At 71.2% G+C, this 108723-nt stretch carries 115 protein-coding genes, 1 tRNA gene, 2 pseudogenes and 1 riboswitch (1 of these 119 running past the window's edge); of the genes and pseudogenes, 61 read left to right on the top strand and 57 right to left on the bottom strand.

Annotation, left to right across the window (positions count from 1 at the left end; genetic code table 11):
* Positions 1–24: 24 nt before the first annotated feature.
* The 10 genes from NW895_RS04460 to NW895_RS04415 all read right to left on the bottom strand — a co-directional run bounded on the left by NW895_RS04460 (position 25) and on the right by NW895_RS04415 (position 9165).
* Positions 25–843 (bottom strand): ABC transporter permease, encoded by an 819-nt coding sequence (locus NW895_RS04460; RefSeq protein WP_289933815.1) that lies wholly within the window; start codon positions 841–843, stop codon positions 25–27.
* A complete protein-coding gene (locus NW895_RS04455; RefSeq protein ID WP_289933814.1) occupies positions 840–1826 on the bottom strand; it encodes an ATP-binding cassette domain-containing protein in 987 nt (328 codons plus the stop codon). The genes NW895_RS04460 and NW895_RS04455 overlap by 4 nt, the downstream gene beginning before the upstream one ends.
* Positions 1827–1906: 80 nt before the next feature.
* Positions 1907–2749, bottom strand: coding sequence for a DUF4097 family beta strand repeat-containing protein (locus NW895_RS04450; RefSeq protein WP_289933813.1), 843 nt, complete (start codon positions 2747–2749; stop codon positions 1907–1909).
* An 82-nt stretch (positions 2750–2831) separates the two neighbouring features.
* The gene (locus NW895_RS04445) at positions 2832–3350 is read right to left on the bottom strand and encodes a toxin-antitoxin system HicB family antitoxin (RefSeq protein ID WP_289933812.1); all 519 of its coding nucleotides are present in this window, start codon (positions 3348–3350) and stop codon (positions 2832–2834) included.
* Positions 3351–3566: 216 nt separating this feature from the next.
* Positions 3567–5027, bottom strand: coding sequence for a HAMP domain-containing sensor histidine kinase (locus NW895_RS04440; protein WP_289933810.1), 1461 nt, complete (start codon positions 5025–5027; stop codon positions 3567–3569).
* On the bottom strand, positions 5024–5758 hold the full coding sequence (locus NW895_RS04435; protein WP_289933809.1) for a response regulator transcription factor: 735 nt from the start codon (positions 5756–5758) through the stop codon (positions 5024–5026). Before NW895_RS04435 ends, NW895_RS04440 begins: the two co-directional genes overlap by 4 nt.
* Positions 5759–5841: 83 nt before the next feature.
* On the bottom strand, positions 5842–6018 hold the full coding sequence (locus NW895_RS04430) for a hypothetical protein (protein WP_289933808.1): 177 nt from the start codon (positions 6016–6018) through the stop codon (positions 5842–5844).
* A gap of 11 nt (positions 6019–6029) precedes the next feature.
* The gene (locus NW895_RS04425) at positions 6030–7115 is read right to left on the bottom strand and encodes a trypsin-like peptidase domain-containing protein (protein WP_289933807.1); all 1086 of its coding nucleotides are present in this window, start codon (positions 7113–7115) and stop codon (positions 6030–6032) included.
* Between the two features lie 142 nt (positions 7116–7257).
* Entirely contained in the window at positions 7258–8280 is a 1023-nt protein-coding gene (locus NW895_RS04420; RefSeq protein WP_289933806.1) for a LacI family DNA-binding transcriptional regulator, read from the bottom strand.
* A gap of 96 nt (positions 8281–8376) precedes the next feature.
* Positions 8377–9165 (bottom strand): response regulator transcription factor, encoded by a 789-nt coding sequence (locus tag NW895_RS04415; protein ID WP_289933805.1) that lies wholly within the window; start codon positions 9163–9165, stop codon positions 8377–8379.
* Between the two features lie 171 nt (positions 9166–9336).
* Here NW895_RS04415 and NW895_RS04410 point away from each other — a divergent pair, with 171 nt between their 5' ends.
* From NW895_RS04410 to NW895_RS04375, 8 genes are all read left to right on the top strand, one after another.
* On the top strand, positions 9337–10200 hold the full coding sequence (locus NW895_RS04410) for an alpha/beta fold hydrolase (RefSeq protein WP_289933804.1): 864 nt from the start codon (positions 9337–9339) through the stop codon (positions 10198–10200).
* A 37-nt stretch (positions 10201–10237) separates the two neighbouring features.
* Entirely contained in the window at positions 10238–10492 is a 255-nt protein-coding gene (locus NW895_RS04405) for a MoaD/ThiS family protein (RefSeq protein ID WP_289933803.1), read from the top strand.
* Positions 10493–10498: 6 nt separating this feature from the next.
* A complete protein-coding gene (locus NW895_RS04400) occupies positions 10499–11620 on the top strand; it encodes a hypothetical protein (protein ID WP_289933802.1) in 1122 nt (373 codons plus the stop codon).
* A gap of 346 nt (positions 11621–11966) precedes the next feature.
* Entirely contained in the window at positions 11967–12707 is a 741-nt protein-coding gene (locus NW895_RS04395; RefSeq protein ID WP_289933801.1) for a DUF2993 domain-containing protein, read from the top strand.
* Positions 12708–13128: 421 nt separating this feature from the next.
* On the top strand, positions 13129–13968 hold the full coding sequence (locus tag NW895_RS04390; RefSeq protein WP_289933800.1) for a sulfurtransferase: 840 nt from the start codon (positions 13129–13131) through the stop codon (positions 13966–13968).
* Positions 13969–14013: 45 nt separating this feature from the next.
* The gene (locus tag NW895_RS04385) at positions 14014–14301 is read left to right on the top strand and encodes a DUF1416 domain-containing protein (protein ID WP_289933799.1); all 288 of its coding nucleotides are present in this window, start codon (positions 14014–14016) and stop codon (positions 14299–14301) included.
* A gap of 82 nt (positions 14302–14383) precedes the next feature.
* On the top strand, positions 14384–14644 hold the full coding sequence (locus NW895_RS04380; protein ID WP_289933798.1) for a DUF3099 domain-containing protein: 261 nt from the start codon (positions 14384–14386) through the stop codon (positions 14642–14644).
* Between the two features lie 13 nt (positions 14645–14657).
* On the top strand, positions 14658–15044 hold the full coding sequence (locus tag NW895_RS04375) for a VOC family protein (protein ID WP_289933797.1): 387 nt from the start codon (positions 14658–14660) through the stop codon (positions 15042–15044).
* On the opposite strand, the gene NW895_RS04370 is transcribed toward NW895_RS04375, so the two are convergent.
* Entirely contained in the window at positions 15038–15400 is a 363-nt protein-coding gene (locus NW895_RS04370; RefSeq protein ID WP_289933795.1) for a DsrE family protein, read from the bottom strand. The two genes, NW895_RS04375 and NW895_RS04370, sit on opposite strands and share 7 nt — an antisense overlap.
* A gap of 104 nt (positions 15401–15504) precedes the next feature.
* On the opposite strand from NW895_RS04370, the gene NW895_RS04365 reads away from it, so the two are divergent.
* From NW895_RS04365 to NW895_RS04340, 6 genes are all read left to right on the top strand, one after another.
* Entirely contained in the window at positions 15505–16242 is a 738-nt protein-coding gene (locus NW895_RS04365; protein ID WP_289933794.1) for a hypothetical protein, read from the top strand.
* Positions 16239–17066, top strand: a complete 828-nt coding sequence (locus NW895_RS04360; RefSeq protein WP_289933793.1) for a hypothetical protein — start codon at positions 16239–16241, stop codon at positions 17064–17066. Before NW895_RS04365 ends, NW895_RS04360 begins: the two co-directional genes overlap by 4 nt.
* Entirely contained in the window at positions 17063–17899 is an 837-nt protein-coding gene (locus NW895_RS04355) for a hypothetical protein (RefSeq protein ID WP_289933792.1), read from the top strand. Before NW895_RS04360 ends, NW895_RS04355 begins: the two co-directional genes overlap by 4 nt.
* 221 nt (positions 17900–18120) lie before the next feature.
* Positions 18121–18696 carry an FABP family protein gene (locus NW895_RS04350; protein ID WP_289933791.1) on the top strand — a complete coding sequence of 192 codons (576 nt, stop codon included), beginning with the start codon at positions 18121–18123 and terminating at the stop codon, positions 18694–18696.
* A 16-nt stretch (positions 18697–18712) separates the two neighbouring features.
* Positions 18713–19150 carry a transcriptional repressor gene (locus NW895_RS04345; RefSeq protein WP_289933790.1) on the top strand — a complete coding sequence of 146 codons (438 nt, stop codon included), beginning with the start codon at positions 18713–18715 and terminating at the stop codon, positions 19148–19150.
* A 9-nt stretch (positions 19151–19159) separates the two neighbouring features.
* Positions 19160–20125: a folate-binding protein gene (locus tag NW895_RS04340; RefSeq protein ID WP_289933788.1), complete on the top strand. Its 966-nt coding sequence runs from the start codon at positions 19160–19162 to the stop codon at positions 20123–20125.
* Between the two features lie 21 nt (positions 20126–20146).
* On the opposite strand, the gene dtd is transcribed toward NW895_RS04340, so the two are convergent.
* Positions 20147–20572, bottom strand: coding sequence for a D-aminoacyl-tRNA deacylase (gene dtd, locus NW895_RS04335; protein WP_289933787.1), 426 nt, complete (start codon positions 20570–20572; stop codon positions 20147–20149).
* Between the two features lie 179 nt (positions 20573–20751).
* On the opposite strand from dtd, the gene NW895_RS04330 reads away from it, so the two are divergent.
* The 3 genes from NW895_RS04330 to NW895_RS04320 all read left to right on the top strand — a co-directional run bounded on the left by NW895_RS04330 (position 20752) and on the right by NW895_RS04320 (position 23715).
* Positions 20752–21378 carry an aerial mycelium formation protein gene (locus NW895_RS04330; RefSeq protein ID WP_289933786.1) on the top strand — a complete coding sequence of 209 codons (627 nt, stop codon included), beginning with the start codon at positions 20752–20754 and terminating at the stop codon, positions 21376–21378.
* Between the two features lie 66 nt (positions 21379–21444).
* Positions 21445–22407: an asparaginase gene (locus tag NW895_RS04325; RefSeq protein ID WP_289933783.1), complete on the top strand. Its 963-nt coding sequence runs from the start codon at positions 21445–21447 to the stop codon at positions 22405–22407.
* Positions 22408–22461: 54 nt separating this feature from the next.
* A complete protein-coding gene (locus NW895_RS04320; RefSeq protein ID WP_289933782.1) occupies positions 22462–23715 on the top strand; it encodes a GNAT family N-acetyltransferase in 1254 nt (417 codons plus the stop codon).
* Between the two features lie 136 nt (positions 23716–23851).
* Here NW895_RS04320 and NW895_RS04315 read toward each other — a convergent pair whose 3' ends face one another.
* Positions 23852–24037 (bottom strand): hypothetical protein, encoded by a 186-nt coding sequence (locus NW895_RS04315; protein WP_289933781.1) that lies wholly within the window; start codon positions 24035–24037, stop codon positions 23852–23854.
* 165 nt (positions 24038–24202) lie between these two features.
* On the opposite strand from NW895_RS04315, the gene NW895_RS04310 reads away from it, so the two are divergent.
* Positions 24203–25093 carry a winged helix-turn-helix domain-containing protein gene (locus NW895_RS04310; RefSeq protein WP_289933780.1) on the top strand — a complete coding sequence of 297 codons (891 nt, stop codon included), beginning with the start codon at positions 24203–24205 and terminating at the stop codon, positions 25091–25093.
* A gap of 14 nt (positions 25094–25107) precedes the next feature.
* On the opposite strand, the gene NW895_RS04305 is transcribed toward NW895_RS04310, so the two are convergent.
* Positions 25108–25296, bottom strand: coding sequence for a hypothetical protein (locus tag NW895_RS04305; RefSeq protein ID WP_289933779.1), 189 nt, complete (start codon positions 25294–25296; stop codon positions 25108–25110).
* Positions 25297–25495: 199 nt separating this feature from the next.
* Here NW895_RS04305 and NW895_RS04300 point away from each other — a divergent pair, with 199 nt between their 5' ends.
* The 5 genes and pseudogenes from NW895_RS04300 to NW895_RS04280 all read left to right on the top strand — a co-directional run.
* The gene (locus tag NW895_RS04300; RefSeq protein ID WP_289933958.1) at positions 25496–26347 is read left to right on the top strand and encodes a winged helix-turn-helix domain-containing protein; all 852 of its coding nucleotides are present in this window, start codon (positions 25496–25498) and stop codon (positions 26345–26347) included.
* Between the two features lie 146 nt (positions 26348–26493).
* Positions 26494–27153: a TetR family transcriptional regulator gene (locus NW895_RS04295; protein WP_289933778.1), complete on the top strand. Its 660-nt coding sequence runs from the start codon at positions 26494–26496 to the stop codon at positions 27151–27153.
* A gap of 41 nt (positions 27154–27194) precedes the next feature.
* Positions 27195–29225, top strand: coding sequence for an AAA family ATPase (locus NW895_RS04290; protein WP_289933777.1), 2031 nt, complete (start codon positions 27195–27197; stop codon positions 29223–29225).
* Between the two features lie 81 nt (positions 29226–29306).
* Positions 29307–29396, top strand: a pseudogene (locus NW895_RS04285) (RraA family protein); the annotation flags it as partial.
* A gap of 46 nt (positions 29397–29442) precedes the next feature.
* Positions 29443–29616, top strand: a pseudogene (locus NW895_RS04280) (helix-turn-helix domain-containing protein); the annotation flags it as partial.
* 134 nt (positions 29617–29750) lie between these two features.
* Here the strand turns inward: NW895_RS04280 and NW895_RS04275 are convergent.
* From NW895_RS04275 to NW895_RS04265, 3 genes are all read right to left on the bottom strand, one after another.
* Positions 29751–30620: a transglutaminase domain-containing protein gene (locus tag NW895_RS04275; RefSeq protein ID WP_289933776.1), complete on the bottom strand. Its 870-nt coding sequence runs from the start codon at positions 30618–30620 to the stop codon at positions 29751–29753.
* Between the two features lie 163 nt (positions 30621–30783).
* Positions 30784–31869, bottom strand: coding sequence for a MerR family transcriptional regulator (locus tag NW895_RS04270; RefSeq protein ID WP_289933775.1), 1086 nt, complete (start codon positions 31867–31869; stop codon positions 30784–30786).
* A gap of 82 nt (positions 31870–31951) precedes the next feature.
* A complete protein-coding gene (locus tag NW895_RS04265) occupies positions 31952–32575 on the bottom strand; it encodes a histidine phosphatase family protein (protein WP_289933774.1) in 624 nt (207 codons plus the stop codon).
* 157 nt (positions 32576–32732) lie between these two features.
* Between NW895_RS04265 and NW895_RS04260 the strand changes: the two genes are divergently transcribed.
* From NW895_RS04260 to NW895_RS04250, 3 genes are all read left to right on the top strand, one after another.
* A complete protein-coding gene (locus NW895_RS04260) occupies positions 32733–33329 on the top strand; it encodes a helix-turn-helix transcriptional regulator (protein ID WP_289933773.1) in 597 nt (198 codons plus the stop codon).
* 76 nt (positions 33330–33405) lie between these two features.
* Positions 33406–34011 carry a hypothetical protein gene (locus NW895_RS04255; RefSeq protein WP_289933772.1) on the top strand — a complete coding sequence of 202 codons (606 nt, stop codon included), beginning with the start codon at positions 33406–33408 and terminating at the stop codon, positions 34009–34011.
* Positions 34012–34152: 141 nt separating this feature from the next.
* Positions 34153–34485 (top strand): DUF2516 family protein, encoded by a 333-nt coding sequence (locus tag NW895_RS04250; RefSeq protein WP_289933957.1) that lies wholly within the window; start codon positions 34153–34155, stop codon positions 34483–34485.
* A gap of 44 nt (positions 34486–34529) precedes the next feature.
* Here the strand turns inward: NW895_RS04250 and NW895_RS04245 are convergent, their stop codons facing one another.
* The 3 genes from NW895_RS04245 to NW895_RS04235 all read right to left on the bottom strand — a co-directional run bounded on the left by NW895_RS04245 (position 34530) and on the right by NW895_RS04235 (position 38260).
* Complete coding sequence (locus tag NW895_RS04245) at positions 34530–35870, bottom strand: response regulator (RefSeq protein WP_289933771.1); 1341 nt, start codon at positions 35868–35870, stop codon at positions 34530–34532.
* 365 nt (positions 35871–36235) lie between these two features.
* Positions 36236–37309, bottom strand: coding sequence for a C40 family peptidase (locus tag NW895_RS04240; RefSeq protein WP_289933770.1), 1074 nt, complete (start codon positions 37307–37309; stop codon positions 36236–36238).
* Between the two features lie 165 nt (positions 37310–37474).
* Entirely contained in the window at positions 37475–38260 is a 786-nt protein-coding gene (locus tag NW895_RS04235; RefSeq protein ID WP_289933769.1) for a class I SAM-dependent methyltransferase, read from the bottom strand.
* Positions 38261–38560: 300 nt separating this feature from the next.
* On the opposite strand from NW895_RS04235, the gene mshA reads away from it, so the two are divergent.
* Together mshA and NW895_RS04225 are read left to right on the top strand one after the other, a co-directional pair.
* Positions 38561–39898, top strand: a complete 1338-nt coding sequence (gene mshA / locus NW895_RS04230) for a D-inositol-3-phosphate glycosyltransferase (RefSeq protein WP_289933768.1) — start codon at positions 38561–38563, stop codon at positions 39896–39898.
* On the top strand, positions 39891–40391 hold the full coding sequence (locus tag NW895_RS04225) for a YbjN domain-containing protein (protein WP_289933767.1): 501 nt from the start codon (positions 39891–39893) through the stop codon (positions 40389–40391). Before mshA ends, NW895_RS04225 begins: the two co-directional genes overlap by 8 nt.
* 58 nt (positions 40392–40449) lie before the next feature.
* Here the strand turns inward: NW895_RS04225 and NW895_RS04220 are convergent, their stop codons facing one another.
* Positions 40450–41274: an AraC family transcriptional regulator gene (locus tag NW895_RS04220; RefSeq protein WP_289933766.1), complete on the bottom strand. Its 825-nt coding sequence runs from the start codon at positions 41272–41274 to the stop codon at positions 40450–40452.
* A 65-nt stretch (positions 41275–41339) separates the two neighbouring features.
* Between NW895_RS04220 and NW895_RS04215 the strand changes: the two genes are divergently transcribed.
* Positions 41340–41768, top strand: coding sequence for a DUF2000 domain-containing protein (locus NW895_RS04215; protein WP_289933765.1), 429 nt, complete (start codon positions 41340–41342; stop codon positions 41766–41768).
* Between the two features lie 12 nt (positions 41769–41780).
* Here NW895_RS04215 and NW895_RS04210 read toward each other — a convergent pair whose 3' ends face one another.
* Entirely contained in the window at positions 41781–43052 is a 1272-nt protein-coding gene (locus tag NW895_RS04210) for an MFS transporter (RefSeq protein ID WP_289933764.1), read from the bottom strand.
* A 163-nt stretch (positions 43053–43215) separates the two neighbouring features.
* Between NW895_RS04210 and NW895_RS04205 the strand changes: the two genes are divergently transcribed.
* Positions 43216–43977, top strand: coding sequence for a phosphoglyceromutase (locus NW895_RS04205; RefSeq protein ID WP_289933763.1), 762 nt, complete (start codon positions 43216–43218; stop codon positions 43975–43977).
* Positions 43978–44377: 400 nt separating this feature from the next.
* Here NW895_RS04205 and NW895_RS04200 read toward each other — a convergent pair whose 3' ends face one another.
* Positions 44378–44818, bottom strand: a complete 441-nt coding sequence (locus NW895_RS04200) for a cupin domain-containing protein (protein ID WP_289933762.1) — start codon at positions 44816–44818, stop codon at positions 44378–44380.
* Between the two features lie 241 nt (positions 44819–45059).
* Between NW895_RS04200 and NW895_RS04195 the strand changes: the two genes are divergently transcribed.
* Positions 45060–45599, top strand: coding sequence for a hypothetical protein (locus NW895_RS04195; protein ID WP_289933761.1), 540 nt, complete (start codon positions 45060–45062; stop codon positions 45597–45599).
* Positions 45600–45645: 46 nt separating this feature from the next.
* Here the strand turns inward: NW895_RS04195 and NW895_RS04190 are convergent, their stop codons facing one another.
* The 8 genes from NW895_RS04190 to phoU all read right to left on the bottom strand — a co-directional run bounded on the left by NW895_RS04190 (position 45646) and on the right by phoU (position 50273).
* A complete protein-coding gene (locus NW895_RS04190; RefSeq protein WP_289933759.1) occupies positions 45646–46302 on the bottom strand; it encodes a maleylpyruvate isomerase N-terminal domain-containing protein in 657 nt (218 codons plus the stop codon).
* 46 nt (positions 46303–46348) lie between these two features.
* Positions 46349–46759, bottom strand: coding sequence for a hypothetical protein (locus NW895_RS04185; RefSeq protein ID WP_289933758.1), 411 nt, complete (start codon positions 46757–46759; stop codon positions 46349–46351).
* Between the two features lie 84 nt (positions 46760–46843).
* Complete coding sequence (locus tag NW895_RS04180) at positions 46844–47488, bottom strand: GAP family protein (protein ID WP_289933756.1); 645 nt, start codon at positions 47486–47488, stop codon at positions 46844–46846.
* Positions 47485–47751 carry an SHOCT domain-containing protein gene (locus tag NW895_RS04175; protein ID WP_289933754.1) on the bottom strand — a complete coding sequence of 89 codons (267 nt, stop codon included), beginning with the start codon at positions 47749–47751 and terminating at the stop codon, positions 47485–47487. Before NW895_RS04175 ends, NW895_RS04180 begins: the two co-directional genes overlap by 4 nt.
* Positions 47752–47788: 37 nt before the next feature.
* A complete protein-coding gene (locus NW895_RS04170; protein WP_289933752.1) occupies positions 47789–48256 on the bottom strand; it encodes a DUF6325 family protein in 468 nt (155 codons plus the stop codon).
* A gap of 591 nt (positions 48257–48847) precedes the next feature.
* Positions 48848–49096 carry an SCO4226 family nickel-binding protein gene (locus NW895_RS04165; RefSeq protein WP_289933750.1) on the bottom strand — a complete coding sequence of 83 codons (249 nt, stop codon included), beginning with the start codon at positions 49094–49096 and terminating at the stop codon, positions 48848–48850.
* A 186-nt stretch (positions 49097–49282) separates the two neighbouring features.
* Entirely contained in the window at positions 49283–49450 is a 168-nt protein-coding gene (locus NW895_RS04160; RefSeq protein WP_289933749.1) for a hypothetical protein, read from the bottom strand.
* Positions 49451–49583: 133 nt separating this feature from the next.
* On the bottom strand, positions 49584–50273 hold the full coding sequence (phoU, locus tag NW895_RS04155) for a phosphate signaling complex protein PhoU (RefSeq protein ID WP_289933748.1): 690 nt from the start codon (positions 50271–50273) through the stop codon (positions 49584–49586).
* A 217-nt stretch (positions 50274–50490) separates the two neighbouring features.
* Between phoU and NW895_RS04150 the strand changes: the two genes are divergently transcribed.
* Together NW895_RS04150 and NW895_RS04145 are read left to right on the top strand one after the other, a co-directional pair.
* The gene (locus tag NW895_RS04150) at positions 50491–51777 is read left to right on the top strand and encodes an ATP-binding protein (protein WP_289933747.1); all 1287 of its coding nucleotides are present in this window, start codon (positions 50491–50493) and stop codon (positions 51775–51777) included.
* Positions 51774–52454 (top strand): response regulator transcription factor, encoded by a 681-nt coding sequence (locus NW895_RS04145; protein WP_004929857.1) that lies wholly within the window; start codon positions 51774–51776, stop codon positions 52452–52454. The genes NW895_RS04150 and NW895_RS04145 overlap by 4 nt, the downstream gene beginning before the upstream one ends.
* A 91-nt stretch (positions 52455–52545) precedes the next feature.
* Here the strand turns inward: NW895_RS04145 and NW895_RS04140 are convergent, their stop codons facing one another.
* Positions 52546–53208: a DUF461 domain-containing protein gene (locus NW895_RS04140; RefSeq protein ID WP_289933746.1), complete on the bottom strand. Its 663-nt coding sequence runs from the start codon at positions 53206–53208 to the stop codon at positions 52546–52548.
* A gap of 604 nt (positions 53209–53812) precedes the next feature.
* Here NW895_RS04140 and NW895_RS04135 point away from each other — a divergent pair.
* The 6 genes from NW895_RS04135 to NW895_RS04110 all read left to right on the top strand — a co-directional run bounded on the left by NW895_RS04135 (position 53813) and on the right by NW895_RS04110 (position 60189).
* Positions 53813–54295, top strand: coding sequence for a CarD family transcriptional regulator (locus NW895_RS04135; protein WP_289933745.1), 483 nt, complete (start codon positions 53813–53815; stop codon positions 54293–54295).
* 275 nt (positions 54296–54570) lie between these two features.
* Positions 54571–55335 carry a 2-C-methyl-D-erythritol 4-phosphate cytidylyltransferase gene (ispD, locus tag NW895_RS04130; RefSeq protein ID WP_289933744.1) on the top strand — a complete coding sequence of 255 codons (765 nt, stop codon included), beginning with the start codon at positions 54571–54573 and terminating at the stop codon, positions 55333–55335.
* On the top strand, positions 55325–55819 hold the full coding sequence (gene ispF / locus NW895_RS04125) for a 2-C-methyl-D-erythritol 2,4-cyclodiphosphate synthase (protein WP_289933743.1): 495 nt from the start codon (positions 55325–55327) through the stop codon (positions 55817–55819). Before ispD ends, ispF begins: the two co-directional genes overlap by 11 nt.
* An 86-nt stretch (positions 55820–55905) precedes the next feature.
* Complete coding sequence (cysS, locus tag NW895_RS04120) at positions 55906–57303, top strand: cysteine--tRNA ligase (protein WP_289933742.1); 1398 nt, start codon at positions 55906–55908, stop codon at positions 57301–57303.
* A 103-nt stretch (positions 57304–57406) separates the two neighbouring features.
* A complete protein-coding gene (gene rlmB, locus NW895_RS04115; RefSeq protein ID WP_289933741.1) occupies positions 57407–58348 on the top strand; it encodes a 23S rRNA (guanosine(2251)-2'-O)-methyltransferase RlmB in 942 nt (313 codons plus the stop codon).
* A 161-nt stretch (positions 58349–58509) separates the two neighbouring features.
* Positions 58510–60189, top strand: coding sequence for a DoxX family membrane protein (locus NW895_RS04110; protein ID WP_289933740.1), 1680 nt, complete (start codon positions 58510–58512; stop codon positions 60187–60189).
* A gap of 100 nt (positions 60190–60289) precedes the next feature.
* On the opposite strand, the gene NW895_RS04105 is transcribed toward NW895_RS04110, so the two are convergent.
* The 4 genes from NW895_RS04105 to NW895_RS04090 all read right to left on the bottom strand — a co-directional run bounded on the left by NW895_RS04105 (position 60290) and on the right by NW895_RS04090 (position 64043).
* Positions 60290–61024 (bottom strand): nucleotidyltransferase family protein, encoded by a 735-nt coding sequence (locus NW895_RS04105; RefSeq protein WP_289933739.1) that lies wholly within the window; start codon positions 61022–61024, stop codon positions 60290–60292.
* Positions 61025–61084: 60 nt separating this feature from the next.
* Positions 61085–61546, bottom strand: a complete 462-nt coding sequence (locus NW895_RS04100) for a hypothetical protein (protein WP_289933738.1) — start codon at positions 61544–61546, stop codon at positions 61085–61087.
* A 217-nt stretch (positions 61547–61763) separates the two neighbouring features.
* The gene (gene ugpC / locus NW895_RS04095; RefSeq protein ID WP_289933737.1) at positions 61764–62852 is read right to left on the bottom strand and encodes a sn-glycerol-3-phosphate ABC transporter ATP-binding protein UgpC; all 1089 of its coding nucleotides are present in this window, start codon (positions 62850–62852) and stop codon (positions 61764–61766) included.
* 210 nt (positions 62853–63062) lie between these two features.
* The gene (locus tag NW895_RS04090; RefSeq protein WP_289933736.1) at positions 63063–64043 is read right to left on the bottom strand and encodes a WYL domain-containing protein; all 981 of its coding nucleotides are present in this window, start codon (positions 64041–64043) and stop codon (positions 63063–63065) included.
* A 102-nt stretch (positions 64044–64145) separates the two neighbouring features.
* Here NW895_RS04090 and NW895_RS04085 point away from each other — a divergent pair, with 102 nt between their 5' ends.
* Positions 64146–64559, top strand: coding sequence for a DUF3224 domain-containing protein (locus NW895_RS04085; protein ID WP_289933735.1), 414 nt, complete (start codon positions 64146–64148; stop codon positions 64557–64559).
* A gap of 72 nt (positions 64560–64631) precedes the next feature.
* Here the strand turns inward: NW895_RS04085 and NW895_RS04080 are convergent, their stop codons facing one another.
* On the bottom strand, positions 64632–64892 hold the full coding sequence (locus tag NW895_RS04080) for a zinc ribbon domain-containing protein (protein ID WP_354670067.1): 261 nt from the start codon (positions 64890–64892) through the stop codon (positions 64632–64634).
* A gap of 25 nt (positions 64893–64917) precedes the next feature.
* Here NW895_RS04080 and NW895_RS04075 point away from each other — a divergent pair, with 25 nt between their 5' ends.
* Positions 64918–65130, top strand: a complete 213-nt coding sequence (locus tag NW895_RS04075) for a hypothetical protein (protein WP_289933734.1) — start codon at positions 64918–64920, stop codon at positions 65128–65130.
* Between the two features lie 185 nt (positions 65131–65315).
* Positions 65316–65388: transfer RNA gene (locus NW895_RS04070), tRNA-Thr, on the top strand.
* 38 nt (positions 65389–65426) lie between these two features.
* Here NW895_RS04070 and NW895_RS04065 read toward each other — a convergent pair.
* On the bottom strand, positions 65427–66116 hold the full coding sequence (locus NW895_RS04065; protein ID WP_289933733.1) for a pentapeptide repeat-containing protein: 690 nt from the start codon (positions 66114–66116) through the stop codon (positions 65427–65429).
* Between NW895_RS04065 and NW895_RS04060 the strand changes: the two genes are divergently transcribed.
* Entirely contained in the window at positions 66115–67431 is a 1317-nt protein-coding gene (locus tag NW895_RS04060; RefSeq protein ID WP_354670066.1) for an NAD(P)-binding protein, read from the top strand. The genes NW895_RS04065 and NW895_RS04060 overlap by 2 nt on opposite strands.
* 61 nt (positions 67432–67492) lie before the next feature.
* Positions 67493–68473, top strand: a complete 981-nt coding sequence (locus NW895_RS04055; protein WP_289933729.1) for a zinc-binding dehydrogenase — start codon at positions 67493–67495, stop codon at positions 68471–68473.
* A gap of 65 nt (positions 68474–68538) precedes the next feature.
* Here NW895_RS04055 and NW895_RS04050 read toward each other — a convergent pair whose 3' ends face one another.
* Genes NW895_RS04050 through NW895_RS04040 form a run of 3 tightly spaced genes read right to left on the bottom strand, consistent with a single transcriptional unit; the run spans position 68539 to position 72800 of the window.
* Positions 68539–71787 carry an IPT/TIG domain-containing protein gene (locus tag NW895_RS04050; RefSeq protein WP_289933728.1) on the bottom strand — a complete coding sequence of 1083 codons (3249 nt, stop codon included), beginning with the start codon at positions 71785–71787 and terminating at the stop codon, positions 68539–68541.
* Between the two features lie 15 nt (positions 71788–71802).
* Positions 71803–72111: an FAD-dependent oxidoreductase gene (locus NW895_RS04045; RefSeq protein ID WP_289933727.1), complete on the bottom strand. Its 309-nt coding sequence runs from the start codon at positions 72109–72111 to the stop codon at positions 71803–71805.
* An 11-nt stretch (positions 72112–72122) separates the two neighbouring features.
* Positions 72123–72800 carry a rhomboid-like protein gene (locus tag NW895_RS04040; protein WP_289933956.1) on the bottom strand — a complete coding sequence of 226 codons (678 nt, stop codon included), beginning with the start codon at positions 72798–72800 and terminating at the stop codon, positions 72123–72125.
* 34 nt (positions 72801–72834) lie between these two features.
* On the opposite strand from NW895_RS04040, the gene NW895_RS04035 reads away from it, so the two are divergent.
* Positions 72835–73743, top strand: a complete 909-nt coding sequence (locus NW895_RS04035) for an aminoglycoside phosphotransferase family protein (RefSeq protein WP_289933726.1) — start codon at positions 72835–72837, stop codon at positions 73741–73743.
* Positions 73744–73759: 16 nt separating this feature from the next.
* On the opposite strand, the gene NW895_RS04030 is transcribed toward NW895_RS04035, so the two are convergent.
* The gene (locus NW895_RS04030) at positions 73760–74260 is read right to left on the bottom strand and encodes a hypothetical protein (RefSeq protein WP_289933725.1); all 501 of its coding nucleotides are present in this window, start codon (positions 74258–74260) and stop codon (positions 73760–73762) included.
* Positions 74261–74267: 7 nt separating this feature from the next.
* On the opposite strand from NW895_RS04030, the gene NW895_RS04025 reads away from it, so the two are divergent.
* Complete coding sequence (locus tag NW895_RS04025) at positions 74268–75758, top strand: M1 family metallopeptidase (RefSeq protein ID WP_289933954.1); 1491 nt, start codon at positions 74268–74270, stop codon at positions 75756–75758.
* Here the strand turns inward: NW895_RS04025 and NW895_RS04020 are convergent.
* Together NW895_RS04020 and NW895_RS04015 are read right to left on the bottom strand one after the other, a co-directional pair.
* On the bottom strand, positions 75694–76194 hold the full coding sequence (locus tag NW895_RS04020) for a GNAT family N-acetyltransferase (protein ID WP_289933724.1): 501 nt from the start codon (positions 76192–76194) through the stop codon (positions 75694–75696). The genes NW895_RS04025 and NW895_RS04020 overlap by 65 nt on opposite strands.
* Positions 76195–76353: 159 nt before the next feature.
* The gene (locus NW895_RS04015) at positions 76354–76929 is read right to left on the bottom strand and encodes a TerD family protein (RefSeq protein ID WP_289933723.1); all 576 of its coding nucleotides are present in this window, start codon (positions 76927–76929) and stop codon (positions 76354–76356) included.
* Positions 76930–77094: 165 nt separating this feature from the next.
* On the opposite strand from NW895_RS04015, the gene arfB reads away from it, so the two are divergent.
* On the top strand, positions 77095–77532 hold the full coding sequence (gene arfB / locus NW895_RS04010; protein WP_289933722.1) for an alternative ribosome rescue aminoacyl-tRNA hydrolase ArfB: 438 nt from the start codon (positions 77095–77097) through the stop codon (positions 77530–77532).
* A 235-nt stretch (positions 77533–77767) separates the two neighbouring features.
* Here the strand turns inward: arfB and NW895_RS04005 are convergent, their stop codons facing one another.
* A complete protein-coding gene (locus NW895_RS04005) occupies positions 77768–78235 on the bottom strand; it encodes a GNAT family N-acetyltransferase (RefSeq protein ID WP_289933720.1) in 468 nt (155 codons plus the stop codon).
* Positions 78236–78287: 52 nt separating this feature from the next.
* Positions 78288–78872, bottom strand: coding sequence for a flavin reductase family protein (locus NW895_RS04000; RefSeq protein ID WP_289933719.1), 585 nt, complete (start codon positions 78870–78872; stop codon positions 78288–78290).
* A gap of 294 nt (positions 78873–79166) precedes the next feature.
* Here NW895_RS04000 and cdgB point away from each other — a divergent pair, with 294 nt between their 5' ends.
* Positions 79167–80837, top strand: a complete 1671-nt coding sequence (cdgB, locus tag NW895_RS03995) for a diguanylate cyclase CdgB (RefSeq protein WP_289933717.1) — start codon at positions 79167–79169, stop codon at positions 80835–80837.
* A 120-nt stretch (positions 80838–80957) separates the two neighbouring features.
* Complete coding sequence (locus tag NW895_RS03990) at positions 80958–81905, top strand: carbohydrate-binding protein (protein WP_289933715.1); 948 nt, start codon at positions 80958–80960, stop codon at positions 81903–81905.
* A gap of 49 nt (positions 81906–81954) precedes the next feature.
* On the opposite strand, the gene NW895_RS03985 is transcribed toward NW895_RS03990, so the two are convergent.
* The 3 genes from NW895_RS03985 to NW895_RS03975 form a co-directional block, all read right to left on the bottom strand.
* Positions 81955–82884: a 1-phosphofructokinase family hexose kinase gene (locus NW895_RS03985; protein WP_289933714.1), complete on the bottom strand. Its 930-nt coding sequence runs from the start codon at positions 82882–82884 to the stop codon at positions 81955–81957.
* Positions 82885–82991: 107 nt separating this feature from the next.
* Positions 82992–84149, bottom strand: a complete 1158-nt coding sequence (gene nagA / locus NW895_RS03980) for an N-acetylglucosamine-6-phosphate deacetylase (protein WP_289933713.1) — start codon at positions 84147–84149, stop codon at positions 82992–82994.
* The gene (locus NW895_RS03975; protein ID WP_289933712.1) at positions 84149–85093 is read right to left on the bottom strand and encodes an ROK family protein; all 945 of its coding nucleotides are present in this window, start codon (positions 85091–85093) and stop codon (positions 84149–84151) included. The genes nagA and NW895_RS03975 overlap by 1 nt, the downstream gene beginning before the upstream one ends.
* Positions 85094–85213: 120 nt before the next feature.
* On the opposite strand from NW895_RS03975, the gene NW895_RS03970 reads away from it, so the two are divergent.
* The 3 genes from NW895_RS03970 (at position 85214) to otsB (ending at position 87798) form a co-directional block, all read left to right on the top strand.
* A complete protein-coding gene (locus NW895_RS03970; protein WP_289933711.1) occupies positions 85214–86479 on the top strand; it encodes an extracellular solute-binding protein in 1266 nt (421 codons plus the stop codon).
* Positions 86480–86523: 44 nt separating this feature from the next.
* A complete protein-coding gene (locus NW895_RS03965; protein WP_289933710.1) occupies positions 86524–86757 on the top strand; it encodes a DUF3263 domain-containing protein in 234 nt (77 codons plus the stop codon).
* A gap of 165 nt (positions 86758–86922) precedes the next feature.
* On the top strand, positions 86923–87798 hold the full coding sequence (otsB, locus tag NW895_RS03960) for a trehalose-phosphatase (protein ID WP_289933709.1): 876 nt from the start codon (positions 86923–86925) through the stop codon (positions 87796–87798).
* A 53-nt stretch (positions 87799–87851) separates the two neighbouring features.
* Here the strand turns inward: otsB and NW895_RS03955 are convergent, their stop codons facing one another.
* Positions 87852–89240 carry a trehalose-6-phosphate synthase gene (locus NW895_RS03955; protein WP_289933708.1) on the bottom strand — a complete coding sequence of 463 codons (1389 nt, stop codon included), beginning with the start codon at positions 89238–89240 and terminating at the stop codon, positions 87852–87854.
* Positions 89241–89314: 74 nt separating this feature from the next.
* Positions 89315–90259: a glucosyl-3-phosphoglycerate synthase gene (locus NW895_RS03950; protein WP_289933706.1), complete on the bottom strand. Its 945-nt coding sequence runs from the start codon at positions 90257–90259 to the stop codon at positions 89315–89317.
* A gap of 131 nt (positions 90260–90390) precedes the next feature.
* Positions 90391–90559: riboswitch (SAM riboswitch) on the top strand.
* 18 nt (positions 90560–90577) lie between these two features.
* On the opposite strand from NW895_RS03950, the gene thrC reads away from it, so the two are divergent.
* The 4 genes from thrC (at position 90578) to groL (ending at position 94854) form a co-directional block, all read left to right on the top strand.
* On the top strand, positions 90578–91861 hold the full coding sequence (thrC, locus tag NW895_RS03945; protein WP_289933705.1) for a threonine synthase: 1284 nt from the start codon (positions 90578–90580) through the stop codon (positions 91859–91861).
* Between the two features lie 55 nt (positions 91862–91916).
* On the top strand, positions 91917–92192 hold the full coding sequence (locus NW895_RS03940; RefSeq protein WP_289933704.1) for a ubiquitin-like small modifier protein 1: 276 nt from the start codon (positions 91917–91919) through the stop codon (positions 92190–92192).
* Between the two features lie 440 nt (positions 92193–92632).
* On the top strand, positions 92633–92836 hold the full coding sequence (locus NW895_RS03935; protein WP_004986573.1) for a cold-shock protein: 204 nt from the start codon (positions 92633–92635) through the stop codon (positions 92834–92836).
* A gap of 395 nt (positions 92837–93231) precedes the next feature.
* The gene (groL, locus tag NW895_RS03930; protein ID WP_289933698.1) at positions 93232–94854 is read left to right on the top strand and encodes a chaperonin GroEL; all 1623 of its coding nucleotides are present in this window, start codon (positions 93232–93234) and stop codon (positions 94852–94854) included.
* A gap of 81 nt (positions 94855–94935) precedes the next feature.
* Here the strand turns inward: groL and NW895_RS03925 are convergent, their stop codons facing one another.
* A complete protein-coding gene (locus NW895_RS03925) occupies positions 94936–95883 on the bottom strand; it encodes a translation initiation factor 2 (protein WP_354670065.1) in 948 nt (315 codons plus the stop codon).
* A 118-nt stretch (positions 95884–96001) separates the two neighbouring features.
* Between NW895_RS03925 and NW895_RS03920 the strand changes: the two genes are divergently transcribed.
* The 4 genes from NW895_RS03920 (at position 96002) to NW895_RS03905 (ending at position 104807) form a co-directional block, all read left to right on the top strand.
* Positions 96002–100423: an NACHT domain-containing protein gene (locus NW895_RS03920; RefSeq protein WP_289933696.1), complete on the top strand. Its 4422-nt coding sequence runs from the start codon at positions 96002–96004 to the stop codon at positions 100421–100423.
* A 46-nt stretch (positions 100424–100469) separates the two neighbouring features.
* On the top strand, positions 100470–101891 hold the full coding sequence (locus NW895_RS03915) for a hypothetical protein (protein ID WP_289933695.1): 1422 nt from the start codon (positions 100470–100472) through the stop codon (positions 101889–101891).
* A 137-nt stretch (positions 101892–102028) separates the two neighbouring features.
* The gene (locus NW895_RS03910; RefSeq protein WP_289933694.1) at positions 102029–103159 is read left to right on the top strand and encodes an NADH:flavin oxidoreductase; all 1131 of its coding nucleotides are present in this window, start codon (positions 102029–102031) and stop codon (positions 103157–103159) included.
* A gap of 97 nt (positions 103160–103256) precedes the next feature.
* A complete protein-coding gene (locus NW895_RS03905; RefSeq protein WP_289933693.1) occupies positions 103257–104807 on the top strand; it encodes a carboxylesterase family protein in 1551 nt (516 codons plus the stop codon).
* 13 nt (positions 104808–104820) lie between these two features.
* Here NW895_RS03905 and NW895_RS03900 read toward each other — a convergent pair whose 3' ends face one another.
* The 4 genes from NW895_RS03900 to NW895_RS03885 form a co-directional block, all read right to left on the bottom strand.
* A complete protein-coding gene (locus NW895_RS03900; RefSeq protein ID WP_289933692.1) occupies positions 104821–105501 on the bottom strand; it encodes a Uma2 family endonuclease in 681 nt (226 codons plus the stop codon).
* Positions 105502–105560: 59 nt separating this feature from the next.
* Positions 105561–106385 (bottom strand): hypothetical protein, encoded by an 825-nt coding sequence (locus tag NW895_RS03895; RefSeq protein ID WP_289933953.1) that lies wholly within the window; start codon positions 106383–106385, stop codon positions 105561–105563.
* Between the two features lie 250 nt (positions 106386–106635).
* Entirely contained in the window at positions 106636–106848 is a 213-nt protein-coding gene (locus NW895_RS03890; RefSeq protein WP_289933690.1) for a DUF397 domain-containing protein, read from the bottom strand.
* Positions 106832–107671, bottom strand: a complete 840-nt coding sequence (locus tag NW895_RS03885) for a helix-turn-helix transcriptional regulator (RefSeq protein ID WP_289933688.1) — start codon at positions 107669–107671, stop codon at positions 106832–106834. Before NW895_RS03885 ends, NW895_RS03890 begins: the two co-directional genes overlap by 17 nt.
* 117 nt (positions 107672–107788) lie before the next feature.
* On the opposite strand from NW895_RS03885, the gene NW895_RS03880 reads away from it, so the two are divergent.
* A complete protein-coding gene (locus tag NW895_RS03880) occupies positions 107789–108181 on the top strand; it encodes a hypothetical protein (RefSeq protein WP_289933687.1) in 393 nt (130 codons plus the stop codon).
* Here NW895_RS03880 and NW895_RS03875 read toward each other — a convergent pair.
* Positions 108178–108723 carry the 3' portion of a hypothetical protein gene (locus NW895_RS03875; protein WP_289933686.1) on the bottom strand. 18 nt of this gene lie beyond the right edge of the window, so the window shows 546 of its 564 coding nt (coding positions 19–564); its start codon lies off the right edge, out of view — the gene reads right to left on this strand; it ends in the stop codon at positions 108178–108180. The genes NW895_RS03880 and NW895_RS03875 overlap by 4 nt on opposite strands.

Below are 108723 nucleotides of genomic sequence, written 5' to 3'. Positions count from 1 at the left end.
TGGGGTGGGGCGAGTTGCCGGACCCTACTTCGGGTCGCGGTTGAACAGGGACGTGGACCAGGCGTAGCCGAGGGCGGCCAGGCCCACGCACCAGGCCACGGCCAGCCACCCGTTGTGGCCGATCTCCGTGCCGAGGAGCAGTCCGCGCAGGGTCTCGATGGCCGGGGTGAAGGGCTGGTACTCGGCGATGGGCCGGAACCAGCCCGGCATCGCGTCGACCGGCACGAAGGCGCTGGACAGCAGGGGCAGGACCATCAGCGGCAGGGCGTTGTTGCTGGCCGCCTCGGCGTTGGGGCTGGACAGGCCCATGCCGACGGCGATCCAGGTGAGGGCCAGGGAGACGAGGGCCAGCAGCCCGACCGCCGCCAGCCACTCCAGGGCGGTGGCGTCGGTGGACCGGAAGCCGATGGCCACGGCGACGGCCCCGACGAGCAGCACGCTCATCACGCACTGCAGCACGCTGCCGACGACGTGCCCGATGAGCACCGACCCTCGGTGGATCGCCATCGTACGGAAGCGGGCGATGATGCCCTCGTTCATATCCATGGCGACGGACACCGCGCTGCCGATCGTGGTGCCGCCGATGGTCAGCATCAGGATGCCCGGGACGAGATACGCGAGGTACTCGGACCGTCCGCCCCCGCCGCCCCCGATCCCGGCGCTCATCACGTCCCCGAAGATGTAGACGAAGAGCAGTAACAGCATGACCGGCGTGAGCAGCAGATTCAGCGTCAGGGACGGGTAGCGCCGCACGTGCAGCAGATTGCGGCGCAGCATCGTGGCCGAGTCGCGCACGGCGAGGGAGAGCCGGGTCGGGCGGGTGGGAGCCAGGGGGGAGCTCATCGGGCGGTCTCCTTGGTCTGGTCGGGCTGGCCGGTGCCGGCGGTCAGGGCGAAGAACACGTCGTCGAGGTCGGGGGTGTGCACGGTCAGCTCGTCCGCCTCGATGCCGGCGGAGTCCAGCCGGTCGAGCAGGGAGCGCAGCTCGCGCTGGCTGCCGTCGCTGGGGATCTGCAGCGCCAGCGCCTCGTCGTCCCGGGTGGCCCCGCGCAGCGCCGAGGCGGCGCGCTGGTAGGCGGCCGGGTCGGAGAAGCGCAGCCGGACGTGTCCGCCGGGGATGAGCCGCTTGAGCTCTTCGGCGGTGCCCTCGGCGGCGATCTTGCCGTCGTTGAGCACGGCGATGCGGTCGGCGAGCTCGTCGGCCTCCTCCAGGTACTGGGTGGTGAGGAAGACGGTGACGCCGTCGGAGACCAGCTCGCGGATGATGCCCCACATGTTGTGCCGGGAGCGCGGATCGAGACCGGTGGTCGGCTCGTCGAGGAAGATGATCCGCGGGCTGCCGACGAGGGTCATGGCGATGTCGAGGCGGCGTTTCATGCCGCCGGAGTAGGCGGAGGCGGGCTTCTTCGCGGCCTCGACGAGGTCGAACCGCTCCAGCAGCTCGGCGGTGACGCGCCGTCCCTCGCGTCTGGACAGGTGGTGCAGGTCCGCCATGAGGAGCATGTTCTCCTCGCCGGTGATCAGCCCGTCCACGGCGGAGAACTGGCCGGTGACGCCGATCGCGGCACGCACCCCGTCCGGGGAGGTGGCGAGGTCGTGGCCCGCGACCTGGGCCTGCCCGCCGTCGGCGGAGATGAGCGTGGACAGGATCTTCACGGCGGTGGTCTTGCCGGCGCCGTTGGGTCCGAGCAGCGCGAACACGGACCCGGCCGGGATGTGGAGATCGATGCCGTCGAGGACGGTCTTGTCGCCGTACGACTTGCGCAGACCGATGGTGGAGACGGCGGCGGGAGGCTGGGAACCGTCCGCTTTTCTAGACGTGGGCATGACAGATGCAGGCATGAAGCTCTCCGTTCGGAGGCTGAGGTGGGTGGGGGATGGGGCCGGGCCAGAAGGGGGCGGGGCGCTCAGGCCTTGGCGCGGCGGATGTCGATGTTGCCGTACCGGGTACGGGCGCGGACCGTCACGGTGTCCTCGGTCTTCTCGGGGGCCTCGGACGCGGTGAGCGCGTTGCGCACCTGGCCGGAAACCGACTGGACGTCGAGCCAGGCCGCCGTGCCCTCGCGGACGCCGACCTCGATGGCGCCGTAATTGGTCTCCAACTGGACGGTGCCGGAGGCGACGTCGGCGACGCGCAGGGTGCCGTGGGCGGTGGTGGCGGTGACCGAGTCCTCGGCGCGCCGGATCTCGATGTCGCCGTTGGCGCCCCTCACCCGCAGTTCGCCGGTCGCGGCGTCGACGGTCGTGGTGCCGTGCGAGTTCTTCAGGACGGCGGGGCCGTCGACGAAGCCGACGCGCAGGCTGCCGGAGCTGGTGGTGATCTCGGCCATGCCCTCGACGCGGTCCACGGTGATCGAGCCGTGGGACGCGGTCAGCTTCAGCGGGCCGGTGGTGTCGAGGCGGACGTCGCCGGAGGACACCTTCACACGGACCTCGCCGAGCCGGCCCTCGCCGAGCACCTGGGCCCAGGCGCCGGTCATGTCGACGCGCGAGCCCGTGGGCAGTTCGACCGCCACGTCGACGGTGCCGGTGCGGCCGAACAGATTGGACTTGGGCGTCCGGACGGTCAGTACGCCGCTCGCGTACGTGACCTCGGTCTGCTCGGCCGCCCGCACGTCCAGGTCCTTCTTCGGATCGCGGGGCCGCACCTCGACGACCGTGTCGAGGCGGTCGGTGGCGGTGAACTGGATGGAACCGGCCGCCACGTACGCGGTGGCCGAGATCGCTTCAGGAGTGTCGAAAGAAGGCATGGCTGTCCCGTCCTCTTGACTCGTTGGGGCGTCCCCGCTGGTGGGACGTGCTGTGGGTGAAGTGGTGCGGGCGTGGACGCTGCTAGCGCACCCAGCCCGTGAAGCTCTGTCCGACGGTCTGGGTCTTCTGCGTCGTACGCGGCGCGGCGCCGCCGTCGACCGCGGCCGACACGGCACGCACCAGCCACGCGTTGACCGACAGGCCCTCGCGGTTCGCGGCCTCCTCGGCGCGGGCCTTGAGGTGGGCGGGCAGACGCAGGTTGACGCGGGCGGTGCCGCCCTCGTCACCGTCGGCGGGAGCCTGCGCCATGACCGGTTCGGCGGGCGCGGCGGCCGCTGCCACGGGGCCGCCGTCGGCGGGCGGCAGCGTCACCACGAAGTCGGGGTCGAGCCCGCGCAGCCGTACGTCGACCGAGCCGGGGGCGAGTTCGCGGGTGATCTCGTCCATCGCGGCGGAGAGCACGTTGAGCATGGTCAGCCGGGTCGCCGACTCCAGGGGAGCGGTGAGCCTCTCGGCCAGCTCGCGGGCTTCGTCGCCGCCGGCTTCGGCGGCCACCGCGAGTTCGCGGCGGAGGGCGTCGACATACGGGGTGAGATCCATGGCGTCATCATGGCACCACAGTGGTGCCATCCGCAAGCCTGCATGGCACCTCGGATACTGCGGACCCGCCGTCAGTCGCTCTACCTGCAGAAATGTGAAAAGGGCGCCACGAGTCATCGTGGCGCCGCGCGCGTTCATCCGCTCTTGAGAGTAGGGAGTGGCGTCATGTGGCACCATGTGGCACCAGGTGGGCGCCACTCGGCGCCACACCCGATGTCACGCCGGCAACTCCGGCGGAGCCACAGGCGCCCCCGGCAGTCGTACCGTCACCACCGTGCCGCCGCCCTCCGCCGGGGCGAGGGTCACCTCGCCGCCCGCCTGCTGCACCGTCCGTGCCACGATCGACAGGCCCAGGCCCGAGCCGGGAAGTGCCCGCGCGCTCGGCGAGCGCCAGAAGCGGTCGAAGACGTGGGGGAGTTCGTCGGCGGGGATGCCGGGGCCGTGGTCGCGGACCGTCAGGACGCCGTCGGCGAGCCGTACCTCGATCGTGCCCGCCTCGGGGCTGAACTTCACGGCGTTGTCCAGGACGTTGACGATCGCCCGTTCCAGCGCCGACGGCTCCGCCCGGACGTACCACGGCTGCACGTCGGCCGTGATCGTCAGTTCCGGGCCGCGCAGACGGGCGCGGCGCAGGGCCGAGTCCACTATGTCCTGCCAGGCCACGATCTGCGCCTTGCCGGCGTGCTGGCCCTTCTCCGGACGGGACAGCTCCTGCAGGTCGCCGATCAGCGAGGCCAGTTCGGTCATCTGCGCCTTCACCGAGGCGAGCAGCGCCTTGCGGTCCGCCTCCGGGAGGGGGCGGCCGGTCTCCTCGCTGCGGGTGAGGAGTTCGATGTTGGTACGCAGCGAGGTCAGGGGAGTGCGCAGCTCGTGCCCCGCGTCCGCGATCAGCTGCTGCTGCAGCTCACGGGAGCTGGCCAGCGCCGACGTCATGGAGTTGAAGGAGCGGGAGAGCCGGGCGACCTCGTCGTCGCTGTCGTTCTCCACCGGGATACGGACGTTCAGATCCTCGGTACGGGCGACGTGCTCCACGGCCTCGGTGAGCTTGTCGACGGGGCGCAGACCGGCGCGGGCGACGGCGAGCCCCGCGGCGCCGGCGCCGAGCACTCCGATGCCGGAGACGAGGAGGAGGATCAGGGCGAGTTCGTTGAGGGTGGACTGGGTGGCCTTGAGGGGAATCGCCATGACCAGGGCGGCGTCCTTGGCCACGTACCGGCCGTCGGGGCTGTCGACGACGAGTGCCGTGGTCAGGACACGCACCGGGTCGCCCTGGCCGTCGGTTCCGTTGCGGAGCGTGACGACACGGGGGTTCGGGTTCCTGGCCACGGCCTTGTCGCTGTCGGCGACCTTCACCACACCCGTGGAGACGCCGTAGAGGCAGGCCTCGCCGTCTGCCCGGACCACCTGCACGTACCCCTTGAACCGCACGCCGAACGGGAACGACTCCGACGACGACTGGGGGCAGCTGTTCAGCGTGGCCGCCACCTGGGCCGCCGGCAGCGAGGGCGGTACGCCCGACTGCAGGTCGTCGTCGATCTCGCCGAGCAACTTCCCCTGCACGATGAACCAACACGTCACCGAAACCGCCGCCACCGCGAACGCCACCGCCGCCGCCACCAGCAGCGACAGCCGTGCCCGGATCGGCAGGGACCGCAGCCGGCGTACGAGCTTCCTCACTCCGCGCCGCCCTGCCGCAACACGTACCCCACGCCCCGGACCGTGTGCACGAGCCGCGGTTCGCCGCCCGCCTCGGTCTTGCGGCGGAGGTACATCACATACACGTCCAGGGAGTTGGAGGACGGCTCGAAGTCGAAGCCCCAGACCGCCTTCAGGATCTGCTCACGCGTGAGGACCTGGCGCGGATGCGCCATGAACATCTCCAGCAGCGTGAACTCGGTGCGGGTCAGCTCCACCGGCCGCCCCCCACGGGTGACCTCACGCGTCGCGAGGTCCATGCGCAGGTCGGCGAAGGCGAGGACGTCGTTCTCCTCGGCCGCGCCCGCCACGGCCGCCGCGTAGGTGCTGCGGCGCAGCAGGGCCCGGATGCGGGCGAACAGCTCGTCGAGTTCGAAGGGCTTGACGAGGTAGTCGTCCGCGCCGGCGTCCAGGCCCGTCACGCGGTCGCCGACCGTGTCGCGTGCCGTCAGCATCAGGATGGGGGTCGTGTCGCCCGCGCCGCGGATACGGCGGGCGGCGGTCAGGCCGTCCATACGGGGCATCTGGATGTCGAGCACGACCAGGTCGGGCCGGTACGCGGTCGCCTTCTCCAGGGCGTCGGCGCCGTCCACGGCGACCTCCGTGGCGTATCCCTCGAAGGCGAGGCTGCGCTGGAGGGCTTCGCGCACGGCCGGTTCGTCGTCGACGATCAGGATGCGCTGGGGGTCACGGTCGCCGTCTGCGGGGCTCATGGCTCGGGGTTCCTCGGGTGCGGTGGGACGGGGCTGGTGGACGCTCTCAGCCTCGCACGGTCGCGGGCGGGGGCGTCAGGAGTTCAGCCCCGTACGGTACGGCGGCGGTGCGCGGCGGCCCGGCGCGCGGGGGCGGCGGCGGTGACCGCCACCTCCGGTGCCCGGGTCACCGGGGCGTGCAGCTCGTACGCCACCTGAAGGGCCAGGGCGACGCCGGCCGGGTCGGTGCCGGGCGCCGTGTGCGGGACCTGCTTGATCATGACGGGTTCCTTCAGGTGGTGGAGCCGGACCGCAGCGTGGCCAGGTCGGCCTTGACGGTGTTGATGGGGATGGCGAAGCCGAGGCCGACGCTGCCCGCGTCGGAGGAGCCGGAGCCCGCGGCGGAGTACATCGCGGAGTTGATGCCGATGATGTTGCCGTTCATGTCGATCAGCGCGCCGCCGGAGTTGCCGGGGTTCAGGGAGGCGTCCGTCTGGATCGCCTTGTACGTCGTCGTGGACGAGCCGGTGTCGCCGTTGAACTGCTGGCCGCCGAACTCGAACGGCCATCCGCCGCCCTGCTGCTGTTGCTGCCGGCCCTCGTCCGTGGAGACGGTGACGTCACGGTTCAGCGCCGAGACGATGCCGCTGGTGACGGTGCCGGTCAGGCCCTCGGGGGAGCCGATCGCCACGACCTCGTCGCCGACCTGCACTCCGCTGGAGTCGCCGAGGGTCGCCGCCTTCAGGCCGGAGGCGCCCTCCAGCTTGATCAGGGCCAGGTCCTTCTTGCTGTCGGTGCCGACGACCTTCGCGGTGTACGTCTTGCCGTCGCTGGTCGACACCTTGATCTGCGAGGCGCCGGAGATGACGTGGTTGTTGGTGATGATCTCGCCGTCGCTGGTGATGATCACGCCGGAGCCGGTGGAGGAACCGGCGTTCGAGGTGGCGCTGATCTCGACGATGCTCGGGCTGACCGCCTTGGCGACCCCGGCGACCGTGCCCTTGTCGGCGGACGGCACCACGTTGGTGCTGGTGGAGCTGGAGGCCACCGTGTCCTGGCCGGTCAGCTCCTGGATGCCGTACGCGGTTCCGCCGCCGATGGCCGCCGCCACGATCGCCACCGCAGCGAGCAGGGCGACCGGTCCGCGGGCCCGCTTCTTCGGCGCCGGAGCGGCGGGGGCCGCGGGGGCCGTGGGGGCCGTGGGCAGGACGGTGGTGGCGGCGGTGCCCGGCTCGGGGGTGACCGGCTGGACGGGCGGGTGCGCCGGCGGGGGCGGCCACTCGGGGTTCACGGGCGAGGAAGCGTGCTGCTGGGCGCCCTCATCGGGGTTCGTGTACGGGTTCTCGTACTCGCCGCTGCGGCGGAAGCTCTCGGTCATGTCCATGAGCTTGTCGCCCGAGGATGAGAGCTTCCTGAGTCCTCCCTGAGAAGCCCGGCAGAACCTCGTATGCCCGATATAAAGGCGCCTCTCGCAGGTCGGCGACCTCTCTCAGAGAGCTCTCATCAAGCCTGATGAGGGCTCACTCACAGCCGCAGGACCTGCGGACCACCAGCCGCGACGGGAACACCTTCAGCCGCTCCCGCCGCGAGCCCGCGACGCGCAGCCCGTCGTCGAGGACGAGGTCCACGGCGGCCCGCGCCATCGCCGACCGGTCCGAGGCGACCGTGGTCAGCCGCGGGTCGGCCAGCGCCGCCTCCTTGATGTCGTCGAACCCGGCGACCGCCAGCTCCCCGGGCACGTCGATGCGCAGCTCGCGGGCCGCGCGCAGCAGGCCGATCGCCTGGTCGTCGGTGGAGCAGAAGACGGCGGGCGGGCGGTCGGGCCCGGAGAGGACCTCCAGCGCCACCCGGTAGGCGTCGTAGCGGTTGTACGGGGCCTCGAAGAGCCGGCCCTCGGTGGGGAGCCCGGCCTCCTGCATCGCGCGCCGCCAGCCCTCGACGTGGTCGGAGACGGGGTCGCCGACGGCGGGCGTCTCGGCGGTGCCGCCCATACAGGCGACGTACTCGTAGCCGTGCTCCAGCAGGTGGCGTACGGCGAGCTGGGCGCCACCCAGGTCGTCGGTGACGACGGCGACGTCGTCGATGGCCTCGGGCCGCTCGTGGAGCAGGACCACCCGGGCGTCCCAGGCCTCGATCTCGGCCGCGGCGAGGTCGTTCAGGGCGTGGCTGACGAGGATCAGTCCGGAGACCCGCATCCCCAGGAAGGCGCGCAGGTAGTGGACCTCGCGCTCGGCGACGTAGTCCGTGTTGCCGACGAGCACCATCTTCCCGCGCTCGGAGGCGGCCTGTTCGACCGCGTGCGCCATCTCGCCGAAGAAGGGCTGGCGCGCGTCCGGGATGATCAGGCCTATGAGGTCCGTGCGCCGCGAGGCCATCGCCTGCGCGACCCGGTCGGGCCGGTAGCCCAGCTCCTTGATCGCGGCGAGGACACGCTCGCGCGTGGCCGGGGCGACCGGCCGGGGTCCGTTGTTGATGACATAGCTGACGACGGCAGTGGAGGTCCCTGCCAGCCGCGCCACGTCATCGCGAGTCACCTTGGCCACGCGCGGAGTCTACGCGGATGGACCGGCTCTGGGCAGGGCGTATCAGAGCTTGGATGCGGCTCTGATGTGCGCGAGCAACGCCTGCCCGAGCGCCGATCACGCCTCGGCGCGGACCTCGGCGGCGTCCAGAGCGGCCTTCTCGTCCGATTCGTCCGCGTCTGCGGTGGTCTTGCCGGAGCCTGCCTTGGCCTTCGCCTCGTCGCCGGCGGTGCCCTTCTCGGGGGTGACGAATCGATAACCGACGTTCCGGACGGTGCCGATCAGTGACTCGTGCTCGGGGCCGAGCTTGGCCCGCAGGCGCCGTACGTGGACGTCGACCGTCCGGGTACCGCCGAAGTAGTCGTAGCCCCAGACCTCCTGCAGCAGCTGGGCGCGGGTGAAGACGCGGCCCGGGTGCTGGGCGAGGTACTTCAGCAGCTCGAACTCCTTGAAGGTCAGGTCCAGGACCCTGCCCTTCAGCTTGGCGCTGTAGGTCGCCTCGTCCACCGACAGGTCGCCGTTGCGGATCTCCATGGGGGAGTCGTCGCTGACGATCTGCTGACGGCCCATGGCGAGCCGCAGCCGCGCCTCGACCTCGGCGGGGCCCGCCGTGTCGAGGAGCACGTCGTCGATGCCCCAGTCGGCGGTGACGGCGGCAAGACCGCCCTCCGTCACGACCAGGATCAGGGGGCAGCCCGGGCCGGTGGAACGCAGCAGCTGGCACAGGCTGCGCACCTGCGGGAGGTCGCGGCGGCCGTCGACGAGAATGACGTCGGCGCCGGGGGTGTCGACGAGAGCGGGTCCCTCCGCCGGGGCCACGCGCACATTGTGCAGCAGCAGGCCGAGGGCGGGGAGCACCTCCGTCGACGGCTGGAGGGCGTTGGTCAGGAGCAGCAGAGAACTCATACGTCTGGTTCCTCCTCGGTCCCTGCGAGGACGTGTGCGGTACGGAACTGCTCTGCGATCCCGAAGGCCCCGTACACCTGCGGTTTCCCGCGTCGTATACAACGCTTCCGAAAGCACAAAAGGACCCGGGGGCTACGCTGCCCGAGTCCTCTGCCCAGCAGAATAGCCGACATGAGCACCGGTTCGGCAGGTCATGTGGCGCGATCCACCGTTCCTGCGCAATCCGAGACGACCGCGCGCACACCGTTCCGAACGTTTCTGCGCACGTCCGACGGGGTGAGCATCGAACTTGTATACGACCCGGGAGCGGCTGTATACGACGCCTCCGGGCCGCCTCCCGGCAACCTGGCGTTCGTGATCGCACACGGCTTCACGGGCGATGTGGACCGTCCGCACGTACGCCGGGTGGCGGCGGCGTTCGCCCGGTACGGGGCGGTGGTCACGTTCTCCTTCCGCGGCCACGGGGCGTCCGGGGGCCGCTCGACGGTCGGCGACCGCGAGGTGCTCGACCTGGCGGCCGCGGTCGCCTGGGCGAGGGAGCAGGGGCACGCGCGCGTGGCCACCGTCGGCTTCTCCATGGGCGGCTCGGTGGCCCTGCGGCACGCGGCGCTGTACGCCCCGGGGCAGGAGGGGCGCACGGACGCGCACACGGATGCGGTGGTGTCCGTCAGCGCGCCGGCGCGCTGGTACTACCGGGGCACGGCCCCCATGCGACGCCTCCACTGGCTGGTGACGCGCCCGGAGGGCCGCCTGGTGGGCCGCTACGGCTTCCGCACCCGCATCCACCACCGCGGGTGGGACCCGGTCCCGCTCTCCCCGGTGGAAGCGGTGCCGAGGATCGCCCCGACGCCCCTGCTGATCGTGCACGGCGACCGGGACGGCTACTTCCCGGTCGACCACCCCCGCATGCTGGCCGCGGCCGCCGGTGACACCTGCGAGCTCTGGCTGGAGCCCGGCATGGGGCACGCCGAGAACGCGGCCGGCGACGACCTGCTGGCCCGGATCGGGGACTGGGCCGCTGCCCGGGCGGGCTAGCCTGAGCGGTGTCCAACACGACTGATTGAGGAATCGGATGCCAAAGGTCACGGTGCGCTACTGGGCCGCCGCCAAGGCCGCGGCCGGGGTGGCCGAGGAGCCGTACGAGGCGGCCACGCTCGCCGGGGCGCTCGACGCGGTGCGCGAGCGACACCCCGGGGAACTGGCGCGTGTCCTGCGGCGATGCTCGTTCCTCGTCGACGGTGACCCCGTGGGCACCCGCGGACATGAGACGGTACGGCTGGCCGACGGCGGCACGGTCGAGGTGCTCCCGCCGTTCGCAGGAGGATGACCGACGATGAATCAGCCGAACCAGCCGCACCAGCCGAACCCGCCGTACGGGGAAGGACACGGGGCCTACGACCCGTACCGGCAGCAGGCGTGGCCCGCCCAGCAGGGCTACGAGGACCCGCAGGCCGCCCAGCAGTACACGCAGCAGTGGCAGGGGCAGACCTGGGAGACCCAGATGCAGCAGCCGGTCTCCGCGGCCGAGACGACGGCGTATCTGCCGCCGCAGGGCTACCAGGAGCCGGCCCCCTACACACAGACGCCCGGCTACGCTCCCGCCCCGCCGGCGCCGGAACCCGGCAGGTACAGGCCCCAGGCCCCTGAGGCGGCCCCTGCCCCCGCCCCCGACTACGGCCCGGCGACCCTGGGCGGGAACGCCCGGCTCACCGACGCCCAGCGCGCCCGCGCGGAGGGCCGCTCGCCGATCATCGAGCCGGGGATCCAGCCGGCGGCGCTCACGGCCCTGCTCGGTCTGCTGCTGGCCGGCGCGGCGGCGGTCGGCACATACGCCCTCCTGGTCCCGCTGGTGATCCTCCAGGCCGTCACCGCGGCGGGCTGGTTCCGCCTGAACGGCATGTGGCCCGCCCGGCAGGGCATCGCGCTGGGCTTCGCGGGTGCCCTGGTCGCCGACGCGGCGCTGCTCGTGTCCGACCGCTCTCCGGCCGCGATCCTCGGCACCCTCGGTGTCTGGGTCCTGCTCGCCCTCGTCCTGCAACTCCGCTCGCACGCCGACCCGGACGAACGCATGTACGGCCTGATGGCGACGGTCGCCGCGTCGGCCCTGGCCGTCATCGCGGCCGGCTACCTCGCCGCCGACGCGCACGCGGTCATGGTGGGCGCGGTCGCGGTGGCAGCGGCCGTCCTGGTCCGCGCCCTCCCCCTCCCCACCCCGGCCTCGGTGATCGCCGCCCTCCTCGCGGCGGCGGGCACCGGCATCGCGGTCGGCACCCTGACCGACCTGGGCACCCCGGCCGCCCTCCTCGCCGCCGGAGCAGCAGTCTGCGCCCTGACCGGCCACCGCGTCGCCGCCTACGACTACCCGTCCCGCTTCGTCCACTTCACCGCAGGAGTCGCCCTGCCTCTGGCGGCTGCGGCACCGGCGGTGTACGTCCTGGGCAGGGCCCTGACCTGAATCCGCCACCGCCCCCAACCGCGCCTGCCGCTGGGGGCTCGCGCCTGTGAGGGGCTGCGCCCGTCGGGGTGTGGCCGAGGTCGCCGTCCATGGCGCCGGCCGGTGACATGCAGCCCGTCCGGCGTTTGAGGACGAGGCCGTTCAGGCCGAAGCGGGGGTCTGGGGGCGCAGCCCCCAGGGACGGGACGGGAAGGGAAGGGGCGGCGGGGGCGACCCCCCCGACAGGACCCCGGCACCGGACGCCTCCCCTGTCACAGATGATCGACAATTCCCCGATCACCCACCACCCCAGGGTTACCCTCGGTCGACACCCGTTGTGAACGACCGCCTCGGTGGGGGACCCCGCATGCGCGCACTGCGAATACTTCTGATCCTCGTCGTGATCCTGGGCGGCCTGTTCGTCATCCTGGACCGCGTAGCGGTCAACTTCGCCGAGGACGAGGCCGCGGGCAAGCTGAAGACCAGCGAGAACCTCAGCACCACCCCGGACGTCGCCATCAAGGGCTTCCCCTTCCTCACCCAACTCGCCGCCGGCAGCCTCGACGACGTCCAGGTCGGCATCGAGGACTACGAGGCCGCCACCGGCGACGGCGCCCAGAAGATCCGTATCGACGGCCTCCAGGCGGACATGAAGGGCGTCGAGTTCTCCGGCAACTTCAGCTCCGCCACCGCGTCGACCGCCACCGGCACCGCGACCGTCGCCTACGACGAGCTGCTGAAGACCGCCAAGTCCGAACCCACCCAGGTCGCCCCCGGCGTCACCGCCAGCATCGTCGGCCTCTCCGACGGCGGCAACGGCAAGATCAAGGTCGAGGTCGAGGCCACGGTGCTCGGCACCAAGCTCCCGAACCCCGTCTACGTCCTCAGCTCGGTCACGGTGGTCGACGGCGACACCGTCCGCGTGAAGGCCGACACCCTGCCCAAGTTCGGCGGCGTCGAACTCGCCGAGTCCCGCATCCGGGAGATCACCGACTTCGAGCAGAAGATCGACGGGCTCCCCGGCGGCATCCGGCTCGACAAGGTCCAGGCGGCGAAGAGCGGCGTCGAGATCACGGTGAAGGGTTCGAACGTCAAGCTGGCCGGGTAGGACGACCGAGACACCGGGGCCCAGCCCCCAGAGTGTCCGACAGGCGAGACGCCCCCGTCCGTACCGCAGATGTGACGACAGATACAGGCGCCCGAAGGCCGCGCGATCGCGGCCCGGGCGCCTTTCTCGTCCCGCATCCCGGACAATCACGTCTCAGAATGCGACACGCCGGTGACACGCCCACCCGTCCGTCCCTACGATCGGCAGCTATGAAGCGACAGGCGGATCTCACGAAGCGGCGGGCAGTGGACCTGTGCCGCGTTGCCGCCATGCTCTGTCGCAGCTTCTGAGCGGAAGTACGTCCTTCCGCGCTCACCCCCTCGCCCTGCCCAGGGCACCCGTGCGCGTGCGCCGCCCGGCGCCCGACCGCGCACCCCCTCACTCGCACGCCCCGCCGCAACTGCCCCGGAGGAGAAAGAGCATGAGCCGCAGCGACGTCCTGGTCGACGCCGACTGGCTTCAGGAGCACCTGGACGACCCGAGCATCGCGATCGTCGAGGTGGACGAGGACACGTCCGCGTACGACAAGAACCACATCCGCAACGCGATCAAGATCGACTGGACCGACGACCTCCAGGACCCGGTCCGCCGCGACTTCATCGACCAGGAGGGCTTCGAGAAGCTCCTGTCGTCGAAGGGCATCGCCAACGACACGCTGGTGATCCTCTACGGCGGCAACAACAACTGGTTCGCGTCGTACGCGTACTGGTACTTCAAGCTGTACGGTCACGAGAACGTCAAGCTTCTCGACGGCGGCCGCAAGAAGTGGGAGCTGGACGCCCGCGAGCTGGTCGAGGAGGTGCCCGAGCGCGCCGCGACCGAGTACAAGGCCAAGCCGCAGAACACCGCGATCCGCGCCTTCCGCGACGACGTGGTGGCGGCCATCGGCTCGCACAACCTGGTCGACGTGCGTTCCCCCGACGAGTTCTCCGGCAAGCTGCTCGCTCCGGCGCACCTGCCGCAGGAGCAGTCGCAGCGTCCGGGCCACGTCCCGACCGCCCGCAACATCCCGTGGTCGAAGAACGCCAACGACGACGGCACGTTCAAGTCGGACGAGGAGCTCAAGGCGCTCTACGCCGAGGAGAACGTGGACCTGTCCAAGGACACCATCGCCTACTGCCGTATCGGTGAGCGCTCCGCGCTGACCTGGTTCGTCCTGCACGAGCTGCTCGGCGTGGAGAACGTCAAGAACTACGACGGTTCCTGGACCGAGTACGGCTCCCTCGTCGGCGTTCCGATCGAGCTCGGCGCCAACAAGTAAGCAACCCCCCACCGACCTTTCAAGACCTCTCTTCAGGAGTACGACATGTGTGGAGCGAAGGCCGGCGGCCCGGACCCCTCGACGATCAAGCCCGGTGAGACCACGATCCAGGGCCAGGTGACCCGCGACGGCGAGCCGGTGGTCGGATACGTCCGTCTGCTCGACTCGACCGGCGAGTTCACCGCCGAGGTGCCGACCTCGGCGACCGGACAGTTCCGCTTCTACGCGGCCGAGGGCACCTGGACCGTTCGCGCCCTCGTGCCCGGCGCCACCGCCGACCGCACGGTCGTCGCCCAGAAGGGCGGTCTCGCGGAGGTCGCGATCGCGGTCTGAGACAGACCCGCAGCGGCGAAGGGCCGCACCCCGGACATCCGGGGTGCGGCCCTTCCGCGTTCTGCCGACCTACAGTTGAGGTATGTACGCGCGGCGGCGCCACCGGTACTTCGCCATGATGGGGACGTGCATCGCCCTCTTCGTCCTGGCCTGGGGAGTCGTGCGCATCTGGTCCGTCCCGGTGGCCGTGGGCATGTGCCTGGTCGCCATGGTCATCCCGCCGCTGGCCGCGATGGTCGCCAACCGCCGAGGTCCCGACGACCGCTGGTGGGACGACCCCTCCGGCGACCCGCAGTCCGACGAGTGGTGGGACGAACTGGACGGCAAGAAGCGCGGACGCTGAAGCAGGGGGACGCATGCGCCTGACGGCGGCGACACTGGACGCGCCGGACGCCCGCGAGCTGGCCGCCTTCTACCTGCGGCTGCTGCCCGGCTGGAGGGTGTGGCGGGGAGAGGACGGCCCGGACTGGGTGCACATCCGGCCGCCGGACGGCGGCACCGGCCTGTCCTTCCAGACCGAGCCCGACTACGTCCCTCCCGACTGGCCGAGTCGCCCGGACCGGCAGCAGATGATGATCCACCTCGACATCGAGGTCGACGACCTGGAGGCGGAGACGGCCCGTGCGGTCGCCGAGGGCGCGCGGCTCGCCGCGGTCCAGCCGCAGTCCGATGTGCGGGTGCTGCTGGACCCGGCGGGCCACCCGTTCTGCCTCTACGTGGACGCCCGGCCCGGCGGTCAGTAGACGAGCGCCTGCGTCTCGTCCCCCAGCGCCTCCTGCACGAAGACCTGCGCGCCCGCGATCCGCACGCCCTCGATGACGTCCTTCTCCGTGATCTCGCGTCGGGCCGCGCACTGCGTGCACAGGGTGATACGGCCGCCCGCCAGCAGGGACTCGATCAGGTCCGGCAGCGGCGCCGCGTGCGGCAGCTCGAACTCGGCGGCCCGGCCCGGCAGGGCGAACCACGACGACTCGCCGGTCAGCCAGAGGGAGACCTCCACGCCACTGGCCACGGCCACCGCCGCCACCGTGAACGCCTGCGAGCAGCGCTCGGGGGCATCGGCCCCCGCCGTCACCTTGATCACGAGCTTCTTCGCCATGACCGAATCGTAATCAGGTCCTCTACAACTTCGGGCACTGCCTGTGGGTCTTCTGTGCGCGCGCACAACTGGAATGCGCGTCTCACGTTCCGGTGGGGGACCCCGTGGAAGACACCGAAGAAGAAAGACCGCGCCCGCGTCCACGCGGACGCACCGCGCTGCTGATCGCTGCCGCCGCCGCGCTCGGCCTGGTCGGCGGCACCTGCGCCGGCTACCTCGTCCAGGCCGACCGGGAGCCCACCGTGCTGCCCTCGCTGTCACAGCCCGAGCTGGCCCAGGCGAAGGGCGACGGCCCCGAGCCGCTGTCGGCCGCGCAGGACCGGCGGGTGAAGACCGACGGTGACCTGCGCAAGCTGCTGCTGAAGAAGCCGCGCGGAGCCCAGGAGGCCGAGTACCTGACGGGCGACGACGGCTGGCTGGACCTGGCCGCCTACGCGGACACCTACAAAAGCCCGAACGACATGTTCGGCGAACTGGTCTACGACGAGTTCCGCCGCGCCGCCGTCACCGGCTGGGAGACGGGCGACGGCAAGGGCGTGGAGGTCCGCCTGATCCAGTACCGGCAGGAGGAGCGCCCCGCGGCCATGGAGGCGAGCGAGGACGCCAAGTACTGGGCGGACGCGAAGCCCGGCACCAGGAGCTGGGCCGTTCCGGGCACGACCGCCGGCCGGGTGTACGTCCACACCCGGCCCCACACCGAGCCGGGCTATCTGCCGCAGTACACGGCGGAGGCCTTCATGTGGCGCGGCGACATCGCCGTGGAGATCTTCACCTGGGACACCGGGCCGGTCTCCAAGGGGAAGATCATGGACCTGGCCGAGCGGCAGATGGAGCGGCTGTGAGCGAGAACCCGTCCGAGTGGGCCGAGCCGGCCGTGCCGGCGCCCGAGCCCGCCGAACCACCCGCACGCCGGGGCCGGGCCGCCGCCGTCGCCACGTCCGCGCTGCTCGGGCTCGCCGTCCTCGGCGGCGCCGGCTACACCGCCGTGGCCGTGCAGAACGCCGACCGGGACGCGGGCGCCCCGCGCTGGGAGTTCCCGAAGGACCCGGTGCGGGACAAGAAGGACGACAAGGATGCGGCGGGGAAGCGGTCCACCGGCCTCGCCGGCATGCTCGTGCCGTACGGGACCGGCGGCTGGGGCCGCGGCCCGGACCTCGGCGCGTACGGCTCCGACGCCGAGCTCAGCGGCGACCAGGCGACGGCCCTGCGCAAGGAGGCGCTGAGCGACCTGCCGCGCAGCCAGCGCAAGCGGCTGGAGAAGGAGATCGACAGGCAGCGCGTCACGGGCATGGCGATGCGCAGCTACCTCAGCACCGACAACCTCTCCTACACGTACACCAAGAAGGCCTTCACCATGAGCATCGTGCTGGCCCGCATGGAGAGCAGGGCGGCCGCGCGGAACAACGTGAGCTTCCAGAACGAGTTCCTCGACGCGCTGGGAGTCTTCCGCAAGGGCCCGGCGATCGACGGCCACCAGAACGCCCACTGCTTCCTGCCGCCGAAGGACGCCGACGAGGACCTGGAGTCGATGTTCTGCTCGGCGTACGTGGGCGACGTCCTGGTGACCGCCACCGCGGACGCCGCCAGGCCACTCGACACCAAGGGGGCCGCCCTGCTGCTCCGTGAACAGCTCGACCGCATCGCGGATCCGGGGGAGGCGGTATGACCGAGCAGCACCACCTCGTCGTGCCTCCGCTGCCGGAGGGGCCGCCCCTCGTACCACCGCCCCCGGCCCGGAAGGACCGCCGGACGCTGCGTGCCCTGCTGCGCTGGACCGCCGCCGTGGCCGTCTTCGCGGCGGTCGGCGCGGCGACCGCGTACGGCATCACCCGCATGGAGCGGACCGACGTACCGGGGCTGGCGACGGAGTCGGACGGGCGCTGGGACTTTCCCACGCTCATCCGGCCGCCGCTGCCCTCCGGCCGTCCCGGCCCGCTCGCCGCGGAGAACTCGGCCGGCACCCACTACGCCGACCTGCGGGCCCTCGTGCTGCCCGCGCCCGAGGGCGCCACGCAGGACAAGGCGCTGCGCGGCACGGACGGCTGGCTGGCGGCGAAGGACTTCCTGGCGGAGTTCTCCTCGAAGGACGACCGTGCGGAGTACGGGCAGATGCTCACCGAGTGGGGACTGCGGCACATCGCCGCCCGCGGCTGGACCACACCGGACGGCACGCGGACGCGGATCTACCTGCTCCAGTTCGACACCGGGGCCGTCACCGACGAGCTGCGGACCGACCTGGCTCCCTACAGCGAGCCGAAGTACCCGGTGCGCGGGGCCGAGACGGCCGTCGCCGACGAGGACTTCCCGCCCGCCGCCCGGATCGCGGGGATCGAGCGCTACGCGTACACCGAGTCCAAGCCCTACGGCGCCGAACAGGTCCGCCAGGCGTACCTCGCCGCCGGCGACACCCTCGCCGTGATCCTCCAGTCCCGCAAGGGCGGTGCGAAGGCCGTGCCGTTCCAGCAGACGGTGACATTGCAGAGCCAGCTCCTCGGCTGACCTCACACCGAGCCCCGGGCCCCGGCCGCGTAAGCTGGGGCCCGGCCTTGTGTACCCGCCCACCCTCGCTCAGCAAGGAGCACCCCGTGGAACTCTTCTTCGAAATCCTGCTGGTCCTGGTCGCCGTCGGCGTCCTCGCCTTCGCCGGACTGACCGTGAAGAAGCTGTACCAGGGCCAGCGCTGACCGACCGCACCGACGTACGAGACTGCTGAGCTGCTCATGATCGAGATCCCGTCCGACCTCCACAAGGACCTCGTCCCCCTCGCCTTTCTGCTCGGCAACTGGGCAGGCGCGGGCGTGCACGACTTCCCCGGTTCCGAGAAGTGCAACTTCGGGCAGGAGGTCACCTTCACGCACGACGGCCGGGACTTCCTGGAGTACCACTCCCACACCTGGGTGCTGGACAAGGACGGCAACAAGGTCCGCCCGCTGGAGTCCGAGCACGGCTTCTGGCGGATCGACGCCGACCGCAAGGTCGAGGTGACGATGACCCGCGACGACGGCGTCATCGAGATCTGGTACGGCGAGCTCGCCGACAAGAAGCCGCAGATCGACCTGGTGACGGACGCGGTGGCGCGCACGGCCGCCTCCCGCCCCTACAGCGGCGGCAAGCGCCTGTACGGCTACGTCAAGAGCGACCTGATGTGGGTCGGCGAGAAGCAGACCCCCGAGGTCGAGCTGCGCCCCTACATGTCGGCGCACCTGAAGAAGGTCGTCACCCCGGAGGAGGTCGAGCGCTGGGCGAAGGCCCTCCCGGACGACCTGCCGGACGACGGGATCGCCTTCTTCAAGTAGCTCTAGACTCGTTGCTGTGGTGAGCACCGACTGGAAGAGCGACCTCAGGCAGCGCGGTTACCGGCTGACCCCGCAGCGGCAGCTTGTGCTCGAAGCCGTGGACACCCTTGAGCACGCGACCCCCGACGACATCCTCACCGAGGTGAGGAAGACGGCGTCGGGGGTCAACATTTCCACCGTCTACCGCACGCTGGAGCTCCTGGAGGAGCTGGGCCTCGTCAGCCACGCGCATCTGGGGCACGGCGCGCCGACGTACCACCTCGCCGACCGGCACCACCACATCCACCTGGTCTGCCGCGACTGCACCAACGTCATCGAGGCCGACCTGAGCGTGGCCACCGAGTTCACGGCCAAGCTGCGCGAGACCTTCGGCTTCGACACCGACCTGAAGCACTTCGCGATCTTCGGCCGCTGCAAGGACTGTTCCCTGAAGGGTTCAACTACCGAGTCGTAGGCTAGGCATATGAAAAGCCCTCTGCTGACCCTGCCCGGCGCCGTCCCCGCCGAGGGCGTGGACGAAGGTGTCGCCGCCCACTACGGCGACCTGTTCCGCGAGCAGCGCTCCCTCGCCGACGGCACGGGCTTCGTGGACCTCTCCCACCGCGGTGTCGTCGCCGTCTCCGGTGAGGACCGGCTGAGCTGGCTGCATCTGCTGCTCACCCAGCACGTCAGCGAACTCCCGGCGGGCCGGGCCACCGAGGCGCTGATCCTCTCCGCGCACGGCCACATCGAGCACGCGCTGTATCTGGTGGACGACGGCTCGACCGTCTGGGCCCACGTCGAACCCGGCACCCAGGACGCGCTGATCGCGTACCTGGAGTCGATGAAGTTCTTCTACAAGGTCGAGGTCGCCGACCGGACGGGCGAGTTCGCGGTGGTGCACCTGCCGGCCGGTTCGATCACCGAGGTGCCGGAGGGGGCCGTCGTCCGCGAGACGCCGTACGGCCGTGACGTGTTCCTCCCGCGCGTGGAGCTGGAGTCGTACGCCGAGAAGGCCGGGCCGCCGGCCGGGCTCCTGGCGTACGAGGCGCTGCGCGTGGAGCACCACCGCCCGCGCCTCGGCTTCGAGACCGACCACCGCACCATCCCGCACGAGCTGGGCTGGATCGGCACCGCCGTGCACCTGCAGAAGGGCTGCTACCGGGGACAGGAGACGGTCGCCCGCGTCCAGAACCTGGGCAAGCCCCCGCGCCGGCTCGTCTTCCTCCACCTCGACGGCAGCGAGGTCCACCTGCCGGCCCACGGCACGGAGATCCGCCTCGCGGACGACGGCCCCGACGGCCGCAAGGTCGGTTTCGTCACGACGTCCGCACGCCACTTCGAGCTGGGCCCGGTCGCCCTGGCCCTGGTGAAGCGGAACGTGCCGCTGGAAGCACGTCTGGTGGCGGGGGACACGGCCGCCGCCCAGGAAGTCGTCGTGGAGCCCTAGGCCCCCTGGGGGGACGGGGACCTAGACCTCGATCAGGACGGTGAACGGGCCGTCGTTGGTCAGCGACACCCGCATCTGCGCGCCGAAGCGGCCCGTGGCGACCGTCGCGCCCAGGGAGCGCAGCCGGGCGACGACCTCGTCGACGAGCGGCTCGGCGACATCGCCGGGGGCCGCCGCGTTCCAGGTGGGGCGGCGGCCCTTGCGGGCGTCGCCGTAGAGCGTGAACTGGCTGATGACGAGGAGCGGGGCGTCGATGTCGCTGCAGGACTTCTCGTCCTGGAGCATGCGAACCGACCACAGCTTGCGGGCCAGCTGGGCCGCCTTCTCCTTGGTGTCGTCATGGGTGACGCCGACGAGGACGCACAGCCCCTCGCCCTCGATCGCCCCCACCGTCTCGCCGTCCACGACGACGCTCGCGCCGTCCACCCTCTGTACCACTGCACGCATGCGGCCATGATGCCGTGCGGCAGCACGGTGACGTCAGGCGGCCCGTACGGATGATCTTTTAGCTTTCTTTTCACTCCGTAAGCCCCCATCTGGGGCGGATCGGGCGCACTCCGTCCCATCGTGGGCACTTGGGGTGGCACGATGCTCCCAGACGCCGGTCGAGGGGACGGTAGACACACATGAGCACACCGAGCACCGAGCAGCCCCTGGGGGCTGTCTCGTTGGCCCACGCGGCAGGCCTGGAAATGCCCCGGCCGCCCGTGCAGCGCACCGACAGCCCGCCGATGCCCGCGGATCCTCCCGAGCGCGACCTGAGAGAGCTGAACCTGCCCGAGCTGCGTACCCTGCGCCGGGACGCCCAGCGCGAGGAGGCCGACCTGAGCTACGTACGGCGGCTGCTGCAGGGGCGGATCGACATCCTGCGGGCGGAGCTGAAGCGGCGCTCGCCGGGGGAGAACGCGTCCGTCGCCGCGCCACGGGAGGAGTCCGTCGTCGAGCGGCTCGCGGAGATCCTCAGGGACACCCCGGCCCGGCACCGCTCCTCGGCCCGCCATGTGACGCTCGGCACTCCGCACGGCGAGGAGGCCCGGGGGCTGGCGGCGGAGATGCTCGCCGAGGTGGAGCTGTCGGACCTGAAGGCACGCACCGACCTGGAGCTGAACACCGCGATGGGGCGGCTGGTGCGGTACGAGCAGCAGGTGTCCCGCCGCCGGCAGCGGCTGCAGCGCACGGCCGACGGCTGCAGTGCGGAGATCGCCCGTCGGTACCGTGAAGGGGAAGCGCAAGTAGACGACCTGCTCGTGTGATCGTCAGGGCCCGGTGCTCCCGGGCCCGCTCCGGGCGGGTCGTCCCACGTCGGAGGGGCCCCGCCTATGTCCACGCCCGCCCTGTCCCCCCTGCCTCCGGTCCTCGCGGAGGTCGTCCGCTCCGGGTTCGTCGAGGGACGGCACCGGGGCAGTCTGGTCGTGCTGGACGCGGACGGCGCCGTGGAGCTGGCGCTGGGGGAGGTGACGGAACCCGTCTTCCCACGGTCCTGCAACAAGCCGATGCAGGCGGCGGGGGTGCTGCGGGCCGGCCTCGACCTGGCCGGGGAGCGGCTGGCGCTGGCCGCGGCGAGCCACTCGGGGGAGCAGTTCCATCGCGACCTGGTCGCGAAGATGCTGGACGAGCACGGCCTGGGCGCCGACCGTCTGCAGTGCCCGCCGGACCTGCCGCTGGACGCGGAGGAGCGGGAGACGTACCTGGCGTCGGGTGCTGCCCGCGACCGCATCACCATGAACTGCTCCGGCAAGCACACGGCCATGCTGGCGGCGAGCCGGCTGCGCGACTGGCCGCTGGAGACCTACCTGGACCCGGCGCACCCGCTGCAGCGGCTCATCCACAGGGTTGTGGAGGACGCGGCGGGCGAGCAGGTCGCGGCCGTCGGCACGGACGGCTGCGGCGCCCCCTTGATGGCGATCAGCCTCACCGGCCTGGCCCGCGCCTACCGTTCCCTCGTGCTCGCCGAACCCGGCACCCCCGAACGCCGCGTCGCCGACGCCATGCGCGCCCACCCCGAGTACGTCGCCGGCACCCGCCGCCACGACACCTGGCTGATGCGCGAGCTCCCCGGCACCCTGTCCAAGATGGGCGCCGAGGCCGTCCAGGCAGTGGCCCTCCCCGACGGCCGCGCCCTCGCCTTCAAGGTGGAGGACGGCTCGGCACGAGCACTGGCTCCGGTCCTCGCGCGTGCCCTGACGCTGATGGGGCTCCGGTCACCGGTGGTGCAGCGGATCGGCCGGACGCCGTTGTGGGGTGGGGGGCTTGAGGTGGGGGAGGTTCGAGCGGTGTTCTGACGGCGCGTCGGAAAACCTCGCGACGTGACGGCGCCGGACACCTACCGTGGGGCCATGACCCCCCGCTCCGACATCGACGTACGCCCCATCACAGAAGCCGAGCTGCCGGACTGGAACCGCGCCCTGAACACAGGTTTCCTGCGGGAGCCGGTCGTCGGCGAGGAACAGCTGGAGGCCCGCCGCAGGCAGTTCGTGCCGGGCCGTCTCCTCGGGGCCTTCGACAACGCCCGCTGTGTCGCGACGTTCCGCTCCTTCGCGCAGGAGCTCACCACCGTCGGCGGCACCCCCGTCCCGGCCGACGCCATATCCAACGTCACCGTCAGCGCCACCCACCGCCGCCGCGGCCTGCTCACCCGCATGATGGCGATGGACCTGGCGGCCGCGAAGGAACGCGGGGACGTCGTCGCGACCCTGATCGCCGCCGAGTACCCGATCTACGGCCGCTACGGCTTCGGCCCCGCCACCACGATGGCCGAGTGGACGATCGACGTGCCGCGCACCGGACTCGACCCGCGCTGGTCCGGCCCCGAGGACGGCGGCCGTATCGACCTCCTGGACGCCGAGGACGTCCGCAAGCTCGGCCCGGAGCTGCACGAGCGGCTGCGCCGCATCCAGCCGGGCGCCGTCAGCCGGGACGAGCTGTGGTGGCAGGCCAACACCGGAGCCGTACGGCTCTTCCCGTCGTGGACCGAGCCCTTCTACGCCGTCTACCGCTCGGCGGGCGGCGAGGTTCAGGGCCTGGTGTCCTACTCCGCCGACGAAGCGTGGGGCGATGGCAAGCAGCCGCTGAACACGGCGAGCGTGCACTGGCTGATCGGGGTGACCCCGGCCGCCGAGCGCGCCCTGTGGCACTACCTCTGCTCGATCGACTGGGTCGTGAAGGTGAAGACCGGCTGGCGCTCCCCCGACGACCTGCTCCCGTTCTTCCTGCCCGACCCGCGCGCGGCCGCGATCACCACGCAGGCCGACTGGCTGTGGGTACGGATCCTGGACGTCGTACGGGCCCTGGAGGCGCGGACGTACGAGGGGCCGGGGTCGCTGGTGCTGGAGGTCGTCGACGGGGACGGCATGACCGGCGGGCGGTTCCGGCTCGACGCCTCGGCGCAGGGCGCGTCCTGCGCGCCGACCACCGACAGCGCCGACCTCACGCTGGGCGCCGGCGAGTTGGCGACCCTGTGGCTGGGCGACCAGTCGGCGGTGCGGCTGGCGGCGCTGGGCCGGGTGCGGGAAGAACGAGCGGGCGCCGCCCGTAAGGCCGACGCCCTGCTGCGTACGCCCGGGCGACCGTGGTGCCCGGACATGTTCTGACGGTGCTCCCTTCTGCCGACGACGGGTGTGCGCATCCGTAGCGTGCTTGCGCGTGTTCTGTTGTTGTTCGGTTGTGCCTGACCGGCCGGGCTCCCGGCTCCCCTCCGGAAGGGAGTCCGGCCAGCGGATCCCGGGGTCAGCCGGACGGGGCGAGCAGCATCACGAGGATCACCGCCCCGATACCGCTGAGCAGGGGGTTCTTGGCCTTGAGGCCGAGGGACAGCGCGACGAGGGCGATGATGCCCATCGCTCCGAACTTCGACTGCACGAACTGCTCGAATCCGATGGCCAGGGCGGCGAGGGCGAGAGCGATGAGGGGCACGGGGTCCATCCTTCCGGGACGGTGGAGTAGACCAACCATCGGAAAGTGCAACCATGTCGACCAAGTTGGTAGCCAACTTATCCTTGGTTGTGTCTTCTTGGAAGTGTCCGGTAACCACCGGTTGGGCAACTGCACGAAGATGGCGCAAAGTTGTAATGTGCCAAGGTGACCTCGGACAGCGCGGCCCTCAACGGGCAGAAGACAGCGCGGCCGTCGCACCGAGAAGTGGCGGACGTACTGCGCGAACGGATCAGATCCGGCGAACTGCGGCCGGGGCAGCGCATGCCCACGCAGGCCCGGCTCTCCCGGGACTTCGGCGTCGAGCGCGGCACCGTACGGCAGGCGCTCCGCATCCTGCAGTCCGAGAACCTGCTCACCAACGTGTCCAAGGGAAGCCCGGCCACGGTCGCCGACTCGCGTGGCGCCCTCAGCGGCCCGGCGGCCCCGCCCCGGGGGGCGCTGGTGGCGCTCGCACCGAGGGTGACGGCCGCATTCGAGGCCCGGCACGTCGAGATCAGCGCCCTCTGCCTGATGTCGACGTCCCTCAACCTCGCCATGAGCGAAGCCCTGCGAAAGATCCATGAGGGGGAGCTGAAACCGGCCAAGGTGGACGTGCGCGTCCTGCTGCCCAGCAGCGAGATCGACCCCGCCTTCCCGGCGCCGGTGGACCCCGTCGCCGCCGGCCGGCTCCAGCGGCACCAGCGGTCCAGGCGGCTGGCCCAGGCGCAGGTGCTGGAGCACAATCTGCTGGCCCTGCGCAGCACTCACCAGATCGACGTGAGCGTCACCTTCCGCGCGCTGCCCTTCACCCCGCCCGTGAAGCTGTACGTGTTCAACGGCGCGGAGGCGCTCTTCGCCTACTACACGCCGACGCTCCGCGAGAAGCAGATCGGCCAGGAGGAACTGGAGGTCTACGACGTCGAGGGCACCCGGTCGATGCTGTTCGGCTTCGAGCGGGACGCCGGACGCCGGGACACGACGTTCGTGGACGAGTCGTGTCGGTGGTTCGAGTCGCTCTGGAGCACCATCAGCACGGACCTGCCGCTGACGGACTGACGGCCGCCGCCGGATCACAGCGCCGGCCTGGAGACCATGAGGGCGAGCGCCACCGCGCCGATGCTGCTGCACGTGTGGTTGCGGGCCTTGATGCCGATCACCAGCAGCACGAGCCAGAGGATGCCGGCAGCGCCGTACTTCCACTGGAGCAGTCGTTCGAAAGTGGCTCCTGCGATGCCGAACACGAGGGCTTTCACGGACACGGTGGTGTCTCCTTAGAGCGGGGAGGGTGCGTCCTCCCTTCGGCGGCGAACAGCCGAAGATCCAGACCAACTTGGATAAGTTGGTTACCAACTATGGCTAAGTTGTTCCTACTTGGCGGTTATCCTTAAACAACTTCCGCAAACTCCCCTCAAGTGGGTGGGGTTGTACGGTTCTGTCGTGACGGAGGAGAGCGTGGCAGTGAACGGCAGCAGGAGGCTCTCGCCCCAGGAGATCGCCGACGTACTGCGGGACCGCATCCGTACCGGGGACCTCAGGGCCGGGGACCGCCTGCCCACCCAGGCCGAACTGGCCGAGGAGTTCGGCGTGGAGCGCGGCAGCGTCCGTCAGGCTCTGCGGGCGCTCCAGGAGGACGGCCTGCTCAGCAACGTCAGCAAGGGCAGTCCGCCGCGGGTCGCCGAACCGGCGCCGGCCCGCGACGAGCCCCGGCCCACGATGGTGGCCCTGGCCCCGAGCCTGACCAAGGCCTTCGCGGCCCGGCACGTGCGGATCGACGCTGCCTGCCTCACCGCGGAGAGCCTCATCCCGTCCCTGGGTGAACCGCTCCGGCTGATCCACAGCGGGGAGATCCGCCCGGAGAAGATCGACTTCCGCGTCCTGCTGCCGTCCCGGGACATCGACCTCGCCTTCCCGGCCCCGGTGGAGGGCCGCGGCGATGGCGACGACGCGGTGCGCCGGCGCTGGCTGGCCGTACGCAACGCTCAGGGGCACGTCCTGCGCCACAACCTCCTCACCCTGCGCACGCAGGGCATCGACGTGACGGTGACCTTCCGGGCGCTGCCGTTCACGCCGCCGGTGAAGCTGTACCTGCTCAACGGCGAGCAGGCCCTGATCGCGTACTACATGGTCACCCGCCGTGCGGCGGCCACCGACAGCGGGGCGCTGGACCTGTACGACGTGAGGGGCACCGAGTCCCTCCTCTTCTCCTTCGAGAAGGCGGCCGGTCAGCGGGACGCCGCGTTCGTGGACGAGTCCCAGAAGTGGTTCGACGCGCTGTGGGAGACCGTCACGACGGACCTGACGCTGTCCTGATCCGGCCCTTGGACTGGTTGTCCTGTATGGGCTCCTCCCTGTATGTGATCGGGTCGCTCGCGCCGCTGCTCCTTGAGGCGGCGGGTCATGCGCGCGCCCGGTGACGGCGGACGCCGCCCCGTCGGAGCTGCGTAAGCTCGCTGGTCATGAAGGAGATCGGCAAGGGGAGCGGGAACGAGGGCGGCAGCGGGATCGGCCTGCGTGAGCGCAAGAAGCAGCGGATGTACCGGGTCGTGTCGGACCTCGCGATCCGGCTCTTCGTGGAGAAGGGGTTCGACGCGGTGTCCGTCGCCGAGGTGGCGGCCGCGGCCGAGATCTCCAAGCCGACTCTCTTCCGGTACTTCCCGTCGAAGGAGGACCTCGTCCTGTACCGGATCGCCGACCACGAGGGCGAGGCCGCGCGGGTCGTGGGGCAGGGGCCCTCACCGGTCGAGGCGCTGCGGCGGCACTTCCTCGACGGGCTGGAGCGGTCCGATCCGATCACCGGGCTGAACGACGATCCGGAGGTGCTCGCCTTCCATACGCTGCTCTACGGGACACCCGCTCTGGTCGCGCGCCTGCACGGGCAACTGGAGCGGTCGGAGGCCGCGCTCGCCGAGGCTCTCGGGGGCGGGCTGGACGCGCGGCTGGCCGCGGGGCAGATCGTCGCCGTCCAGCGGATCCTCGCGCAGGACAACTGGCGGCGCATCGCGGCCGGGGAGCGGGTGGCGGACGTACGGGCGGACGCGGTGGCCGCGGCGGAGCGCGCGTTCGCGTTGCTGGCGGCGGGGTTGCCGCACCTGTCCCCGCATCAGGCAACTGAGTAAAAAATTTAACTCGGTTACGTTATTCCGGTACGCTCGCCGGAATGACGTCACCCGACCCTGCCCTCCAGCACGCCCTCGCCCAGGAACGCGCCCACCACGACCACTGCCGCGCCGCCCTCACCGCCATGGTCGAAGGCGCCCGGGAACAGGTCGTCACCGGCGAGGACGTCTCCGCCTCCGGTGCCGACGCCGAAGTCCTCGGTTACCGGCTGCGCAGCCAGGCCAAGGCGCTGCGGGAACTGCCCGAAGGGCCGCTGTTCTTCGGCCGGCTGGACTTCGCGCCGGGCGCCGGCGAGCACGCCGGGCAGCACTACCACGTCGGCCGGCTGCGGATCACCGAGCACCCGGCGGCCCCGCCCCTCGTCGTCGACTGGCGTGCTCCCGTCTCCCGCGCCTTCTACCAGGCCGGCGCCCACGACCCGCAGGGCGTGGCCGTGCGGCGGCGGTTCGGCTGGGCGCCCGGCAGCCGGGGCGACTCCGCCGACCTGACCGGCCTGGAGGACGAGCACCTGGACCGGGGGGAGTCCCGGGCCAGCGACATCGTCGCCCGGGAGATCGAGCGGCCCCGCGTGGGACCCATGCGGGACATCGCCGCGACCATCCAGCCCGAGCAGGACGACCTGGTACGCGGCGACCTGGCCGTCTCGGTGTGCGTGCAGGGCGCTCCCGGCACCGGCAAGACCGCCGTCGGCCTGCACCGCGCCGCCTACCTGCTCTACACCCACCCGCAGCGCATCCGGCGCGGGGGACTGCTGATCCTCGGGCCCAACCCCACCTTCCTCTCCTACATCGCCGAGGTGCTGCCCGCCCTCGGCGAGACCGGCGTACGGCAGTCGACGCTGCGGGACGAGATCGCGCGCCACCCGGTCGCCGGGACCGACTCCGATCAGGCAGCCGCCGTCAAGCACGACGTCCGGATGGCCGGGGTACTGCGCCGGGCCCTGTACGCGCGGGTGCGCGCGGCGGACGGCGACGGCCTTGCCGTACCGGATGGTTCCTACCGCTGGCGGGTCCCCGCCGACGAGCTGACGCGGATCGTGGCCTGGGTGCGGGAGGAGGAACCGCCGTACGAGGTCGGGCGGGAGCGGGTGCGTTCGCGGATCGTGCGGTGCGTGCAGGACCAGGCCGAGCGGCGGGGCGGGCCGCGGACCAGCGCCTGGGTGCGGAGGATCGAGCGGGCGCGGCAGGTCGGGGCGTACCTCGACGCCGTCTGGCCGCGGGTGCGGCCGGAGGAGGTCGTCGCCGGGCTCCTGGGGGATCCGGCGGTGCTCAAGGAGGCGGCCGACGGGCTGCTCGACGCCGACGAGCAGAAGGCCGTGCTGTGGCCGAGGCCACCGCGGTCGTGGAAGTCGGCGCGCTGGTCGGACGCCGACCTGGTCCTCCTCGACGAGGTCGCGGGGCTGATCGAGCACCCCGGGGGCTACGGCCATGTCGTCGTCGACGAGGCGCAGGACCTCTCCCCGATGGAGTGCCGGGCGATCGCCCGCCGGGCGTCCTTCGGCTCGCTCACCGTGCTCGGCGACCTGGCGCAGGCGACCACACCGTGGGCGGCCCGGTCCTGGGAGACGGTCCTCGCGCACCTGGGGAAGCCGGACGCGGCCGTGGTGCCGCTGACCACCGGTTTCCGGGTGCCGGAGGCGGTCGTCGCCCTCGCCAACCGGCTGCTCCGGCGGCTGGACGTCGACGTCCCCGCGGCCCGTTCCCTGCGCGGCGACGGGGAACTGCGCATCCGCGAGACGCAGGATGTGCCCGCCGGGGTCGTGGCAGCCGTACGGGACGCCCTGGGCCGGGAGGGTTCCATCGGGGTCGTGGCCGCCGACGCGGACGTGCCCAGGGTCCGGGAGGCCCTGGACGCGGCCGGGATCGACGCGGCGGGTCCCGAGGAACTGGTCGCCCGGGTGGCCGTGGTGCCGGCGAGCGTCGTCAAGGGGCTTGAGTACGACCACGTCGTGGCCGTCGAGCCGGCGTCGATCGCGGAGGCGGAGGAACGGGGGCTGCACCGGCTGTACGTGGTACTGACGCGGGCGGTGTCCCGGCTGGAGGTGGTGCACGGGCGGCCGTTGCCGTTCTAGGCGAGCAGGCGAGCAGGTGAGCAGGCGGTCACTCGGTCCAGGCGACACCGGGGTCGGGCCGGTGGGGCGTAGGGTCAAGTCATGTCCGACACCGACGAGTTCGACGACATTCCCACGACCACGCTGGCCGACCTGCTGGGCCGCGAGCAGGTCATGGACATCGGCGGGCGTGATGCGCGCGGCCTGCACAGCGGCCCCGAGGACCGGCGCGCGCCACCGCGAGATGGAGACGGACGGGCTGGTGCACCGCCAGGTGTACGACGAGCTACCGCTGAAGACCGTGTACTCCCTGACGGAGTTCGGCCGTGAACTCGCCGAGGCGCTGGCCCCGCTCTCCGACTGGGGCCACCGCCGCCTGGACAAGCTGGCCGAGGCCCGGTCGGCCTCCTGAGTCCACCGCCACCTCCGTCCTCTTCGGACCCGGCCCCGCACCGTTCGCCCGCATCCAGGGTCGGCCGGGGGCGGCCCTCTGCCAAGTACGCACAAATAAGTGGGTACGAGGTGCCCACCGTTTCCGGTCGGCGGTCAGACCAGCAGATGCTGCGGCACCGCCAGACGCTCGTCGGCGAACAGGCGGGCCAGGGCGGCCGGGTCGCCTTGCGCGCAGGTCTCGGCGAGCGTGTCGATGAGCTCGTCGTAGTCGGGCCCCGTCCTGCCCTCGTAGGCCTCGGTCATACGGCCCCACTCGTCCCAGGGCAGCATCTCCAGCCCGCACAGCGCGGCGAGGTCCCGCACCGCGTTGCCGCTGATCTCGGCCGGGCCCCAGGCGTGATCGGTGCCGGCCACCCCGAACATCCGCGGATCGATCAGACCCCTGCGGTACTGGATCCACGCCTCGCCGCCGGTCAGGAACTCGCCCGGCGCGAGGTCTTCCGGGCGCTCGGCGAAGCCGTGGCCGAGATGCTCGGTGTCGACGCGCACCCAGCGCCCTTCGCCGGCGTTCCAGTACTCCGTGACCCAGTGGTCGAGACCGCGTCCCTCCTGGAAACGGGTGCCGAAGCCGCAGCGGGCCCGCGCGGGGATGCCCCGCGCCCGCAGCAGCGCACAGGCGAGGGTGGCGAAGTGCCTGCACGTGCCCACCACGCGCTGCTCGGGTATGCGGGCCTGACACAGGGGAGCCGGGTCGAGGGCGGTGAGCGCCGCGATCAGCCGGTTCACCGGCCGGATGTTCCGCTCCGCCGGCCGCTCGTCCGCAACGCCGAGCGCGGCGGCGTCGGCCGGCTGGATGACCAGGCCCTGCACGGCGGCGCAGATCCCGACCGGGTCCTCCGGCAGCCCGTCCAGGAGCTCTGCCTGCCCGGCGTCGAGGCGGGTGAGGGGACCGGGCCGGGAGTAGTCGTGCGCGAAGTCCCCGGCGTGGTCGTTGTCGAACGGGCCGACGTTCCAAGTCCCCATGGACGTCTCCAAGTCGGTGGCTGCTTGCGATGTGCCAACCTGCGACCCCAAGTCTGGCTCGGCATCGCGATGTACCAGTAGGTCGGCAAGCACCCGGACGAGACTCACCCTGCCCACCCGCTCGCCCTCAGCAGTGGCCTTCAGCCCGGACGGTGCATGCCGCTCACTCCTCCTGCTGGAGCTCCATGACGTCGGCGACCACGCAGCTGACGTTGTCGGGGCCGCCGGAGCCGTTGGCGAGGGCGATGAGTCCGTGGACCGCCTGCTCGGGTTCCCGGATCCCGGAGAGCACCCGGTGGATCTCTTCGGTCGGCACGACGGTGGACAGGCCGTCGGCGCAGAGCAGGTACCGGTCCGACGGCCGGGCGTCGTGCAGGCGTATGTCAGGGCTGGCATCGGCGCCTTGGCCCAGGGCTCGTATCAGCAGCGACCGCTCGGGATGGGAGGCGGCTTCGTCCGGGCTGAGGCGTCCCTCGTCGACCATCGACTGCACCATGGTGTGGTCGTGGGTGATCTGGAACAGCTCTCCGTCGCGCAGGAGGTAGACGCGGGAGTCGCCGATGTGGACGAGGGCGAGCTGCGATCCGGTCCAGAGCATCGCGGTGAGTGTGGTGCCCGCCTCTTCGGGGGAAGGGCCGGTTCCCGCGACGCCGTGCACGGCCTGTTCGGCCTGTTCGATCGCGTCGTGCAGGGCGTTGAGGAGATCGCCCGCTGGGACGCCGTCGGTTTCGAGGTGCTTGAGCGCGTCGACGGCGGCCGCGCTCGCGGGGCCTCCTTGACTGCCGTAGCCGTCGGCGACAGCGAGCAGGCGGGACCCGGCGTAGGCGGTGTCCTGGTTGCTCTGGCGGACGAGGCCCGTGTCGGACAGCGCGGCGTAACGGATTCCCAGGGGTGTGGCGGTCGGGGACATGGCAGGGCCCTTCCAGGACAGGTGGTCGATGAGGAAGGTGGCCAGGTCCCGCCGTGCGGCGGTGTCGGCCTCGACCTGGGCCCAGAACGCGCGGATCTCCTGGGCCGCCGGGCCCGCCTCCAGCGTGCAGACGTGCTGGATGCGGGCCAGGGGCATCCCCAGGCGTCGGAGCCAGGCGACCAGCCGGGCCTGATCCAGCTGTTCCGGTGCGTAGCGGCGGTAGCCGGTCACCGGGTCCACACGAGCAGGGGTCAGCAGGCCGAGCTCGTCGTAGAGACGTAGTGCCTTCGGCGACAGCCGGGACGCCTTCGCGAACGCCCCGATGGTCAGCAGCCCCATGCCCACTCCTCCTCATGCCGAGCACATCGCCCGGCCCCCACCGAGGGTGCGGGCTCCCCCAAGGTGAAGGTCAACCTCTTGGTCAGATGTGCAGTTCGGGCGGGAAGCCGGTCCAGCGCAGGTCTTCGGGCAGGTGCCGCACGTCGTTGTAGAACAACACGGAGGACGGCCTGCCGGGTGCGTATCGGATGACCGTCAGAGCTGCGTTGCCGTGGTTGAGGCCCATCCAGCGCCACTCGGGCGCGTCGAGGGCGGCCCGGATCAGCCATCCGATGAGGAAGTTGTGCGTGACGACCAAGTCGTGGCGGGGGTGATCGCCGTCGACCGGGCCTGTGAACTCCGCAAGTGCTTCCCGGGCCAGCGCTGGACCACGGTTGCGCTCCTCTTCCGGAACCTGAGCGAGGAAGGCGAGCATGGCGTCGGCCGAATCCGGCGGCAGTTCCTCCTTCGCCGGCAGGTAGGGGATGTAGTCGCCGGCCAACTCTGACTGGTGCAGTGGGACGTCGCCCAGGTGTGCGCTGATCAGCTGGGCGGTTTGCGCCGCCCGGCGCAGTGGACCGTGGTGGATCGCCGACAGTGGGGTGTTTCGGAGCCGTTCACCGAGCAGAACGGCTTGGCGTCGGCCGTTTTCGGTCAGGGTGGTCTCATCCGGTGACGCTTCGCCGTGGCGAGCGAGGTAGAGGTATCGCGTAGCTGTGTCTGCCATGTCCTGGGGCTCCGTCGGCAACCGTGATCTTGTATGTCACGGATGGACGCCAAGCCCTTCGTGCATGGTTCCGTCGTGGCTTCCTGCCTCGAGTGGCGTGGCGCACTATTGCAAGCGGCTGCTTGCAATAGTTAGCGCGATCGTGCATCGTGGAGGCATGGCATCGCTCAACGTCGGCAATCTCGGTGAGTACCTGCGCGAGCAGCGGCGCAACGCGCAGCTGTCGCTCAGGCAGCTCGCCGACGCCGCCGGGGTGTCCAATCCGTATCTGAGCCAGATCGAGCGCGGGCTGCGCAAGCCGAGCGCGGAGGTGCTGCAGCAGGTCGCGAAGGCGCTGCGGATCTCCGCCGAGACGCTGTACGTGCGCGCCGGCATCCTCGACGCCGAGCGGGACCGGGACGAGGTGGAGACGCGTGCCGTCATCCTCGCCGACCCCACGCTGAACGAGCGGCAGAAGCAGGTGCTGCTCCAGATCTACGAGTCCTTCCGCAAGGAGAACGGGTTCGCGATCGCGGCGGCCGAGGCCGCCATGGCCGGCGAGGACGCGACGGACGGTCGGGACGACGCTCGGGACGATGCTCCGGACAGCGGTGACATCGCCGTACGCGCCCCCCGCGCGGTCGACGGCGACAGCACCGCGATACGCCGCGCGCGTGGCGGCGCCCCCGGCAAGGACGCCGGGCGCAAGACCGCCGCGCGCCGCCCCCGTACGACCGGCGGCAGCGACGCCGACCCGCAGCAGACAGCCGGCTGAGACCGACGAGCCGGCCGGCCGAGTGCGCGGGGACCCACAAAACCCTCAGCTGAACGTGATCCGGAGGACCAGCACCATGGCCATCACCGACGACCTGCGCAAGACCCTCAGCGACCCGACCCCGCTCTACTTCGCCGCGGGCACCGCCGACCTGGCCCTGCAGCAGGCCAAGAAGGTGCCCGGCCTGGTCGAGCAGCTGCGTGCCGAGGCGCCCGCGCGCATCGACGCCGTCCGCAACACCGACCCGAAGGCCGTCCAGGAGAAGGCGACCGCCCGCGTCAAGGAGACGCAGGAGACCCTGCAGGTCAAGGTCGGCGAGATCATCGGCACCCTCGACACGGACCTGAAGAAGCTCGGCGAGACCGCCCAGGACCTCGCGCTGCGCGGGGTCGGCGTCGCCGCCGAGTACGCCGTCAAGGCCCGCGAGACCTACGAGAAGGTCGCCGAGCGCGGCGAGCAGGCCGTGAAGGCCTGGCGCGGCGAGGCGGCCGAGGGCATCGAGGACCTGGCCGTGGCCGTCGAGCCGAAGGCGGAGCCGGTCCAGGTCAAGCAGGAGGCCAAGCCCGCCGAGGTCAAGGCCCAGCCCGCCCCGGCGAAGAAGGCCCCCGCCCCCGCGCCCGCCGCCAAGAAGGTGCCGGCGCGCAAGACCACCGCCAAGAAGACGACCCCGCCCGCCAAGTAAGGGGCGCGGGACGTACCCGACGTAAACCGACGGGCCGGGCACTCTCGGAGTGCCCGGCCCGTTGTGCGGGTAGCGGAGTCGTGCTTGCGGGTACGGTGACCGCGTAATGACGAGCAGAGTCTGGTGGTGGACGTTGTGCTGATGCAGGGGTTCGCAGGGTTCTTGTGGCTGCTGAACATCGCCCTGATCCTTTTCAGCGGCTTCGCATTGATCGACGCCGCCACGCGCCGCGAGGACGCCTACCGCGCGGCCGAGAAGCAGACCAAGCCCTTCTGGCTGATCATTCTCGGTCTCGCCCTGGTGGTGAACCTGATCTTCGGCATCCTGTCGTTCCTGCCGATCATCGGGCTCATCGCGACGATCGTGTACATGGTCGACGTACGGCCCGCGCTGCGCCGCCTCCCGGGCGGCGGCCGCAGCCGCCGAGGCTCCAGCAGTGACGGCCCGTACGGCCCCTGGAACGGCGGTCGCTGAGCCGGTGGGCCGAGGGCGCTCCGGGGCCCGCCCCCAGGGCACCCTCAGGCAACCCGGTCCAGCAGCAGGACCGCCACGTCGTCCGTCAGCTCGCCGCCGTTGAGCTCGCGCACCTCGTTCACCGCCGCCTGCAGCAGCCGCTCGCCGCGCAGGCCCGCGTCGATCTGCCGGCGCATCATCTCCACCATGCCCTCCTGGCCGAGGCGCTCCCGGCCCTCGCCGACGTGGCCCTCGATCAGGCCGTCGGTGTAGAGCATCAGACTCCACTCTGGTCCCAGCTCCACCTGCATCCGCGGCCAGCGGGCGCCCGGCAGCAGCCCGAGGGCCGGGCCGTTGTTGCCGTACGGCAGCAGCCGTGCGGGCCGTCCCGGGCTGGCGACCAGCGGCGCCGGGTGTCCGGCCAGGCAGAGACCGGCGCGGCGGCCGTCCGGGGAGATGTCCACCGTGCACAGGGTCGCGAAGATCTCGTCGCTCGTGCGCTCGTGCTCCAGCACCTGCTGCAGCGTGCCGAGCAGCTGGTCCCCGCACAGACCGGCCAGCGTCAGCGCGCGCCACGCGATGCGCAGCTCCACGCCGAGCGCGGCCTCGTCCGGGCCGTGCCCGCAGACGTCGCCGATCATGGCGTGCACGGTGCCGTCCGCGGTGCGGACGACGTCGTAGAAGTCGCCGCCGAGCAGGGCGCGTGAGCGGCCCGGGCGGTAGCGGGCGGCGAAGCGGAGCGAGGAGCCCTCCAACAGGGGGGTGGGCAGCAGGCCGCGCTCCAGACGGCGGTTCTCCTGGGCGCGCACCCGGCCCTCGGCGAGCCGCCGCTCGGCCGTGTCGGACCGCTTCCGCTCGACGGCGTACCGGATCGCCCTGCTCAGCAGCCGGCCGTCCAGCTCGTCGCGGAAGAGGTAGTCCTGGGCTCCTTCGCGCACCGCCTGAGCGCCGCGCTCGGCGTCGCCCGAAGCGGTGAGCGCGAGGACGGCGTGCCGGGGCGCGAGCTTCAGCACGTGCTTGAGCACGGCCAGCTCGTCGTCACCGTCGCCCGCCCGCCCGGGGGCCGGCAGCGCGAGGTCCAGCAGGATGCAGTGGACGTCGTCGGTCAGCAGCCGCTCGGCCTCGGTGAGGTTGCGGGCCGTGCGGACGCGGATCGGTTTGCCGGACTGGTCGAGCAGGTCGGGCACGATGGGCGAGCCGCCCGGATCGTCCTCGATCAGCAGCAGCGTCAGGTTGGTGTGAGAGGCGCTGTCGGCCTTGTCCGTGGTGTTCGCGACCGTGTCTTCCGTGCGCGGGGCCTGTTCTCTGGACTGTTCCCTGGAGGGGCCACCGCCCGGGGACGCGGCCCGCGCCTCACCACTCTCCACGGCCGGGATCGCTCGCTGCCGCGGTATGGGTACGGGCATCGTCTTGGGTTCCTTCCCTCCCCCCGAGGGCATGGCGGGGGCGAGAGGTCTCGACCCACCGACGGGGACCATAGCGGGTGTCGGCGCCACAGCGGAATGGTGTGAGGCACGTCGCTACGCAACCGGCCACTGTCATATGCCGCGTTCCCTACCGCAGTTGGACAGGGCGGGAACGCTGCGGGATGACGAAGGTCACGCCCGTAAGGGGTTTGAAGGACAAATCGGCGTGTGCCACGTCACGCGGCCGGTGTCACGGCGTCCAGGCTCACACCTGGGGCGGCGGTGCGGTGAGGGGACCTCACGCCGATGCCGACCGCTTTGTGAGGGGTCTCTCCTGTGGTCGTCGGCGTCGCCTTGAGGGACCGTCACGCGTCCGGTCGTACCACCCCGAGGATCGGCATCGACCCCGCCCCCGCGAGCGTCACCGTCCGCCCCGGACGCGGGGCGTGCACGATCGCGCCGTCGCCGACGTACATCGCGACATGGCTGGCGTCGTCGAAGTAGATGATGAGGTCGCCGGGCCGCATGTCCTCGATGTCGACGTGTTCCAGCTGCTTCCACTGTTCCTGCGAAGTGCGCGGAACGGTCTGCCCGGCCGACGCCCAGGCCTCGGAGGTCAGTCCGGAGCAGTCGTACGCATCCGGCCCCTCGGCGCCCCATTCATACGGTTTGCCCATCTGGGCGGTGGCGAACTCCACGGCCTTCCTGCCCTGCTCGGAGGCCTTCCCGCTGATCTCGTCCAGGATGCCGGAGTCCAGCCAGGCGGTCTGCGCCTTGTGCGCGGCCTCCTGCTCCAGCCGGGCCAGGCGCTCCTTCTCCTCTTTCTCCAGCGCGGATTCGAGCTTCTCGGCCGCCGCGATCTGCTTCTCGATCTTCTTCTGGGCCGCGGCCTTGGCCTTGCGGTGGGCCTCCAGCTTCTGCCACTGGGCGGAGGCGTCCTTGGCGTACTGCTTCAAGTCCTCCTGGGTGCGGGTCATTTCCTCGATGAGGCCCTTGGTGGCGCGCTGGCCCTGGAGCACCCGGCCCGTGCCGTCGAGGAACTCCTGCGGGTCGTCGCTCAGCATCAGCTTGGCCTCGTCCGGCAGCCCGCCGGTGCGGTACTGGGAGCGGGCCGCGGCGCCGGCGCGGTCCTTCAGCTCGTCCAGCTTCTCCTGGCCCTTGACGATCTCCTTGGCCACTTCGACGATCGCGGCGGACTGCTTCCGCGCCTTCTCCTCGGCGGCGTTGTACGCGTCCGTGGCGACGGCCGCCGCGTGGTAGAGCCCGTCGAGTTTCGCTCGTACGGCCTCCAGGTCCTTGTCGGGCACGGGGCTCGGGGTCGTGGACGGGGCGGGCGTCGGGGTCGGTGCCGCGAACGCCGTGCCCGGTGCCGACAGCACGGTGACCGCGCAGACCACGGCCACGGCCGCCGTGATCAGGCCGCGCTTGCCCGTTCCCATACCAGTGCCCCCAAACTGATGATTCATCAGTAACTTCGGACGTCTGAGGGATCGTGCCATGTGGGCGGGCGAAGTGACAGGGGTAGTGCTCCCCCCGCTCCCTCCCCGTCATGACGATCTCCCCGCCTGTGTGACGAACGACTCAAAGAGATCGTTCCCGGGTGCTCACCCGCGGGGTGCCAACGCCTCCCAGCGCACCGTCACTTCGCCCTGCCGCCACCGCGCCGGCCCGTCCGTCACGGGCCAGTTCGCCGTCAGGTCCCGCACCGCCCGGATCCAGCGCTGGCGTGCGCCGTAGGAGGCGTAGGGCGCGGCGGCGGCCCAGGCGCGGTCGAAGTCGCGCAGGAAGGCGTGGACCCGCTCACCAGGGACGTTGCGGTGGATGAGTGCCTTCGGCAGGCGCTCCGCCAGGTCCGAGGGGCGCTCCAGGGAGCCCAGCCGGGTGGCGAAGGTCACCGTGCGCGGCCCCTCCGGGCCGAGGGCGACCCACACGTGCCGGCGCCCGATCTCGTCGCAGGTGCCCTCGACCAGCAGCCCGCCACGGGAGTGCCCGGTGGCCGGGGCCAGGCGGGCGCACAGCCGCTCCCAGACGGCGCGGACCTCGGTCTCCTCGTACTGGCGCAGCACGTTCGCCGCGCGGATGAGCAGCGGCCGCTGCGGGATCGGGATCTCGAAGCCGCCGTGCCGGAAGGTCAGCCCCTCGCGCGCGTACGGCACGGCCGCCGCGACCCGCGCCGGTTCGATCTCGACCCCCACCACACGCGCGCGTGGCGCCGCCGTACGGAGCCGGTGCAGCAGCTCGACCGCCGTCCAGGGGGCCGCCCCGTAGCCCAGGTCGACGGCGACGGGATCGGCGGCCCGGCGCAGCTCGGCACCGTGCGTGGCGGCGATCCAGCGGTCCATCCGGCGCAACCGGTTCGGATTGGTCGTCCCGCGCGTCACCGTTCCCACGACGGGGGTCCCCTTGCTCGAACGGAGCCGAGAGTGAGGGAGGGGCGCTGCGCGGGCTGTCATGGCCAAAAGGGTATGAGTTCGTCGTCGCCGGGTGGCCGCGCAGGGCGTACGAGACCCTCGCGCAGGGCGTCGAGGCGCCGGTGCCCGTGTTCGAACGGTTGAGCGGTAACCGGTAATGATTCGGCAAAAGGCGCCGCGGTGGGCCCTTCCCGGAAATGGAACACCACACTCCGGTGTTACCCCTCCGGAGGGCCAGCGTCCTCCGGCCGGTATGCCCGCAGCAAGGAGGAACGCCACGTGAGCCAGTACGTCAGCAGGCTCGGGCGTCGCTCTTCGACGGCTCCCCCGCGACTGAGGCTGCACCGGCGCCCCCGCCGCGTCGCCATGCTCTCCGTGCACACCTCCCCGCTCCACCAGCCCGGCACCGGCGACGCCGGCGGCATGAACGTCTACATCGTGGAGCTCGCCCAGCGCCTGGCCGCGATCAACATCGAGGTCGAGATCTTCACGCGCGCGACCACTGCGGGCCTCCCGCCGGCCGTCGAACTGGCCCCCGGCGTGCTCGTCCGCCACGTCGACGCCGGCCCCTACGAGGGCCTCGCCAAGGAGGACCTCCCGGCCCAGCTGTGCGCCTTCACCCACGGCGTGATGCAGGCCTGGGCCGGCCACCGCCCCGGCTACTACGACCTGGTCCACTCCCACTACTGGCTCTCCGGCCACGTCGGCTGGCTCGCCGCCCAGCGCTGGGGCGCCCCCCTGGTGCACGCCATGCACACCATGGCCAAGGTCAAGAACGCCAACCTGGCCGACGGCGACACCCCCGAGCCCGCCGCCCGGGTCATCGGCGAGACCCAGGTGGTCGCCGCCGCCGACCGCCTGATAGCCAACACCGCCGAGGAGGGCGAGGAACTCGTCCGGCACTACTCCGCGGACCCCGCCAAGGTCGCCGTGGTGCACCCCGGCGTCAACCTCGACCGCTTCCGTCCCGCCGACGGCCGCGCCGCCGCCAGGGCCCGCCTCGGTCTCCCGCAGGACGCCCTGATCCCCCTCTTCGCGGGCCGCATACAGCCCCTGAAGGCCCCCGACGTGCTGCTGCGCGCGGTCGCCGTCCTGCTCGACGAGCGGCCGGAGCTGCGTTCCCGCATCGTCGTCCCCGTCGTCGGCGGCCCCAGCGGCAGCGGCCTCGCCAAGCCCGAGGGCCTGCAGAAGCTCGCCGCCCGCCTCGGCATCGCCGACGTCGTACGGTTCCGCCCGCCCGTCGGCCAGGAGAAGCTCGCGGACTGGTTCCGGGCCGCGTCGGTCCTGGTCATGCCCTCCTACAGCGAGTCCTTCGGCCTGGTCGCCATCGAGGCGCAGGCGGCCGGTACGCCGGTGCTCGCGGCGGCGGTCGGCGGCCTCCCGGTGGCCGTACGCGACGGGCAGACCGGTTTCCTGGTGCAGGGCCACGACCCGGCCGCCTACGCGCGCGTGCTGCGCGATTTCGCCGACGACCCGGCGCTGCCGTCCCGGATGGGCGCGGCCGCCGCCCGGCACGCGCAGTCCTTCGGCTGGGACACCGCGGCCGCCGCCACGGCCGACGTCTACGCGGCCGCCATCCACGCCCACCGGCGTCGCGTACGCTCCCACCATGGGTGACGCACAGAAGGCAGCACAGGTCGTCGAGGGCGCACTGAAGGACGCCGAGGTCGAGTGGGAGAGCCCCTCAGCGGGCAGCTACGTCGTCAAGCTCCCCGGCACCCGCAAGCTGTCGACGACGGTCTCCCTCCTCGTCGGCCGCCACTCCCTCTCCCTCAACGCCTTCGTCATCCGCCACCCCGACGAGAACGAGGCCGGCGTCCACCGCTGGCTCCTGGAGCGCAACCTCAAGCTGTACGGCGTGAGTTACGCCGTCGACCAGCACGGCGACGTCTACGTCACCGCCAAGCTGCCCCTGGCCGCCGTCACCTCCGACGAGATCGACCGGCTCCTCGGCCAGGTCCTGGAAGCCGCCGACGGCGCCTTCAACACCCTCCTGGAGCTGGGCTTCGCCTCCGCCATCCGCAAGGAGTACGAGTGGCGGGTGTCGCGGGGCGAGTCGACGCGCAACCTCGACGCGTTCGCGCATCTGACGCAGCGTCCGCAGCGGTGACCGCCGGCGTCGGGTGACTGCCGGCGTCGGGTGACTGCCGGCGTCGGATGACCGCTCGTCAGCCGACCACCCGGCGCGCGCCGGCGCGGTAACGCCCGGGGGGCACCCCGACCAGCTTGCGGAAGTGCCGCGTGAGATGCGACTGGTCGTAGAAGCCGGTCATGGCGGCCACCTCGCCCGGTGCCCGCCCCTCCAGAAGCAGCCGGCGGGCCCGGCCCACGCGCCGGGACATCAGGTACTGGTGCGGGGCGATACCGAAGGCGGAGCTGAACGCCCGTACCAGGTGGGCGGGATGGGCCTGGAGGACGGCGGCGGCCTCGTCGAGGGTGATCCCCGGCACGACACGCTCGTCGAGGAGTTCGCGCAGCCGCCGGGCGAGGACGGGGTCACGGCGCGGTTGCTCTCCGGCGGCGACCCTGGGCCGCAGATGGGCGCGCAAGCGCTCGGCGACGAGCGTCAGCCGGCTCTCGGCCTCCAACTCGTCTCCGGGGCACGCCAGCGCACCGTGCACCTGCCCGACGCGCAACCGCAGCAGCGGATCGCGCAGATCGGGCTCGTCGACCGCCGGCCCGATCAGTTCCTCTCCCAGCAGGGAACCGTCCAGATACAGCACGCGCTTGCGGAACCCGCCCGGGGTGGCCGGGGAGCCGTTGTGCGGAACGTGCGGCGGCAGCAGTGACACCGTGTCGTGCGGGGTGCCGTGCTCGTGCCGGTCGAGGTCGTACCGTACGGCGCCGTCGTCCACGATGAGCAGCGTCCAGGCGTCGTGGACGTGCATCGGGTACGCGTACTCGGTGAAGTGGGCGTGGAAGACCTCCACGACACCCGGGATGCGCGGGCGCCAGGCGGAGACGTCTTCCTGCCGAGCCGGTGCGGCGACCATGCACTGACCGTACAAGGCAAAGAACGTACAAGACGGCGGCGTGCGGCGATCGGCACGCTGACCTCATGAACGACGCCGAACCGATCCGCTTCGACACCAAGATCGCCGTCCTGCTGCGCGAGGACCTGGAGCCCTGGCAGCGCCTCAACGTCACCGCCTTCCTGGTCAGCGGCCTGGGCACGCAGGTCCCCGAGGTGATCGGGGAACCGTACGAGGACGCCGACGGCGTGCCCTACCTGCCGATGTTCCGCCAGCCGGTCCTGGTCTTCCAGGGCACCAAGGAGACGCTGACCGCCGCCCACGCGCGCGTGCTGTCCCGTTCCCTGCCGCGGGCGCTCTTCACCGGCGACCTCTTCAGCACGGGCAACGACCGCGACAACCGTGCGGCCGTACGGGCCGTGCCGACGGGGGAACTGGATCTGGTGGGGCTCGCGGTGTACGGACCGAGGAACGCGGTGGACAAGGTGCTGAAGGGGGCGCGGATGCACCCCTGACGGCGCTCCTGCTCAGGCCGCGCCGACCTCCTTGGCGGGCGTGGCGGCCGGGGAGGTCCCCGGGGCCGCCGGCTGCTCGTCGGGCAGGCGCCGCATCAGTGCGGCGTACCCCACCGCGGCCCCTGTGCCGATCACCGCGCACAGCCCCCACAGCCACTCGGCGCCGTACCCGTCGATGACGAAGCCGGACATCAGCGGGGCGACCAGGGAGGCGACGGACCAGGACATCGTGTACATGCCCTGGTAGCGGCCGCGTCCCCGCAGCGGGGAGAGCCGTACGACGAGCCCGGTCTGCGTCGGCGCGTTGACCATCTCGCCCAGCGTCCAGACGCACACGGTGAGCGCGAAGACGCCGACCGATCCGGCGAAGGCGGTGAGTCCGAAGCCGTACCCGGTGAGCAGCGAGGAGACGACGAGCAGCGCCTTCGGATCCCGGTGCTCGATGAAGCGGGTGACCGGGATCTGCAGGACGACGATGAGGACGCCGTTGACGGCGATGGCCAGGCCGTAGTCCGCGGGCGTGAACCCGGCCTCGCCCATGGCGACCGGCAGCCCCACGGACCCCTGCTGGAAGACCAGCGCGACGAGGAAGGACAGCCCGACGACGCTCATGAACCGCCCGTCGCGCAGCACGGTGCCGAGGCTGACGGCGTCTTCTTCCGGAGCGTCCTTGGCACCCGGCTCGGAGGCGGGCCGCGACTCGGGCAGCTTCAGGAAGACCACGACCGCGCAGACCATGGTCATCCCGGCCTCGATCAGGAACCCGGCGAGGTAGCTGAAGCCGGCGATGAACCCGGCGGCCACGGAGGAGACGGCGAAGCCGAGATTGATGGCCCAGTAGTTCAGCGAGAAGGCCCTGATCCGGTCCTCGGGCCGCACGATGTCCGCCATCATCGCCTGCACGGCGGGCCGGGAGGCGTTGGAGGCCATGCCCACCAGGAAGGCGACGGCCGCGATGGCGACGGGGTGGTGCACGAAGCCGAGCAGCGCCACGGACACGGCGGTCGACACCTGCGCGACGAGCAGCGTGGGCCGCCGCCCGAGCCGGTCGGTCATCACCCCGGCACCGAGCGAGGAAACGACCTGCCCGAGCCCGTGCAGGGCGGCGACCAGACCGGCGTACGAGGCGGAGTAGCCGCGGTCGAGGGTCAGGTACAGCGCCATGAAGGTGGCGACGAAGGCGCCGAGCCGGTTGACGAGCGTGCTGGTCCAGAGCCACCAGAACGCGCGGGGCAGCCCGGAGACGGTCTCTGAAACGGCACGTCTCAGCGTGGCGAGCGGCATAAAGGTTCCCCCGGACGTCAGCGGTGCGTGTAAGTGCCTCTTGCGGCGAGCACAACTTACCGACCGGCCTGCCCGACCGACCACTCAATTAACAGAACCCGTCAACTGTCCGCCTGCCGAGCACCCACGCGAACGGACGAAACCGTGGATTACGCTCTGAGGCATGGCCGACGCACCGTACAAGCTGATCCTCCTCCGCCACGGCGAGAGCGAGTGGAACGAGAAGAACCTGTTCACCGGCTGGGTGGACGTCAACCTCACCCCGAAGGGCGAAAAGGAGGCGACGCGCGGCGGCGAGCTGCTCAAGGACGCCGGCCTGCTGCCCGACGTGGTCCACACCTCCCTCCAGAAGCGCGCGATCCGCACCGCACAGCTCGCGCTGGAGGCCGCCGACCGCCTCTGGATCCCGGTCAAGCGCTCGTGGCGCCTGAACGAGCGCCACTACGGCGCCCTCCAGGGCAAGGACAAGGCCCAGACCCTCGCCGAGTTCGGCGAGGAGCAGTTCATGCTGTGGCGCCGCTCGTACGACACCCCGCCGCCGGCGCTGGAGGACGGCGCGGAGTACTCCCAGTCGGACGACCCCCGCTACGCGACGATCCCGCCGGAGCTGCGCCCGAGGACGGAGTGCCTGAAGGACGTCGTGACGCGCATGCTCCCGTACTGGTACGACGGCATCGTCCCCGACCTCCTCACCGGCCGCACGGTCCTGATCGCGGCCCACGGCAACAGCCTCCGCGCCCTCGTCAAGCACCTCGACGGCATCTCCGACGCCGACATCGCGGGCCTGAACATCCCGACGGGCATCCCGCTGTCCTACGAGCTGGACGCCGACTTCAAGCCGGTCAACCCCGGCGGCACGTACCTCGACCCGGACGCGGCCGCGGCGGCTATTGAGGCGGTCAAGAACCAGGGCAAGAAGAAGTAAGCGGTACTGATCAAGCCCCCTGCCTGCGGTTTTCCCGCGAGCGGGGGGCTTGTTTCCGTACGGGGGCCGTCGCTGGGCGAGGGGAGGTTCCCTGTCGAGCCCCACTGGACGATCGGTGAGCGCGTCGGGCACATTCGGTCGACGTCGTTCCTGCCGCCCTCGGTGCTCGCGGATCACGCCGCCCAGTTCGACGCCGACCTCACCACCGAACTGAGCGGCCACACGGTTGACGACCGGCTCACCGAGACGGTGAGCTTCCGCTTGCGAGCCGGCCCGTAAGCCGGTTCCCGGGTGATCGCCAGGAGACCGCAGTGGTCACCGCTTCCATGTCTCCTCTCCGGCGCTCATGGCGGTGTCGGCTGGGCCGAAGAGATGTGCAGTGCGGCTTCGGTCTGTGCCGTCAGGCGTCTGTTTCTCCGAGCTGATACAGCTCCGGAACGGAGACCTTGATCGGCTCCTGCGTGGTCCGGGCGATCACGACGACCGCGGGCTCGTTCGGGTCCGGGTTCTCCTCGCGGTGCGGGACGAACGGGGGGACGAGGAAGAAGTCGCCCGGATCGGCGGCGAGCCGTACTTCCCGGGTGCCGTCGTGGTAGACGAACACGGGGTGACCGCTGACCACGTAGATCCCCGCCTCGGAATCGCCGTGGTGGTGGTTGTCCGTCGCGCTCAGCGGCGGGTTCTCCACTAACCCCATCCAGAGTTTCTTCGAGCCCACCGTGCCTCCGCTGATAGCGGCGAAGCCGTCCAACTCGCCGGATCGTACGCGGTGGACGCGGTTGTTCAGCGACGCGCTGTCACCGGTGTCCGGTGCGGTACCGGCGTCTTCATGGGCCGTCATCGTGCAACCTCCGGTTCTCGATGGACTTGGTGGGGGACTTGGTGGGGGACCAGGGTGCGACTCCGGTGCGGGCCCGGCAACCGTTGTTGCCGATATGGCAAATCGTGTCCCAGGTGGCTCTCCTCGCTTCGGGCCCTGATGCCTGTGCGTGACCTTGACCCGAATGCGCCCTCTGATGATGCTGATCGTTCGGCCACGGCCTGACGGAGGGGGTGTCATGCTTGCCAAGGGGCGGTTCCAAGTGAGCGGGTGGCGAGGGCGTGAGGTCGAGCTGCCGCGTCCCGAGGGGCAGCGAGGTCCCGCGCTCTTGGAGTTCAAGGGAGGCCTGACCACCTCCTTCACGGTCCATGAGCTGTACCGGTCGGCGACCCGCAAGGTGCAGGGCAGGCAACTGCTGTACACATACGGGCCCAGGACGCGGAGGTTCCTGCTGCCCGCGCGGTACAACCGGGTGGAGATCCGCCGCGTGAAGCCGAGGCCCACCTCCGGAACCGGGTTCTCCCGCTGGCACCTGCGGATGGTGGAGGTCGCCGACCTGGCGAGGCTGGCGGACACGCTGGCCGGCAAGCACGACACGCTCGTGTACTTCGATGGCCCCGCCCGCGTGTCGTTCGCCTGGCTGGGAGATGCCGAGTACGGAGAGCTCCACTTCACCCGCGAAGGGGGCGGCGAGGCAAGACAGCTGACGCGGCGCGGCGATGTCCGGGGCACGGTCGTGGTTCCAGGCGCCGGCTTCCTGGCCGTCAGCACGTTCGGCAAGTGGACGCTGGAGAGGCAGTAGCGACCTTGGTTCTCCGGACGAGGCGGCCAAGGCGGGCCGGTGAGCCCTAGCCGAGCACGAGCGGCAGTTTCGGCGCCAGCTCCCCGAGTGCTGCCCGCTCCGCGTCGGTCGGTGCCCGGCGGCCCGTGCCGATCAGGAGGGCGTCCTTGTCGGTGAAGGACGCGGGGAACGCCGCGTCGGCGATCTCTTCCAGCATTGCGCGGGACCGGGCCAGGCCCTCCGCCGGAGGTTCCGGCGCGTCCGGGAGGTGTGCGGTCAGGTCGAGATGGTGCAGGGTCCATTCCAGGACGTACGCGGAGAGGTAGTCCGCCACGGTGAGAATCTCGTCGCGGGTGCTCACCCGGGCGCGGGGGTCGGCGAGTTCGGCGGCCCGTCCGGCGGCGGAGCCGACGTCATCGAGGTGGAACCTGAGCAGGTACGGGTCCTCGTACGCGGCGGCCAGCCGCACGGTCAGCGCGTCCAGCGGGTCCTCACCGGTCGGCGGTTGGTTCTCGACGTTCCAGTACGTCACCGCGTCGACGGTCGGTTCCGCTTCCGCGGGGGTGACGAGGGTGATCAGCACGTCCTGCGCGTCGATGATCAGATGGCACACGAGGTCCCGTACGAGCCAGCCGGTGCAGCCGGACGGCTGCTCGAAGTCCTCGTCCGGGAGCTCGGCGACCGCCGTGCGCAGCGCCGTCCAGGAGCGTAAGAAGAGATCCACGGCCGCACGGTAGTGGGGCGCCGGAACCCCGGACAAGGCTTTTCCCTCACCTGTCCTGCGGCTGCACCACGCACAACGCCCAGATGATGAACCCGTACACCGCGATGAGGACGACCGACCAGACGGGGTAGTACGGCAGCGTCAGGAAGCTGGCGATGAGCAGCAGTCCTGCCAGCAGGACGCCGACGACGCGCGCCCAGGCCCGGGCTCTGAAGAGGCTGACGCCGACCATGACGGCCAGGGCGCCGAGCAGCAGATGGATCCAGCCCCAGCCGGTCGTGTCGAACTTGAAGACGTAGTTCGGCGTGTTGACGATCACGTCGTCGTCGGCGATGGCCATGATGCCGCGGAGCACATCGAGAGTGCCTCCGATGATCAGCATGACCGCGCCGAATGCCACCAGCCCGCCGGCCACTGTCATGGTTCGTTGCCGGGGCGGGTAGGTCGTCCGAGCCATGGCGTTCTCCTTGCCGTTTGTGCGAGGTCCGCTTGTGCGAGGTCCGCTTGTGCGAGTGCCGCTTGTGCGGGGTCGACGTGCGCGTCACGCGAGGATCAGGACGATGAAGATCACGCACGCGATGATGTTCACCAGCCAGCTGTGCGTGTTCATCCATTCGCGGATCTTGGGCATGGCCGTTGCGGCGTGCCCGGCGAACAGCAGACGCAGCAACAGGGGAAGTGCCGCGACGAGAACCGTCAGGGCGATGAACGGGAGTGCTTCGGCGAAGGAGTCGTCGCCCTGGACCAAGTGGAAGCCCACGGTCATCATGATCACGATGTCGGACGGCATCAACAGGATGACCAGCAGGCCGATCGTGAAGGCCTTTCGCGGACTCGCGGTCATCAGGGTGCCGAGCCACTTCGGCGGCTCGATGCTCTCCCGTTTGATCCAGTTCTTGAGCGCGGCGGCCGCGAGGAGGGCGACGAGCACGTACTGGATGATCTTGCCGACGGAACCGCCGTCGGAGGAGTCACCGAGGTCGACGGCGCTGCCGATCGCGGTCGCGATGCCCATCATGATGGCCGTGCCCGCGGTCGTCGCGACCGCCACCCCGGCCAGGAACCCCAGCGAGACACGGACCGCTTGAGGCGCCGTCACGAAGATGATGGCCGACATGATCTGCGGGCCGACCATCATCGTGATGGCGAGAGGGAGTATCTGCAGGCCGTCCACGCCGGTGGTCACCCGCTGAGGATTCTGCGCTTCTGGTCTTCGAACTCCGCGGACGTCAGTACGCCCTTGTCCCTCAGTTCACCCAGCTCCCTCAGCAGGGTGATCTTGTCTTCCGGAGAGGCGGAGGGCTCGGACGGAAGCTGCGCGTACGCGGCTTGCTCCGCGTCCTGCCGGGCCCACCGGCCCGCCTGGCGGCGGGACACGCGGTTCGAGACCGCCGTCGCCGTGCCGGCGACGGCAGCGGTGCGGGCGACACCGCGAAGGAGACCTGGCATGGTCGTACCTCCTTGTACATCCTGCGCCCGGGCTGTCTCACGGGCTGTCGCCGGACGCGGCGGCCTCCATCGAGTCGAGGGCCGCGATCACGTCCGGTACCGGAATCCTCCCGGCGGCGACCATCCGGGCGCCTGCGCGCCTCAGGGCACTGGCGAGCGGGGCGGCCCAGGTGTTCTCGTACATGATGATGGCGGCCGTACTGCCGGGGCCGATCACGCTCGCCGCCTCCTGGACGTCCTCCCTGCCGAACAATCCCGAGGCAGCGCCCTCGAACACCGCGAGTTCCTCGTTCTCGTCCCGGGCGAGGTCCGTCAGCTCGACCGCCGCGACGGAGCCGTCGGGGTCCTTGCGGAGGAAGACCAGGTCGAGGATGCGGATCAGGCCCCGGTCGACCAGGTCCACCAGGAACGGAAGGGCTTCGCCGGTGGGCCGTCCGCCCGGATATTCGACCACCAGGTAATCGATGGGGCCTACGTCGTCGAATGCGTCGCTGTCGCTGCTCACGGCAACCCCTCAACTCCCCCCTCACCACAACAACTCCCTCATCCAGTGGACCACCCGGCCGGGTGGTCCGCATGTCGGTTGTTTCCCGCCGATCGCCCCACCCGCGCCCACCCCCTCCTGGTCGGCGGCGACGCGTGGGCGTGCGCCATCGCCCCTGGCCCGGATGCGATCGATGCACGGGCCGCCCTGCCGGCCGCGCGCCGGAACGGTGGCCGACGACGGAACGGACGGCGCCACCATGACCGCATCACCTGTCAGCCCCTCACCGGTCACCCCCTCACCTGTCAGCCCACCGTGTTCGGCACCCGCCTCGAACTGCCCCCTGCCGAGCAGCTCGCCTTCCTCGCCGGTGGTGCGTCCTGGCGAGCCCGGAAGTCATCGAAGGGCCCGTGGCCCTCGTGCTCGCGGTAGGGCATCAGCTCACCCACAGCCATCACGGCTGGGTACTGCGATGCGCGAGTTCGGCGAAGCCCCGTAAGAGGTATGAGGAGCACGAGGAAGGCCGGGGGACCGAAACAATGCCCCCTGCCTGCGGATCCTTCCCATGGATCTTTGCGAACAGGGGGCTGTTGGGGGCCTCCCGTGCCGACGTCAGATGGACAGCGGCACCGGATGCACCTCGTCCGCCCGGTGCCCCGCGCGTTCGTGGACGCGCTGCACCGCGTCGGCCGACGGGGCCTCGGAGAGGCAGTAGACGATGCCGGAGTCCGGATCCGCCCACGCCCTCTCGAAGTGGACGCCCTCATCCGCCTCCACGGCGAGGTCGGCCTTGTGCGCCTGTTCCAGTTGTTCCTCCGTGATGCCCTGGAACCCGTGGTGAACATCCATGAACCTGGCCATGGCCTCGCACCTCCTTCCGTGCGCTTGCCTGCCCTCCCTTTCCATGCTGCGCCCGTACGGGAGTCAGGGCGACCCCCGTCGGCGCCTGGCCGGCCCGGACCCCGACCCTCAGGACATGAGGGAGGGCCCCGGCGATCGGTCACCGGGGCCCTTCACGTCGTACGAGATCGGCGGCGGCGTACGCCGTCAGCCGCACTGGCAGGGGTTTCCCGACTGGCACCCGCACCCGCAGCCCGAACCGCAGCCGCACGCGGCTATGAGCGTCAGGTTCCTGATCTCGGCGGGCTGCTCGGTCCCGCGTTCCCGCGTGGGGTCGGGCGTCGTGCCGGGCGTCGTGCCGGGGGATTCGGCCATGGTCCCTCCTCAAGGCTGGGTGCCTGTGCCCATTGCACGCCCGCCCTGCCGGTCGCATCAACGGCGCACAGTGGCTCACGCACGCCTCGCACAGACCCCCTCGCGCCTGGTCGGGCTCGGCGGCAGCCCCGGCTCAGGCCCCCTCCACCTGCGGAACCGGCTGGACATCCGTCTGGAGGTCGTCCGCGTGCTCGCCCGTCACCAGGTACACCACCCGCTTGGCCACCGCGACGGCATGGTCGGCGTACCGCTCGTAGTAGCGGCCGAGCAGGGTCACGTCGACGGCCGTCTCGATGCCGTGCTTCCAGCGGTCGTCCATCAGGTGCTGGAAGAGAGTGCGGTGCAGGAGGTCCATCGCGTCGTCGTCCTGCTCCAGCTGCAGCGCCAGGTCGACGTCCTTGGTGATGATCACCTCGGCGGCCTTCGCCATCAGCCGCTGCGCGAGCTGGCCCATCTCCAGGATCGTCGCGTGCAGGTCGCCCGGGACCGCACGGTTCGGGTAGCGCAGCCGGGCGAGCTTCGCCACGTGCTGGGCGAGGTCGCCCGAGCGCTCCAGGTCGGCGGACATCCGCAGCGAGGTGACGACGATGCGCAGGTCCGTCGCCACCGGCTGCTGCCGCGCCAGCAGGGCTATGGCCTTCGCCTCCAGGTCGTGCTGCAGCTCGTCGACCTTCTGGTCGGCCTCGATCACGCTCTCGGCCAGCTTCAGATCGGAGTCGAGGATGGCGGTCGTGGCGCGCCCGATCGCCGAGCCGACCAACCGGGCCATATCCACCAGACCGTCGCCGATCGAGTCCAGTTCCTCGTGGTACGCGTCCCGCATCAGGGTTCCTCTCGTACGTGTCGTTCGGGGGGCCCGGGCGCCGGACCCGGCCGTGTGAGCCGCACCCCCCACGTTTCCACGTTCCGGCCCCTACGCGACCGTTTCCGGCACCCCAAATGAACCATTACTGGCTCCAAGGTGAACTCTGGGCGACGAGTGTTCGAGCTCGCCCTCCGACGGCTGTGGCCGGACCGTATCCCATGCCTAACCTGGATGCATGGACGTGAACGCGGCGGTCGCCGCAGCGGCAGCGATCGCCGGGGTGCTCACCGGCGTCATCGCCATGCTGGCGTTCCGCTGGAGCGAGCGCGAACAGAAACGCCCTACTCGCACCTCCCTGCACACCGACCCGGTGCTCCCGCCCGGCGTGGACACCGTCCTGTCGGTGCTGCGTTCCTCGGCCGTCGTGCTCGACGAGGCCGACGGGGTCGTCAAGGCCAGTTCCGCCGCGTACGCCCTCGGACTGGTCCGCGGCGGCAAGCTCGCCGTGGAGCCCATGCTGCAGATGGCCCGGGACACCCGGCGGGACGGGGAGATACGCCAGGTCGAGCTGGACCTCCCGAGGCGGGGGACCGGACGCGGCGAGGCCCTCGCCGTCTCCGCGCGCGTGGCGCCGCTCGGCTCCCGGCTGGTGCTGCTGCTGGTCGAGGACCTCACCGAGGCCCGCCGTATCGAGGCGGTACGACGCGACTTCGTCGCGAACGTCAGCCATGAGCTGAAGACCCCCGTCGGCGCGCTGTCCCTGCTGTCCGAGGCCGTCATGGACGCCTCCGACGACCCGGAGGCCGTGGAGCGCTTCGCCGGACGGATGCAGATCGAGGCCACCCGGCTGACCAACCTCGTGCAGGAGCTCATCGACCTGTCGAGGGTCCAGAACGACGACCCGCTTGAGGACGCCGAGCCGATCCGGGTCGACGAACTGGTCACCGAGGCCATCGACCGCTGCCGGCACCAGGCGGGCACCAAGCAGATCACGATGGCCGCCGGCGGAACCGCGGACCTGCTCGTGTGGGGCAACCGCGGCCAGCTCGCCGCCGCCCTCGGCAACCTCGTCGAGAACGCCGTCAACTACTCGCCCGCCCGCACCCGCGTCGGCATAGCGGCCCGCAGGGTCAACGCACCCGGCGGCGACCTGATCGAGATAGCCGTCACCGATCAGGGCATCGGCATCTCCGACAAGGACAAGGAGCGCATCTTCGAGCGCTTCTACCGCGTCGACCCGGCCCGCTCCCGCGCCACCGGGGGCACGGGCCTGGGGCTGGCGATCGTCAAGCACGTGGCCGCCTCGCACGGCGGGGAGGTCACGGTGTGGAGCGCCGAAGGCCAGGGCTCCACCTTCACCCTGCGGCTGCCGGAGGCGGGCGTGGCCCGCGACCGCGCCCAGCAGCGGTCCGACCGCACCGGATTCGACGACGAAGAAGACGGAGAGGCCGAGCGGTCCGCGTCCTCATCCCCCCACTCATCCCCGTACGAAACGCTTCCCGCTCCGGAGGTCCTTCCGTGACCCGTGTGCTCGTCGTCGAGGACGAGGAGTCCTTCTCCGACGCCCTGTCGTACATGCTCCGCAAGGAGGGCTTCGAGGTCGCCGTCGCGACCACCGGGCCCGACGGACTCGACGAGTTCGAGCGCAACGGCGCCGACCTCGTCCTCCTCGACCTGATGCTGCCCGGCCTGCCGGGCACCGAGGTGTGCCGTCAACTGCGCGGCCGCTCCAACGTCCCCGTGATCATGGTGACCGCCAAGGACAGCGAGATCGACAAGGTCGTCGGCCTGGAGATAGGCGCCGACGACTACGTCACCAAGCCGTTCTCCTCGCGTGAGCTGGTCGCCCGCATCCGGGCCGTGCTGCGCCGCCGCGGCGAGCCGGAGGAGGTGACCCCCGCCGCCCTGGAGGCCGGTCCGGTCCGCATGGACGTCGACCGGCACGTGGTCACCGTCGGCGGCACCAAGGTGGACCTCCCGCTGAAGGAGTTCGACCTGCTGGAGATGCTGCTGCGCAACGCCGGCCGCGTGCTGACCCGTATGCAGCTCATCGACCGCGTGTGGGGCGCCGACTACGTGGGTGACACCAAGACCCTGGACGTCCACGTCAAGCGCCTGCGCGCCAAGATCGAGCCGGACCCGGGCGCGCCGCGGTACCTGGTGACGGTGCGGGGGCTGGGCTACAAGTTCGAGCCGTGAGCCGCGACTGCGTGACACACAGGCATGACATAGGGCGGGCCCCCTCCCAGGAGGGGGCCCGCCCTATGTCATGTGTGCAGTCGTACGGGGCTCAGTGGCCGGCCGCCGCGTCCTCCGAGGACGACTCGGTCGGCGTCGCGCTCGTGGAGGCCTCGTCGGTCGGGGAGGCCGGGGACTCGCCGGGGGAGGCCGACGCGTTCTTGGACGGCGTGCCGCTCGGGGTCGCCGACGCGCCGGGCGCGGCCGGGACCTCGGTCGGGCCCCAGGAGGAGAAGTAGTGCTCGGCCGGGACGACGAACGCCTGCAGAGTCACGTCACCGGTCTTGCTGAAGGTGAAGGTGACCTTCTGCACGTTGCCGTCCTGGACGGCCTCGCGGCCGCTGGCGAGGACGGCGGAGGCGTTGTTCTCGCCGCCGATGACGAGGGAGCCCCCGGCCGGGATGCTCAGGCTCTTGCCCTTGGCGGGCTTGAGCTCGGCGGACTTGCCCTCCACGGTGACCGAGTCCAGCGTCTGCGCGGTGCGGCCGCTGTTGAAGAGGGTGGCGGAGATCGCGGCCGGGCCCGTCGACTCCAGATCGGGCTGCGTGATGACGACTGCGTTCTGGACCTTGATGTCGCCGACGGTCGTCGCCGCGTTGTCCGGCTTGATCTCCAGCGTCTGGGCGTTGTGCCCGGCGCCGCACGCGGCGAGCGGGAGGATCGAGAACGCGATGGCGGCGGCGGCGCGGGCGCCGCGTCGAAGGCTGCTGCTCACGGCGGCGGCAACTCCTTGACTCGTCGAGCGAGGCGGCCTGCGAAGCCACCCTGGGTGTCAGTCGGCGGCCTTAGGTTACCGAGCCGTCCCCGGACTGCCGCACCCGACCCTCCTTCCAGCCCGTCGAGTGACTCAGGAGTCACTCAAGTCACTTCAGTCACTCCAGCCGCACAGGCACGCGCGACATTCACATAAGAGGACCCCGCATACCCCCCTCACGGCCTCGCAAATTTTCCGTGAAGGAATGCACGCGCGGGCCGGGAATTGATCACCGGCCGATCGCCCAGGTCACCGTTTGATCAATTCCGGATTCGTCCGGATCCCCGCTCCGGCCACCGAACGGAGTAGCGGAAGTCGATCACCTGGAACCGGACATATGGGGATGTTCGGCCACTTGGAGGGGCCTCCGGATGTGTGTAACGTACGCGTTTCGCTCGCCCCGGACAGCCGCTCCGACCTGCGAATACCTTCTTCCACTCCCTGGGCGAAGCACGTTCCTGTCGCAGTTGTCAAGCCCCGAGATATGCCCTGACCTGCGAAAACGCCATTCAGAACCCGCAGTTTCCGTGTTACCCTGGATAGCCACGGAAGGGGTACCTGTCACATGACGTTCAAGGTTGGCGACACCGTGGTCTATCCCCATCACGGGGCCGCGCTGATCGAGGCCATCGAAACTCGCCAGATCAAAGGCGTGGACAAGACCTACTTGGTGCTGAAGGTCGCCCAGGGTGACCTGACGGTACGTGTGCCAGCGGACAATGCGGAGTTCGTCGGCGTGCGTGATGTGGTCGGTCAGGACGGGCTGGACCGGGTCTTCGAGGTGCTGCGCGCGCCGTACGCCGAGGAGCCCACGAACTGGTCGCGTCGTTACAAGGCAAATCTGGAGAAGCTCGCCTCCGGCGATGTCATCAAGGTCGCGGAAGTCGTGTGTGACCTGTGGCGTCGCGAGCGCGAGCGCGGACTGTCCGCCGGTGAGAAGCGGATGCTCGCCAAGGCCCGCCAGATCCTGGTGAGCGAGCTCGCCCTCGCGGAGAACACCAACGAGGACAAGGCCGAGGCCCTGCTCGACGAGGTTCTCGCCTCCTGACGCGCGGCACAGCCCGCTCAGGTCAGCCAGTTTCAGCACAGTGAAATGCCGCGGTGCCCGATGACGTATCTCTGTCGCCGGGCGCTGCGGCATGTTCGTCCTCGCAAGCGCCTGCGTCCCACTCGGGAAGGCCAGGGAAGGCTCCCCGATACTGTGCGTGCCGGACCCGGGCAGTTCGCTCGACCGGTGTCACGGAAGGGGCCGGTCAAGGCGTCGCGCCCAGCACGATGTGGCCATACCCACCTGGGCCGAGCACACAAACCTGACAGGAACCGATGTCTGACGATTCGCGACCTTCGCCCGCGGGGGCCCGTACGAGTGCCCGGACCGCCGCTGTGATTCCGGCCGCCGGCCGTGGCGTACGCCTCGGCCCCGGCGCCCCCAAAGCGCTCCGGACGCTGGGCGGCACACCCATGCTCGTCCACGCGGTCCGCGCGATGGCCGCCTCACGGGCGGTCTCCCTGGTCGTCGTCGTGGCCCCGCCGGAGGGCGCCGCCGAGGTCAGGAGCCTCCTCGACACGCACGCGCTGCCGGAGCGGACCGACTTCGTCGTGGTCCCCGGCGGTGAGACGCGGCAGGAGTCCGTGAAGCTCGGCCTCGACGCACTGCCGTCCGACTACGACATCGTCCTGGTTCACGACGCGGCCCGTCCGCTGGTGCCGGTGGACACCGTGGACGCCGTGATCGAGGCCGTCCGTGAGGGCGCGCCCGCCGTCGTACCGGCACTGCCCCTGGCGGACACGGTCAAGCAGGTCGAACCGGCCGGCGCCCCGGGCGAGCCGGAACCCGTCGTCGCCACGCCGGACCGCTCCCGGCTGCGCGCGGTCCAGACGCCCCAGGGCTTCGACCGGGCCACCCTGCTCCACGCCCACGAGACGGTGACCGACAACGTCACCGACGACGCGAGCATGGTCGAGCAGCTCGGCCTGAAGGTGGTGGCCGTGCCCGGCCACGAGGAGGCCTTCAAGGTCACCCGCCCCCTGGACCTGGTCCTCGCCGAGGCGGTCCTGGCCCGCAGGAGGCTCAACGATGGCTTCTGACGAGATGCCGCTTCCCCAGGTCGGTATCGGCACCGACATCCACGCCTTCGAGGAGGGCCGCGAGCTGTGGTGCGCGGGCCTGAAGTGGGAGGGCGAGGGACCGGGCCTGGCCGGGCACTCCGACGCGGACGTCGTCGCACACGCCGCCTGCAACGCGCTGTTCTCCGCGGCCGGCCTCGGCGACCTGGGACAGCACTTCGGCACCGGACGCCCCGAGTGGTCGGGTGCCTCGGGCCTCACGCTCCTGACCGAGGCCGCACGCATCGTCCGCGAGGCCGGGTTCCGCATCGGCAACATCGCGGTCCAGGTCGTCGGCCCCCGCCCGAAGATCGGCAAGCGCCGGGACGAGGCCCAGAAGGTCCTGTCGGAGGCGGCGGGAGCGCCGGTGTCGGTCTCCGGCGCCACGACGGACGGCCTCGGCTTCCCCGGCCGGGAGGAGGGACTGATGGCGGTGGCCACGGCGCTCGTGGTGCGGGCGGGCTGACACACCCGGCCCGCCGCCCGGCGCGCCCGTGCAAACTTGCGTACCAATCGTCGGATGCACACCCGTCGGCCCACTACCCTGTATGCGTGACTATTCGCCTGTACGACACCAGCGCCCGGCAGATCCGTGACTTCACCCCGCTCAAGCCGGGTTGCGTCTCGATCTACCTGTGTGGCGCCACCGTGCAGGCCGCACCGCACATCGGGCACATCCGGTCAGGACTGAACTTCGACATCATGCGCCGCTGGTTCACCCACCGCGGCTACGACGTCACGTTCATCCGCAACGTCACCGACATCGACGACAAGATCATCCGGAAGGCCGCGGACCAGAACCGCCCCTGGTGGGCCATCGGTTACGAGAACGAGCGGGCGTTCGACGACGCCTACACCGCCCTCGGCTGCCTGCCGCCGACGTATGAGCCGCGCGCCACCGGCCACGTCACCGAGATGGTCGAGATGATGCGCGGCCTCATCGAGCGCGGACACGCCTACGAGGCCGACGGCAGCGTCTACTTCGACGTACGGTCCTGGCCCTCGTACCTGGAGCTGTCCCGGCAGGACCTGGACGAGATGCGGCAGCCCGCCGAGGAGGGCATCACCGGCAAGCGGGACCCGCGCGACTTCGCCATGTGGAAGGCCGCCAAGCCCGGCGAGCCCGACTGGGAGACGCCCTGGGGCCGCGGCCGTCCCGGCTGGCACCTGGAGTGCTCCGCCATGGCGCACAAGTACCTCGGCGGCGCCTTCGACATCCACGGCGGCGGACTCGACCTGATCTTCCCGCACCACGAGAACGAGATCGCCCAGGCCAAGGCGTTCGGCGACGACTTCGCCCAGTACTGGGTGCACAACGCCTGGGTCACCATGAGCGGCGAGAAGATGTCCAAGTCGCTCGGCAACTCGGTCCTCGTGTCCGAGATGGTCAGGCAGTGGCGGCCCATCGTGCTGCGCTACTACCTCGGCACCCCGCACTACCGCTCCACCATCGAGTACAGCGAGGAGTCGCTGCGCGAGGCCGAGTCGGCGTTCGCGCGCATCGAGGGCTTCGTGCAGCGAGTCGTGGAGAAGGCCGGGAAGGTGGAGCCCGCCGCCGAGGTGCCGCCCGCCTTCGCCGAGGCCATGGACGACGACCTGGGCGTGCCCCAGGCCCTCGCCGTCGTGCACACCACCGTCCGGCAGGGCAACAGCGCGCTGGCCGCCGACGACAAGGAGGCCGCCGTCGCCCGCCTCGCCGAGGTCCGCGCCATGCTCGGCGTCCTCGGCCTGGACCCGCTGGACGAGCACTGGGCCGGCGAGGGCGACCGGGGCGAGGACCTGCACGGCGTCGTCGACTCCCTGGTCCGCATGGTCCTCGACCAGCGCGAGGCCGCCCGCGCCCGCAAGGACTGGCCCACCGCCGACGCCATCCGCGACCAGCTCGGCCAGTCCGGCCTGGTCATCGAGGACAGCCCGCAGGGACCGCGCTGGAGCCTCGGCCCGCGCTGAGGCCCTCGGCCCGTGATCGATTGTGCCGCCCGGCCCTCCGGGCGGCACACTGCATAAGACGTACGTACGCACACTCCCGTAAGAGAGCGGAGACAGGTAACTCATGGCCGCGAACAACCGCCGCATGTCCGGCAAGAAGGGCGCGCAGGTCGGCAGCGGCGGCAAGCGGCGCCGGGGCCTGGAGGGCAAGGGGCCCACGCCCCCCGCCGAGATGCGCAAGGGACACGCCAAGCAGCGTGCCGCCCAGGCGAAGTCCCGCCGCGCCCAGGGGCGCACGCAGGGCAGGCGCGGCGGTGGCAGGTCCACTTCCGAGCTGGTCGTCGGCCGCAACCCCGTCGTCGAGGCGCTGCGCGAGGGCGTGCCCGCCTCCACGCTCTACGTCCAGCAGTTCATCGACAACGACGAGCGGGTGCGTGAGGCGCTCCAGCTCGCGGCCGAGCGCGGCGGCATCAACCTCATGGAGGCCCCGCGCCCCGAGCTGGACCGCATGACCAACGGCCTCAACCACCAGGGCCTCGTCCTCCAGGTCCCGCCCTACGAGTACGCCCACCCCGAGGACCTCCTCGACGCCGCAGCCGACGAGGGCGAGGACCCGCTGATCGTCGCCCTCGACGGGGTGACCGACCCGCGCAACCTCGGTGCCGTCGTCCGGTCCGTCTCCGCCTTCGGCGGCCACGGCGTCGTCGTGCCCGAGCGGCGCGCGGCCGGCATGACCGCCGGCGCCTGGAAGACGTCCGCCGGCACGGCCGCCCGTACGCCCGTCGCCCGCGCCACCAACCTCACGCGCGCCCTGGAGGCCTACAAGAAGGCCGGCGTCGTGGTCGTCGGTCTCGCGGCCGACGGGGACGCCGAACTCGGAGCGCTGGACGCCCTGGAGGGCCCCGTCGTCATCGTCGTCGGCAGCGAGGGCAAGGGACTGTCCCGGCTGGTCGGCGAGACCTGCGACTTCCGGGTACGCATCCCCATGCCGGGCGGCGCCGAGTCGCTCAACGCCGGTGTCGCGGCGGGCATCGTGCTGTACGAGGCGGCCCGGCGGCGGAGCTGACGCCTCGCGGCATCGGCAGGGGGGCTGGCGCAGGCGGCGCTGAACGACCGTTCGGCATCGTCACCCACTCGGGGTAATCCTGGCGTCCAGGACAAGCTTGACGGGGTCCGGACAGATCGGGCCGGTCACGGCAGTGTCCTAACGACACGTCACTCGGTTAGATGAGTGTGGACACCAGAACACCCCGCACACCCACGGGGGACCGCTCGTCGGGATACGACGACGCTCCCGCGCTGAGCATGGTGAAGGTGCCGAGCGATCCGGCGCAGGTCATCGTCAATCACGCGAGCTTCCGCGTGCAGCTGGGCGCGTCCGCACGGCGCGTCCAATCCCCGCGCGTCGCACGGCACTTGAGCGCCACCGAGGCCACCGCCCGCATGCCCCTCGCCGGCACCGCCGTCAGGGCGGGCACGACCGCGGGCGCCCGCCGCCGGCCCGTCGTCTGGAGCGGCAGGTCCGACCCCGACGACACCGGCGCCCACCGGCTGCTCCAGGCCGTACGCAGCGGAGCCGCCGGCCACGACCGGCCCGCCGCCGACGCCGGAGCCACCCAGGTCATCCCCCGCGTCGACGCCACCCCCGGCAGCCCGGCCCACGACGGCTACGATGACGACCTCGCCGCCCAGACCCTCCCCACACCGGTCGTGGGCGCCCAGCGCATGCCGCTCCCCGAAGGAGCCCGGCTGCTGCCCCGTATGCGCACCGTGGGCAGCGCCTACGACGAACCCGCCCACAGCGGCCAGGACTTCGACGACACCCCGCTCACCCAGGACGCGGACACCACCGAGCAGCAGGTCAAGCGCCACGGCGACGACCCGGCCCGGCACGCCTACTACCCCGGCCGCCGCATGAACCTCGGCGTCGTCCTCCTCCCCCTCCGCGTCCTGCTCGGCTGCATCACCATCTACGCCGGCATGGGCAAGCTCTGCGACCCCGTCTACTTCAACGGCGGCAAACGCGGCTCCATGGTCACCTGGCTCAACACCCTGCACCCCTGGGAAGTCGCCGAGCCACTGCGCCAGTTCGCCCTCCAGCACCCCGTCGGCTCCGGCCTCGCCATCGCCTTCGCCCAGGTCATCGTGGGCGTCCTCACCGTCCTCGGCTGCTGGCAGCGCGTCGCCGCCGTCGGCGGCGCCCTGCTCTCCGCCGCGCTTCTCGTCACCGTCAGCTGGAAGAGCGTCCCCGCCTACCAGACCCCCGACATCATCTACCTCGCCGCCTGGTCCCCGCTGATCATCGCCGGCGCCCCCGTCTACTCCGTCGACGGCCGCCTCGCCGGCAGCGCCTGGCGCCGCCTCGGACCCCGCGCCGACATCTGGGACCTGCGCCTGTACGTCCTGCGCCGCGGCGCCCTCGTCACGTTCCTCGTCACCGGCCTCACCCTCCTCGTCGGCTCCCTGCTCGGCGGCGCCGTCCGCGACGCCGACCGCGTGGTCGTCCCCGGACCGGGCGAGGCCCCCCGCAACGAACTGCCCGGCTCCCCGCTCCCGCAGGAGCCCGCCAAGCGGCAGAAGAAGACCCCGTCCGCCCCCACCTCACCCACCCAGGGCGCCACCTCGGGAACGGCCACCCCCTCCACCGGCGCCACCACGCCCGGCGCCACCCGGGAGACCGGCACCGTCACCGGCGGCCGGCCCAGCCAGACCCAGGGCACCGCGGGACAAGCCCCGCCCCGGCAGTCCTCCCCGGCCGGGCAGGCCCCGAGCACCAGCTCCGGCCCGACCTCCGGCGGCGGCTCCGGCGGCGGCGGCTCCGGCGGCGGCGGTTCCACCGGCGGCAACGGCGGCGGCGGATCGTCCTCCTCCGGCCAGCCCGGACTGGTGGGCGGCCTGCTGGGATAACGCCCCGACCCGCCCGCGTACGACAACGGGGTCCCGCACGGATGATGTGCGGGACCCCGTAGACGTATGTCCCCGTGACCCATGAGGCCGGCGTGTGCCCCTACGGGCGTCCCAGCGCCGCCAGTTCCTTCGCCGCCTCCGTCAGGTCCTTCGCCGTGTCGATCGCGCGCCAGTAGGACCCCTGCGGGATCGGGAAGCCGGCCAGCCGGCGCTGACGGGCCAGCCGCGGGAAGGTGGTGCGCTCGTGATCACCCCGCTCCGGGAGCAGACCGGAGAACTCGGGGGAGAAGACATACACACCCGCGTTGATCTCGAACGTCGACGGCGGGGCCTCGATGAAGTCGGTGATGTGGCCGAAGCCGTCCGTCTTCACCGCACCCCACGGAATGCGCGGACGGGCCAGGGCGAGCGTCGCGACGGCGTCCCGCTCGGTGTGGAAGTCCGCCATGTCACGCAGCGAGAAACGGGTCCAGATATCACCGTTCGTGGCATACCAGGGCCGGTCCGGGTGCGGCAGATGCGCCGCCGCGTACTTCAGGCCGCCCCCGCGGCCGAGGGGCTCCGTCTCGACGACCGTCGTCACGGACACCGGCAGATCAGCCGACTCCAGCCACTTCTGCAGCACCTCGGCGAGGTGGCCGCAGGAGATCACCACGTCCGTCACGCCCTCCTCGGCCAGCCAGGCAAGCTGATGGCCGATGATCGGTGTCCCCGTCCCGGGGATCTCGACCATCGGCTTGGGCCGGTCGTCGGTGTACGGACGCAGCCGCGTGCCCTGGCCACCGGCCAGGACGACGGCTTGGACGGGGCGGGACGCTGCGCTCGGATCGGTCATGACCGAACTGTACGTGGCGTCCCGGCTCCCAGCTCCTCAGCTCTGTCTCACCGGCATCGTTCAGCTGTGCGCGGCCGCGACCCCCGAGGCGAAGGCGGTGTCGCAGACGGGGCGCGCGTACGACTGGGCGCGCGTGGGGCCGTACACCCGGACCGCGGCACGGCCGAGCTCGCGGGCGATCCACGCGCAGTGCCGGGCCAGGGACGGGCGGTCGTGCACGGCCTCCTGGAGGTGGGTGAGGGCAACGCCCGGGTTCTTCTCCTGCAGTTCCGTCAGCAGCTTGTCGCGCAGCACTTCGTGCGGGGCGCGGGCCGCGGCGGCACGCGAGGAGGCCTTGGACGAGGAGGCGTCCGCCGCGGTGAGCACCGGACTCGACGAGGAACTCCCGGACCAGTCGACCCGGGTGACCGCCAGGGTCCCGGAAAGCACCAGGACGACGGGCAGGACGAGGGCGAGGGAGCGGCCGATCCGGCGGGCGGGGCCCCGGCCGCGTCGCATCTGTTGGGTTGTGGTGTGCTTCACGCGTGTGAGGGTAGCGCCCGGTAATTGTTTGTAGACATTTAGTCACCGGTTCGAGGGATGAAGTGCCGGTCTCGCGTTGGCGGAAGGTTGACGCACAACGCTCGAAATGTCTGGTCTGCCGGGGTATTTATCGACAACGAGAAGGGCCCCGCAGCCATGTGCGGGGCCCTCTTCGTCAACCTGGGCGAATTACCCGGGATCCTCCCAGACGGTGACGTCAGTCGGAGAGACGCTCACCCGTGGAGGTGGAGAAGACGTGCGTCTCACCGGAGCGCGGCACGACGTGCAGCGTGGAGCCCTTCTCCGGGACGTCCCGGCCGCTGACCCGGACGACGAGGTCCTTGGAGTCGTCGCCCAGCTTCGCTGTGCCGTAGACGTACGCGTCGGCGCCCAGTTCCTCGACCACGTTCACCGTGATGGGCAGACCCAGGTCGGCGTCCGCGCCCGCCACGTCGAAGTGCTCCGGACGGACACCGACGGTGACCGTCTTGTCGGAGGTCGCGGCGATCGCGTCCCGCTGCACCGGCACCACGGACTTGCCGAACTTCACACCACCGTCGGTGACCGGCACCTCGACCAGGTTCATCGCCGGGGAACCGATGAAGCCGGCCACGAACAGGTTGGCGGGCTTGTCGTACATGTTCCGCGGGGTGTCGATCTGCTGCAGCAGACCGTCCTTGAGGACCGCCACGCGGTCACCCATCGTCATGGCCTCGACCTGGTCGTGGGTGACGTAGACGGTGGTGATGCCCAGACGGCGCTGCAGCGACGCGATCTGCGTACGCGTGGACACACGGAGCTTGGCGTCCAGGTTGGACAGCGGCTCGTCCATGAGGAACACCTGCGGCTCACGCACGATGGCGCGACCCATGGCGACACGCTGACGCTGACCACCGGACAGCGCCTTCGGCTTGCGGTCCAGGTACTGGGTCAGGTCGAGGATCTTCGCGGCCTCCTCGACCTTCTTGCGGATCTCCGCCTTGTTGACGCCGGCGATCTTCAGCGCGAAGCCCATGTTGTCCGCGACCGTCATGTGCGGGTACAGCGCGTAGTTCTGGAACACCATGGCGATGTCCCGGTCCTTCGGCGGCAGGTGCGTGACGTCACGGTCGCCGATACGGATGGCGCCGGCGTTCACGTCCTCCAGCCCCGCCAGCATCCGGAGCGAGGTGGACTTGCCGCAGCCGGACGGGCCGACCAGAACGAGGAACTCGCCGTCCTCGATGTGGATGTCGAGCGCGTCCACGGCGGGCTTCTCGGTGCCCGGGTAGATCCGGGTCGCCTTGTCGAACGAGACAGTGGCCATGGGTATGGGCCCCCTTCTACCGGCAGGAACGTGCCGGACGATCCGTTGTAGGAAGGTGGTGCCACGACGGGTCATTCCGTTGTGGTGTAGTCCACACGCGTGAACTGGCTCAGGACGGTACCTGGCGTTCACCTCGTCTGTCAGTACCTGTGGGTGTGTGAACTTCGCCGAAATTTTCGATCAAGCATGATCGCGCCCAATCACGCCTGATCACCCATACCGCTCCGCCAGCACGGCCACGGCCTCCCCGACGGCCCGCCGCAGCTCCGGCGGACCCAGCACCTCCGCCTCCGTGCCGAGCCTGAGCAGATCGCACACCGCGACCGCCTCCGACTCCACGGCCAACTCCACCTCCACCCAGCCCTCACCGTCCGGCGGCCCGGCCCCCTCCAACGCCCGCACCCCCGCCGAACCGAACTGCATCGGCAGCAACCGCTGCGCCCGCGGCGACACCCGCACCCGGGCAGTCCCCTGACGCACGGCCGCCTCCAGACGCCGGGACGACTCCTCCCAGTAGGCGGCGAGATCGAACCCGTCGGGCCGCTCGAAGCGCTCGCCGGTCACCTCCACCTCCAGGAACCGGGAGATGCGGTACGTCCGCACGGCCCCGGCCCCGGGCACCGCACCCTCCGCCGACGCCACCAGGTACCAGATACCGCCCTTGAGGACGAGCCCCAACGGCCGCACCTCCCGGCGCACCTCGCCACCCCACCGCCGGTAGTGCGCCCGCACCACCCGCTGCTCCCACACCGCCCGCGCGACGGCCTCCAGATACGGCACCGGATCGGCGTCCCGGAACCACGCCGGAGCGTCCAGATGGAACCGCTCCTGAGCCCGCCGCGCCTGCTCGGCCAGCCCGTCCGGCAGCGCGGCCTGCAACTTCAGCTGAGCCGTCGCCAGCACCGCCCCCAGCCCCAGCTCCCGCGCCGCCCCCGGGACCCCGGCCAGGAACAGCGAACCGGCCTCGGCGTCGGTGAGCCCGGTCAGCCGCGTCCGGTACCCGTCCAGCAGCCGGTAACCGCCCACGGGCCCCCGATCGGCGACCACCGGCACACCGGCCGCGCTGAGCGCCTCGACGTCCCGGTAGACGGTACGAACCGACACCTCCAGCTCCGCGGCGAGCTCGGGGGCCGTCATCCGGCCGCGGTTCTGCAGCAGCAGGAGGAGGGAGAGGAGGCGGTCGGCACGCATGCGGATCATTGTGGCGCCATACCTGACAGGAGATGTCAGGTACGGCCGACAAGGTGGTGCCCGCACGACAGCGAGCCGTACCGCCGAGACAGGAGAACGACCATGCCCACGAGGACCACGACCACCGGCCACTTCACCTTCGCCGACTGGAAGGAAACCCCCGTGGGCCCCGCGGACACCAGCCCCCGCCTGGCCCACGCCTCCGTCGTCAACAGCTTCTCCGGAGGCATCGAGGCCGCCGGCACCTTCTGCGAGTACTCCATCGTGTACGTCACCGAGAAGACCGGCTCCTTCGCCGGCATGGAACTCCTCACGGGCCGGCTCGACGGCCGCGAGGGCAGCTTCGCGCTGGAGGAGCGGGGCTTCTTCGACGCCGACGGAACGGTGCACTGCACCTTCGAGGTGGTCGAGGGATCGGGGACGGGGGAGCTGACGGGGCTGCGGGGGAGCGGGGGGTTCACCGCTCGGCAGGGGGAGCCGTCCGTGGCGTACAGCTTCGAGTACGCGGTGGACTGACTCCAAGGCAGAGCACCAGACTCCACAGGCATTTCGGCCGACGACCCGTCGGTCCGTACCGCATCAGCCGCATCATGCGGCAAGCGAACACTCCTCAAGCTCCGATGCCTTGATCACCGTCGGCGTCTTCTTCCCCGGTGGTAGTCCGGCTACGACCAACCAGTACAGCCTCATCCCCTCGTCCCGGATGTTCGCGGCGGCATTCACATCCCGGTCATGGACAACTCCGCACTGGGCGCATGTCCACTCCCGGATCGAGACGTCCATCTTCGGCCCCTTGGAGTGACAGGCCGAGCAGCGCCGGGTCGAGGGGAAGAAGCGGTCGACGATCACCAGCGTCCGCCCATACCACTCGCACTTGTACCTCAACTGCCGCAGCAACTCGCCCCAAGCGGCGTCGGTGATCGCGGTGTCGGTACAGGCGGTGGTGAGTGTCGGGTTCCTTGGCGTGCGCCTTCAGGGGAGTCGCCTTGCGCGTGTGGTGCTTGCGGCGGTCGCCGATGCCGAGGGCCTCGCGCTTGATGCGCTTGGCCTCCTCGCCCTTCACCGCTTGCGGCTTCGGCTTCTCTGACGACTCACCCATGAACCCCTCCCGACGATCCGATCTTCGGAACACACGTCAGATCGATCAACGAACTGGTGCGCGGATGGTTACGGGCAGTTTTGGGACTGGGCGAGTACAGGACTTCGTGGCTTGAGGAAACGGGCTCTGTGTACAGTGGTGCCGCCTTCGCGTGTGGCGTTGTAGTGCGCGATGCCGCCTTAGCTCAGTTGGCAGAGCCACGGATTTGTAACCCGTAGGTCGTCGGTTCGATTCCGACAGGCGGCTCAAAAGCCCAGGTCAGAGCAGCTCTGTCCTGGGCTTTCTCATGCCTGCTCCACCGCCTCCACCCTCACCCCCAGCGCAGCCGCGAACACCCCCGCCAACTCCACCAACTGCCCCGGACTGATCACCGCGCCCGCCAGCCGCTCCACCCCCCGCGTGATCTCCAGCGAGGCGGCGCCGCGCAGGTCGACGTCCGTGAGGGTTGCGCCGCTGAAGTCGACCCCCTGCAGGGTGCAGTCCAGGAACTGCACCCGCTCCAGGCGGGCGCCGCCGAAGTCGGGCTCGATCAGGGTGCAGCTCTCGAAGACGACGTCTCGGAGGCGGGCGGAGCGGAGGTTGAGGTAGTCGATCTTGCCGCCGTGGATCAGGACGCGTTCCAGGGCGGCGCCGTGGAGTCGGGTGCCGCCGAGCCGGGCGTCGAGGAGTTCGACGTCGCGGAGGGTGGACTCGGCGAGGTCGGTGCCGACGCCTCGGACGCCGGTGAGGACGGAGTCGAGGATGCGGGCGTGCGGCAGTCGGGTCTCGTCCAGGGCGCAGCCCCTCAGTGCGCAGTCCATGAAGCGGGCGCCTGTGCCGTCGTGGCCGGTGAGGTCCGTGTTCTGGAAGTCGACGCCGTCGTAGTCGCCGTCCGGTTGCAGATCGGCGGCGCCGTACGGTTCGAGAGGGGGCAGCCGGACTTCCGGCCTTCGTGCCGCCTTCACTCCGGTCGCGCCCGCTGCTCTCTTCGCCATGTCCTCATGCTGCACCCCGCCACTGACATCCCGCCTGAGCTGCGACGACGGCTTTCGCCTCGCCGTGATGTCACATTCCGGGGCTCTGCGCCGGTCGTACTCGCAGAAACGCAGGAGCAGAAGGCGACCCCGACCGAGAGGGAGATTCCCCGTCATGCAACGCATCACCGTCATCGGTGGCGGCTTCGCCGGGCTGACGGCCGCCATCACCGCCGCCGAGGCGGGCGCCAAGGTCACCGTGCACGAAGCGCATCACACTCTCGGCGGACGGGCGCGGACCGCCGAGGGCCCGTACCGGACGAACGAGGGCCCGCATGCCCTCTACAACGGCGGCCCGCACTGGGCCTGGCTCAGGCAGCGGGACCTCATCGGGCCGCTGGCCCCGCTTCCTGCGCTGGAGGTGGCCCGGCTGCGGCTCCGGTACAAGGGTGAGCTGCGGCGCACTCCGCCGTTCGCGATGCTGAAGCTGCTGCGCCGGGGCCTGAGGCAGGCGCCGGTGGACGTCGATTTCATGAGCTGGGCGACCGATGTGGCCGGTGCGGAGGGTGCTCGTGCCGCTGCTCACTACGCCGCTGTCGCGCTGTTCCATCACGATCCCGGTTCGTTGTCCGCCGCGTTCGTGCAGGAGCGTCTGCGTCGGGCCACGAGGGTGCCGCCCGAGGCGCATTATCCGCGTGGTGGCTGGGGTGGTGTCATCGACCGGATGGCCGCGCGGGCGTGGAATCTGGGCGTGCGGGTGGAGACGCTGTCCCGTGTCGACACCCTGCCGGCCGGCGCTCCCGTCATCGTCGCCACGTCCCTCGACGCGGCCCGCCGTCTGCTGGACGACGACTCGCTGACCTGGCCGAGTGGGCGTGCCGCTCTTGTCGACCTGGCCGTGCGGACCCGGCGCGGTGATGCCTTCGTGGTGTCCGATCTGGATGCGCCGGGCTGGCTGGAGCGGTTCACCGCGCAGGACCGTACGCTCGCTCCCGCGGGTGAGCAGCTGATTCAGGGGCAGATTCCGATCGCGCCGCACGAGTCGAGGGCGGACGGTGTGGCACGCGCCGAGCAGTTGCTCGATCTGGGTTTCCCGGGGTGGCGTGAGCGTGTGACCTGGCGGCGTGAGGCGGTCGCGAGTGGCCGCACCGGTGCTGTCGATCCGCCCGGTACGAGCTGGCGTGACCGGCCCGCTGTCGACCGCGGTGACGGGGTGTATCTGATCGGTGATCAGGTCGCGGCGCCCGGCGTGCTGTCGGAGGTGTCCTTCAACAGTGCCCTGGCCGCCGTTTCGCTCGCGCTCGGCCGTGACGCACTTGACCTCAAGCAAGCTTGAGGTTGGAGAGTGGGGCTCCTGCGAACGCGTAGAACGGGTGTACGTCCACAGGGGGATCCACATGCACGCTGTCCGTCTTCACAGCTTCGGCCCGGCCGAGAACCTCACCTTCGAGCGGGTGGAGGATCCTCGGCCGGGCCCGGGGCAGGTTCGTATCGCTGTCCGTGCGGCGGGGGTTCATCTTCTGGACACCGCCCTGCGGGAGGGCATACAGGGCCCGCTGCCCGAGTTGCCGTCGCTGCCGACCGTTCCGGGCCGTGAGGTCGCGGGTGTCGTCGAGTCGCTCGGTGCGGGTGTCGCGGACGTCTGGCTGGGCAGGCGGGTCGTCGCCCACCTCGGGTTCGCGCCCGGTGGTTACGCCGAGCTCGCCGTCACCGATGTCGATCGCGTCCACGAGGTGCCGGCGAACCTGGACTTCGCCGAGGCCGTCGCCATGATCGGTACGGGGCGTACGGCGATGGGGATTGTGCAGTTCGCCGAGCTGGGCCCCGGTTCCGTGGCCGTTGTTCCGGCGGCGGCCGGCGGTATCGGCACGCTGCTCGTGCAGTACGCGAAGAACGCCGGCGCCACGGTCATCGGCCTCGCGGGCGGCCCGGAGAAGGTGGCCCGTGTCGCGGCGAACGGTGCCGATCTCGCCGTCGACTACCGGGATCCGGAGTGGGCGGGGAAGGTGCGCGCCCAGCTGGGCGGCCGTACCGCGACCGTCGTCTTCGACGGCGTCGGGGGCGAGGTCGCCCGTGAGGCCGTCGCCCTGCTCGGGCCCGGTGGCAGGCATGTCGTCTTCGGCTGGTCCGGTGAGGGGATTCGTGACGGCAGCCCCTACCTCGTCGAGGGGGTGTCCGAGCAGGTTCTGGGCCCGGTGATGATGCAGAAGGCCGGTGGTGACCATCCTGTACGGACTCTGGAACTGCGTGCCCTCGCTGAGGCCGCCGAGGGCCGTCTCGTCCCCGCTGTGCAGCGTTTCCCGCTCGCGGAGGCGGCGGCCGCGCACCGGGCGCTGGAGACGCGGGGGACGATCGGGAAGGTGGTGCTGGAGCCATGAGCACCAGGGGGGCGGCCGACCGGCCGCCCCCCTGGTGCTCTCACTGCGCTCTCAGCTGCGGCACGTCAGCTCTTGACCGTGCCGGTCGCCTTGCTCACCGCCGACCCGTCCTTGTGGCCGGTGCGGTGTGCGGTCACCTTCACGGTGATCTTCTTGCCTTTCTGCGCCGACTTCAGCACCACCGAGGACTTCGTCGCCCCGCTGATCGCCTTGCCGTTCGCGTACCACTGGTACGAGTACGACGTCGCCGCCGGGCTCCATGTCCCGTTGGTCGTCCTGAGCGTCTTCCCGACCTTGGCCGTGCCGCTGATCACGGGCAGTCCGGTCGACTTGGGCGCGTCGCCCTTGGCGACGGTCACGGCCGCCGAGGTCGCCGTGCCGCTCTGCCAGCCGCCCTTGACCGCCGTGACGGTCACGGTGAGCTTCTTGCCGACGACCGACGCGGGGATGGTGTACGAGGCCGAGGTCGCTCCGGAGATCGCCTTGCCGTCGGCCTTCCACTGGTACGTGTAGGAGGTCGGGGCGGCCGACCAGCTGCCCGGCGCTGCCGTGACCTTGGCTCCGACCTTGGCCGTGCCGGTCACCTTGGGGGCGGCCGTGTTCTTCAGCTGGGGCTCGGTGACGGTGAAGGTGCCGCGCTGGAACTCCCAGCCGCCCGCGAACACGCTGACGTTCCAGGTGCCGGGGGCCGCGTCCGTCAGGTCGAGGGTCGCGGTCAGCGTCCGGTTGTCCGCCGAGACCGACTCGGTCGTGGCGGTCAGGGTCTTGCCGCTCTGGCTCAGGCGCACCGTGGCGTTCGCGGGCAGCGCGGTGCCGGTGACCGTGAGGGTGACCTTGCCGCCGGCGACTCCGGTGCCGGGACTGACGGCGGTGACGCCGACCCGGTCCGGGCCGCACGGCGTGGAGAAGCAGGTCAGCTTGGCGCTGTAGGAGGTGGCGGAGGCCTTCTCCGGCAGACCGAGCAGGAACAGCGTCGGGGCCGGCCCGGTGGTCGAGCCGCCGGCCGCACACTGGTAGCCGGATGTCGTCCACGTGCAGCCGTTGTCCCACTTGGCGTTGTAGAGCGCGGGCACCGCGGTCGTGGTGGCGCCGGTGGTGTCCTCGACGTCGAGGTCGAAGCGGTCGTACCCGGCCGTCGGCAGCACCGCGCACACCGCGGTGTGCTGCTCGTCGAGGGTGCCGGTGACGGGCCCGTAGCCGTACGACACCGACGGGACCTTGGCGCACTCCGGTGCCGGTCCGTCCGCGGTCGCGATGCGCAGGGCGTCGAGGTGGTACGCGGGTGCGGCCTTCAGCGTGGCCGGGGTCTGCACGAGGACCTGGTGGGTGGTGGATCCGGTGACCGCGCAGGAGCGGTTGCGGAAGGAGCATTCGGCGGTGCCGTCACTGCCGAAGGCGATGATGTTGGCGGTGCCCAGTGCGTCGCGGACGTCGAGGTGCAGGACGTCGGTGGTGGCGTCGGTGGTGACCTGGTGGCAGGTCAGGGTGCCGGGCTCGCCGTACGCGCCGGTCAGGGACGGGCCGCCGACCTTGGTCGCGGCGGTCCTGGCGCAGCCCGCCGAGGTGGCGGTGGCGGTAACGTCACGCCGGGTCAGGGTGTAGGTGGCGGGCAGGTCGCGGCCGGTGACCAGCACGGTGTGGGCCTGGCCCGGGGTCAGCGCGCAGTACGCCCACCCGTTGAGGGTGGAGGTGCGGTCGCAGACCTTCTTGCCGGTGGCGTCGAGCACGGAGAACTTCGCCGGTACGCCGCCGGAGGTGGCGGTCAGCTGGAGGACCTCCGCGTCCGTGTGGGCGTCGGCGGGGATGCTCAGGCACCGTGAGAAGACTCCGTCGCCGGTGGTCAGGGTGGCCCTGGCACCGTCGGCGGTGTAGCTGCCGGAGGGCAGGGGCGGGCAGTTGTTCGCGGCGTCGGTGCGGTGGAAGGCGATCGTGTAGGGGCCCGTCGCGCTGTCGCCGACGTCGTCGGTGTGGACCAGCGCCCGGTAGGGGGCCTGACCGGTCAGTGCGCAGTCGCCGTCGGCCAGCTCCGTCGCGTTGCACTGGGCCAGGCCGTCGCGGTCGTAGACGGCGAGCTCGGTGTCCACGCCGGTGGGGGCGATGGGGGTGAGTGCGGCGATGTGGGCGCCCTGCGGGACGTCCAGCGTCAGGCAGTCGTACTGCCCGACCGTGCTCAACTCCCCCTTGTACACGCCGGTTTCGGTGGTGACGCAGCCGGCGTCGGAGGCGCGGTCGAGGACGAGGAGGTCGTCCGGGTCGTCTTCCGCGGCGCGGAAGGGATGGGTGCCGTCGAGGACGGCGGTGTACGTGCCCGCGGCCGGCAGGCGGCACGGGTCGCTCTCGCGGCAGGCGATCTTCCCGTCGGTGTCGTACACGCGGACCGGGCTCGCGGAGTAGTCGTCGAGGGAGTGGACGAGGTGCGGGCCCGCCTTGTCGACGGTGAAGGTGAAGCAGGGGTTGGTGCCGAAGTCCAGGCCCTTCAGCGGTCCGAAGGGGCGTACGGACGCGGTGCGGCAGCCCCGGGGGTCCGACAGCGACCGCACCGTGACCGCGTACTCGGCGGGGTGGCCGCTCCCGGCGTACGTCACCTTGGACAGCACGCGGTAGGGGCCGTCACCGGGGAGCACGCAGCTGCGGGTGTCCTCGTCGTCCTCGGTGATGCGCGGGCAGATCCAGGCGCCGCTGTCGTCGGTGATCCACGCCAGGGTGTCGCCGTAGACCTTGGTTCCGTGGGTGAGGCGGACGCGTTCGCCCGGCTTGCCCTCGAACTTCTGGCAGTCGATCTCCAGTTCGCTCACCGAGGTCCGGCTCACCGCGGCCAGGTCCCAGCTCGTGCCGGCGGAGTCGAAGCAGCCCGGTGTGTCCGGGCCGAGCGGGACGACGGTGAAGGAGGTCTCCCCGTCGCCCCAGCCGTCGTTGACGACCTTGAGGGTGTAGGTGCCCGCGGCGGGCACCTGGCACTGGCCCTCCTGGGAGAACCGCTCCTCGTAGCAGTCGACTTCGGTGCCGTCGGCGGCGTACATCCGCGCGTACAGGTCGGTGTGGTCCGGCGTCACCAGGTACAGGCCGGCCGCGGGAGCGGTCAGGGTGAAGCAGGTGCTGCTCTGGGCCGGGACGGTGGTCTTGGTGACCGCGTCCCCCGGATCGCCGAAGGACGCGAGCGTGAGCGGCGCGCACGCGTCGCCGTCGGCGAGGGCGGGGCTCGCCCCGGTCAGGGTCAGCAGTGAGGCGAACAGCGAGACGACAGCGGCGAACACGGCCGGAAATCCGGCCGCCCGCCCCCGTCTCGCCGACGGACAGGAGTCGTCGTCGGACACGGAATCCCCCCAGGATCAGTGGTCGTTGGGGCGATATTCGCACACGGGTGTGACAGCGCACTCGTGAGTATCCGGGGGCGGAACCTGCCTCAGTGCCGCCCGGCCACCCGGTCGGCGATCCGCGCCAGTTTCGAGGACTCCGCGCTGTTCGTGCGCCGCCTTCTTCAGGTAGTAGGCGGTCCACAGTCCCGTGTACCCGCCTCCGACGATCACCACATCGGCGGACGTGTCCCCGGCGAGCGGCTCCCGTACCGCCGGAAGTCCGTCGTCCGCGTACCAGAAGGAGATGCCGCCGTTCACGACACCGCTGGTCGAGCTGCTCATGGCCGGGAACGTCAACCGTTGCGGGCAGCCGGTGTCTCCTTCGGATTCCGTGGTCTCGCGCGGCCCGGATCACGGCCCCGGGTCAGCGGGTGACAGGCGAGTCCGATCAGCAGCGCGACGAGGTGCCCGAGGTCGGTGAACGTCCGCCCGACGGCGAGCGCGGCCCCGTAGAAGAGCAGCACGAGCGCCAGGTATCCGTACCGCCACCGCCTCGGGACGCGGTACACCAGCACGCCGACGATCCCGGCGAGCGCGTAACTCACCCCGATGTCGAGGGTGTTCACCGTCGACGAGGGCGCCCGCCCCTCCCACAGTGCCACCAGGACCGCGCCCTCGCTGATCAGCGTGGCCAGCACATGCGCCAGGACGCACACGGTCAGCCAGCGCAGTGTCCCCAGCCAGCGCTCCGCGGGGGCGTGGAAGACGCTGTAGAGCAGGAGGTACGGCAGCCAGTACCCGCCGTCGACCAGCAGCGCGCTCGCCAGCAGTACCCGCAGGGGGTGCTCCGACAGGCCCTGGATGTTCGTCGACCTCTCCCGCAGGAACTCCCGCTCTAACTCCGGTGACATGGTGTGCACGGCCACCGTCGTGATGAACAGCATCCCGAGCCAGACGTACGTGCCGGGGGCGCTGCGGGCGTAGAGCAGCGCGCGCCGTCCCAGGCCTCGCCGGTCCGGCGTGAACCGCATGACCCGCCTCACGTCCGACAGTATGGTCGGAAAGATGATCGATGTGCCGGACGAGTTGGCCGCGTCGCAGGCGAGGTACAACGGCGAAGCGGGCCGCTCCTTCATCGCCCGCCTGCCGGAGCTCGCGGCCGGGTTCCTCGACCGCTGGGGGCTACGGCCCGACGGACCGTCGATGTCCGGTGTGTCCGCGCTGATCGTGCCGGTGGTGCGTCGCGCCGACGGCACCCCGGCCGTGCTGAAGCTGCAGCTCCTCGACGAGGAGAGCGTGGGCGAGCCGGTCGCTCTGCGTCTGTGGGACGGCGACGGGGCGGTTCGCCTCCTCGACCACGACGAGCCCACCGGCACGCTGCTGCTGGAGCGCCTCGACTCCACCCGGATGCTCTCGCACGTCGCCGACTCCCGTGCGGCCGCCCTCGTCATCGCCCGCCTGCTCGCCCACCTCACCGCCACCCCGGCGCCGGCGGACATGCGCCGCCTGGGCGACATCGCCCGGGCGATGCTGGACGACACGCCGAAGGCCCTGCCCGGGATCCCGGACCCGGAGGCCCGCCGCCTGGTCGCGGACTGCGCGGCCGCCCTGCGGGAAGTGGCCGGCGAACCCGGCGACCGCCTGCTCCACTGGGACCTCCACTACGAGAACGTCCTCGCCTCCGACCGCGCCCCCTGGCTCGCCATCGACCCCAAGCCGCTCGCCGGCGACCCCGGTTTCGAACTGCTCCCCGCCCTGTACAACCGCTTCGACCCCGACGAGATCCGGTGGCGCTTCGACGCCATGACGGACGTCCTCGGGCTCGACCGCGCCCGGGCCCGCGCCTGGACGCTCGGCCGTGTCCTGCAGGACTGCCTGTGGCAGATCGAGGACGGGGAGCCGCTGAGCGAGGAGCGCGTGGAGATCGCGCGCCGGCTGCGCGACCCGGACGGGCATAGTGAAAGGATCCCTTAGGCCGCCGGTTCTCGCGTCACGCCACCCGCGGGAACCGCGCCTGCAACCCCCAGATCGCCGGGTTCTCCCCCAGGTCCTCGTGCAGGTCGACCAGGTCGGCGATCAGGTCGTGCAGGAAGTCCCGGGCCTCGCGGCGCAGTGCGGAGTGGGAGAAGGTCAGGGGCGGTTCGGCCGGCGGCAGCCACTCCGCCTCGATGTCGACCCAGCCGAAGCGGCGCTCGAAGAGCAGGCGGTCGGTGGACTCGGTGAAGTCCAGTTCGGCGTGCTGGGGGCGGGCGGCGCGGGACCCCGCCGGGTCGCGGTCGAGGCGCTCGGCGATGTCGCACAGGGCCCAGGCGAAGTCGAGGACCGGCACCCATCCCCAGGCTGTGGAGATCTCCCGGTCCGTCTCGGTGTCGGCGAGGTAGACGTCACCGCAGAACAGGTCGTGGCGCAGGGCGTGGACGTCCGCGCGGCGGTAGTCGGTCTGCGGGGGGTCCGGGAAGCGGTTGGAGAGGGCGTAGCCGATGTCGAGCACGCATGTGATGGTGTCACGCCCTTCTAGGATCGATGACGTGTCCCGTTGTGCGACTGTTGTCCCCTCCGCCGTGGCGGTCCTCCTCGCCCTGACCGCGTGCGGCGGGGGTGTCGAGGGCACCCCCGGCGGGTCCGGTGTGCGCGACCCGTACTTCCCGAAGGCGGGCAACGGGGGGTACGACGTCACCCACTACGCCCTGGACCTCGCCTACGTACCCGGCACCCACCACCTCACCGGCACGGCGACGATCACGGCCCGCGCCACCCAGGACCTCTCCGCATTCGACCTCGACCTCAGGGGCCTGCGGGTGGAGCAGGTGACCGTGGACGGCCGCGGTGCCCGCTGGAACCGTGCCGGGCAGGAGCTGACCGTCCGCCCGCCCGGCGAACTCGACGACGGCGACACCTTCCACGTGACCGTCCGCTACTCCGGGACCCCGGTGACCATCACCGACCCGGACGGCTCGCAGGAGGGCTGGCTGCGCACCGCCGACGGGGCGCTGGCGCTCGGTGAGCCGACGGGGTCCATGGCGTGGTTCCCCGGCAACCACCACCCCTCCGACAAGGCGTCGTACGACCTCGCCGTCACCGTGCCCGAGGGGCTGCGGGCCGTGTCGAACGGGGAGTTGGCGAGTGAGACGTCCAAGGGCGGGCGTACGACCTTCCGTTGGCGCACCACCGAGCCCATGGCGAGCTACCTCGCCACCGTCGCGATCGGCGACTACACCGTCAGCCGTTCCACCACCGGAGGCGGCCTGCCCGTGTACGTCGCCGTCGACCCGGAGCAGGCGGAGGAGAGCCGGGCCGTACTGGTGAGGATCCCCGAGGTCGTCCAGTGGGCGGAGGGCGTCTTCGGCCCGTACCCCTTCTCCTCCACGGGCGCGATCGTCGACCGCGAGTACGACGCGGCGTACGCCCTGGAGACCCAGAACCGGCCCGTCTTCCCCGGCGCCCCCGACGCCGAGACCCTCGTGCACGAGCTCGCCCACCAGTGGTACGGCAACTCCGTCACCCCGAAGACCTGGCGCGACATGTGGCTGAACGAGGGCTTCGCCACGTACGCGGAGTGGCTGTGGCGGGAGGACCACGGCGGCGACACCGCCCAGCAGACCTTCGACGCGCTCTACGACGAGAACTCCGAGGTGCTCTGGGCGTTCCCGCCCGCGAGCCCGTCCGACGCCGCCCATATCTCCGGCCGCTCGGTGTACGACCGGGGCGCGATGGTCCTGCACAGGATCCGGCAGACGGTCGGCGACGACCGTTTCTTCGGCATCCTGCGCGGCTGGGCGTCCGCCCACCGCCATGGGAACGCGGACACCGGCGACTTCACGGCCTACGTCGAGAGGAAGGCGCCCGGCGTGGACTTCGGGCGGATCTGGGAGGAGTGGCTGTACGGGGACGGGAAGCCCGCCCGCCAGGACCGGACGGGTGCCCTCACAGCTCCTTGCGCAACACCGCGCACGGGCGGCCGAGCTGGCGGTCCCTGCGGTGGTCGATGATCCCGTAGCCGAGGGTCGTCCAGAAGGCCAGGCCCTTGGGGTTGTTGTCGAGGACGGCCAGGCGTACGGCGGGGCGGCCCGCCGTGCGGAAGCGGTCCTCGACGAGGGAAGCCAACCGGCGGCCGTGTCCCTGCCGTTGCACGGTCGCGTCCACCATCAGCAGGCCGATCCACGGGTCGGGGTCGGCCGGGTCGGGGTGGTGGGCGAGGGTGATCGCGGTCCCGACCAGGCGGCCCTCGCAGCGGGCGAGCAGCACCTCCACGTCCGGGTTGCTCAGCTCGCCGGCCAGCGCGGCCGCCACCTGTTCCGGGCGGATGTCGTCCGGGTCCGGGAAGTCGCCGCTGAGGGCGTGGAAGTCGCGGTTGGAGGCGTAGACCGCGGTGAGTTCGGTGAGCAGCGGCGGCGGGATGCTACGGGGCAGGCGGTCGAGGATCACGCTGGGCAACCTATCGCGGGGCATGCCGGGAACTCCGGTGTCCGGAGACTCCGGTTCAGGTTCGCCGACGGCCGCCCCGAGGGACATGACGCCGGTCGGTCTCCAGGACCCGGTCGGGGTCCTGGAGACCGGCGGTGTCCGCGGTGTCCGCGGTGTCCGTCAGACGTTCACCCCGAAGTCCTGGGCGATGCCCACCAGGCCCGAGGCGTAGCCCTGGCCGACCGCGCGGAACTTCCACTCGGCGCCGTTGCGGTAGAGCTCGCCGAAGACCATGGCCGTCTCCGTGGCCGCGTCCTCCGACAGGTCGTAGCGGGCGATCTCGGCGCCGCCGGCCTGGTTGATGATGCGGATGTAGGCGTTGCGGACCTGGCCGAAGTTCTGGCCGCGGTTCTCCGCGTCGTAGATGGAGACCGGGAAGACGACCTTGTCGATGTCGGCCGGGAGGGCGGCGAGGTTGACGTTGATGGCCTCGTCGTCGCCGGCGCCCTCGCCGGTGCGGTTGTCGCCGGTGTGGACGATGGTGTTGTCCGGGGTCTGCTTGTTGTTGAAGAAGACGAAGTGGGCGTCGGAGTACACCTTGCCCTGGCCGTTGACCGCGATCGCGGACGCGTCGAGGTCGAAGTCGGTACCAGTGGTGGTACGGACGTCCCAGCCGAGGCCCACGGTGACGGCGGTCAGGCCCGGAGCTTCCTTGGTGAGCGAGACGTTGCCGCCCTTGGACAGGCTTACAGCCATTGTTGGGAGTCCTTCCCTCGTTACGTACGCAATATTCCGTGCGGTTCGTGCCGCAAGAAGCTACAGCTACCCCTATCAACGTCGAGAGGGGGACGCGGGGTTCCAGGTCGCTTTACTTTCTTTACCGGGATATTCGAGTGACGTGGACCGGGCGGAACCGGGAACATGGACGGCATGTCCGGTCCCTATGTCATCCGTGGCTCCGTCTCGCTTCCCGAGGCCGAGCTCATGTGGCGTTTCTCGCGGTCGTCGGGGCCCGGCGGACAGCACGTCAACACCAGCGACACCCAGGTGGAGCTGAGCTTCGACCTGTCCCGCACCGAAGCGCTTCCCGAGGTGTGGAAGCGGCGGGCGCTGGAGCGGCTGGCCGGGCGCCTCGTCGACGGCGTCGTCACCGTCCGCTCCTCCGAGCACCGCTCCCAGTGGCGCAACCGCGAGGCCGCCGCCGTACGCCTGGCCGCGCTCCTCGCCGAGGCGACCGCACCCCCGCCCAGGCCGCGCAAGCCGACCCGGATCCCCCGGGGGATCAACGAGCGCCGGCTGCGGCAGAAGAAGCAGCGCGCCGAGATCAAGCGGGGGAGGACCGGACGGGACTGGGGCTGAGTCGGCCTTCGCGTTCGCACACGATCGTCGATCCGGGTCCATTCGCCCGCCCGCCCCTCTAGGTCGTGTCCGCAAAGTCCCTCCGTCCGCCCGGAGGGCGGGCCCTGCGGCGTCTGGTGCGTGCTCTCGGCGTGCCGGGTGCAGCCCCTCGTACTGGACGTACTTGGGTCTGCGCCCGGTGCGGCGAGAGTGCGTGCCAGGCGTCGCGGGGCAGGAGGGACTTTGCGGACACGGCCTAGGACAGCTCAAGCACCCCTACCGTCTGGCCGCCGCTGGTCTCGCCGGTCGTCCGGAAGCCGAGGCCCAGGTAGAAGGCGCCCGGGCCGGTCGGACCGGGGTGCCAGGTGACGTAGAACTGCTCGCCGCCCCGGCGGCGGATCTCGGCGGCCACGGACTCCACGGCGAAGCGGCCGTACCCCCGGCCCTGCACCCCGGCGTCGATGTTCAGCCGCCACAGGCCGGAGCGGAACAGGGTGCCGTCCTGGTGCCAGTCGATGCCGAAGAAGGCCATGAGGAAGCCGACCGGGCGGTCGCCGTCGACGATCAGACGCGGCCAGGCCACGCCGGGATGGACGTACGCCTCCGCCAGCGACTTGACCACCGGCGAGACGGCGTGCTCCTGGTCGGGGCGGACCCGGACGGCGAGGGCGGCGTCGAGGTTCTGGGGGGTGATCTCCTCCAGGCGGAGGCCGGTGATCGTCATGCGCGCACCCTAGGCGGGCCGGTCACTGCCGGGCCAGCGAAAATTTCGCGTCTCAGCCCAGCTGCCGGTACCGCCCGCGGAAGTACGTCAGCGGCCCCCCGTCCGCGCTCGGCACCCGGGCCGTGAGGACCCGGCCGATCACCAGCGTGTGGTCGCCGGCCGGCACCCGCTGCTCGGTCCGGCACTCCAGGGTCGCGAGGGCGCCGCCCACCAGGGGCGCCCGGGAATGCTCACCCCGGACGTACGCGATGTCCTCGAACAGCAGGCGGTCGCTGATGCGGCCCTTCATGGCGAAGCGGCCCGCGATGTGCCGCTGGCTCTCGGAGAGGACGGAGACCGCCCACAGGGGCTGCTCGGCGAGCAGGTCGTCCATGCGGGAGCCCTCGCGCAGGCTGACCAGCACCAGCGGCGGGTCCAGGGAGACCGAGATGAACGCGGTGGCCGTCATGCCGACGTCCTCGCCGGCCGGCGCCCGGGGGTCGTCCGGGTCCAGCGGCGGCTCCTGCGCGGTCACCAGGACCACGCCCGAGGCCAGCCGGGACATGGCGGCGCGGAACTCGTCGTTGCTCACCTCCCCAGCATGCCCGGAGGCGGGCGACGGGATCACCGGGGACGTGGCGGAGGGAGTGTTCGGCACGCCGGAAACGCTAGTCGCCACGCCGTGTGCGGCGCATCGGACCCCGGTCCGAGAGCGGACCTAGGACTCGTGGCGTAGTCTCCACGAATTGCGTTCGGTAAACGCACAGGAAAAACGCAGAAACCTCACTCAATTGTTCATCTTTCCCTGTGACTTGAGTCACAAGGGGCGAGAATTGTTGACCCTGTGTACCGAGTGGGCAGCGCGCTGTGATTCAGTGGCTGGGAAGCTGCAACGACGATACCGCCGAAGAGAACCCTTGATTCGCTGCGAGGTCTCGGGGGGAGGGCGAGCATGGAGGCCGAGTCGGAGCCGTACGTCCGCCTTGCGTCCCTGCGGCAACTGCACCAGGTCATGGCGGACATGAACACGGCTCGTAGTCTGGCGGACACACTGCAGACCGTCGCCGACGGCGTCGTGAGCGCCCTCGGGTACGAGCTGGCATGTGTGAACCTCGTACGCCCCGACGGCGACCTCGTCGTCGCCGCCTTCGCCGGCAACCCCGCCGCCGAGGCGCTCATCACCGGCCGGGTCGGCTCCCGCGAGTCCTGGGACCGGCGCCTGACCATGGGCGAGCACTGGGGCGACCTGGTGTTCATACCCCACACCGAGGGCTGGATCCTCGACGACGACGACGTCCCGCAGTGGTACACCGACGGTCCCGCGCCCCGCTTCGAGGACGAGTGGCACCCCTCCGACCGGCTCTTCGCCCCGATGTTCGCGCCCGGCGCGCAGGGCGGCGGCTCGTCCGGCGAGCTGATCGGCGTGCTCTCCGTGGACCGCCCGCGCAACGGCCGGCGCCCCGGCGCGTGGGGGCGCGAGGCGCTGCAGATGTACGCCTTCCAGGCCGCGATCGCGATCAGCAACGCCCGCCTGCGCGCCAACATGCAGCGCGCCTTGGTCCGCCTGGAGCGTGAGCAGCAGGCCCTCAGGGCGAGCGAGGAAAGCTTCAGGCAGGCCTTCGAGTACGCCCCCTCCGGCATGGCCATCGCCGAGATGGGCGGCGACCAGCACGGCCGGATCCTGCGCACCAACGACGCCCTGTGCCGCCTGCTCGGCCGCCCCGCCTCCGTGATGCGCCGCTACTCCTTCTCCGACCTGGTCCACCCCGAGGACATAGGCACCCTGCTGCGCACCTCGGCGGAGGGCGGCCGCGCGGAGCTCCGCCTCGGCCGCCGCGACGGCACCTACGTCTGGGTCTCCCTGCGCAACTCCGTCGTCGCCGACGCCGCCGACGGGCCCCGCTTCCTGCTCACCCACGTCGAGGACATCGAGGAGCGCAAGCGCCGCGAGCTGCAGCTCGCCCACCGTGCCTCGCACGACTCCCTCACCGGCCTGCCCAACTCCGCCGAGCTGCGCTCCCGCCTCTCCGCACGCCTGTGCCAGCGCCCCCAGTCGCCGCACCCCGCCGTGCTCGACTCGGCCGACTCGGTGGACGCGGCCTACGGCCACCCCGCCTTCGACGTGGCCGGCCACGGCTTCGACTTCCGGCCCGGCACCGAGATGTTCGACACATACGACCACCATGTGCACACCGTCGCGCCGCCCGACGACCGCGACGACGGCACCAAGGGGCTCGCGGTGCTCTTCTGCGACCTCGACGGCTTCAAGTCGATCAACGACCGGTTCGGGCACAACGCCGGTGACGCGGTCCTCATCGAGGTCGCCCGCCGCCTCAGCAACGGCGTCCGGGACGGCGACACCGTCGCCCGGCTCGGCGGCGACGAGTTCGTCATCCTCGCCGACGGCCTCGGCCGCGCCGACGCCCAGGACCTCGCCGTACGCCTGCGCAACGAGATCATCCAGCCGATCCGCGCCGAGGGCCGCGCCGTACGGGTCGGCGCCAGCTTCGGCATCGGCTGGGCACACTGCGGCATGACGGCGGACGAGGTGTTGAAATCCGCTGACGAGCGGATGTACGTCGAGAAACGATCTCGTCCCAAACAGCATCGACGCGCCGGGTGACCCCCAGGTCAGTGGGCTGATGCGGTGTGAGTCACCCGTTTGGGCCAGCTGGAGCGGGTAGGCTCGCTCATCTCACCACCCGTACCGCATCCGCACCGCACCTGTTGAGGAGACCTAGGGATGACGCCCGGCAACAACGGCGCGAGCACGCCCGAGGACGACGACCCGTTCGGCTACCTGTACGCCGACGGGCAGGCCAACGGAGCCCAGCCGCCATCCGGTGGTTACGGCTACCCGAACTCGGTGAACCGGGTGCGGACCGTCGGTACCCGGCAGTACGGCCAGCAGCCGCAGGCCGCCGGCCAGACCGCCCCGTACGCCCAGGCCCCGCAGCAGCAGGGCCGGCCGAACGCGCACTACGCCGCGCCGGAGACGTTCCCGGGCGGCGCCCCCACGACCCAGCAGCAGTCGGTGCCGGGCGACGGCGGCCGTGGCCGCGGGCCCAACACCAAGGGCCTGCTGATCGGCGCGGTGGCGGTGGTCGCCGCGGTCGTCGTCGGTATCGGCGTGGCCATGATGAGCGGCGACGACTCCAAGAACGACAACGCCGGCAACCAGGCGTCCACCGCCCCGTCCGCCGAGCAGAGCGGCGAGCCGAGCCCGTCGGCCAGCAACAGTGCGGCGGCCAGCGATGTGGAGCTGCCGAAGACCGACGCGAAGGCGATGCGGCTGGACGGCGGGGCCGCCACGGCGTCGGACGTCAAGGGCGCCCAGGCGGACGGCGGGGTCTATGTGACGGGCTTCAACACGGTCGGCGCTTCGGTCACGTGGACCGTCAACGGCATTCCCAAGACCGGCAAGTACACCGTGTACGTCGGCTACAGCGTCCCCGGAAAGGACGGCACCGCCACGCTCACGGTGAACGGAACGCCCTCCAAGACACCGGTCGACCTGAAGAACTGGACCGGCGCACCCGAGGGCGACTACACCAAGGGCTGGACGAAGACCTACAACTACGTGCAGCTGAACAAGGGCACGAACACCATCAAGCTCTCCTGCGAGCAGGGCAACCAGTGCGACGCGCTGCTCGACCGGATGTGGCTGGCGAAGGGCTGGGTCGGGAGCTGATCCCTGGCCGGTCGGGCTGAGAAGCAGTCGAGAACACAGCAAAAGGGCGTTACGCCGCGCTGACCTCCGCCGTCACCGCTACCCGCCCCAGCAGGTCCTCGTAGGCCCCCCGGTCGAACTCGCCCGCTGTCGGCGCCAGCACCGTCGCCGCCGACAGGGAGACCGCGCGGGTCAGCCGGTCCGGCCAGGGCAGCCGTTCCACCAGGCCCGACAGCAGGCCCGCGACCACCGAGTCGCCGGCGCCGGCCGGGTTGCCGTGGACACGGGACGGCGGGGCCGCGCGCCAGCGGCCCTCAGCGGTCACCGCGAGCAGTCCCTCCGTGCCGAGGGAGGCGACGACGGCCCGGGCGCCGCGCCGACGGGCGTCCTGCGTGGCCCTCAGCGGCTCGTGCGAGCCGGTGAGCTCGGCCAGTTCCTCGGCGTTCGGCTTGACGATGTCCGGCCGGGCGGCGACCCCGCGCCGCAACGGTTCGCCGCTGGTGTCCAGCAGTACCGGCACGCCCGCCGCCCGGGCGGTGCGCACCAGCCCGGCGTACGCGCCCACGGGCACCCCCGGGGGCAGGCTGCCGCACAGGGCCACCGCGGAGGCGGAGGCGAGCAGGCCCTCGTACGCCTCCTGGAAGGCGGACCACTCGGCGGGCGAGACGGCAGGGCCGGGTTCGTTGAGCTGGGTGGTGTCGCCGGTCCGCGCGTCGACGACGGCGATGGTGCGGCGGGTCGCGCCGGCCACCGGCACGAGCGCGTCGGTGATCCCCCGGGCTGCGGCGAGCCCCTCCCGCACCACCCGTCCCGTGGCTCCGCCTGCGAAGCCGGTGACCGTCACCTCGTGGCCGAGGGCCGCGAGGACGCGGGCCACATTGACGCCCTTCCCGCCCGGCCGTTCCGTCACCTCGGAGATCCGGTGGGAGGCGTGCGGCCTGAGTGCCCGTACGCGATAGGTGATGTCGAGAGCGGTGTTCAGCGTGACCGTGAGGATCACCCGGGCCGACCTCCCCCGATGAATACGCTTGTCCGACGTTCCGGAGGCTCGATCATGCCAAAGAGACGGCGGCCCGCCCAGTCGTCGGATCGGCCACCGTCTCCCGACTACCGGACGGATCGGTCCAGTTGGGGCTCAACCACCCATGCGCCCCGGCGCATCACACCCTTCAGGTCGAAGGCGGCGTCCAGAAGCACCAGGTCGGCGTCCTTGCCGGGCTCCAGGGAGCCCACCCGGTCCTGCAGCCCCAGCAGCCTGGCCGGGTTGGCGGAGAGGGCCGCGACCACGTCCTCCACGGGCAGCTTGTCGACGGTCACCGCCCGCTTGAAGGCGCGGTCCAGGGTGAGGGTGGAGCCGGCGATGGAGCCCTCACCGGCCACCCGGGCCACGCCGTCGCGCACCTCGACCCTCAGCGGGCCCAGCCCGTAGACGCCGTCCCCGAACCCGGCCGCGTCCATCGCGTCCGTGATGAACGCCACGCGGTCGGCGCCCGCGTGGTGGAACGCCAGCTCCAGGGCGGCGGGGTGCAGATGGGTGCCGTCGTTGATCAGCTCGACGGTGATCCGCTCGTCCTCCAGCAGCGCCGCGATGGGGCCGGGCGTGCGGTGGCCGAGCGGGGGCATCGCGTTGAACAGGTGGGTCGCCACGGTGGCGCCCGCGTCGATGGCCTCGACGGTCTGCTCGTAGGAGGCGTCGGTGTGTCCGATCGCGGCGAGAACGCCGTGGTCGGCGAGGAGGCGTACGGAGTCCAGGCCGCCGGGGAGTTCGGTGGCGAGGGTGACCATCCTGGCCTGGCCGCGGGCCGCGTCGACCAGTTTGCGGACCTCCGCCGGCTCGGGGTGGCGCAGCAGCGCCTCGGAGTGCGCGCCCTTGCGGCACGGCGAGATGAAGGGCCCCTCGAAGTGGATGCCCGCGATCTCGCCCTGCTCGGCGAGCTCGGACAGCAGCCCGGCCCGCTGGGCGAGGGTGTCCATCTCCTCGGTGACGGTGGAGGCGACGAGCGTCGTCGTGCCGTGCAGACGGTGGGTGTGGACGCCCTTGAGGACCTCCTCGGCCGTGCCGGAGGTGAAGGAGGCGCCGCCGCCGCCGTGGTTGTGGAGGTCGACGAAGCCGGGGACCACCCAGTGACCGGTGACGTCGACGGTCTCCGCGTCCACCGGGGCCGCGTCGGCGATCCGCGTGCCCCGCACGATCACGCGGCCGTCGTCCACGATCCCGGTGGGCAGCACCACCCGGGCACCGGCGAGAACCTTGCTAGCGGCCATCAGGTGGCTACCTCCGTACGGTCGGTGGAGTCGAGGAGATCCCAGGCCAGCAGCCCGGCACCCAGGCATCCGGCGGTGTCGCCCAGGGCGGCGGGGGCGAGGGACGGCAGCCTCTGGAAGGTGACGCGCCGCCGGACGGCCTCCCGCAGCGGTGTGAACAGGGTTTCCCCGGCCTCGGCGAGCCCGCCACCGATGATCAGGGTGCGCGGGTCCAGCAGGGTGAGCGCGGTGACCAGCCCGTCGGCGAGCGCGTCCACGGCCTCCTGCCAGACCTTCCGGGCCCGTACGTCCCCGGACTCGACGGCCTTCGCGCAGTCCGCCGCGTCCGCCCGGGCGTCCCCGCACGCGTGCGCCCACGCCTCGCTCACCGCCGCCGCGGACGCGAACCGTTCCAGGCAGCCGCGCTGCCCGCACGGACACGGGGTCCCCCCGGGGCGTACGACGATGTGACCGATCTCGCCCGCGAAGCCGTGGGCGCCCGCCTCCACCCGGCCGTCGACGCCGATGGCGCCCGCGATACCGGTGCCCAGCGCCACGAACAGGAACCGGTCGGTGCCCTGCCCCGCCCCGATCCGGCCCTCGGCGAGCCCGCCGGTGCGGACGTCGTGGCCGAGGGCGACGGGGAGGCCGCCGAGCCGTTCGGCCAGCAGCTCGCGCAGGGGTACGTCCCGCCAGCCCAGGTTGGCCGCGTAGACGGCGACACCGCGCGTCTCGTCGACGATGCCGGGGACCGCGACACCGGCGGCGGCGGCCGGCTCGCCGAAGCGGTCGAGGCCGTACGCGCGCAGCTCGGCGGCGAAGTCGAGGATGCCCTCGACGACGGCCTCGGGTCCGCGCTCGCGCCCGGTGGCCCGGCGGGTCTGGTGGATCAGCTCGCCGTTCGCCCCTGCCAGGGCGGCCTTCATCCCGGTGCCGCCCACGTCGAGGGCGATGACATGTCTCACGAGGACAGTGTGGCCCGAGGACCCGCGAGAGGTCTAGTCCATTCGCGTGGTGTAGACCTTATGGGTCGTCAGTTATGTCTGACGATTCGAAAGTTTCGCGAAAAGTTTGGGGCAGGATCAGTGCAGCGGCGCAGGACAGGAACGATCGCGGTGGTGTCCGCACTGGGCATGACGGCGGTCCTCGGCGGCTGCGGCGTCACCGGCGCCTCCAGCGAGGTGACCCTGAAGCTGGTCGCCGCCGACTACGGCGACAGCAAGGCCAACAGCTCCCAGAGGTACTGGGACGACCTGGTCGAGGAGTACGAGGCCGAGCACCCCGGCGTGAAGATCGACGTCACGGTCTACTCGTGGAACGACATCGACCGCAAGGTCAGAGAGATGGTCGACGCCGGCGATCCGCCGGACATGGCGCAGATCGGCGCCTACAGCGACTACGCGGCCAAGGACCTGCTCTACCGGGCCGACGACGTGCTCTCCATACCCGTCCAGGCCGGCTTCGTCTCGCAGCTCGCCGCCGCCGGGGAGGTGCACGGCGTGCAGTACGGCATGCCTTTCGCGTCGTCTACGCGCGTTCTCTTCTACAACAAGAGCCTCTTCGCCAAGGCGGGCATCACCCCGCCCACGTCCTGGGCGGATCTCGCCGCGGACGCGGAGGCGCTCAAGGCGGAGGGCGTGAAGTACCCGTACGCCCTGCCCCTCGGGCCCGAGGAGGCGCAGGCCGAGACCATGCAGTGGATGCTGAGCGGCGGGGGCGGCTACACCGACACCGTCGGCACCTACGGCATCGACTCCCCGGAGAACGTCGAGACCTTCACCTGGCTCAAGAACGAGCTGGTCGACAAGGACCTCACGGGTCCCGTCGCCCCCGCCGAGCTCAACCGGGCCGACGCCTTCGCCGCGTTCGCGAACGGTGACGTCGGCATGCTCAACGGCCACCCCTCGCTGATGAAGATCGCCGCCAAGAAGGGTGTGAAGTTCGGCATGGTGCCGACACCCGGAAAGGGCGGCGAGAGCAAGTCCACGCTGGGTGTCGCCGACTGGATGACGGCCTTCAAGAAGAACGGCCACCGGGAGGAGGTCGGTGACTTCCTCGACTTCGTCTACAGCGACAAGAACGTCCTCGCCTTCTCCCGCGAGTACGACCTGCTGCCGGTCACCAGCTCCGCGTCCGAGGCCATGAGCACGGCGGCGGAGGACAAGGACCTCCGGCCCTTCCTCAAGGAGCTGGTCCTGTCCGAGCTCTACCCGGTCGGCAAGACCTCCTGGGCCGAGGTCAGCGCGGACATCAAGAAGCGGATCGGCCAGGCCGTCGCCCCTGGTGGCAACCCCTCGGCGGTGCTGTCGCAGATCCAGACGACGGCGACGCGGGCCGAGAGCGGGGAGTAGGCGGGGAGTGCTCACTGTCAGTGCCCGGCGTTACCGTGCCGGGCATGGAACAGGAGCCGCTCGGCCGCAGGGAACTGGACATCCTCGCGCTGGAACGCCGTGGCTTTCCCGGGCCCGGCGCGAAGGAGCGGGCGATACGGGAGGAGCTCGGCCTGGCGCCGGTCCGGTACTACCAGCTGCTCAACGCGCTGCTGGACGACCCGCGGGCGCTGGCGTCGGATCCGGTGACGGTGAACCGGCTGCGGAGGATACGGGAGGCGCGCAGGGCCGAACGCTGAGCCCTGCGCCGACTCCGACGCCGCTGGGGGCTGCGCCCCCAGACCCCCCTTCGGCCTGAACGGCCTCGTCCTCAAACGCCGGACGGGCTGGACAGGCCTGGCCGGCGCCAGGAGGTGGCCGACGTGTCATGCGTGTATCCCGCCCTCCCCGGATAGGGTCGCCGTATGGGCAGCCAAACGGACTCGACGTATCCCCTGGACTCCCCGGACCCTCTGCCGACGCCCACCACGCAGGGCGGGCGTGACGGCCTGAACGCCCTCCTCACCCGGGCCGAGCGTGCGCTGGTCGCCCTCGACTTCGACGGCACCCTCGCTCCGATCGTCCCGGACCCCGAGCAGGCGCGGGCCCACCCGGACGCGGTGCCGGCGCTGGCGGAGCTGGCCCCGAAGGTGGCCGCCGTGGCGGTGATCACCGGGCGCCCGCCCGGCGTGGCCGTACGGCACGGCGGCTTCGCGGGCGTGCCCGGCCTGGAGCACCTCGTCGTCCTGGGTCACTACGGCGCCGAACGCTGGGACGCCGCCACCGGCACCGTCACCGCCCCCGCCCCGCACCCCGGGGTCGCCGCCGTACGCGCCGAGCTGCCGGGGCTGCTGGACCGGGTCGGCGCGTGGCAGGGGACGTGGGTGGAGGAGAAGGGCAGGGCGGTCGCCGTCCACACCCGCCGCGCCTCGGACCCGCAGGCCGCCTTCGAGGCTCTGCGCGCCCCGCTCACCGACCTCGCCACCCGGCACGGCCTGGTCGTCGAGCCCGGCCGCATGGTCCTCGAACTGCGCCCGCCCGGCATGGACAAGGGCGTCGCCCTGGCGGAGTACGCCCGCGAGATCGCCGCCGACGCGGTCCTCTACGCCGGTGACGACCTCGGCGACCTCCCCGCCTTCGCCGCCGTCGACAAACTCCGCTCCGACGGAACGCCGGGCCTGCTGGTGTGCAGCGGCAGCGACGAGGTGACGGAGCTGAGGGAGAGGGCGGACCTGGTGGTGGACGGCCCGGCGGGGGTGGTGGGGCTGCTGCGGGGGCTGGCGGCAGGACTGAGGGCGTGAGGGTGTGACGGGCCAGGGCCTGAAGCCCGTGGTTCAGGCCCTGACCCGATGGTTCAGGCCCTGAGCGCCTCCAGCTGCTCCACGAACCACTGCGCCGGAGGAAGCGCCGTGGCCGCCGCGGCCAGCCGCTTGGCGTGCTCCGCCCGCTCCTCCGGCCCCATCGACAACGCCTCGTGCAGGGCCCGTGCGGTGTCCGTCACGTCGTACGGATTGACCCCGATCGCGTCCTCGCCCAGTTCCTCGTAGGCCCCGGCCTCCCGCGACAGCACCAGCGCGCACCCCTCGTCGGAGAGGACCGGCACCTCCTTCGCGACCAGGTTCATCCCGTCCCGGATCGGGTTCACCAGCGCCACGTCGGCCAGCCGGTAGGCCGCCAGCGACCGCGCGAAGTCGTCCTTCACATGCAGCACGACCGGCGTCCACCCCGCCGTCCCGTACGCGGCGTTGATGTCCTCGGCCACCCGCTGCACCTCGGCCGTGTAGTCGCGGTACACGGCGAGATCCTGCCGGGACGGGTACGCGAACGCGACGTGCACCACCCGCTCACGCCACTGCGGATGATCGTCCAGCAGCTGCCGGTACGCGAGCAGGCCCCGCACGATGTTCTTGGACAGCTCGGTCCGGTCGACCCGCACGATCGCCTTCCGGCCCGCGCCGATCTCCTCCCGCAGCGCCGCCATCCGCTCCTCGACGTCGGCCTCGTGCGCCCGCTTCCGCAGGAAATCAGCGTCCGCCCCCAGCCCGTGCACGCCGATCCGCGTGTCCCCGAGCCCCCCGGCGAACCGCTCGCAGCACGCGGTGAACGCGTCCGCCCAGCGCCGGGTCAGGAAGCCCAGCCGGTCGGCGCCCAGCATGCCCCGCAGCACCTGCCCGGCCACCTCGTCCGGCAGCATCCGGAAGTACTCCGGCGGCGCCCACGGCGTGTGCGAGAAGTGACCGATGCGCAGATCCGGGCGCAGCTCGCGCAGCATCCCCGGCACCAGCGTCAGGTGATAGTCCTGGACGACGACAGCCGCCCCCTCGGCCGCCTCTTCCGCCAGCGCCTCGGCGAAGGCCCGGTTGTAGGTCTCGTACGAGGCCCACTGCCGCCGGAACTCCGCGTCGAAGACCGGTTCCAGCGGCGTCTGGTACAGCATGTGGTGGACGAACCAGAGCACCGAGTTGGCGATGCCGTTGTACGCGTCGGCGTGCACGTCGGCCGGGATGTCCAGCATCCGTACGCCCGGCTCGCCGACCCCGCGCCGTACCGCCTCGCGGTCGCCGTCGGACAGGGCGGAGCACACCCACAGCGCGCCCGCGTCCGGCCCGATGGCCGACAGGCCGGAGACGAGCCCGCCGCCACCGCGTTTGGTGCGCAGCGAGCCGTCGTCCTGCACCTCGTACGAGACCGGACCCCGGTTGGAGGCCACCAGTACCTGCGCAGCACCGTACGTTGAAGCCATACGCCTCAACCTAGCCCGGCCCGGAACCGCTCAAACGTGCGGTTCACCTCACTGGCAGGGGCCGCACAGGGACTTCAGGCCACCTTGCGGGCGGCGTACTCCGCGATCTCCGTCATCGGCGGCCGCTCCTCCGTGTCCACGGAGTACGTGCGCGGCTCGAAGCCGTCCTGGCCCCGCTCGAACTGGGTGAGGGAGGGGCGGACGAGGTGGCCGCGGGCCAGCCGCAGCTGGGCGGTGCGGTAGATCGCGGCGGCCATCCGGCCCAGCGCCTGCCCGTCCTGGTGCCGGTGCTTGCGTACGCCCACGTCGACCTGGGCGAGGGCGTCCAGGCCCACCAGGTGCAGGGCGTCGACCAGCATGCCCAGCTCCACGCCGTACCCGACGGGGAACGGCAGCTGTTCGAGCAGCGAGCGGCGGGCCGCGTACTCGCCGCCGAGCGGCTGTACGAAGCCGGCCAGCTGCGGCCAGTGCATGTTCAGCAGCGGGCGCGCCATGAGTTCCGTGACCCGGCCGCCCTGGCCGGCCGTGGCGCCGAGCGGACGGTCGTACATGGCCTTGACCAGGTCGACGTCCGGGTCGGTGAGCAGCGGGCCCACGATCCCGGAGACGAAGTCGGAGGAGAACTCCCTGAGGTCGGCGTCGATGAAGCAGACGATGTCGCCGCTCGTGACGAGCAGCGAGCGCCACAGAACCTCACCCTTACCGGGGACGGTCGGTATGCGCGGCAGGATCTCGTCCCGGTGGACCACCCGGGCCCCCGCCGCCGCGGCGACCTGCGACGTACGGTCGGTCGACCCGGAGTCGACGACGACGATCTCGTCGACGAGCGGCACCTGCAGCATCAGGTCGTGGCGGATGACGGCGACGATGTCGCCGACCGTCTCCTCCTCGTTGAGCGCCGGCAGCACGACGCTGACCGTCTGGCCCGTGCGCTGTTTGGCGGCCAGGATCTTGTGGAGCGGGCGATCGGTCACGGACCAGGAGCGAGTGCTCAGCCAGCGCTCGACTTCTTCCAGCACGGTCTGCGGCTCCTCACGGTTGTCTCGCGGTTCGGACGACTATCTCAACTGTCCTGGTCGTCGGTTACAGTCTTGAACAACGCGGGTGACCATCGCATGTCCGGGGTCAGCCGCTGTTCACAACCACATACAGCTCATCCAGAGGGGCAGAGGGACACGGCCCGATGAAGCCCCGGCAACCCTCCAGCCGGTTCTCGTATCGACTGCTGTGCGAGCACAGCCGAACGCTCCGCGAGGCTCCCGGCTAGGGAAGGTGCCAAATCCGTCTCACGGCGAGATGCGTCGTGAGGAAGATGAGGAGAAAGGGCCTCGCCTCACATGGCTGTGCAGACTGTTGCAAGCTCCACCGACTCCACCGTCGACCTCGGTCCCGCCACGGCGTTGAGCTGCCGCGAGTGCGGGCACCGCGTACCCCTCGGCCCGGTCTTCGCGTGCGAGGAGTGTTTCGGCCCGCTGGAGATCGCCTACGACTTCTCAGCCTACGACGCCGAGGAGCTCCGCAAGCAGATCGAGGCGGGCCCCAGCAACATCTGGCGGTACGCGCCGCTGCTGCCCGTCCCGGCGGACGTGGCGACCAAGCCGAACATCAACCCGGGCTGGACCAAGCTCGTCAAGGCGGACAACCTGGCGCGCGAGCTCGGCGTGACCGGCGGGTTGTATGTGAAGGACGACTCCGGTAACCCGACGCACTCCTTCAAGGACCGCGTCGTCGCCCAGGCCCTGGAGGCCGCCCGCGTCTTCGGCTTCACCACGCTCTCCTGCTCCTCCACCGGCAACCTCGCCGGTGCCGTGGGCGCCGCCGCCGCCCGCGCAGGCTTCCGGTCCTGCGTGTTCATCCCGCACGACCTGGAGCAGGGCAAGGTCGTCATGGCCGCCGTCTACGGCGGTGACCTCGTCGGTATCGAGGGCAACTACGACGACGTGAACCGCTTCTGCTCCGAGCTGATCGGCGACCCGGCCGGCGAGGGCTGGGGCTTCGTCAACGTCAACCTGCGCCCGTACTACGCGGAGGGCTCCAAGACCCTGGCGTACGAGATCTGCGAGCAGCTCGGCTGGCGGCTGCCCGACCAGATCGTCGTCCCGATCGCGTCCGGCTCGCAGCTCACGAAGATCGACAAGGGTCTGCAGGAGCTGATCAAGCTCGGGCTGGTCGAGGACAAGCCGTACAAGATCTTCGGTGCGCAGGCCGAGGGCTGCTCGCCGGTGTCGACCGCCTTCAAGGCGGGTCACGACGTCGTCCGGCCCCAGAAGCCGAACACCATCGCCAAGTCCCTCGCCATCGGCAACCCGGCCGACGGCCCGTACGTCCTCGACATCGCCCGTCGCACGGGCGGTGCGGTGGAGGACGTCACCGACGAGCAGGTCGTCGACGCGATCAAGCTGCTCGCCCGGACGGAGGGCATCTTCGCGGAGACGGCGGGTGGCGTGACGGTGGGCGTGACCCGCAAGCTGATCGAGAACGGCGTCCTCGACCCGGCCAGGTCGACGGTCGTCCTCAACACGGGCGACGGCCTGAAGACCCTGGACGCGGTGGCGGGCACGGGGCTCACCGCGACCATTCGTCCCAGCCTGGACTCGTTCCGCGAGGCCGGTCTCGCGTAGCGGCTTCGGCCGGCTGTCCCACCGCATCTGCACACCCGACCGGAGGTCACCCCGTATGAGCGTCACCGTCCGCATCCCCACCATCCTGCGCACCTACACCGGTGGCCGGGCCGAGGTGTCCGCCGAGGGCGCGACCCTCGGCGAGGTCATCGCGGACCTGGAGAAGAACCACACCGGCATCGCCGCCCGCGTCCTCGACGACCAGGGCAAGCTGCGCCGCTTCGTCAACGTGTACGTCAACGACGACGACGTCCGCTTCGAGCAGGGGCTGGAGACGGCGACCCCGGACGGCGCAGGCGTCTCCATCATCCCGGCCGTCGCCGGAGGCTGACCGAGGCCCGTCGTTACCTTCGGTAACGGCAGTGACGCAGAGTTCATCGAATTGCCCCCTCCGTAAGAGAAGCGGAGGGGGCAATTCCGTGTGGTTGAGCGCGGTACAGTTGGGGAAGGTGCCGCCGAATCACTGGCCGGGAGCCCTGAATTTCTGCCGCATGCCCGACGAGATGTAGCCAAAGTGTGGGCACTCTTCGCGGCTTTTGTTCCTTTTGTGTAGCCCGACTTGCCCTGAAATGCAGCGAATTCTCGCCACATTCCGGACCGCGCGAGTCCAGATTTCTCGTCCGATTGACCTGTTGCAGACGGCAGTTGGACAGATACATTCAGCCGCGGTCGACGCGTTCCGGCGCACGCCCCCAACCGTTGGGGGGTGAGGTCTGACCCGGATCCGCGAAGTGTGGATCTGTGCAAGGGCCAGTAATAGGGGAGTTAGGCATGGCTCAGGGCACCGTCAAGTGGTTCAACGCGGAGAAGGGGTACGGCTTCATCGCGGTCGACGGTGGTGCGGATGTTTTCGTCCACTACAGCGCGATCCAGATGGACGGTTACCGCACCCTGGAAGAGGGCCAGCGGGTGGAGTTCGAGATCTCGCAGGGTCAGAAGGGCCCGCAGGCCGACATGGTGCGCGTCACCGCCTGATGCACGCGACCAACCGCTGACCATCGGTCTTCTCTGAAGGGCCCGTACCCCCCGGGGTACGGGCCCTTCGGCGTGCCCGTGCCTTGCCCGCCTCCTTGCTCGCACCCTGCTCGCGCCCTGCTCGCGCCTTGGTCGCGCCCTCCGTGCGCCCTGCTCGCACACCGTTCGCGCGCGGCGGAGCGGCCCGCCCGATACCCGGTAGGCGCTTGCACTCGGCAGGGGCGAGTGCTAATCATTGGCGTTAGCACTCTGAAGGTGAGAGTGACAATGGAAGGACCGGGTCGGTGAGGCCACGGGCCGGATGGGGCAAGGAACCATCTCCGGCCGGGGCCGTCCGTCGCGGGCGCGGGCGCGGTCCGAAGTAATCACCCCCAGTCCTGGAGGGACCACTTCACATGGCCAAGATCATCGCGTTCGACGAGGAGGCGCGGCGCGGCCTCGAGCGCGGCATGAACCAGCTCGCGGACGCCGTCAAGGTGACCCTCGGCCCCAAGGGCCGCAACGTCGTCCTCGAGAAGAAGTGGGGCGCCCCCACGATCACCAACGACGGTGTCTCCATCGCCAAGGAGATCGAGCTCGAGGACCCGTACGAGAAGATCGGCGCCGAGCTGGTCAAGGAAGTAGCGAAGAAGACGGACGACGTCGCCGGTGACGGTACGACGACCGCTACCGTCCTGGCCCAGGCCCTGGTCAAGGAGGGCCTGCGCAACGTCGCCGCCGGCGCCAACCCGATGGCCCTGAAGCGCGGTATCGAGAAGGCCGTCGAGGCTGTCTCCGCCGCCCTGCTGGAGCAGGCGAAGGACGTCGAGACCAAGGAGCAGATCGCCTCCACGGCCTCCATCTCCGCCGCCGACACCCAGATCGGTGAGCTCATCGCCGAGGCGATGGACAAGGTCGGCAAGGAAGGCGTCATCACCGTCGAGGAGTCCCAGACCTTCGGTCTGGAGCTGGAGCTCACCGAGGGTATGCGCTTCGACAAGGGCTACATCTCGGCGTACTTCGCGACCGACATGGAGCGTATGGAGGCCGTCCTCGACGACCCGTACATCCTGATCGCGAACCAGAAGATCTCCAATGTCAAGGACCTGCTCCCGCTCCTGGAGAAGGTCATGCAGTCGGGCAAGCCGCTGCTGATCATCGCCGAGGACGTCGAGGGCGAGGCCCTGTCGACCCTGGTCGTCAACAAGATCCGCGGCACCTTCAAGTCCGTCGCCGTCAAGGCCCCGGGCTTCGGCGACCGCCGCAAGGCGATGCTGAACGACATCGCGATCCTCACCGGCGGCGAGGTCATCTCCGAGGAGGTCGGTCTCAAGCTGGAGAACACCTCCCTGGACCTCCTGGGCAAGGCCCGCAAGGTCGTCATCACCAAGGACGAGACCACCATCGTCGACGGTGCCGGTTCCGCCGAGCAGGTCGCGGGCCGCGTGAACCAGATCCGCGCCGAGATCGAGCAGTCGGACTCCGACTACGACCGCGAGAAGCTGCAGGAGCGCCTGGCGAAGCTGGCCGGCGGCGTGGCCGTCATCAAGGCCGGTGCCGCCACCGAGGTGGAGCTCAAGGAGCGCAAGCACCGCATCGAGGACGCCGTCCGCAACGCCAAGGCGGCCGTCGAGGAGGGCATCGTCGCCGGTGGTGGCGTGGCCCTGCTGCAGGCCTCCCAGGTGTTCGAGAAGCTGGAGCTCGACGGTGACGAGGCGACCGGCGCCCAGGCCGTGAAGCTCGCGCTTGAGGCCCCGCTGAAGCAGATCGCCGTCAACGCCGGCCTCGAGGGCGGCGTCGTGGTGGAGAAGGTGCGCAACCTGACCCCGGGCCACGGCCTGAACGCCGCGACCGGCGAGTACGTCGACCTGGTCAAGGAAGGCATCATCGACCCGGCCAAGGTGACGCGCTCCGCGCTGCAGAACGCCGCGTCGATCGCCGCGCTGTTCCTCACCACCGAGGCCGTCATCGCCGACAAGCCGGAGAAGGCCGCTGCCCCGGCCGGCGGCGGCATGCCGGGCGGTGACATGGACTTCTGATCGACCGGTTCCGGTTGATCGACCGTCCTTCCGTGACCGAGGGCGGCACCCCTGGAGACAGGGGTGCCGCCCTCGGGCGTTTCACACGCTCTGCCGCAGCACCGCGCGTTCCGCCTCCTCGACCAGCAGCCGGGCGGACGGGTCCCCGCCCCGGGCCCGTACGGTGCCCCGGACGAGCGCGAGATAGAAGAGTGCCGGCGCGCACGGGGTCCACGGGCCGGTCCGGTGCAGGAAGGCCAGGACCGACTCGGGGTCGGCGGGGACGAAGGCGTACTCGTCGTGCTCCCACTTGTCCTCGACGCCCCGGCTCCAGCGGGAGCGCAACTCCTCCTCGCTCAGGTCCGTGAGGACGGCCCGGAAGAACGCCGCCCACTGGTTGTTGCGCAGGTCGAGGCCGAAGCCCAGCAGTTCGAGGTCGACGCCGTCCGAGTCCTGCACGGCGAGTTCCTCCCGCAGGGCGCGGCGGGCGATGGCGTGCAGGCTGATCTCGCCGGTGGGGGAGAGGTCGTGGTTGGCGGCCGCGCCCTCGTTGGCCGAGGAGTTCCAGCGGCTGGCGTTGGGCCCGGCCACCTTGGAGCTGCGCCGGGAGAACAGCATCTTGTGGTCCTTGCCGGTCTCCACGGCCACGTTGACGCCGAAGCTGCAGAACATCCACGCCGGCGCGTCGAGCGGGTCCTGGTCCTCCAGGTACTGGCGGCGCAGGGTGGAGCCGTCGGCCAGCTTGCGGTCCAGGTTGATCGACGTGGTGAGGAAGTCGTAGTAGTCGGCGTCGAGGAAGACCATGGTGGCCTGGGGCTCCTCGGCGGTGTGGGTGCGGGAGACCACGAGGCTCTCCACCGCGAACCGCGGGTTGTTCCACCGGTACGGCTCGCCCGCGGCCTGCCTGCGCGCCTCCTCGTCCTCGATCTCACGCCGCCACAACCCGAGTTCGTCGGGGAACTGCACCCGGCGGGCCTCGTGGATGACGCGGACGTTCTCCTCCCTGATCGGGCGGGTCCCGTCACCTTCGTAAATGTGACAGTCGGTCATCTTCCCCAGAAGTGTGAATCTGTCCCGCTGTGCCATGAACTCCCCTTTCAAAACGTCGAGTTGGAAACGATAATGGCCCTTCGGGGGAACGCTGACCGGGGGAAACGGGGTGGTTGCGGTGTCCCGTGAGCGGGGCAGGGACTCGTCCCGGGGCGACGGACTGGTCGCCGTACTCGCCGTCGACACCTACGACAACCCGGCCAAACCACAGGGGCGCGAAGTCCTGCGGCACATCGGCGCGGTATCCGGCCGGTTCGCCACGATCGCCCAGCACAAACTGGGCTTCGGCAAGGTGCTGTCGCCTCCCCCGGAGCGCACCCGTGAGGGGATTTCCGCCTGGCTGGACGCCTTCCTGGACCGCCCGGCCGAACGCAAGATCCTGTACTGGACCGGCCACGGCGTCGACGACCCGGAGGGCTTCCACCTCGCCTGCCAGGACAGCTGGGCCGACGGGCCCTTCGACCCCGCGCGCTCCTTCGCCCTGACCGAACTCGTCGACCGTCTTCTTGACGAACGCAACCAGGCCCACACCCTTCTGATCCTCGACGCCTGCTCCTCGCACGGGCACCTGCCGGGGGCCCTGCACCGCGCCGTGGACCAGGAACGCCTGACGGTCGGCCACGCCCACCGGACCCGCAGCGCCGGGTTCGAGGTGATCGGCACCTCGGGCGTGGGGGAGACCATCCGCGAGGGGATGTGGATGCGGTGGCTCACCGCCGTACTGGACAACCCGGACCTCGAAGTCGCCGACCACTCCCGCCCGCTGAACCGGTTGTCCCTCTACTTCCCGGTGCCGTACCTGGTGATGGCCGTCGATCAGGAGGCGGCGGCCGAGGGCCTGGAGACCGCCGACGAGCGGCCCGGTCACGTGGTGGTCCGTCCGCTGCCCAACAGCTTCCTGCACAACCCGTACTTCGACGGCGACGACCCGGACCGTGACGCCCGATGGGCCCGGCAGGCGGTCCTCGCCGACGACGCCCCGCCGCCGTGGACCGAGGAGGCGCACTTCGGGCTGGAGGAGGGTGGCGTCCTGGAGCGGGAGTTCACCGGTCGGCAGGCCGCGCTGAGCCGTCTCGTCCGGTGGCTGGACACCGTTCCGCACGGCATGCAGGTGGTCACCGGACCCGGCGGCTCCGGCAAGACCGCGCTGCTCGGCAGGCTCGCCCTGCTGTCCGTGGCGCGCCGCCGACGGCGCCTGGACCCGCAGCCGCCCCCGCAGATCTGCCCCCGGCCGGGCACCGTGCACGCCCTCGTCACCTGCCGCGACACGTCACTCGGCGCCCTCGTCGGGGCGGTGTGGGACGCCCTGACCGTCTTCGGCACCATGCCGGACCGGCCCGACGCGACGGCGGACCCGGCGGCGTGCGCGGCCGCCGTCGGTGAACTGGCCCGGCGGGAGGGCGGCGCCCTCAACCTGGTGTTCGACGGGCTCGACGAGGCGATGCCCGGACAGGCGCACGAGATCGCCCGGCACCTTCTCAACCGCCTGGCCGAGACGCCGGGCGTCAAGGTCGTCGTCTCCACCCGCCCCCGGCCCCGGCGGGAACTCGCCCAGGGCGCACCCGGGCAGAGCCTGCTGGAGGTGCTCGACACCTCGGCCCCGCCCCTGGCACTCGACGAGGACGACGACACGGAACGGGACATCACGGCGATGGCCGAGGCGGTCCTGGCCGCCCCCCGGTCGCCGTACGCCGGTGACCGGCGGGCCGCCCAGCGTGCCGAGGCGGCGCAGACGATCGCCGAGGAAAGCGGCCGTCTCTTCCTCGTCGCCCGGCTGATCGCCGGACAGCTGGTGCGGGAACAGCGCCTGCCCACCCAGGAGGAGCTGGCCTCCCGGCTCCGGGAGGCCGGTACGGGGCTTGAGACCTGGGTGCGCAGGGAGCTGGCGTACCTCGAAGGGGACGACGGTGCGGGACAGGCGGTGCGAGCCCTCGCGCCGCTGGCGCTGGCGCACGGCGGTGGGGTTCGGGACCTCGGGCTGCTGATGGCGATGGCGGGGGCCCTGAGCGGCGGCTCCCTGAGCGGCGGCGCAGCCCGGGAGGTGCTCACCCGGGCCGAGGGCGGCCTGGTCTCGGTGGAGTCGGGGACCTACCGGCTGGCGCACGCCGGTTTCGGGGCGCACGTCCTGCAGCGGGCCGGGCTCAGCCCGCAGGAGGGGCACCGACGGCTGCACGACGCCCTGCGCGCCCGCTGCGGCGGCGACTGGACGCGGGCCGACGACTACACGCGGTCCTTCCTCGCCGTCCACGCGGCCCAGGCGGGCGCCGACCGCCTGCGCGAGCTCCTCGACGACCCCGAGTTCCTGGTGCACACCGACCCCGACTCCGTCCTGCCGCTGGCCACCGCACAGGTGCGGGAGTGCGACGGTGCCGCCCTGTACGTCCGGGTGGCGGACGCCTTCCGGATCCGGCGGGACCCGGCCGAGCGCCGGGCGCTGCTGCGCGCCGCCGCGTTCGTCCACCACCGGTCGAGCGCCTACCGGAGGATGCGCGGACCGGGGTTCGAGCGCCTGCCGTGGACGGAGGAGTGGACGGACGCCCGGCCCCTCGCCCTCGACCTGCGGTGGCCCACCGTGCGGGGCGGGGCGCGGGCGCTGCACTGGTCGGCCGCCGCTGCCCCCGCCGCCTCCTGGGACGGCGCACTCTCCGCCGCCGGCCCCGGCGCTGTCGTGGTCCACCACCCCGAGACGGGGAAGCTGCAGCTCACCCGCCGGCCACCGGACCGGCGGCGGGTCCTGACCAAGGTCACCGACGCGCTGGTGGGCGGACGGCGCGTCACCGCCGCCGGCGACCGCGACGAGATCGTCCTCTGGGACGACCAGACGGCCCACCCCGCCCAGGTCTTCCACTGGGGCGGCGCCTCCGACAGCCTCACCGTCGAGGAGTGCGGCAACCGGGCGCTGCTGATGGCGGCCGACGGGCGGCGGGTGTGGGCCTGGCAGTGGGACGCGGGAGGCAGCGTGTCCCACGCCGTCCTCGCCGACGTGACGGAACTGCCCGCCGACCGGATCGCCCTGGTCTCCCTGGGTGCCCGGCACTTCCTCCTCGCCGCCGGGCACGAGACCGTCCTGTACGAGGTGCACCCGCGGGGCGACCGGCTGCTGGGCGCCCGCCGGGTGCTCCGCGCGGGCACCCGGCCCGCCCGTGCGGCAGCGGCGCTGGCGGACGGCACCAAAGCGTGGCTGGCCTGCACCGACGGGCGCACCGCGACCGTGTGGCGCCTGACCCCGGCCGACGGCGGCCCACAGATCGGCGAGGTGCTGTCCGTCCCCTCCCCGGCCCGCGGCCTCGCTCTCGGCCGCTGGGGCGACAGGCCCCTGCTGGTGCTGCACGAGGACCACCAGGTCGTCGTCCACGGCATCACCCACGACGTTGCGGCGGCGGACCGGGACAGCCGCCTCTGTGTCTTCCCCGTGACCGGGCACCGGCACGGAGGGGCCCTCGCCTGCGACCCCGCCGGCACCGGCCGGATCGCCGTCGCGGACGGCCCGGACGTACGGATCCTGGACGTCGCCTCGGCGGCGCGGGCCCACGGCGAAGGCCTGCGCCGGGGACACACCGAGCGCCTCATGGTCGAGCTGGCCGCCGGCCGGCCCGGCACGCCCCCGTTGCTGTGCCGCGTCGCGGGCGGCCTGGTGGTGGCGACCGGTACCGAGCCGGACGGTACCGGGCGGGCGGCGGAACTGCACCATGACGGCCTGGTCACGGCGGTGCGCGCCCTCTGGCACGACGACCGCTGGCTCGTCGCCACGGCCTGCGGCCGGACCGTGCGGGTCTGGTCCCTGACCGAGGACCTCGCCGGGCACCGGGCCGAGCAGGACATCCCTCTCAAAGGTGACGCCGGCGACCTGGTCCGGGGTCTGGAACTCGTCCTGGACGGCGCCGGAGTGCCCAGCCTGTTCTTCTCCGACAGCCGCGAGGTGGTGTGCCGGCGCCTGCGCGACGGCCGGTGGGAGGTGTCGTCGAGCCTGCTGGTCATGGCACACGCCCTGCGCGTGCGTACGTTCGCGGACGGCCGGACCTGTCTGGTGGTGGACACCGGCCGCGGCTTCCGCATGTGGGAGCCGGACGGCGAAGGCTGGCGCGAACTGCTCGCCCTGGACGACAGGGGGCGCCGCACGGCCGCGGTCGCGCTCGGCGAGCACCACCTGCTGGGGACGTCGGTCCCGCTGCTGGCCTGGGCCGAGGACGACCAGCTCGCCGTGGCTCGCCGCTCGGGCCGCCGGTGGGTGCGCGATCACGTCCGGCACGACGGCGGAGCGCCCACCGCCCTCACCTTCAGCGGCAGCCCGCAGCGGCCCCTGCTGCTGGTGTGCGGTGGCGCACGCACGCTGTCCGTCTACGACGCCACGACCTGGCGCCCCCTGGGCGGGGCCGTCGTCCCGTGGCGCGGGCTGGACGTGGAGGCGGCTGCCGCCCTGTTCCAGGAGCCGTACGGCATCGCGCTCGCGCTGCAGGGCCGGCAGCGCTGCGACCGGATCCTGCTGCGGGCCGAGGCCCTGGAGCACGCACGCGGCGGGGGAGGCGGAGCGTTCCTCTGACACCGGGCGTTCCGCACCAGGCAGAGCGACACGAGGGAGCAGTTGGTTGAAGCACGATCTGGTGGTCTTCGTCCCGGGCATCACCGGCACCCGTCTCACCCGGGACGGCGAGGACCTGTGGAGCCCGCGGCACTGGCTTCTGGACGCGCTGGCGTTCCGCAAGGCGTCGGACCGCCTGGCCCTGCCCGACAGCATCGGCGACGAGCGGCCGGAGGAACCGTGGGCGGTGGAGGCGACCGAGCTGGTCAGGACGCCCGAGATGGTGCCGGGCCTGCTGTCCCACCTCGGCCACGCGGACATCGGGGCCCGGCGCGCGGGGCTCGTGCCCGAGCAGTACGTCACGTTCCCCTACGACTGGCGGCAGTCGAACCGGCTCACGGCGAAGGACCTGGCGGCCCGTGTCCAGCGGGAACTCGACCGGTGGCGAGGGGAGGTCGGGCATTTCTACCCGCGCGCGGAGGACGAGCCGAAGGTCGTCCTCGTCTGCCACTCGATGGGCGGCCTCATCGCCCGGTACTACCTGGAGGTTCTCGGCGGCCGGGAAACGGCCCGTGCGCTGGTGACCCTCGGCACCCCGCACCGGGGTGCGGCCAAAGCGGTCGCGTTCCTCACCGGCCACGGACTGGCGGCCGAGGACGAGGTGAGGCTGGTCCGCCGGGCGAAGGCCGCGGCCGCGGCCCCGCTGCTCAACGAGCGGCTGGCGACGCTGTGCCGCACCTTCCCGTCGCTGGGACAACTCCTGCCGGTCTACGCGGCGGTGACCAGGCCCGATTTTCCCCCGGGCTATCTGGCGTACCTGACCGACCTCGACGTGGGGCTGCCGTCCGAGATGGTCGACGACGCGTTCGACTTCCACGACGAGTTCGACGAGGCGGTCCAGAAGAACCGCCGCAACAGCCCTGACGGCGAGCTCCCCTACCGGATGGAATGCCTGGGCGGCCGGGGCCATCGCACGGTGCACGGAGTGCACGTCACCCCCGAGAAGCTGACGTTCCCCTTCGCCCTGGACGACGAGAAGCTGTGGACGGGCGACGGCGTGGTCCCGGAGCAGTCGGCCTTCGCGCGCTGGGCGCTGCGCCGCATGGACGAGGCCCACTGGAACGGTCACCGGCACGGCGACCTCACCACCGCCGACGCCGCTGTGCACCAGCTCGCCGCCGCCATCCACGGCACGACCGCGGAGGAGACGCTCGCGGACGAGGAGTTCGGCGTCGTCGTACCCGACTTCGCGGTGGCGGGCGAGCCGTTCGAGGTGCTCGCCACCGGGGTCGCCCCGGGACGCCCGGTGACGGTGGTGCTGCACAGGCCCGGCGAGCAGCAGCCCACGGACCGGGCCGTCCTCACCCCGGGCGAGCCGGGAGAGGTGCGCGGCGAGCTGGTGGCCGGCCCGGGCACCTGGGTGCTCACCGTCCAGGCGGATCACCCGCGCTTCACACAGCGGGAGGTCGTGCTGGTGGTGGAACCGTAGGGCGTCAGGACCGTGGTACGTGTCCGGGATCACAGCGCTGTGCGCCGGGGGCCAGGAATGCCGTTACTCACGAGTCGGTTGACGCTGGGGACTCATTTATGCACATGCACATACCACCTGGTTAGAGGAGTCCCCACGTGACCGTCACCGCCTCCGAGGCCGCCTCCCGCGCGGCCGAGATCCTCTCCCGTCCGGCCACGATCAACGGCCTGACCGTGCCGAACCGAATCACGATGGCGCCGATGACCCGGATGTTCTCGCCGGACGGCATCCCCGGCGAGAACGTGCTGTCGTACTACGCCCGCCGCGCCGCCGCCGGCGTCGGACTGATCGTCACCGAGGGTACGTACGTCGGCCACGAGTCGGCCGGGCAGAGCGACCGCGTGCCGCGATTCCACGGTGAGGAGCAGCTGGCGGGCTGGACGAGGGTCGCCGAGGCGGTGCACGCGGCGGGCGGCACGATCATGCCGCAGCTGTGGCACATCGGCATGGTCCGCAACCAGGGCGAGCCGCCCTTCGCCGACGCCCCCGCCGTCGGCCCGTCCGGCCTGCGCATCGGCGCCGACGAGCCGACCGGCAAGGTGATGACCCAGGCCGACCTGGACGCCGTCATCGGCGCGTTCGCCGAGGCCGCGGCGGCAGCGGAGCGGATCGGCTTCGACGGTGTGGAGATCCACGGCGCCCACGGCTACCTCGTCGACCAGTTCCTGTGGGCGGGCACCAACCGCCGCACCGACGCCTACGGCGGCGACCCCGTGGCCCGGACGAGGTTCGCGGCGGAGATCGTCGCGGCCGTCCGGGAGAAGGTCTCGCCGGACTTCCCCGTGCTGTTCCGCTACTCGCAGTGGAAGCAGGACGCCTACGACGCCCGCCTCGCCGAGACCCCCGAGGAGCTGGAGGCCATCCTCACCCCGCTCGCGGCGGCCGGCGTGGACGCCTTCCACGCCTCCACCCGCCGCTACTGGGAGCCGGAGTTCGACGGCTCCGACCTCAACCTCGCGGGCTGGACGAAGAAGCTCACCGGCAAGCCCACCATCACCGTCGGCTCGGTCGGCCTCGACGGCGACTTCATCAAGGCCTTCCAGGGCGAGGGCGCCGAGGTCGGCAGCCTCGACAACCTCCTCGACCGCCTGGAGCGCGACGAGTTCGACCTGGTGGCCGTGGGCCGCGCCCTGCTCCAGGACCCCGAGTGGGCGGCGAAGGTCCTCTCCGGCCGCTTCGACGAGCTGGCGGCGTACGACCCGGCGGCGCTGAAGACGCTGAGCTGAGCCCACGAGGTCGGCACACGGGGTGCCCTGGATCCAGTTGCGTCAGTCAATGACACTGGCTACGCGCCTGTCCCCGGCACCCCGTGAGGAGACCCAGATGACGACGACCGATGCCCGTCCGTCCGCAGCCGACGCCACCGAGCCCGTGGTGCGCACGCACGCCGGGGCGGTGCGCGGGCGCCGGGAGGACGGTCTGACGGTCTTCCGCGGCATCCCCTTCGCCCAGCCCCCGGTGGGCTACGCCCGCTTCATGGCGCCGCGCCCCGTGCGCTCCTGGGACGGCGTACGGGACGCGTACGCCTTCGGCCCGCCGCCCCCGCAGGACATCGGCATCGTGGGCCGTACGGGCGCGCTCGAAGCGTCTGACGGCGACGACTGGCTCACGGTCAACGTCTGGACACCCGACCCCGACCCGGCCGCCCGGCGCCCGGTGATGGTGTGGATCTACGGCGGCGCCTACAAGCTCGGGCACGCGGGCAGCCCCGGTTACGACGCCCAGCGCATAGCCCGCGACGGCGACCTGGTCGTCGTCTCGCTCAACTACCGCGTCGGCATGGAGGGGTTCGCCCACATAGAAGGGGCGCCCGCCAACCGCGGTCTGCTCGACCAGGTCGCCGCACTGGAGTGGGTACGGGACAACATCGCGGCGTTCGGCGGCGACCCCGGCCAGGTCACCGTGTTCGGTGAGTCGGCGGGCGCCGGGTCGGTCGCCTCGCTCCTGTCCATGCCGGGCACGGCCGGGCTGTTCCGGCGGGCGATCGCGCAGAGCGTGCCGGGGACGTTCTTCTCGGCCGAACTGGCCCGGGACATCGGCACCGCGCTCGCCGCCGAGGTGGGGCTGCGCCCGACGGTCGCCGACCTGTCGACGGTGGATCCGCGCCGACTCACCTCGGCCGGGGAGGCGTTGGGTCCGAAGATGGCGCAGTACGTGGACCGCTGGGGCCAGGCCGCCCCCACGGCGACCCCCTTCTCCCCGGTCGTCGACGGCGAGGTACTGCCCACCACCCCCTGGCAGGCCCTCTCGGCCGGCGCGGCCCGGGACATCGACCTGATCGTCGGCCACAACCGCGACGAGTTCCGCCTCTTCCTCGCCATGGGCGGCCGGCTCGGCCGCACCACCGAGGAACAGGCGACGGCGGCCCTGCGCCTGTACGCCCCGGGACCGGGGGGAGAAACGGCGTACCGGGCCGCGTTCCCGGACGCCTCCCCGTCCGAGCTGTACGAACGGGTCCAGACGGACTGGCTGTTCACCATGCCGTCGCTGCACCTGGCTCAGGCGCAGGTGGCGGGGGGCGGACGCGCGCACGTCTACGAGCTGACCTGGTCGGCACCGGCCCACAACGGAGCCCTGGGGGCCTGCCACGGCCTGGATATCCCGCTGCTGTTCGGCACATACCAGGCCGACCTCGGTGTCCTGCTGTTCGCCGGGGTGGAGTCGTCCGCGGAGGCCGAGGCGCTGTCGTCCCGTTTCCGGGCGTCGTGGACGGGGTTCGCCCGGACGGGTGACCCCGGGTGGGACACGTATGACGGGGAACGGCGGCTGGTGCAGGTGTTCGACGCGGAGCCGGTGGTCGGGGCGTACCCGGAGGAGGCGTCGCGGCGGCTGTGGGAGGGGTACGAGTTCGCTGCGCTGCCGTTGCTCGGGTGAGGGGCCGGGCTGGTCAGTCGGCGTAGTCCTTGAGCTTCTCCGTGTCCAGTGTGATGTTCACGGGGGCGGGGAGCTCGACGGTGGCCCCCCACGGGTAGCTGGGGGACTGCTGGTAGCGGCCGTCCTTCGGCTCGCTGAAGACCGTGAGGGTGTGGTTGTCGCGGTCGATGAGGAGGTAGACGGGGATGTCGGCTTCGCCGTAGCCGATGGGCTTGTCGATGCGGTCGCGTTGGTTGGTGTCGCGGTCGTGGGAGGTGATCTCTACGGCCATGAGGGCTCCGTCGGTCTCGGACCATTCGCCGTCTTCCACGAAGTGGTCGACCGGCGCCAGGAAGCCGTCCGTGCGGGCGCGGCCCTTGCGGTAGGCCTCAGCCTTGACGCCCCGCTCGGGTGCGAGGTCAAGGTCGGGGCGCTGCTGCATGCACTGGCGCAACAGCCACATGAAGATCGACGTGTGCTTCCCGTCCGGCAACGCCTTGACCTCTACTTTTCCGTTGATGTACTCCAGCCGCACGGTCTCGGGGGCGGCAGCGGCAAGCTCCTCGAACTCGTCGACATCGAGCGGTCCGTGCCGGACGCACAGCCGCCCGCCCAGGAACTCCAGCCTGTTGCGGATCTCCCTCGGAGCCCTGCGGACGAGTTCCTCGAAGTCCTCGACAGACATCTGCGGGTGTTCAGCGGTGTCAGGGGTCATGGTGTCGCCTCCTCCCTTCCATCGTGCCCCGTGCTGGTGGCGTCGGACCGTAGGAGCCGTCATACGGATGCCTTCTCTCGTCGTTGCTGGGACATCGCCGCGCGGATCTCTGCCGCGCGGGCGTGGACCTTCGGGGCGGACAGGGGCGCACTGGGGCGGGCGGGGGCGCGTTCGCCCCGGCATGCGCTGCATCGGCCACCCGGCAGGGCCTCCGGGCGCCCCGGAGCACCGCAGTTCGCGCACTCCAGGACCCGCAGCGGAGGACGCGGGGCGGGTGGGGGTGGGAGTTTGCTGGTCAGACGGTTGCGGACCAGCGCGGCCGGGTGGTGGACGGGCGTCGGCAGACCGGCGGTGAGGGCGCGCAGTACGTCCTCGTCCGAAGCCCCCCGCGCGAACCACTCCGCCACCAGCGGGGCCAGCGTCGCGCAGTCGGCCTGGGAGAGCGACAGGACGGGCGCCGTGCGGCCGAGGGCGGCGAGGAGGATGTGGGCACGGGAGCGGGTGGGGCGGGACCGCTCCGGCGGCGGTTCCTGCCGCTCCGGCACGTCGCCGCGCGTGAAAGCCGCCCACCAGTCATCGTCCCGTGCGGTACGGGAGAACCACGATCGGGTGATCCAGCGGGAGCTGCCGTCGGCCGCCGTCACGCACTCCCGGCCCCGGCGCAGATGGCCGGCTGCCTGGAGGCGGTTGAGAGCCGTGCCGAGGGCGCATTGTCCGTACGGAAGCTGTTTGGCCAGCGTCTTCACGGAGATGTCGGCGCCGTCGGGGAGCCGGTCGACGTAGGCGGCGATGGCGGCTTCGCGGGGTGGGAGGTGCGCAAAGTCGTGGTTGGTGCGGGGGAGTTGGTCTGGGGCGGAGCGCTTGCCGTAACCGGGGTTGGCCATCGGGTGCGCGGGCAGCGCGGGCGCACTAAAGTTGGCGGCAGCCATGGGATCGGGTCCTTCGATCTCGTTGGTTAAGCCCCCGCAGGTGTTGCAGCACCTGGCGGGGGCTGTTGCTTTATGCCCGCACGTTAGAGGTTCGTCACTGTCCGTGGCAAGCCGAACGCGTCAAGTCAACTCGCCGGGTGGGAGGGTGGGTTGAGGTCCTCCACCCGTTCCTTGAAAAGAGCGCTCGGAGCTCGGTTCCCGAAGCTCAGGCGGTCCCGTCCTTGAGGTTCGCAACGAAAGCCGACCAGGCGGCGGCCCGGAACACGAGCTTCGGACCGTGGGGGGTCTTGGAGTCGCGGACGGGGACGACGGTGGGGAATGCCTGGGTGACTTCCAGGCAGTTGTCGCCGGTGCCTCCGCTGTAGCTGGACTTGTACCAGTTGGCTGTGCTCAGGTCGTACTCAGGCATGTTCCTCATGGTCGTAATCCTGCGCCATCGCTTCGAGGAGGGCCAGAGACTTCTCCGGCGCGAGTGCCGAAGCCGTGAGGAGCTCGAAGTAGAGCCGGTAACGCGTGACGGTGGCGGGGTCGTCTTCCAGCCGTCCGGTGTCGACTCCTTCGAGATAGACCAGCGGAGGGGCGTCGTCGAAGTCCATCAGCCTGACGCAACCCTGCATCCCCGGGTGGGCTCCTGCAGCGAACGGCAGAACCTGGACGATGACACGGTTCTGGCGGATCAGGCCGATGAGGTGGCGTAGAGCCTCCGCCATCACCTCTGGCCCGCCTGTCACGCGGCGCAGTGCGGCCTCGTCAATCACCGTCCACAACAGGGGCTTTGTTGGGTCGGAGAGGATCCGCGCTCGCTCCATCCGGCCTGTCACCAGTTCCTCGATGGCCTTGTCTGCCGCTGTGGGCTGGTAAGCGCGGCTCACCGCTCGGGCGTAGGCGGGCGTCTGGAGCAATTCAGGGATCAGCATCGACGCGTACTCCCTGATCGCCGTTGCCTGCGTCTCCGCCTCCGCAGCTTCAGCAAAGTGCTCGCGGTACTTCGACTTCGCTGCCGCCCCGCAGTTCCGCTGGAAGAAGTCACCCGTCCCCAACTCCGCATCCAGCATCCGGGCGTACTCCGGCAGCATCCGTCGCGTCCCGTTCTCCAGCTGCCCGATGAACGAGCCGCTGACGAACAACCGCTGTCCCAGTTCCTCCTGGCTGAGGCCCGCTTTCTCGCGGGCGTGGCGGAGTTCGGCGCCCAGGAGGGCGCGGGGGGAGGACGACGGGTCCAGGTCCTTCGATCCAGGCATGGCAGGCAACTCCCTGTTGAACAGAAGAGGTTGTTGGGGCGCCCTGTATGGCCAGGTTAGACGGGTTCCGGACACGCTGTGTGGTGAATCATCAACTCAGCGTGGAGGTAGAGGAACGTGCGGTCCACCGAAGAAGTCGTGCAGACGCTGCGGGACGCCCTCGTCGGCGTAGGCGTCGTCCTGCCGTCCCTGTGCGTCGACCCCGTGACCGGCGCCGGTGACGAACCCTTCGCCCTGGTCGAGCTGGGGCGCTGCAATGTGCGGACGGCCGAGCGGCTGGCGTCGGTGCTGCGGGGGGAGAGGCCGGCCGTGGGGACGCATGTCGTGGACGTACGGGACGGGCGGATCGGGGAGGTCATGGGCCACGTCGGAGGGAAGGTGCAGCTGCGGCCCGTCAGCGGGGGACGGGAGTGGGACTGTCCGCCGGAGTCGGTGGGGGACGTGCCACCGGAGGCGTTGCTGCGGGCGCGGGTCAGGCGGGCCAACCGGGAGGGGCGACTGCCCTGTTAGGGCATCGGCTCCACATCCACCCGCACCGGCGTCCCCCACACCCGCAGCACCTCGTAGTCGGTGAACTCGTGCACGAGCCGGTACGCCATCGCGGGCCGGGGTCCTCGGAGTTGTGCCGCGATGTACAGCTCGGCCTCCCGCCGGTCCCGGCGGGGTGTGCCGCACAGCTGCCACGCCTGGCCGTTCCACAGCTCCGGCAGCCAGCGCTGCTGGGGCTGGGGGCGGTCGCCGCGTATGCCGTACCGGGACTGGACCGGTTCGGTGGGCCGGGTGTGCGGGGCGGGTCCGTTGAACTCGGCGCGACGGGCGGCCCTGCGCCGGGTCTCGCACAGCAGGCACAGGTCGGGGGCGCTCTCGTCGACCGGCCCGGTGGGGTGCTCGGCGCAGCGCGTGCTGGGCGGGGCGCTGCTGACGCTCTCCTCCAGCAGGTCGAGGGCCCGCCGCAGGTCCGCCTTGACCTCGTGCAGCCTGGCATCGGGCGTGTCGGTGGTCAGGGCCTCGCCGTGCTCACCGAGGAGGCGCAGGGCGCGGCCCAGAGCGGT

The sequence above is a fragment of the Streptomyces sp. S.PNR 29 genome, from assembly GCF_030386795.1.
Lineage (GTDB): Bacteria > Actinomycetota > Actinomycetes > Streptomycetales > Streptomycetaceae > Streptomyces.
The sequence above is the reverse complement of the archived record's forward strand: the minus strand, read 5'-3'. Positions and strand labels throughout refer to the sequence as shown.

What these genes read in the sequence shown, in the direction of transcription:
- NW895_RS04390 (WP_289933800.1), top strand. Translation starts at nt 13,129, where the DNA reads ATGAGCCGCAGCGACGTCCTGGTCGACGCCGACTGGCTTCAGGAGCAC.
- NW895_RS04395 (WP_289933801.1), top strand. Translation starts at nt 11,967, where the DNA reads ATGCGCGCACTGCGAATACTTCTGATCCTCGTCGTGATCCTGGGCGGC.
- NW895_RS04135 (WP_289933745.1), top strand. Translation starts at nt 53,813, where the DNA reads ATGACGTTCAAGGTTGGCGACACCGTGGTCTATCCCCATCACGGGGCC.
- NW895_RS04025 (WP_289933954.1), top strand. Translation starts at nt 74,268, where the DNA reads ATGGTGTCACGCCCTTCTAGGATCGATGACGTGTCCCGTTGTGCGACT.
- NW895_RS04005 (WP_289933720.1), bottom strand. Translation starts at nt 78,235, where the DNA reads ATGACGATCACCGGCCTCCGCCTGGAGGAGATCACCCCCCAGAACCTC.
- otsB (WP_289933709.1), top strand. Translation starts at nt 86,923, where the DNA reads ATGGGCAGCCAAACGGACTCGACGTATCCCCTGGACTCCCCGGACCCT.
- NW895_RS04150 (WP_289933747.1), top strand. Translation starts at nt 50,491, where the DNA reads ATGGACGTGAACGCGGCGGTCGCCGCAGCGGCAGCGATCGCCGGGGTG.
- NW895_RS03900 (WP_289933692.1), bottom strand. Translation starts at nt 105,501, where the DNA reads ATGACCCCTGACACCGCTGAACACCCGCAGATGTCTGTCGAGGACTTC.
- NW895_RS04260 (WP_289933773.1), top strand. Translation starts at nt 32,733, where the DNA reads ATGGCATCGCTCAACGTCGGCAATCTCGGTGAGTACCTGCGCGAGCAG.
- phoU (WP_289933748.1), bottom strand. Translation starts at nt 50,273, where the DNA reads ATGCGGGACGCGTACCACGAGGAACTGGACTCGATCGGCGACGGTCTG.
- NW895_RS04355 (WP_289933792.1), top strand. Translation starts at nt 17,063, where the DNA reads ATGACCGAGCAGCACCACCTCGTCGTGCCTCCGCTGCCGGAGGGGCCG.
- ugpC (WP_289933737.1), bottom strand. Translation starts at nt 62,852, where the DNA reads ATGGCCACTGTCTCGTTCGACAAGGCGACCCGGATCTACCCGGGCACC.
- NW895_RS04165 (WP_289933750.1), bottom strand. Translation starts at nt 49,096, where the DNA reads ATGGCCAGGTTCATGGATGTTCACCACGGGTTCCAGGGCATCACGGAG.
- NW895_RS04225 (WP_289933767.1), top strand. Translation starts at nt 39,891, where the DNA reads ATGGGTGACGCACAGAAGGCAGCACAGGTCGTCGAGGGCGCACTGAAG.
- NW895_RS03965 (WP_289933710.1), top strand. Translation starts at nt 86,524, where the DNA reads ATGGAACAGGAGCCGCTCGGCCGCAGGGAACTGGACATCCTCGCGCTG.
- groL (WP_289933698.1), top strand. Translation starts at nt 93,232, where the DNA reads ATGGCCAAGATCATCGCGTTCGACGAGGAGGCGCGGCGCGGCCTCGAG.
- cdgB (WP_289933717.1), top strand. Translation starts at nt 79,167, where the DNA reads ATGGAGGCCGAGTCGGAGCCGTACGTCCGCCTTGCGTCCCTGCGGCAA.
- NW895_RS04415 (WP_289933805.1), bottom strand. Translation starts at nt 9,165, where the DNA reads ATGAGTTCTCTGCTGCTCCTGACCAACGCCCTCCAGCCGTCGACGGAG.
- NW895_RS04015 (WP_289933723.1), bottom strand. Translation starts at nt 76,929, where the DNA reads ATGGCTGTAAGCCTGTCCAAGGGCGGCAACGTCTCGCTCACCAAGGAA.
- NW895_RS03890 (WP_289933690.1), bottom strand. Translation starts at nt 106,848, where the DNA reads ATGAGGAACATGCCTGAGTACGACCTGAGCACAGCCAACTGGTACAAG.
- NW895_RS04210 (WP_289933764.1), bottom strand. Translation starts at nt 43,052, where the DNA reads ATGCCGCTCGCCACGCTGAGACGTGCCGTTTCAGAGACCGTCTCCGGG.
- NW895_RS04245 (WP_289933771.1), bottom strand. Translation starts at nt 35,870, where the DNA reads ATGCCCGTACCCATACCGCGGCAGCGAGCGATCCCGGCCGTGGAGAGT.
- NW895_RS04295 (WP_289933778.1), top strand. Translation starts at nt 26,494, where the DNA reads ATGAAGGAGATCGGCAAGGGGAGCGGGAACGAGGGCGGCAGCGGGATC.
- NW895_RS04385 (WP_289933799.1), top strand. Translation starts at nt 14,014, where the DNA reads ATGTGTGGAGCGAAGGCCGGCGGCCCGGACCCCTCGACGATCAAGCCC.
- NW895_RS04340 (WP_289933788.1), top strand. Translation starts at nt 19,160, where the DNA reads ATGAAAAGCCCTCTGCTGACCCTGCCCGGCGCCGTCCCCGCCGAGGGC.
- rlmB (WP_289933741.1), top strand. Translation starts at nt 57,407, where the DNA reads ATGGCCGCGAACAACCGCCGCATGTCCGGCAAGAAGGGCGCGCAGGTC.
- NW895_RS04200 (WP_289933762.1), bottom strand. Translation starts at nt 44,818, where the DNA reads ATGACGGCCCATGAAGACGCCGGTACCGCACCGGACACCGGTGACAGC.
- NW895_RS03990 (WP_289933715.1), top strand. Translation starts at nt 80,958, where the DNA reads ATGACGCCCGGCAACAACGGCGCGAGCACGCCCGAGGACGACGACCCG.
- NW895_RS04065 (WP_289933733.1), bottom strand. Translation starts at nt 66,116, where the DNA reads ATGGCGAAGAGAGCAGCGGGCGCGACCGGAGTGAAGGCGGCACGAAGG.
- NW895_RS04445 (WP_289933812.1), bottom strand. Translation starts at nt 3,350, where the DNA reads ATGGATCTCACCCCGTATGTCGACGCCCTCCGCCGCGAACTCGCGGTG.
- NW895_RS03895 (WP_289933953.1), bottom strand. Translation starts at nt 106,385, where the DNA reads ATGGCCAACCCCGGTTACGGCAAGCGCTCCGCCCCAGACCAACTCCCC.
- NW895_RS04435 (WP_289933809.1), bottom strand. Translation starts at nt 5,758, where the DNA reads ATGAGCCCCGCAGACGGCGACCGTGACCCCCAGCGCATCCTGATCGTC.
- thrC (WP_289933705.1), top strand. Translation starts at nt 90,578, where the DNA reads ATGGCTGTGCAGACTGTTGCAAGCTCCACCGACTCCACCGTCGACCTC.
- NW895_RS04350 (WP_289933791.1), top strand. Translation starts at nt 18,121, where the DNA reads ATGATCGAGATCCCGTCCGACCTCCACAAGGACCTCGTCCCCCTCGCC.
- NW895_RS04255 (WP_289933772.1), top strand. Translation starts at nt 33,406, where the DNA reads ATGGCCATCACCGACGACCTGCGCAAGACCCTCAGCGACCCGACCCCG.
- NW895_RS04220 (WP_289933766.1), bottom strand. Translation starts at nt 41,274, where the DNA reads ATGGTCGCCGCACCGGCTCGGCAGGAAGACGTCTCCGCCTGGCGCCCG.
- NW895_RS04270 (WP_289933775.1), bottom strand. Translation starts at nt 31,869, where the DNA reads ATGGGGCTGCTGACCATCGGGGCGTTCGCGAAGGCGTCCCGGCTGTCG.
- NW895_RS04325 (WP_289933783.1), top strand. Translation starts at nt 21,445, where the DNA reads ATGTCCACGCCCGCCCTGTCCCCCCTGCCTCCGGTCCTCGCGGAGGTC.
- NW895_RS04460 (WP_289933815.1), bottom strand. Translation starts at nt 843, where the DNA reads ATGAGCTCCCCCCTGGCTCCCACCCGCCCGACCCGGCTCTCCCTCGCC.
- NW895_RS04040 (WP_289933956.1), bottom strand. Translation starts at nt 72,800, where the DNA reads ATGCGGTTCACGCCGGACCGGCGAGGCCTGGGACGGCGCGCGCTGCTC.
- NW895_RS04405 (WP_289933803.1), top strand. Translation starts at nt 10,238, where the DNA reads ATGCCAAAGGTCACGGTGCGCTACTGGGCCGCCGCCAAGGCCGCGGCC.
- NW895_RS04215 (WP_289933765.1), top strand. Translation starts at nt 41,340, where the DNA reads ATGAACGACGCCGAACCGATCCGCTTCGACACCAAGATCGCCGTCCTG.
- NW895_RS04045 (WP_289933727.1), bottom strand. Translation starts at nt 72,111, where the DNA reads ATGAGCAGCTCGACCAGCGGTGTCGTGAACGGCGGCATCTCCTTCTGG.
- NW895_RS04035 (WP_289933726.1), top strand. Translation starts at nt 72,835, where the DNA reads ATGATCGATGTGCCGGACGAGTTGGCCGCGTCGCAGGCGAGGTACAAC.
- arfB (WP_289933722.1), top strand. Translation starts at nt 77,095, where the DNA reads ATGGACGGCATGTCCGGTCCCTATGTCATCCGTGGCTCCGTCTCGCTT.
- NW895_RS04250 (WP_289933957.1), top strand. Translation starts at nt 34,153, where the DNA reads ATGCAGGGGTTCGCAGGGTTCTTGTGGCTGCTGAACATCGCCCTGATC.
- NW895_RS03925 (WP_354670065.1), bottom strand. Translation starts at nt 95,883, where the DNA reads ATGACCGACTGTCACATTTACGAAGGTGACGGGACCCGCCCGATCAGG.
- NW895_RS04290 (WP_289933777.1), top strand. Translation starts at nt 27,195, where the DNA reads ATGACGTCACCCGACCCTGCCCTCCAGCACGCCCTCGCCCAGGAACGC.
- ispF (WP_289933743.1), top strand. Translation starts at nt 55,325, where the DNA reads ATGGCTTCTGACGAGATGCCGCTTCCCCAGGTCGGTATCGGCACCGAC.
- NW895_RS03940 (WP_289933704.1), top strand. Translation starts at nt 91,917, where the DNA reads ATGAGCGTCACCGTCCGCATCCCCACCATCCTGCGCACCTACACCGGT.
- NW895_RS04185 (WP_289933758.1), bottom strand. Translation starts at nt 46,759, where the DNA reads ATGGCTCGGACGACCTACCCGCCCCGGCAACGAACCATGACAGTGGCC.
- NW895_RS04425 (WP_289933807.1), bottom strand. Translation starts at nt 7,115, where the DNA reads ATGACCGAGAGCTTCCGCCGCAGCGGCGAGTACGAGAACCCGTACACG.
- NW895_RS04105 (WP_289933739.1), bottom strand. Translation starts at nt 61,024, where the DNA reads ATGACCGATCCGAGCGCAGCGTCCCGCCCCGTCCAAGCCGTCGTCCTG.
- NW895_RS04240 (WP_289933770.1), bottom strand. Translation starts at nt 37,309, where the DNA reads ATGGGAACGGGCAAGCGCGGCCTGATCACGGCGGCCGTGGCCGTGGTC.
- NW895_RS03885 (WP_289933688.1), bottom strand. Translation starts at nt 107,671, where the DNA reads ATGCCTGGATCGAAGGACCTGGACCCGTCGTCCTCCCCCCGCGCCCTC.
- NW895_RS04450 (WP_289933813.1), bottom strand. Translation starts at nt 2,749, where the DNA reads ATGCCTTCTTTCGACACTCCTGAAGCGATCTCGGCCACCGCGTACGTG.
- NW895_RS04265 (WP_289933774.1), bottom strand. Translation starts at nt 32,575, where the DNA reads ATGGCAGACACAGCTACGCGATACCTCTACCTCGCTCGCCACGGCGAA.
- NW895_RS04060 (WP_354670066.1), top strand. Translation starts at nt 66,115, where the DNA reads ATGTCCTCATGCTGCACCCCGCCACTGACATCCCGCCTGAGCTGCGAC.
- NW895_RS04110 (WP_289933740.1), top strand. Translation starts at nt 58,510, where the DNA reads ATGAGTGTGGACACCAGAACACCCCGCACACCCACGGGGGACCGCTCG.
- NW895_RS04330 (WP_289933786.1), top strand. Translation starts at nt 20,752, where the DNA reads ATGAGCACACCGAGCACCGAGCAGCCCCTGGGGGCTGTCTCGTTGGCC.
- NW895_RS04455 (WP_289933814.1), bottom strand. Translation starts at nt 1,826, where the DNA reads ATGCCCACGTCTAGAAAAGCGGACGGTTCCCAGCCTCCCGCCGCCGTC.
- NW895_RS04410 (WP_289933804.1), top strand. Translation starts at nt 9,337, where the DNA reads ATGAGCACCGGTTCGGCAGGTCATGTGGCGCGATCCACCGTTCCTGCG.
- nagA (WP_289933713.1), bottom strand. Translation starts at nt 84,149, where the DNA reads ATGGCCGCTAGCAAGGTTCTCGCCGGTGCCCGGGTGGTGCTGCCCACC.
- NW895_RS04205 (WP_289933763.1), top strand. Translation starts at nt 43,216, where the DNA reads ATGGCCGACGCACCGTACAAGCTGATCCTCCTCCGCCACGGCGAGAGC.
- NW895_RS03935 (WP_004986573.1), top strand. Translation starts at nt 92,633, where the DNA reads ATGGCTCAGGGCACCGTCAAGTGGTTCAACGCGGAGAAGGGGTACGGC.
- NW895_RS03955 (WP_289933708.1), bottom strand. Translation starts at nt 89,240, where the DNA reads ATGGCTTCAACGTACGGTGCTGCGCAGGTACTGGTGGCCTCCAACCGG.
- NW895_RS04175 (WP_289933754.1), bottom strand. Translation starts at nt 47,751, where the DNA reads ATGCCAGGTCTCCTTCGCGGTGTCGCCCGCACCGCTGCCGTCGCCGGC.
- NW895_RS04275 (WP_289933776.1), bottom strand. Translation starts at nt 30,620, where the DNA reads ATGGGGACTTGGAACGTCGGCCCGTTCGACAACGACCACGCCGGGGAC.
- NW895_RS04160 (WP_289933749.1), bottom strand. Translation starts at nt 49,450, where the DNA reads ATGGCCGAATCCCCCGGCACGACGCCCGGCACGACGCCCGACCCCACG.
- NW895_RS04090 (WP_289933736.1), bottom strand. Translation starts at nt 64,043, where the DNA reads ATGCGTGCCGACCGCCTCCTCTCCCTCCTCCTGCTGCTGCAGAACCGC.
- NW895_RS04055 (WP_289933729.1), top strand. Translation starts at nt 67,493, where the DNA reads ATGCACGCTGTCCGTCTTCACAGCTTCGGCCCGGCCGAGAACCTCACC.
- NW895_RS04085 (WP_289933735.1), top strand. Translation starts at nt 64,146, where the DNA reads ATGCCCACGAGGACCACGACCACCGGCCACTTCACCTTCGCCGACTGG.
- NW895_RS04380 (WP_289933798.1), top strand. Translation starts at nt 14,384, where the DNA reads ATGTACGCGCGGCGGCGCCACCGGTACTTCGCCATGATGGGGACGTGC.
- ispD (WP_289933744.1), top strand. Translation starts at nt 54,571, where the DNA reads ATGTCTGACGATTCGCGACCTTCGCCCGCGGGGGCCCGTACGAGTGCC.
- NW895_RS03905 (WP_289933693.1), top strand. Translation starts at nt 103,257, where the DNA reads ATGACGACGACCGATGCCCGTCCGTCCGCAGCCGACGCCACCGAGCCC.
- NW895_RS04370 (WP_289933795.1), bottom strand. Translation starts at nt 15,400, where the DNA reads ATGGCGAAGAAGCTCGTGATCAAGGTGACGGCGGGGGCCGATGCCCCC.
- NW895_RS04375 (WP_289933797.1), top strand. Translation starts at nt 14,658, where the DNA reads ATGCGCCTGACGGCGGCGACACTGGACGCGCCGGACGCCCGCGAGCTG.
- dtd (WP_289933787.1), bottom strand. Translation starts at nt 20,572, where the DNA reads ATGCGTGCAGTGGTACAGAGGGTGGACGGCGCGAGCGTCGTCGTGGAC.
- NW895_RS04320 (WP_289933782.1), top strand. Translation starts at nt 22,462, where the DNA reads ATGACCCCCCGCTCCGACATCGACGTACGCCCCATCACAGAAGCCGAG.
- NW895_RS04400 (WP_289933802.1), top strand. Translation starts at nt 10,499, where the DNA reads ATGAATCAGCCGAACCAGCCGCACCAGCCGAACCCGCCGTACGGGGAA.
- NW895_RS04430 (WP_289933808.1), bottom strand. Translation starts at nt 6,018, where the DNA reads ATGATCAAGCAGGTCCCGCACACGGCGCCCGGCACCGACCCGGCCGGC.